Annotated in this window: 101 protein-coding genes (2 of these 101 only partly in view); 71 read left to right on the top strand and 30 right to left on the bottom strand. The window is 61.6% G+C overall.

From position 1 onward, the window contains the following. The 3 genes in view from K328_RS23450 to K328_RS23440 are tightly spaced (at most 21 nt apart) and all read left to right on the top strand, a layout consistent with a single transcriptional unit that may run on beyond the window. Positions 1–697 carry the final stretch of a non-ribosomal peptide synthetase gene (locus K328_RS23450; protein ID WP_036553315.1) on the top strand. It extends 6,335 nt beyond the left edge of the window, so 697 of the gene's 7,032 nt are visible here — the last part of the coding sequence; its start codon lies off the left edge, out of view; it ends in the stop codon at positions 695–697. Beyond that, complete coding sequence (locus K328_RS23445; RefSeq protein WP_051284723.1) at positions 690–1,685, top strand: TauD/TfdA family dioxygenase; 996 nt, start codon at positions 690–692, stop codon at positions 1,683–1,685. The genes K328_RS23450 and K328_RS23445 overlap by 8 nt, the downstream gene beginning before the upstream one ends. A 21-nt stretch (positions 1,686–1,706) precedes the next feature. Continuing rightward, positions 1,707–3,674 carry a RiPP maturation radical SAM C-methyltransferase gene (locus K328_RS23440; protein WP_051284722.1) on the top strand — a complete coding sequence of 656 codons (1,968 nt, stop codon included), beginning with the start codon at positions 1,707–1,709 and terminating at the stop codon, positions 3,672–3,674. A gap of 77 nt (positions 3,675–3,751) precedes the next feature. Here K328_RS23440 and K328_RS26860 read toward each other — a convergent pair whose 3' ends face one another. Together K328_RS26860 and K328_RS0110360 are read right to left on the bottom strand one after the other, a co-directional pair. After that, entirely contained in the window at positions 3,752–4,234 is a 483-nt protein-coding gene (locus K328_RS26860) for a YcjF family protein (RefSeq protein WP_169721196.1), read from the bottom strand. Between the two features lie 314 nt (positions 4,235–4,548). Then, positions 4,549–5,217 carry a ParA family protein gene (locus tag K328_RS0110360; RefSeq protein ID WP_156901222.1) on the bottom strand — a complete coding sequence of 223 codons (669 nt, stop codon included), beginning with the start codon at positions 5,215–5,217 and terminating at the stop codon, positions 4,549–4,551. 144 nt (positions 5,218–5,361) lie between these two features. Here K328_RS0110360 and K328_RS23430 point away from each other — a divergent pair, with 144 nt between their 5' ends. Next, a complete protein-coding gene (locus K328_RS23430; RefSeq protein WP_051284720.1) occupies positions 5,362–6,060 on the top strand; it encodes a 4'-phosphopantetheinyl transferase family protein in 699 nt (232 codons plus the stop codon). Between the two features lie 10 nt (positions 6,061–6,070). On the opposite strand, the gene argE is transcribed toward K328_RS23430, so the two are convergent. Together argE and K328_RS0110345 are read right to left on the bottom strand one after the other, a co-directional pair. Then, positions 6,071–7,234: an acetylornithine deacetylase gene (argE, locus tag K328_RS0110350; RefSeq protein WP_028465922.1), complete on the bottom strand. Its 1,164-nt coding sequence runs from the start codon at positions 7,232–7,234 to the stop codon at positions 6,071–6,073. A 10-nt stretch (positions 7,235–7,244) separates the two neighbouring features. Beyond that, the gene (locus tag K328_RS0110345) at positions 7,245–8,438 is read right to left on the bottom strand and encodes a M24 family metallopeptidase (protein ID WP_028465921.1); all 1,194 of its coding nucleotides are present in this window, start codon (positions 8,436–8,438) and stop codon (positions 7,245–7,247) included. Positions 8,439–8,586: 148 nt separating this feature from the next. Between K328_RS0110345 and eutB the strand changes: the two genes are divergently transcribed. The 4 genes from eutB (at position 8,587) to K328_RS0110325 (ending at position 12,608) form a co-directional block, all read left to right on the top strand. After that, positions 8,587–9,609 (top strand): hydroxyectoine utilization dehydratase EutB, encoded by a 1,023-nt coding sequence (eutB, locus tag K328_RS0110340; RefSeq protein ID WP_036553759.1) that lies wholly within the window; start codon positions 8,587–8,589, stop codon positions 9,607–9,609. Beyond that, positions 9,602–10,591, top strand: coding sequence for a cyclodeaminase (locus tag K328_RS0110335; RefSeq protein ID WP_028465919.1), 990 nt, complete (start codon positions 9,602–9,604; stop codon positions 10,589–10,591). The genes eutB and K328_RS0110335 overlap by 8 nt, the downstream gene beginning before the upstream one ends. Positions 10,592–10,593: 2 nt before the next feature. Then, positions 10,594–11,076, top strand: a complete 483-nt coding sequence (locus K328_RS0110330) for an Lrp/AsnC family transcriptional regulator (protein WP_036553312.1) — start codon at positions 10,594–10,596, stop codon at positions 11,074–11,076. Between the two features lie 152 nt (positions 11,077–11,228). Further along, a complete protein-coding gene (locus K328_RS0110325) occupies positions 11,229–12,608 on the top strand; it encodes an aspartate aminotransferase family protein (RefSeq protein ID WP_205620613.1) in 1,380 nt (459 codons plus the stop codon). 55 nt (positions 12,609–12,663) lie between these two features. On the opposite strand, the gene K328_RS23425 is transcribed toward K328_RS0110325, so the two are convergent. Beyond that, on the bottom strand, positions 12,664–13,656 hold the full coding sequence (locus tag K328_RS23425) for a DMT family transporter (RefSeq protein WP_205620612.1): 993 nt from the start codon (positions 13,654–13,656) through the stop codon (positions 12,664–12,666). Between the two features lie 319 nt (positions 13,657–13,975). On the opposite strand from K328_RS23425, the gene K328_RS0110315 reads away from it, so the two are divergent. Then, positions 13,976–14,716: an aspartate/glutamate racemase family protein gene (locus K328_RS0110315; protein WP_028465916.1), complete on the top strand. Its 741-nt coding sequence runs from the start codon at positions 13,976–13,978 to the stop codon at positions 14,714–14,716. A gap of 14 nt (positions 14,717–14,730) precedes the next feature. Then, positions 14,731–15,576, top strand: a complete 846-nt coding sequence (locus K328_RS0110310) for a GNAT family N-acetyltransferase (RefSeq protein ID WP_028465915.1) — start codon at positions 14,731–14,733, stop codon at positions 15,574–15,576. A gap of 51 nt (positions 15,577–15,627) precedes the next feature. On the opposite strand, the gene K328_RS0110305 is transcribed toward K328_RS0110310, so the two are convergent. From K328_RS0110305 to K328_RS0110290, 4 genes are read right to left on the bottom strand one after another with little or no spacing between them, the layout of a single operon-like run. Then, positions 15,628–17,166, bottom strand: coding sequence for an amidohydrolase family protein (locus tag K328_RS0110305; protein ID WP_028465914.1), 1,539 nt, complete (start codon positions 17,164–17,166; stop codon positions 15,628–15,630). 56 nt (positions 17,167–17,222) lie between these two features. Beyond that, on the bottom strand, positions 17,223–18,047 hold the full coding sequence (locus K328_RS0110300; RefSeq protein WP_028465913.1) for an ABC transporter ATP-binding protein: 825 nt from the start codon (positions 18,045–18,047) through the stop codon (positions 17,223–17,225). After that, entirely contained in the window at positions 18,037–18,984 is a 948-nt protein-coding gene (locus K328_RS23420) for an ABC transporter permease (protein ID WP_084608200.1), read from the bottom strand. Before K328_RS23420 ends, K328_RS0110300 begins: the two co-directional genes overlap by 11 nt. 2 nt (positions 18,985–18,986) lie before the next feature. After that, positions 18,987–20,057, bottom strand: coding sequence for an ABC transporter substrate-binding protein (locus K328_RS0110290; RefSeq protein WP_028465912.1), 1,071 nt, complete (start codon positions 20,055–20,057; stop codon positions 18,987–18,989). 596 nt (positions 20,058–20,653) lie between these two features. Here K328_RS0110290 and K328_RS23415 point away from each other — a divergent pair. The 7 genes from K328_RS23415 (at position 20,654) to K328_RS0110255 (ending at position 27,801) form a co-directional block, all read left to right on the top strand. Then, positions 20,654–21,667, top strand: a complete 1,014-nt coding sequence (locus tag K328_RS23415; protein WP_084608199.1) for an N-carbamoyl-D-amino-acid hydrolase — start codon at positions 20,654–20,656, stop codon at positions 21,665–21,667. Beyond that, the gene (gene hydA, locus K328_RS0110280) at positions 21,649–23,061 is read left to right on the top strand and encodes a dihydropyrimidinase (RefSeq protein ID WP_028465911.1); all 1,413 of its coding nucleotides are present in this window, start codon (positions 21,649–21,651) and stop codon (positions 23,059–23,061) included. Before K328_RS23415 ends, hydA begins: the two co-directional genes overlap by 19 nt. A 3-nt stretch (positions 23,062–23,064) precedes the next feature. After that, positions 23,065–23,733, top strand: a complete 669-nt coding sequence (locus tag K328_RS23410) for an aspartate/glutamate racemase family protein (protein WP_051284718.1) — start codon at positions 23,065–23,067, stop codon at positions 23,731–23,733. Between the two features lies 1 nt (position 23,734). Next, complete coding sequence (locus K328_RS0110270; RefSeq protein WP_205620611.1) at positions 23,735–24,670, top strand: polysaccharide deacetylase family protein; 936 nt, start codon at positions 23,735–23,737, stop codon at positions 24,668–24,670. A 240-nt stretch (positions 24,671–24,910) separates the two neighbouring features. Further along, entirely contained in the window at positions 24,911–25,891 is a 981-nt protein-coding gene (locus K328_RS0110265) for a TRAP transporter substrate-binding protein (protein ID WP_028465909.1), read from the top strand. Between the two features lie 78 nt (positions 25,892–25,969). Next, on the top strand, positions 25,970–26,494 hold the full coding sequence (locus K328_RS0110260; RefSeq protein ID WP_028465908.1) for a TRAP transporter small permease: 525 nt from the start codon (positions 25,970–25,972) through the stop codon (positions 26,492–26,494). Further along, complete coding sequence (locus K328_RS0110255; protein WP_028465907.1) at positions 26,494–27,801, top strand: TRAP transporter large permease; 1,308 nt, start codon at positions 26,494–26,496, stop codon at positions 27,799–27,801. The genes K328_RS0110260 and K328_RS0110255 overlap by 1 nt, the downstream gene beginning before the upstream one ends. Before the next feature lie 12 nt (positions 27,802–27,813). Here K328_RS0110255 and K328_RS0110250 read toward each other — a convergent pair whose 3' ends face one another. Next, positions 27,814–28,278 carry a MarR family winged helix-turn-helix transcriptional regulator gene (locus tag K328_RS0110250; protein WP_028465906.1) on the bottom strand — a complete coding sequence of 155 codons (465 nt, stop codon included), beginning with the start codon at positions 28,276–28,278 and terminating at the stop codon, positions 27,814–27,816. A gap of 139 nt (positions 28,279–28,417) precedes the next feature. On the opposite strand from K328_RS0110250, the gene K328_RS0110245 reads away from it, so the two are divergent. The 15 genes from K328_RS0110245 (at position 28,418) to hmuQ (ending at position 41,211) form a co-directional block, all read left to right on the top strand. Beyond that, on the top strand, positions 28,418–29,602 hold the full coding sequence (locus K328_RS0110245; RefSeq protein ID WP_028465905.1) for a 3-hydroxybenzoate 6-monooxygenase: 1,185 nt from the start codon (positions 28,418–28,420) through the stop codon (positions 29,600–29,602). A gap of 58 nt (positions 29,603–29,660) precedes the next feature. Then, the gene (locus K328_RS0110240; protein ID WP_028465904.1) at positions 29,661–30,767 is read left to right on the top strand and encodes a cupin domain-containing protein; all 1,107 of its coding nucleotides are present in this window, start codon (positions 29,661–29,663) and stop codon (positions 30,765–30,767) included. Positions 30,768–30,785: 18 nt separating this feature from the next. Further along, on the top strand, positions 30,786–31,349 hold the full coding sequence (locus tag K328_RS23405; RefSeq protein ID WP_051284717.1) for a maleylpyruvate isomerase N-terminal domain-containing protein: 564 nt from the start codon (positions 30,786–30,788) through the stop codon (positions 31,347–31,349). A 153-nt stretch (positions 31,350–31,502) separates the two neighbouring features. After that, positions 31,503–31,946, top strand: coding sequence for a hypothetical protein (locus K328_RS23400; RefSeq protein ID WP_051284716.1), 444 nt, complete (start codon positions 31,503–31,505; stop codon positions 31,944–31,946). A 63-nt stretch (positions 31,947–32,009) separates the two neighbouring features. After that, complete coding sequence (locus K328_RS0110225; protein WP_028465903.1) at positions 32,010–32,702, top strand: MotA/TolQ/ExbB proton channel family protein; 693 nt, start codon at positions 32,010–32,012, stop codon at positions 32,700–32,702. 7 nt (positions 32,703–32,709) lie between these two features. Beyond that, complete coding sequence (locus tag K328_RS0110220) at positions 32,710–33,117, top strand: ExbD/TolR family protein (protein WP_028465902.1); 408 nt, start codon at positions 32,710–32,712, stop codon at positions 33,115–33,117. 4 nt (positions 33,118–33,121) lie between these two features. Then, a complete protein-coding gene (locus K328_RS23395; RefSeq protein ID WP_051284715.1) occupies positions 33,122–33,523 on the top strand; it encodes an ExbD/TolR family protein in 402 nt (133 codons plus the stop codon). Next, entirely contained in the window at positions 33,520–34,572 is a 1,053-nt protein-coding gene (locus K328_RS0110210) for an energy transducer TonB (RefSeq protein WP_028465901.1), read from the top strand. The genes K328_RS23395 and K328_RS0110210 overlap by 4 nt, the downstream gene beginning before the upstream one ends. Positions 34,573–34,734: 162 nt before the next feature. After that, positions 34,735–34,926, top strand: coding sequence for a hemin uptake protein HemP (gene hemP, locus K328_RS23390; RefSeq protein ID WP_205620610.1), 192 nt, complete (start codon positions 34,735–34,737; stop codon positions 34,924–34,926). A gap of 98 nt (positions 34,927–35,024) precedes the next feature. Further along, positions 35,025–37,040 carry a TonB-dependent receptor domain-containing protein gene (locus K328_RS23385; protein WP_051284714.1) on the top strand — a complete coding sequence of 672 codons (2,016 nt, stop codon included), beginning with the start codon at positions 35,025–35,027 and terminating at the stop codon, positions 37,038–37,040. 34 nt (positions 37,041–37,074) lie between these two features. Beyond that, entirely contained in the window at positions 37,075–38,142 is a 1,068-nt protein-coding gene (locus K328_RS23380) for a hemin-degrading factor (RefSeq protein ID WP_051284713.1), read from the top strand. Continuing rightward, a complete protein-coding gene (locus K328_RS0110190; RefSeq protein WP_036553310.1) occupies positions 38,139–38,993 on the top strand; it encodes a heme/hemin ABC transporter substrate-binding protein in 855 nt (284 codons plus the stop codon). Before K328_RS23380 ends, K328_RS0110190 begins: the two co-directional genes overlap by 4 nt. A 7-nt stretch (positions 38,994–39,000) precedes the next feature. Beyond that, the gene (locus K328_RS0110185; RefSeq protein ID WP_051284712.1) at positions 39,001–40,065 is read left to right on the top strand and encodes a FecCD family ABC transporter permease; all 1,065 of its coding nucleotides are present in this window, start codon (positions 39,001–39,003) and stop codon (positions 40,063–40,065) included. Beyond that, entirely contained in the window at positions 40,058–40,858 is an 801-nt protein-coding gene (locus K328_RS23375; protein WP_051284711.1) for a heme ABC transporter ATP-binding protein, read from the top strand. Before K328_RS0110185 ends, K328_RS23375 begins: the two co-directional genes overlap by 8 nt. A 38-nt stretch (positions 40,859–40,896) precedes the next feature. After that, positions 40,897–41,211: a heme-degrading protein HmuQ gene (hmuQ, locus tag K328_RS0110175; RefSeq protein ID WP_028465898.1), complete on the top strand. Its 315-nt coding sequence runs from the start codon at positions 40,897–40,899 to the stop codon at positions 41,209–41,211. 189 nt (positions 41,212–41,400) lie between these two features. On the opposite strand, the gene K328_RS0110170 is transcribed toward hmuQ, so the two are convergent. Further along, the gene (locus tag K328_RS0110170) at positions 41,401–43,728 is read right to left on the bottom strand and encodes an AAA family ATPase (RefSeq protein ID WP_028465897.1); all 2,328 of its coding nucleotides are present in this window, start codon (positions 43,726–43,728) and stop codon (positions 41,401–41,403) included. A gap of 419 nt (positions 43,729–44,147) precedes the next feature. On the opposite strand from K328_RS0110170, the gene K328_RS25770 reads away from it, so the two are divergent. Further along, the gene (locus K328_RS25770) at positions 44,148–44,768 is read left to right on the top strand and encodes a glutathione S-transferase family protein (RefSeq protein ID WP_051284710.1); all 621 of its coding nucleotides are present in this window, start codon (positions 44,148–44,150) and stop codon (positions 44,766–44,768) included. Between the two features lie 47 nt (positions 44,769–44,815). On the opposite strand, the gene K328_RS0110160 is transcribed toward K328_RS25770, so the two are convergent. Further along, positions 44,816–45,130: a DUF2218 domain-containing protein gene (locus K328_RS0110160; protein ID WP_028465896.1), complete on the bottom strand. Its 315-nt coding sequence runs from the start codon at positions 45,128–45,130 to the stop codon at positions 44,816–44,818. A gap of 174 nt (positions 45,131–45,304) precedes the next feature. Continuing rightward, positions 45,305–47,452: a TonB-dependent siderophore receptor gene (locus K328_RS0110155; protein WP_084608196.1), complete on the bottom strand. Its 2,148-nt coding sequence runs from the start codon at positions 47,450–47,452 to the stop codon at positions 45,305–45,307. Between the two features lie 152 nt (positions 47,453–47,604). Between K328_RS0110155 and K328_RS0110150 the strand changes: the two genes are divergently transcribed. Beyond that, positions 47,605–48,567: a helix-turn-helix domain-containing protein gene (locus tag K328_RS0110150; RefSeq protein WP_028465894.1), complete on the top strand. Its 963-nt coding sequence runs from the start codon at positions 47,605–47,607 to the stop codon at positions 48,565–48,567. A gap of 218 nt (positions 48,568–48,785) precedes the next feature. Further along, the gene (locus K328_RS25765) at positions 48,786–50,930 is read left to right on the top strand and encodes a methyl-accepting chemotaxis protein (RefSeq protein WP_156901220.1); all 2,145 of its coding nucleotides are present in this window, start codon (positions 48,786–48,788) and stop codon (positions 50,928–50,930) included. Here K328_RS25765 and K328_RS0110140 read toward each other — a convergent pair. Further along, positions 50,927–52,420, bottom strand: a complete 1,494-nt coding sequence (locus K328_RS0110140) for a RimK family protein (protein WP_028465893.1) — start codon at positions 52,418–52,420, stop codon at positions 50,927–50,929. The two genes, K328_RS25765 and K328_RS0110140, sit on opposite strands and share 4 nt — an antisense overlap. Beyond that, a complete protein-coding gene (locus K328_RS0110135) occupies positions 52,417–53,580 on the bottom strand; it encodes a GNAT family N-acetyltransferase/peptidase C39 family protein (protein WP_205620609.1) in 1,164 nt (387 codons plus the stop codon). Before K328_RS0110135 ends, K328_RS0110140 begins: the two co-directional genes overlap by 4 nt. 228 nt (positions 53,581–53,808) lie before the next feature. Here K328_RS0110135 and K328_RS0110130 point away from each other — a divergent pair, with 228 nt between their 5' ends. Next, complete coding sequence (locus tag K328_RS0110130) at positions 53,809–54,423, top strand: LysE family translocator (protein ID WP_028465891.1); 615 nt, start codon at positions 53,809–53,811, stop codon at positions 54,421–54,423. A gap of 18 nt (positions 54,424–54,441) precedes the next feature. Here K328_RS0110130 and K328_RS23360 read toward each other — a convergent pair whose 3' ends face one another. Both K328_RS23360 and K328_RS0110120 read right to left on the bottom strand, forming a co-directional pair. Further along, the gene (locus K328_RS23360) at positions 54,442–55,722 is read right to left on the bottom strand and encodes an MFS transporter (protein ID WP_084608195.1); all 1,281 of its coding nucleotides are present in this window, start codon (positions 55,720–55,722) and stop codon (positions 54,442–54,444) included. Between the two features lie 128 nt (positions 55,723–55,850). Continuing rightward, the gene (locus tag K328_RS0110120; protein ID WP_028465890.1) at positions 55,851–57,071 is read right to left on the bottom strand and encodes an aminopeptidase P family protein; all 1,221 of its coding nucleotides are present in this window, start codon (positions 57,069–57,071) and stop codon (positions 55,851–55,853) included. Positions 57,072–57,428: 357 nt separating this feature from the next. On the opposite strand from K328_RS0110120, the gene K328_RS0110115 reads away from it, so the two are divergent. From K328_RS0110115 to K328_RS23355, 21 genes are all read left to right on the top strand, one after another. Further along, positions 57,429–59,087, top strand: a complete 1,659-nt coding sequence (locus K328_RS0110115; RefSeq protein WP_028465889.1) for a CHASE2 domain-containing protein — start codon at positions 57,429–57,431, stop codon at positions 59,085–59,087. 42 nt (positions 59,088–59,129) lie between these two features. Beyond that, positions 59,130–59,540: a hypothetical protein gene (locus K328_RS0110110; RefSeq protein ID WP_028465888.1), complete on the top strand. Its 411-nt coding sequence runs from the start codon at positions 59,130–59,132 to the stop codon at positions 59,538–59,540. Then, on the top strand, positions 59,540–61,201 hold the full coding sequence (locus K328_RS0110105; RefSeq protein WP_028465887.1) for a M48 family metallopeptidase: 1,662 nt from the start codon (positions 59,540–59,542) through the stop codon (positions 61,199–61,201). Before K328_RS0110110 ends, K328_RS0110105 begins: the two co-directional genes overlap by 1 nt. 346 nt (positions 61,202–61,547) lie before the next feature. Then, positions 61,548–62,369, top strand: coding sequence for a GntR family transcriptional regulator (locus tag K328_RS0110100; RefSeq protein ID WP_051284707.1), 822 nt, complete (start codon positions 61,548–61,550; stop codon positions 62,367–62,369). Between the two features lie 39 nt (positions 62,370–62,408). Then, positions 62,409–63,650, top strand: coding sequence for an ABC transporter substrate-binding protein (locus K328_RS0110095; RefSeq protein ID WP_036553309.1), 1,242 nt, complete (start codon positions 62,409–62,411; stop codon positions 63,648–63,650). A gap of 79 nt (positions 63,651–63,729) precedes the next feature. After that, positions 63,730–64,629 (top strand): branched-chain amino acid ABC transporter permease, encoded by a 900-nt coding sequence (locus tag K328_RS0110090; protein ID WP_051284706.1) that lies wholly within the window; start codon positions 63,730–63,732, stop codon positions 64,627–64,629. Then, positions 64,626–65,672 carry a branched-chain amino acid ABC transporter permease gene (locus tag K328_RS0110085; RefSeq protein WP_205620606.1) on the top strand — a complete coding sequence of 349 codons (1,047 nt, stop codon included), beginning with the start codon at positions 64,626–64,628 and terminating at the stop codon, positions 65,670–65,672. Before K328_RS0110090 ends, K328_RS0110085 begins: the two co-directional genes overlap by 4 nt. Continuing rightward, positions 65,665–66,411, top strand: coding sequence for an ABC transporter ATP-binding protein (locus K328_RS0110080; RefSeq protein WP_028465882.1), 747 nt, complete (start codon positions 65,665–65,667; stop codon positions 66,409–66,411). Before K328_RS0110085 ends, K328_RS0110080 begins: the two co-directional genes overlap by 8 nt. Further along, positions 66,404–67,105 (top strand): ABC transporter ATP-binding protein, encoded by a 702-nt coding sequence (locus K328_RS0110075; RefSeq protein ID WP_028465881.1) that lies wholly within the window; start codon positions 66,404–66,406, stop codon positions 67,103–67,105. Before K328_RS0110080 ends, K328_RS0110075 begins: the two co-directional genes overlap by 8 nt. Before the next feature lie 2 nt (positions 67,106–67,107). After that, complete coding sequence (locus K328_RS0110070; protein ID WP_028465880.1) at positions 67,108–68,385, top strand: 3-isopropylmalate dehydratase large subunit; 1,278 nt, start codon at positions 67,108–67,110, stop codon at positions 68,383–68,385. Continuing rightward, on the top strand, positions 68,382–68,870 hold the full coding sequence (locus K328_RS0110065; RefSeq protein ID WP_028465879.1) for a LeuD/DmdB family oxidoreductase small subunit: 489 nt from the start codon (positions 68,382–68,384) through the stop codon (positions 68,868–68,870). Before K328_RS0110070 ends, K328_RS0110065 begins: the two co-directional genes overlap by 4 nt. Then, positions 68,867–69,745 (top strand): isocitrate lyase/PEP mutase family protein, encoded by an 879-nt coding sequence (locus K328_RS0110060; protein ID WP_028465878.1) that lies wholly within the window; start codon positions 68,867–68,869, stop codon positions 69,743–69,745. The genes K328_RS0110065 and K328_RS0110060 overlap by 4 nt, the downstream gene beginning before the upstream one ends. After that, positions 69,745–71,481 (top strand): hydantoinase B/oxoprolinase family protein, encoded by a 1,737-nt coding sequence (locus tag K328_RS0110055; RefSeq protein WP_028465877.1) that lies wholly within the window; start codon positions 69,745–69,747, stop codon positions 71,479–71,481. The genes K328_RS0110060 and K328_RS0110055 overlap by 1 nt, the downstream gene beginning before the upstream one ends. Next, positions 71,478–73,547 (top strand): hydantoinase/oxoprolinase family protein, encoded by a 2,070-nt coding sequence (locus K328_RS0110050; RefSeq protein ID WP_036553307.1) that lies wholly within the window; start codon positions 71,478–71,480, stop codon positions 73,545–73,547. Before K328_RS0110055 ends, K328_RS0110050 begins: the two co-directional genes overlap by 4 nt. Continuing rightward, the gene (locus K328_RS0110045) at positions 73,547–74,155 is read left to right on the top strand and encodes a cysteine hydrolase family protein (RefSeq protein WP_028465875.1); all 609 of its coding nucleotides are present in this window, start codon (positions 73,547–73,549) and stop codon (positions 74,153–74,155) included. Before K328_RS0110050 ends, K328_RS0110045 begins: the two co-directional genes overlap by 1 nt. Next, positions 74,152–75,534: an FAD-dependent oxidoreductase gene (locus K328_RS0110040; protein WP_028465874.1), complete on the top strand. Its 1,383-nt coding sequence runs from the start codon at positions 74,152–74,154 to the stop codon at positions 75,532–75,534. Before K328_RS0110045 ends, K328_RS0110040 begins: the two co-directional genes overlap by 4 nt. 226 nt (positions 75,535–75,760) lie before the next feature. Beyond that, the gene (locus K328_RS0110035; RefSeq protein WP_084608194.1) at positions 75,761–76,957 is read left to right on the top strand and encodes an MFS transporter; all 1,197 of its coding nucleotides are present in this window, start codon (positions 75,761–75,763) and stop codon (positions 76,955–76,957) included. A 176-nt stretch (positions 76,958–77,133) separates the two neighbouring features. After that, positions 77,134–78,294: an ATP phosphoribosyltransferase regulatory subunit gene (locus K328_RS0110030; RefSeq protein ID WP_051284705.1), complete on the top strand. Its 1,161-nt coding sequence runs from the start codon at positions 77,134–77,136 to the stop codon at positions 78,292–78,294. A 52-nt stretch (positions 78,295–78,346) separates the two neighbouring features. Beyond that, complete coding sequence (locus K328_RS0110025; protein ID WP_028465871.1) at positions 78,347–79,639, top strand: adenylosuccinate synthase; 1,293 nt, start codon at positions 78,347–78,349, stop codon at positions 79,637–79,639. Positions 79,640–79,868: 229 nt separating this feature from the next. After that, positions 79,869–81,866, top strand: a complete 1,998-nt coding sequence (locus K328_RS0110020; RefSeq protein WP_028465870.1) for a hypothetical protein — start codon at positions 79,869–79,871, stop codon at positions 81,864–81,866. Positions 81,867–81,929: 63 nt separating this feature from the next. Continuing rightward, a complete protein-coding gene (locus K328_RS23355; RefSeq protein WP_051284704.1) occupies positions 81,930–82,424 on the top strand; it encodes a hypothetical protein in 495 nt (164 codons plus the stop codon). A gap of 20 nt (positions 82,425–82,444) precedes the next feature. On the opposite strand, the gene rpoH is transcribed toward K328_RS23355, so the two are convergent. After that, on the bottom strand, positions 82,445–83,332 hold the full coding sequence (gene rpoH, locus K328_RS0110010) for an RNA polymerase sigma factor RpoH (protein ID WP_028465869.1): 888 nt from the start codon (positions 83,330–83,332) through the stop codon (positions 82,445–82,447). Positions 83,333–83,498: 166 nt separating this feature from the next. Then, complete coding sequence (locus K328_RS0110005; protein ID WP_051284703.1) at positions 83,499–84,491, bottom strand: RluA family pseudouridine synthase; 993 nt, start codon at positions 84,489–84,491, stop codon at positions 83,499–83,501. Here K328_RS0110005 and K328_RS0110000 point away from each other — a divergent pair. The 4 genes from K328_RS0110000 to K328_RS0109985 are packed head-to-tail and all read left to right on the top strand — an operon-like array spanning position 84,490 to position 88,091. Then, a complete protein-coding gene (locus K328_RS0110000; protein WP_028465867.1) occupies positions 84,490–84,897 on the top strand; it encodes a hypothetical protein in 408 nt (135 codons plus the stop codon). The genes K328_RS0110005 and K328_RS0110000 overlap by 2 nt on opposite strands. Then, positions 84,894–85,976 (top strand): threonine aldolase family protein, encoded by a 1,083-nt coding sequence (locus tag K328_RS0109995; RefSeq protein WP_028465866.1) that lies wholly within the window; start codon positions 84,894–84,896, stop codon positions 85,974–85,976. Before K328_RS0110000 ends, K328_RS0109995 begins: the two co-directional genes overlap by 4 nt. Further along, the gene (locus K328_RS23350; RefSeq protein ID WP_036553305.1) at positions 85,973–87,202 is read left to right on the top strand and encodes a CaiB/BaiF CoA transferase family protein; all 1,230 of its coding nucleotides are present in this window, start codon (positions 85,973–85,975) and stop codon (positions 87,200–87,202) included. The genes K328_RS0109995 and K328_RS23350 overlap by 4 nt, the downstream gene beginning before the upstream one ends. Position 87,203: 1 nt before the next feature. After that, positions 87,204–88,091 carry an HpcH/HpaI aldolase/citrate lyase family protein gene (locus tag K328_RS0109985; RefSeq protein ID WP_028465865.1) on the top strand — a complete coding sequence of 296 codons (888 nt, stop codon included), beginning with the start codon at positions 87,204–87,206 and terminating at the stop codon, positions 88,089–88,091. A 154-nt stretch (positions 88,092–88,245) separates the two neighbouring features. On the opposite strand, the gene K328_RS0109980 is transcribed toward K328_RS0109985, so the two are convergent. From K328_RS0109980 to K328_RS0109970, 3 genes are all read right to left on the bottom strand, one after another. Further along, positions 88,246–88,617, bottom strand: coding sequence for a YggT family protein (locus K328_RS0109980; RefSeq protein WP_205620605.1), 372 nt, complete (start codon positions 88,615–88,617; stop codon positions 88,246–88,248). 166 nt (positions 88,618–88,783) lie between these two features. After that, entirely contained in the window at positions 88,784–90,598 is a 1,815-nt protein-coding gene (locus K328_RS0109975; protein ID WP_028465863.1) for a sodium:solute symporter family protein, read from the bottom strand. Between the two features lie 12 nt (positions 90,599–90,610). After that, on the bottom strand, positions 90,611–90,886 hold the full coding sequence (locus K328_RS0109970) for a DUF4212 domain-containing protein (protein ID WP_028465862.1): 276 nt from the start codon (positions 90,884–90,886) through the stop codon (positions 90,611–90,613). Between the two features lie 210 nt (positions 90,887–91,096). Here K328_RS0109970 and K328_RS23345 point away from each other — a divergent pair, with 210 nt between their 5' ends. The 4 genes from K328_RS23345 (at position 91,097) to ettA (ending at position 96,563) form a co-directional block, all read left to right on the top strand. Then, on the top strand, positions 91,097–91,726 hold the full coding sequence (locus tag K328_RS23345) for an esterase (protein WP_156901219.1): 630 nt from the start codon (positions 91,097–91,099) through the stop codon (positions 91,724–91,726). Positions 91,727–91,783: 57 nt separating this feature from the next. Then, entirely contained in the window at positions 91,784–93,121 is a 1,338-nt protein-coding gene (locus K328_RS25760) for a 3'-5' exonuclease (protein WP_028465861.1), read from the top strand. An 8-nt stretch (positions 93,122–93,129) separates the two neighbouring features. Then, complete coding sequence (locus K328_RS0109955) at positions 93,130–94,575, top strand: DUF294 nucleotidyltransferase-like domain-containing protein (protein WP_036553304.1); 1,446 nt, start codon at positions 93,130–93,132, stop codon at positions 94,573–94,575. A 305-nt stretch (positions 94,576–94,880) separates the two neighbouring features. Continuing rightward, positions 94,881–96,563, top strand: a complete 1,683-nt coding sequence (gene ettA, locus K328_RS0109950) for an energy-dependent translational throttle protein EttA (protein WP_028465859.1) — start codon at positions 94,881–94,883, stop codon at positions 96,561–96,563. 71 nt (positions 96,564–96,634) lie between these two features. Here ettA and K328_RS23335 read toward each other — a convergent pair whose 3' ends face one another. The 4 genes from K328_RS23335 to K328_RS0109930 all read right to left on the bottom strand — a co-directional run bounded on the left by K328_RS23335 (position 96,635) and on the right by K328_RS0109930 (position 101,116). Beyond that, positions 96,635–97,258, bottom strand: coding sequence for an MlaC/ttg2D family ABC transporter substrate-binding protein (locus tag K328_RS23335; RefSeq protein ID WP_036553303.1), 624 nt, complete (start codon positions 97,256–97,258; stop codon positions 96,635–96,637). A 14-nt stretch (positions 97,259–97,272) separates the two neighbouring features. Beyond that, the gene (locus K328_RS23330; protein ID WP_051284701.1) at positions 97,273–98,094 is read right to left on the bottom strand and encodes an MlaA family lipoprotein; all 822 of its coding nucleotides are present in this window, start codon (positions 98,092–98,094) and stop codon (positions 97,273–97,275) included. A gap of 227 nt (positions 98,095–98,321) precedes the next feature. After that, positions 98,322–100,073, bottom strand: coding sequence for a tetratricopeptide repeat protein (locus K328_RS0109935; protein WP_028465858.1), 1,752 nt, complete (start codon positions 100,071–100,073; stop codon positions 98,322–98,324). 113 nt (positions 100,074–100,186) lie between these two features. Beyond that, entirely contained in the window at positions 100,187–101,116 is a 930-nt protein-coding gene (locus tag K328_RS0109930; RefSeq protein WP_156901218.1) for a hypothetical protein, read from the bottom strand. Positions 101,117–101,191: 75 nt separating this feature from the next. Here K328_RS0109930 and K328_RS0109925 point away from each other — a divergent pair, with 75 nt between their 5' ends. The 4 genes from K328_RS0109925 to K328_RS0109910 all read left to right on the top strand — a co-directional run bounded on the left by K328_RS0109925 (position 101,192) and on the right by K328_RS0109910 (position 107,033). Next, positions 101,192–101,668: a thioesterase family protein gene (locus K328_RS0109925; protein ID WP_028465856.1), complete on the top strand. Its 477-nt coding sequence runs from the start codon at positions 101,192–101,194 to the stop codon at positions 101,666–101,668. A gap of 5 nt (positions 101,669–101,673) precedes the next feature. Beyond that, the gene (locus K328_RS0109920; RefSeq protein WP_028465855.1) at positions 101,674–103,479 is read left to right on the top strand and encodes a chloride channel protein; all 1,806 of its coding nucleotides are present in this window, start codon (positions 101,674–101,676) and stop codon (positions 103,477–103,479) included. A gap of 327 nt (positions 103,480–103,806) precedes the next feature. Continuing rightward, positions 103,807–106,116 (top strand): ATP-dependent helicase, encoded by a 2,310-nt coding sequence (locus K328_RS0109915; RefSeq protein ID WP_028465854.1) that lies wholly within the window; start codon positions 103,807–103,809, stop codon positions 106,114–106,116. Between the two features lie 14 nt (positions 106,117–106,130). Further along, positions 106,131–107,033, top strand: a complete 903-nt coding sequence (locus tag K328_RS0109910) for a 50S ribosomal protein L11 methyltransferase (protein ID WP_028465853.1) — start codon at positions 106,131–106,133, stop codon at positions 107,031–107,033. A 96-nt stretch (positions 107,034–107,129) separates the two neighbouring features. Here K328_RS0109910 and K328_RS26645 read toward each other — a convergent pair whose 3' ends face one another. Continuing rightward, positions 107,130–107,573 carry a DUF1127 domain-containing protein gene (locus tag K328_RS26645; RefSeq protein ID WP_028465852.1) on the bottom strand — a complete coding sequence of 148 codons (444 nt, stop codon included), beginning with the start codon at positions 107,571–107,573 and terminating at the stop codon, positions 107,130–107,132. Positions 107,574–107,828: 255 nt separating this feature from the next. Between K328_RS26645 and K328_RS0109900 the strand changes: the two genes are divergently transcribed. Beyond that, positions 107,829–109,637 (top strand): aminopeptidase P family protein, encoded by a 1,809-nt coding sequence (locus tag K328_RS0109900; RefSeq protein WP_028465851.1) that lies wholly within the window; start codon positions 107,829–107,831, stop codon positions 109,635–109,637. Between the two features lie 27 nt (positions 109,638–109,664). Next, positions 109,665–110,453: an enoyl-CoA hydratase/isomerase family protein gene (locus tag K328_RS0109895; RefSeq protein WP_036553301.1), complete on the top strand. Its 789-nt coding sequence runs from the start codon at positions 109,665–109,667 to the stop codon at positions 110,451–110,453. Between the two features lie 396 nt (positions 110,454–110,849). Here K328_RS0109895 and ligA read toward each other — a convergent pair whose 3' ends face one another. The 3 genes in view from ligA to K328_RS23325 are tightly spaced (at most 13 nt apart) and all read right to left on the bottom strand, a layout consistent with a single transcriptional unit that may run on beyond the window. Continuing rightward, positions 110,850–112,940, bottom strand: coding sequence for an NAD-dependent DNA ligase LigA (gene ligA, locus K328_RS0109885; protein ID WP_028465849.1), 2,091 nt, complete (start codon positions 112,938–112,940; stop codon positions 110,850–110,852). 13 nt (positions 112,941–112,953) lie between these two features. Beyond that, the gene (recN, locus tag K328_RS0109880; protein ID WP_028465848.1) at positions 112,954–114,618 is read right to left on the bottom strand and encodes a DNA repair protein RecN; all 1,665 of its coding nucleotides are present in this window, start codon (positions 114,616–114,618) and stop codon (positions 112,954–112,956) included. 6 nt (positions 114,619–114,624) lie between these two features. After that, positions 114,625–115,343: the 3' portion of an outer membrane protein assembly factor BamD gene (locus K328_RS23325; RefSeq protein WP_084608191.1), read on the bottom strand. The gene runs 118 nt beyond the window's last position; the window shows 719 of its 837 coding nt (coding positions 119–837); its start codon lies off the right edge, out of view — the gene reads right to left on this strand; the stop codon is at positions 114,625–114,627.

Here is a 115,343-nt window from a genome sequence, read left to right as displayed (position 1 = left end):
AGCGGGGGCGGGGCCTGATGAAAAATGTATGCTCCGGACGCTCCGCGAGGGGCCGCAGCCAGCCGGGTTCCTGATCCATCCAGTCGACGGCTCGGGGCAGGTCTACAACCTGATCGCCGGTGAATGGCAACAGGACCGCCGCCTTGTCGCTGTCGAGCAGGGGCGCGGGTTCGATGCCTTGGCGGAGCAGGCGGATGCCTATGCGATGGCTATTGCCGGGGCCGCCAGTGACACTGAGCCTGTCCATCTGGCGGGTTGGTCACTCGGCGCCGTGCTTGCGGCGGCAATCGCGGAAAGGTTGCGTGGGCGTGGCCGGGATGTGAGGCTGGTGCTGATCGATGCAGCCGCTCCGGGGCATGAGACTGACGGGGCGGAGATCGACGCGGCCGATATAGCCGCTGCCGCCGCCGAAGCCGGTGCGGATGAGGGAACTGTCGCCCGGGCGCGTGATAATGTCCGCATTGCCGGGGCGTATCGTTTTGCATCCACCGCTGGTGCGGTGGCCCTGATACGGGCTGCGGGCACCGAACGGGGCACGATGGATGATGCGATGGGCTGGTCGTCAATATTTAACCAGGTGACCGTCGAAACGGTCGAAGGAACGCATCGGACTTTGTTGCGGGAAGGCAATCTCGTGGCATTGGCACAACTGATAGAACGACTTTGGCACGAACAAGGGAGCAAGGGGCATGGCTGAGATCGACGGGTCCGTTCGGCGACTGTTCGACGGTGAGGATTTTGCCGTCATTGTCGAGGCGAATGGCGGAAGCGGCGGCGCAGCATCGTGGGTGTCCAATAATCTATCCGCTGTCGAGGCGCTGGCGCGGGAGCACCCCGTTGTCGTCCTGCGCGGCATCGGGATTTCTGGTGAGAAGGATTTCCCAGGCGTCCGGGACCTGCTTGTCGGGCGGCCGGCGAATTATGTCTACCGTTCAACCCCGCGTACAGAAGTGCTCGAAGGCATCATGACGGCGACCGAATATCCGGCGACGGAAGAAATCCTGATGCATTGCGAGAATGCCTATCAGCGGGATTGGCCGCTGCGGCTCGTGTTCTGCTGCATCAAGCCTGCCGAGACTGGCGGGCAGACCCCTGTCGCGGATGTGCGTGCCGTGACGCGCGCCCTCGGCGATGACGTGCTTGACGAGGTCGAGCGCCGGGGTGTGCGCTATGTCCGGAATTATCACGAAGGCTTCGATCTTGACTGGAAAACGGTATTCCAGACCGAAGATCGAGGTGAGGTCGAGGCGTTCTGCCAGGCCAACGATATTGATTTCGAATGGACCCCGGAAGGACATCTCCGGACCGCACAGACCTGCCAGGGAACGGCGCGTCATCCAGTTACGGGGGAGCGGCTCTGGTTCAATCAGGCACAGCTCTTCCATCCGTCTGCGCTCGGTGAGGACGTGCTGGAAGACCTGATCGATATTTTTGGCGAGGATGGCCTGCCGCGCGATGCGCGCTATGGAGACGGCGCACCGATCGAGCCGGAAATCCTCCGCCGGGTACGCGATGCGTTCCAGACGCAGGCTCGCCAGTTCGACTGGCAGGCGGGTGATGTGATGATTGTCGACAACATGCTGGCCTCCCATGCCAGGCGGCCCTTTACCGGATCGCGCCGGGTTCTGGTCAGCATGGGGCGGATGAATTCCGAGTTGGGTGATGTAGCAGGAGCGGCAGAATAGCCGCGTAGAGGAGACCGCATCATGCGTATCGCGCTCGTTAACATGCCTTTTTCGTCACTGCAGATCCCGTCGATCGCTCTGCATCAGCTGGAAACTGTCATCGCGGAGAAATTCTCTGGGGCGGAAACCAGCGTTCATTATCTGAACCACGATTTCGGCGGACTTGTCGGCCCGGATCTTTACGCATGGATCTCGGAAAGCCTCGCCGGGCACACCTGCGGGTTTGGCGAATGGCTGTTCCGTCATGCCGCTTTCCCAGAGCATGGCGACAATACCGAAGCCTATTTCGCCCGCTACCTGCACCATTTCGGCGAAGCGCAGGTTGAGCGTTATCACCGCGAGCTCGCCCCGGTCCGGTCCGATCTGCCGAGCATCATCGACCGGATGATCGAGCAGCATGGTTTGGCCGACGCGGATATCGTCGGGGTGACCTCGATGTTCTTCCAGAACATGCCGAGCTTCGCGCTGGCTCGCCGCCTGAAGGAGATCGGATCAAAGGCGGCCGTGATCATGGGGGGCGCGAATTGTGAAGGCACGATGGGCATCGAGATCGTGAATAACGTGCCCTGGATCGACTATGTGTTTTCAGGCCATGCCCTGGTCAATTTCCCGAAATTCCTCACCGCCGCCGAGGCCGGCGATACGGCTGCGATGTCGAAGCTGGACGGGATATTCAGCAAGACGAACAGTCATTCGATTGCGGCGATGGACCCGGCAGTCCGGCCGAAACGGCCAAGCGATGCGCGGGCGGAAGACCAGCTTGACGGGGTTGCCGTCAACGGCCCGGAACGGTCTCTCAACAGCGACGTGCCGCTGGATTACGAGGTCTATCTGGAGTCCTACGAGCGTCATTTCGGCGATCACCGCAAGGACGAGGTGGAGCTGCTGTTCGAGACGTCCCGTGGCTGCTGGTGGGGCGAGAAGGCGCATTGCACCTTCTGCGGTCTCAACGGCGCGACGATGAAGTTCCGCGAGATGGGTGTAGAGCTGGCCCGCAAGACCATTCAGGAAATGGTGGACAAGTATTCGGACCGGGTCACCCGGTTCGCCAGCGTCGATAACATCATCCCGAAATCCTATACCGAGCAGCTGCTGCCGGACCTGAAGGTGCCGGACCATGTCACCCTGTTCTACGAGGTGAAAGCGGACCTCTCCCGCGAGCAGCTAGACACGCTGGCCAAAGCGCGGGTGGTCGAGGTGCAGCCGGGTGTGGAATCCATTGCGACGGAGACCCTGAAACTGATGCGCAAGGGCACCACGGCCTTCAACAATATCCGCTTCTTGTCGGATTGCGCGGCGGCCGGAGTGAAGCCGGTCTGGAATCTCTTGGTCGGCTTCCCGGGGGAGTCTGCGGAGACCTTCGAGATGTACCGGGAGAACTTGCCCCGGCTGACGCATCTGCCGCCGCCTTCCGGCGTTTTTCCCGTTCGCTTCGACCGGTTCAGCCCGTATTTCACGCAAGCGGACAGTTTCGGGCTTGACCTGGAGCCGCTGGATTATCACGAGCTGAATTATCCGTTCGAAGAGGATGTGGTCTGGAACATGGCCTACTACTTCCGCGACCGGAATATCGATGCGCCTTATCAGGTCGATCTGGCTGAGCATCTTGCTCATCTGCGTGACGCGGTGGCGCGTTGGAGAACCCGCTGGGAATCTGCCGCCGGTGCACCCCGGCTCCGTCTGGTTCAGGACGATTATGGCTGGCTGGTCGAGGATCAGAGGGCTGGCCACAAGGTCGAGCATGAATTGGACGATCCGGATGTCGCACTGTTGCGCGCTCTGGAAACGCCGCAGGCCATCGGCAAGGTCCGGGAGAATAATGCGGACAGTCTCGCTTATCTGCAGGAGCTTGGGCTGCTGTTCGAGGAGCGCGGCCGGATCATGTCTCTGGTCATGGAAGGCACGCGTCACGATCTTGATACCGGACTGCATAGTTTCGCCGGTTCCAAGGGTCGGGCGGAGAATGCGGCCCTTGGTCTGACGTTCTGATTGGTATCTAGCTTGGATAAGAAATAAGGCCGCTGCGATGCTGCAGCGGCCTTATTTTTATTCAGTGGCGGCAGACGTCACTTTTTCTTCTGCATTTCTTCAGAAAGCGACTCGCGCATCGCGTCTGTATCGACGTTGGAGAGATCGCCTCCGGCTTCGAAGTGATCGATGAAGAGGTTGCCGATGGTGCGGGTGGCAAGGTTCGAGAGACCGGCCATGCCGAGAAATCCGACTCCGAGGCCAATGCCAGGCATGGACTTGAAGACCGTGCTGACGACCCCGGCTGTCACCGCCCAGGGCGCAACGCCGCCGACGATGGAGCCGAGAATGGACCGGACCCAAGATTTTGAGAATGGCACGCCGTAGAGCTTGGACAGGGCCGCGATCATTGAAATCTGTGTTCCGGTGATCCCGGCGACATCGGCGATCGGCACTGGGAGAACGCCGAATGCGGAAGACCAGACGGCGTATCTGGACACGATCTCCTTCGCCTGCTGACGAAGGACGGACGCGTTGGCTACGGCGGCATCGGTCGCCGCGATTTCTGTATCTACAGTCATGACTTCACCTGCTTTTGCTGTTTCAGGGGACGAAGATTTTGCAGCCTTTGCAGGCTGCTTTGCGGTGGTTTTGGGCTTTGTGGCAGTGGCTACCGCGGTTCGTTTCGGAGCAGCCGTGCGCTTGGCTGCCGTGCTGCGGGCTGCCGGCTTTGCACTTGACGCGGCGGCGGTCCTCTTCGTCGATGACGAAGCGGCTCTCTTCGCTGCCGGTTTGGTGGTTGTCGGCTTTGCCGCCGGTCTGGATGCCGCCTTGGCCGGCGTTCCTGCTGCCGTGCCGGGACGTTCCGTGCGCTGCAATTCGGGGAGTTTCTTGCTCATACCGGCTCGCTCGCCTTTCTTGCTTTCTTGCGTCGGGCCACCATCAGATTGCCTATCTCGGTCGCGTATTCCGCGATCTCCCGTGCGGCTGCGCCCCGCGGCTGATAGTAACTCGGTGTGGTCCCTGCCAGTGCGGCTTCACCATATGCCACTCTGGCGCTCAGTTCCACTTCCATGGGTTGTGCATTTGCGGCTTCCATCTGGGCCCGCATGTGTCGGGCGATGACGCTACCCTTCGTTGTTTGGCTCAGCAGGAAGCGCACAGATGCTGACGTGAGGTCAGCAATATGTTCAGCGGTGTCGATGGCGACCTGATAATCGATCGGTGACGGGCGCATCGGAATGATCAGAAGGTCCGCCCGGCGGATTGCGGCATCGGTCGCTTCGGACTGGAAGCCCGGCGTGTCGATGATTATGTGGTCTAGGCCGCTCTTCAGCAATCGGTCGATCCCGGCATCGACACTGTCGGGGCCTGCCGTGATGGCGGGCATATCTGCAAGATCGGCGCCCGCCGCAATCCAGCGCACAAGCGTGCCAGCGGGGTCGGCATCGATCAGCCCAACCTTCTTTCCGGATTTATGCCAGTACGCGCCAAGGCACATCGCGGACGTGCTTTTCCCGCTGCCGCCCTTCATGGTAACAAACGAGACGATTTTTGCTGGCACGCGGACTCCTTTGGGACCGATTGTGTTCCCGGGAGAATCTGATCTAAAACATAACAGTTGCAGAAGTTTAACAGGCAGAGTGGTGGCTTGCTAAGTTAATTTTTATAGCACGTTTTCCGTGGAGATCCCTTTGAAGCAAAGGTCATGAGTTCGAACCGCTCACTCTCACCGGTATGGCCGTTTCCTGCACTGGACATCTCGCTCGCCCTTGTCGAGCGATCATTCGATCCAGCCGCCAGAATTGAAGCTGCCTCGGGTGCTTCCGGGATCGCCTTGCCGGAGGATTTTTCGGAGGCAGTTCTGTCCCGTCAGACGGCTTTTCTGGCCGGTAGGCTTTGCGCTGGTGATGCCTTGGGACATGCGGGAGCTGCGGAGCGGCATGTTTCTCGTGACCGCGCTGGCCTGCCGGTCTGGCCGGTGGGGTTTCATGGCTCGATCACGCATTCCGAGGCGCTGGCCGGTGCCGTCGTGGCCAATGCGGACAGCTGTCGCGGGATTGGCCTCGACTTCGAAAACATCGGAACCCCGGATGTTGCGGCCGAGATAGCGGAGCTTGTTCTGACGGACCGGGACCGCCGGACAATCTCAGATATTGAGGCGCCAGACATCGCCACTGCGACAATCCTCGTCTTCTCGCTAAAGGAGAGCCTGTACAAGGCGATCTACCCGATGCTCGGTGACGATGCGGGATTTGAAGATGCGGAGCTCACCCGAGCGGCAGATGGGCGGGCAGTACTGCGTCTTCGGCGCAAACTTGGTCTTACTTTGCCCGAAGGGCATGAGCTGGTCGGCGTTTACAATGTTTCCGCCGATCTTGTCCGAACACTGGTGCTGCTGGACTAGGCTCTGCAGCCTAACCGGTCAGCTTGGCTGTCAGTTTGTCCAGCATGACGAGGCACTGGTCGATCTGGTCGAGGGCGATGAATTCGTCCGGCTTGTGGGCTTGTTCGATGGAGCCGGGGCCGCAGACGACGGTGGAGATGCCGAGTTTCTGGAACAGGCCGGCTTCGGTTCCGAACGCCACCAGGTCCGCGCCGTTTGCGCCGGTCAGCTCGGCGACGATTTTCAGGGCCTCGCTTTCCGGAACCGGCTCCAGCCCGTCAACCTCGCCAATGATCTCGGTGCTGATATCCGCATCCTTCGAGATCGCGCGCATGGCTGGCAGCAAGTCGTCCTTCACGTAGGCGGCGATTTCCCGCTTCACGAAATCCGCGTCTCCGTTCTGCACCGGCCGCATTTCCCAGTCGAGATGGGCCAGGCCGGGAATGACGTTATGCGCGACGCCGCCGGACAGACGGCCGATCTGCAGGCTCGTCCAGGGCGGATCGAAGCGGGAGCCTTCCGGCGACCGGCGCTTCAGAACTTCGCGCAGTTCCATCAGCCTTGTGACGTAGCGTACGGCATATTCCACCGCATTGACGCCGAGATCCGGCTGCGAGCCATGCCCCTCCAGACCGCTGAAGGTCACGGTATATTCGCAGCAGCCCTTGTGCCCCTCGATGATCCGCATCTCCGTCGGCTCACCGATGATGCACACGGCGGGTTTGAATGGCAGCAGGGCGAGTTCGTGCATCAGCGCCTGGGCACCGAGGCAGCCGACTTCCTCATCATAGGTAAAGGCGAAATGCACCGGGCGTTTCAACTCGCACCTCGCATAATGCGGTGCCATCGCCAGCGCCGCCGCGATGAAGCCTTTCATGTCGCAGGTGCCGCGCCCATAGGCCTTGCCCTCGGCGATCCGCATGCCGAACGGATCGCTCGACCAGACCTGATCCGTCACCGGGACCACATCGCTGTGGCCGGACAGGACGATGCCGCCATCCACCTCCGGGCCGATAGTTGCGAAGATATTGGCCTTTGTCCCTCCAGGGTCCCGGAACGTGTGCACGCTGGCGCCAAGCTTCCCGAGATACTCCGCCACATAGTCGATCAGCGCCAGATTGCTGTCGGCGGAGACGGTTGGAAAGCCGATCAGGTCGGACAGAATCTCGAGCGTGGTATCGCGGGTCGGGTGCATGATCGGCCCTTCAAGCCTTCACGAACAGCTTGCGTTCGACGTTCGCCAGGCACTCCGCTGGGCCATCTTCGGTGATGCGCAGGGTCTCGGTGATCTCCAGCCCCCAGTCATCCATCCAGAGTGCGGGCATGAAGTGGAATGTCATGTTCGGCTGCAGAACGGTGTTATCGCTCGGCCGGATGGACATGGTGCGCTCGCCCCAGTCCGGCGGATAGCTGAGCCCGATCGGATAGCCGCAACGACCCTCGCGTTTGACCCCGTGCTTTTCCAGCACGGCATAGAAGGCGCGGGCGATGTCTCCCGCGGTGTTGCCGGCGCGGGCTGCCTCGATGCCGTCCGTGATGCCCTCGAGCACAACTTCCTCGGCCCGCAGCATGTCGATCGGCGGGGTGCCGAGATGGATCGTCCGGCAGAGCGGTGCGTGATAGTGACGGTAGCAGCCGGCGATTTCGAAGAAGGTGGCCTGTTCCGGCTCCAGCTCCGTGTCGTCCCAGGTCAGGTGCGCCGCGCTGGCATCCTTGCCGGTCGGCAGCAGCGGCACGATGGCCGGGTAGTCGCCGCCGAAGCTGCCCTCTTCATCCTCTCCGCCCATCAGGCCGGTGCGGTAAATCTCCGCCACCAGCTCGTTCTTGCGCAAGCCCGGGCGCATCAGCTCGTAAATGGCGGCATGCATCTTCTCGACGATATGGGCCGCCCGGCGCATGTATTTCAGCTCGGTCGCGGATTTGACACCGCGCTGCCAGTTCACCAGTCCGGTGGCATCCTCGATGGTGCCTTCATGGTTCTTCGACAGCACGCTGTGGGCCCGGGCGGAGTAGTAGTAGTTCTCCATCTCCACGCCGAGGGTCAGGTTGTTCCAGCCTCTTTCGGCAATCGCTGTGCCGAGGTCTTCCATCGCATGGCAGTCGGCCGCCATGACGTAATCGTCGGAATAGCCGCGGATATTATCCACCGACATGTAGCAGGTCCGCATGGCGCCCTTGGCGTCCATTCCCCGGCCCCAGAAGACCGGCTCGCCCTCGGGACCGACGATCACGCCCTGATGGACATAGAAGGACCAGCCGTCATAGCCGGTCAGCCAGGCCATGTTGGACGGATCGGAAATGAACAGCACCTCAATCCCGGCTTTCTCCATCGCCGTCCGGACCTTGACCAGCCGCTCGATGTATTCTTCGCGGGAAAACGGGAGTTTGACGTCGGGCATGAGGCGAAGTCCACTGAGCGGGTTGAAGAATTCGGCAGGTCCGGCGATTGAGCATCAACATCCGCTGTTTGACAATCGCCGTGACATGTGGCCGATGCTGAAAAGAAAAAAGATCAATTACTTGTCCTCTTTCGAAGGAAATTTGTCTGTGAGCGATTGGCGCCGGGAATTATCGCTGGAGAACGTGACGGCGGCCCGGGCGGCCATTGCGGGGATAGCGGTGGAGACGCCGTTGGTGCCGTCGCCCTTTCTTTCCTCGATGGCTGGCATGGAAGTGCTGCTCAAGCTGGAGATCGCGCAGCCGATTGGTGCCTTCAAGATCCGGGGCGCAGCGAACGCCATCTCTGTCCTGCCGGGCGACTGTCCTGGCGTGACCTGTTGCTCTACGGGCAATCACGGGCGCGGGGTCGCTTATGCGGCGCGCGCGCGCGGTCTGCGCGCAATTATCTGCATGTCCGAACTGGTCCCTGACGCCAAGGTTGAAGGCATTCGCGCGCTTGGTGCGGAGGTCAGGATTGTTGGCCGGTCTCAGGACGAGGCGGCGGAAGAAAGCAGGCGCCTCGTCGCGCAGGAAGGTCTGGCTGAAATCCCGCCCTTTGACGATCCGCTGGTGATTGCGGGACAGGGCACCATCGGGCTTGAGCTGCTGGACAGTCGCCCGGATCTGGAGACCCTGCTGATTCCGCTTTCAGGCGGTGGCCTTGCCGCCGGGATCGCGCTGGCGGCGAAGGCGCGCAAGCCGGGCATTCGGGTAATCGGGATTTCCATGGACCGGGGCGCGGCGATGTATGAGTCGCTGCAAGCGGGCCGGAATGTCGCGGTGGAGGAGGTGCCGAGTCTGGCGGATTCCCTCGGCGGCGGCCTTGGCGCCGACAACCGGCTGACCCTGCCGCTGTGCCGGGCGCTGATCGACGACACTGTGCTGGTCACCGAAGCGGAGATCTACCGGGCCATGCAGTGCCATTATTACGAAGACCGGATGGTCTGCGAAGGCGGCTCGGCCGTCGGTGCGGCGGCCCTGCTGGCGGGCAAACTGCCGGATCTGGAAGGTCCTGTGGCGACCATCATCACCGGACGCAATCTCGATATGAATATGCATGCGGATATCATGGCCGGGCGTACCATCCGCCTTGGTGATCTCACGCTCGAAGGAAAGCCCTATCATGCCTGATATCCGCATTCTCACCGAAGTCGACCTGCGCGCCCTGGCGACACTCGATCTGGAAGTTGTCGATGTGGTCGAGAGCGCCTTCCGGGCTCTGGCCTCGGGCGCGGTCATCATGCCGCCGATCCTGTCCATGGATATTCCGGCGGCGAATGGCGAGGTCGATGTGAAGACCGCCTATATTCCGGGCTTCGACGGTTTCGCCATCAAGGTCAGCCCGGGGTTCTTCGACAATCCGAAGCTCGGCCTGCCGAGCCTGAACGGGCTGATGATCCTGTTTTCGGCGAAGACAGGGCTGGTGGACGCGATGCTGCTCGATAACGGGTATCTGACGGACATACGCACCGCCGCTGCCGGCGCCGTCGCCGCCCGGCATCTGGCGCCCAAGGTACACACAGCCGGGGTGATCGGCACCGGGGTGCAGGCCCGCCTGCAGATCGAGGCGGCACATCTGGTCCGGCCGTTCAGACGGGTGCTGGTCTGGGGGCGTGACCCGGCACATGCGAAGAGTTGCGCCGCCGATCTGGCGGAAAAGCTCGGTATTGAAGCCCGTGTCGAAACTGATCCCGCCCGGCTTGTCGCCGAAAGCCAGCTCGTCGTCACCACCACACCGGCGCGCGCGCCGGTCCTGCAGGCGGATTGGCTGCATCCGGGGCTGCATATCACCGCCATGGGATCGGACCAGCCGGGCAAGGTGGAGATCGATCCGAAGGTGTTCCGCCGGGTGGATGCCTATGTGCCGGACCGGCTCAGCCAGTGCCGGATTCAGGGCGAGCTGCGGGCTGCCATCGAGGCCGGTATGGTCGATGCCGACAAGGCGTTCCCGGAGCTGGGCGATGTCGTCGCCGGGCAGGCGCCCGGCCGCAAGTCGGCCTCGGATATCACTTTCGCGGACCTGACGGGCACCGGCGCGCAGGACACGGCAATCGCCACCCACGTGGTTTCCCTGGCCGTTCAGGCCGGGGCCGGCAGCCGGATCGCTTCCTGATCATGGCGCTGAAGCTCGATGCCCGGGATGTGAAGATCCTCGCCATTCTGCAGCAGGAAGGACGGATCTCGAAATCCGATCTGGCGCGGCGGGTGAACCTGTCCAACACGCCATGCTGGGAGCGGCTGCAGCGTCTGGAAGCGGCGGGCATTGTGCGTGGTTACGGGGCGCGGATCGCACTGGAGTTGTTCGCGGAACATGTCACGGTCTTCGTGACGGCAGAGCTTGAAAACCACCGGAATGAGGATTTCGTCCGGTTTGAGGAAGCGGTCGGGCGCGAGCCGGAGATCATCGGATGCTGGGCGCTTGGCGGCGGGCTCGATTATCTCTTCCAGGTCGTGACCCGAAACGTCACCAGCTACCAGAGCCTGATAGACCGGATGCTGGAAAGCGAGGCGGGACTGAAGCGCTATTACAGCTACATCGTCACCAAGGAAGTGAAGGCGGGCGGCGCGATCCCGGTGGAGTTGTTCGCCGGCACCTGATCCGGCAGAAAAATCACCCGGCTCAATGTGTCTCAACCGAAAAACTCTCTGTCATGGGAGAGGAGTTCAGTCAGATCTTCGCCGGTTCCGGCACTAGGCTCTCCGGTGAACAGCCTTGGGCCGTCCGGCCCGCGCCGCAGCGATAAGGAATCATGATGCTTACCAACGACCAGCTCGCTCAGTGGGACCGGGAGAATTTCTTCCATCCCTCGACCCATCTTGCCCAGCATGCGCGCGGGGAAACCCCGACGCGGGTGATCACCGGCGGCTCCGGCGTCTATATCGAGGACCGGGACGGCAAGAAGATGCTGGACGGGTTCGCCGGCCTCTATTGCGTCAATGTCGGCTATGGCCGTCCGGAAATCGCCGAGGCTATCGCTGCGCAGGCGAAAGAGCTGGCCTACTATCATTCCTATGTCGGGCACGGCACCGAAGCCTCGATCACGCTGTCCAAGATGGTGCTCGACCGGGCGCCGTCGAACATGTCGAAGGTCTATTTCGGTCTTGGCGGCTCGGACGCGAACGAAACCAACGTGAAGCTGGTCTGGTACTACAACAACGTGCTCGGCCGGCCGGAAAAGAAGAAGATCATCTCGCGCTGGCGCGGCTATCACGGCTCCGGGCTGGTGACCGGATCGCTGACCGGGCTTGAGCTGTTCCACAAGAAGTTCGACCTGCCGCTGTCGCAGGTCATCCACACCGATGCCCCGTATTATTTCCGCCGCCCGGACCTTGCCCAGAGCGAAGCGGATTTCACCGCCCATTGCGCCTCCGAGCTGGAAGCGTTGATCGAGCGTGAAGGCGCTGACACCATCGCCGCCTTCATCGGCGAGCCTGTGCTCGGCACCGGCGGCATCGTTCCGCCGCCGGCCGGTTACTGGGCCGCGATCCAGGCCGTCCTGAAGAAGCATGACATCCTGCTGATCGCTGACGAGGTGGTGACCGGCTTCGGACGGCTCGGCTCGATGATGGGCTCCGACCATTACGGTATCGAGGCGGATATCATCACCATCGCCAAGGGGCTGACCTCGGCCTATGCGCCGCTGTCCGGCTCGATCATTTCGGACAGGGTCTGGAAGGTGTTGGAGCAGGGCACGGACGAGCTTGGCCCAATCGGCCATGGCTGGACCTATTCGGCGCACCCGATCGGGGCCGCCGCCGGTGTCGCGAACCTGGATCTGATCGACCGGCTCGGCCTGGTCGGCAATGCGAAGGAGATGGGTGCCTATTTCAACAAGGCCCTAGCCGATGCCCTCGGCTCCCACGCCCATGTCGGCGATGTCCGGGGCGAGGGGCTGCTGGCCGCCGTCGAGTTCGTCGAGGACAAGGAGAAACGGACCTTCTTCGACCCGTCTCGCAAGATCGGCCCGGCCATGGCGGCGGCATTGCTGGAGCAGGGCGTGATCGCCCGGGCCATGCCGCAGGGCGATATCCTCGGCTTCGCGCCGCCGCTCTGCCTGACCCGGGAAGAGGCTGACATCATCGTCGGCGCCACGGTCAAGGCGGTGGAGAAAGTGTTCGGCGCTGCCTGATGATATGATTCCGGCCGGGTACTCTGCAGGCTGCATGCAGGGTGCCCGGCTCTGGCTACTTCCTGGCGGTTGCCGCGCGTTTCTCCGCTCTGACGGTGTAAAGCGAGGTGGCGATGATGATGATGGCTCCGATCGTCGTCTCGAGATCGGGAATCTCGGCAAATACGGCGAAACCAATGATCGTCGCGAAAACCAGGCGGATGTAATCCATCGGAGCCACGGCAGAGGCTTCCCCCTCCTTGAAACCATGGATGTTGGACAATTGTCCGCAGACCGAGAACAGGCCGATCAGTCCCATGATCATCCATTCGTGGAGGCTTGGCGTGACCCAGAAGTAAATGGCTGGTGGCACCATAAGGAAGCCGACCATGATGGCTTGGTAGCTGAGGATGGTTACCGGGCGGTCGAACTGGGAAACTTTGCGGATGATGACCATGACGGCAGCGGCCGCGGCAGCCGCGACAACGGCCAGAACGGAATAGATATTCAGCCCGCCCGGGCCGGGCTGAACCATTACCAGCACACCGGCAAAGCCAATCAGGACCGCGAACCAGCGCCGGGGTCCGGCGACTTCCGACAGTACGACCATGGCGAAAATAGTGACGAACAGGCTCTTGGCAAAACCGAGGGCGGTGGCTTCCGCCAGGGGCAGGTGAACCACAGCGGTAAAGCCGCAGGTCATGGCGATCAGGGCCAGGACAACGCGGGTCAGATGCAGTCCCAGATGGCGGGTTTTCAGAATATCCGGGAAGCCGGAGACCAAGACTGGCATCACCGTGCAGGTCATCACGATTTGCCGGAACAGCAGGATTTGCACGACCGGGATTGTATCGCCGATTGATTTGATCAGCGCGACCATGACGGTAAAGAAGAGTGCGGCGATGGCGACCCATATGGCGCCGCGTGCGTTGCCGGGCAGCGCTCTGAAGGGGCCTGTGATCGGTTTTCCCAGCACCGCGAGGTAAGTTGCGGACTTACTGAAAATGGTCGGTGCGGACTCCGGGTGCTGCGGTTCTTGCGGAGTCTTGTCGTCGGGTTCGGTGACCACGGCTGCGGGTCCTTCGGCGGCTGCGCGGGACTGGCGGGCCGCGATTACAATATATCTGCTGGATGCAAGCTGAATGGACAGCAATCTTCGCAGAAAGCGCCGTCGGCTGTCTACGCCCGGTCCTCGGCACAGGTGTCGTGCTTTTGGTTACGGATAAGAGAGGCGCTGGTATCCGCATTAATTACAGGCAATATGTTTGTCGTCGTGAGCTGGCTCCGCAGGAAGCGGCAAGGTGAACGACCTCATGCCGCTGCAGATTTTCTCGGTTCGATGGAGAAAGTTTGGCGATGTCCCTGGGAATGTTAAGGTGTTCAAGCCAATGAAGATCCTCGTTATCAATCCGAACACAACTGATTCCATGACGGACAAGATCCGCGAGACCGCGCGTGCCGTCGCCGCGCCGGGTACGGAGATTGTTGCGGTCAATCCACTGGATGGGCCTGTCAGCATCGAGGGGCACTATGACGAGGCCTATTGCTTGCCCGGTCTGCTGGACGAGGCGCGAAAGGGCGCGGCGGATGGCGCCGACGCCTTGGTCATCGCCTGTTTCGACGATCCGGGTCTCGAAGCCTGTCGCGAGCTGCTCGATATTCCGGTGATTGGCATTTGCGAGGCGGCGATGGCGGCGGCCTCCATGGTCGGGCACGGCTTTTCCGTTGTCACGACGCTGCCGCGCGCGGTGCCGATCATCGAGGCGCTGGCGTTCAAATACGGTTTCGAGCGGCAGTGCCGCCGGGTCCGTTCCGCCGAGATTCCGGTGCTGGCGCTGGAAGAGGAAGGCGGCGGTGCTGCAGCCAAGGTGCGAGAGGAAGTGATCGCCGCTATCGAGCAGGACCATGCGGAAGCTGTCCTGCTGGGCTGTGCCGGGATGACGGATCTGGCCGAGGCGCTGACGAAAGAGACCGGAGTGCCGGTGATCGACGGTGTGGCGGCGGCAGTGAAATTCTCTGAAGCATTGGTCGGGCTTGGCCTGAAGACATGCAAGCGTCTGGCCTATGACAGCCCGAGGCCGAAGACTTATGGCGGAGCCTTTGCGGCCGCCGCCCCAAAAGCTGAATGATGGAGGCCTGAGAGATGGAGCAGGATTATACAATCCGCACAATGACGGGAGCTGAGGTCGAGGAGGCGGTCGGCTGGGCTGCTGCCGAGGGCTGGAACCCGGGCGCCAGCGATGCGGGCTGTTTCACATCGGTAGACCCGGAAGGTTTTATCGGCGGCTTTATCGATGGCCGCATGATAGCCTCGATCTCGGTAATAAATTACGATGCAGGCTTCTCCTTTCTCGGCTTCTACATCGTGCACCCGGATTTTCGCGGCAAGGGCTATGGCTTCACACTCTGGAAGGCCGGAATGGCTCATGCGGGAGAGCGAATTGTCGGGCTCGACGGGGTTGTGGCGGAGCAGGAAAACTACAAACGCTCCGGCTTTGATTTCGCTTACCGGAACATTCGCTTTGGTGGTGTGCCGAAAGCGCTGGTCGTTGAGGATATGGCGTTCCTGAAGCCGCTCACCGTGCCTTCCGATGAACTGCTTGCCTATGACCGGAAGCTGTTCCCGGCGCCGCGCGAACGTTTTCTGGAGGCCTGGATCTCTGCGCCGGGACATACCGGGTTCGCAGCGATGCGGGAGGGTGTGCTCGTGGGCTACGCCGTGGTCCGGCCGTGCCGCGCAGGCGCGAAGATTGGACCGCTCTTTGCCGATGATCCGGCGGTTGCGCGTCAGCTTGCGAAAGCAGCCATAGACACGGCGGGAGATGGCGAGGTTTTCCTTGATACGCCGGAGCCGAATGGGGAAGCCGTCGCGCTTGCCCGCGCGCTGGGTCTGGAGCCGGTATTCGAGACGGCCCGAATGTACCGCGGGGCCGCGCCCGGCGTCGATCTAGAGCGGGTTTATGGCGTCACCACCTTCGAGCTTGGTTAGGACAAGTCCGGGGAGGGCGCTCTGACCTTTCTCCCCGGATTGTTTTGAGCGTTAGATCCGTGAACTCGGCTTGTAAAATGGCTCGTGCTTGGCCGGGTCAAAGTAGTTTTCGTAGAACTTTTTCACATGCGGCAGCAGCGCCTTGGAGAGCTGCCGGCGTTCCACCTCGTCATTGGAAAGCGCGGACTGAAGGTCATCGTGCAGCGCTTTCAAGGCGCCTTCCTTGTCGACCTTGGTGAACACGCCGTCGCGATAGATGATCTCGCCGTCGCACATCACCATGCGGACGCCTTCGGTTTTGGCGCGTTGCATCACGGCATCGAGCAGGGGCATTTCCTCGTCGAGATAGGGGTAGGAAACCTGTTTCCAGTCGATCAGCGACAGATCGGCTTTCTTGCCCACTTCCAGGCTTCCGATACTGTCTCCGAAAGGTGTTGTTTTGGCTCCCCCTGATGTCGCCATGCGCAGGACCTGAGGGGAGGTCGGGACTACGTCGTCCATGCCAGGCACGCGGTGCGCCCGCAAGACCATCCGCATTTCCTGCAGCATGTCCCGGTCATCATTGATGCCTGCCTCGTCGAGGCCGATGGCGGTGTTTACCCCCTTGATCTCGAACACGTTCAACGCCGCCAACCCCGACCGAAGGCGGAAGTTAGACGAGCAGTTGTGACAAACGCAGACCCCGGTCTCGGCGATCCGGTCGATATCGCTCTCGTTCAGCCAGACCCCGTGTCCCAGCGTCAGGCGCGGGCTCAGCATGTCGAACCGGTCAAGATATTCGAGCGCGGTGCAGTCGCCCCTGCGTCGCGCATATTCCTTCTGGTATGCGGTTTCAACGAGGTGCATGTGCATCGGCGCATCGTATTTCTTCGATGCGTCGGAGAGCGCTGTCAGCGCTGCGTCGGAGCACCAGTGCAGGTTGGCCGGGGCAAGCTGGATCTTGGTGCGTGACTTGCTCTGGTGCTTGCCGTGCAGGCTCTCGAACATCGCCATCGATTCGTCGAGGCCCATCTCGAAGCGCTCGAACCAGCGTTTCATGGGGTCTTGCAGCTCTTTCGGCAGGGATGCGACGAATTCCTCGTCTGCCTGATAGACCAGACGGTTCTGGTCGCGCAGGGCGAAGCAGTAGGACGCCCGCATGCCGATATCGTCATAGGCTTTCAGCACTTGTTCGGAATAGCCCTCGACCTGATTGATCTTTCCGGGCATCCAGCCGTGGATATGCTGCACTGTGGTGATACCGGAGGCGATCATCTCGAAGGCTGAATAAAGGGTATCGAGATAGACATTCACATTGCGGCAGATCATCCGGGTGATGAACCAGAGCTCCAGCGGCATGTCGGGTGAGCCGAGCTGGACCGGTGTCAGGCCGACATGGTGATGGCCGTTGACGAAGCCGGGCATCATGATTTCCTGCCCAGTGCCGACGACCGGCACGTCCGGATTCTTGCGGGACAGGTCGGCATAGGTGCCGATCTGGGTGATGATACCGTCTTCCTGAAGAACGGCGCCGTCGTCGATAATCTCCGCTGTTTCGCGGTCGATGGTGCGCGCGATCATCGCGCGGCTTCTGATCAGGCAACTGGTCATGGAGTCGCTCCACTATTAAAAACTGGGATGTTGGATTAGGCCTGAGACGCCGCCGGTCAGACGGCTTCGGCCATGCCTTCCTGTTCCGCGAAGGCGCGGTCCACTTCATCCTTGAGGAGTTGCGTCAGACGTTTTCGCAACGCTTCGCATTCCGGCGAGAACGGATCTCTCGGGCGCGGCAGGTCTACCTTCACGGTTTCCTTGATCCGTCCCGGGCGGGACGTGAAGACACAGACCCGGTCCGCAAGGGCGACAGCCTCGTCAATATGGTGGGTGACGAAGACGACTGATGCACCGCTATCCCGCCAGACATCGATCAGGAAATCCTGCATCTTCTGCCGTGTCTGGACATCCAGGGCCGCGAACGGCTCATCCATCAGCAAAACCCTGGGCCGCATCGCCAGCGCGCGGGCTACAGCCACGCGTTGCCGCATGCCGCCTGAGAGTTCGTCCGGGCGTTTCGATCCGGCCTCCGTCAGACCGACACGCTTCAGCACATCCTTGGCCGCGGCCCGCCGATCCGGCTCGCTTTCGCCCCGGATTTGCAAGCCGAAGCTGACATTTTCCCAGACACTGAGCCACGGGAAGAGCGAGGTTTCCTGAAAGATCAGGCTGCGGTCCGGTGACGGAGCTTTCACCTGCTCGCCGAAATAGGTAAGCGAGCCGCCGGTCTGCTGTTCCAGTCCGGCGATGAGGTAGAGCAGCGTGCTCTTGCCGCAGCCCGAGGGGCCGAGCAGAACGACGAATTCACCGGGCTCTATATCGAGGTCGATATTGGCCAGCGCCTCGTGTGCGCGTGACGTTCCTGCCGACCAGATCTTGCCGACATCGCGGCAGGAGACGGCAGGTCCGGCGGTTTGAGTGTTGTTGTCAGAGACCACGAAGCACCCCCGATGGATCATTGACCCAGTAAAGCACCCGCTTCTGTGTCATTCGCATCGCCCAGTCGGTGGCAAAGCCAAGAAAGCCGATAAGCGCGATACAGAAGAAAACGAGCGACGGGTTGAATGTGTTGCGGGCTAGCATGATGACCTGGCCGAGGCCGTAGCCGACACCGGTGGATTCGGCGATCAGCACCACCATCCAAGCGCCAAACAGGTTGAGCCGCAGGATGACGAACACACCTGGCAGGATTGCCGGGATGATCACGCGGCGATAGATCTGCGCCTTTGTCGCGCCCATGGTGCGGGCGACGTTGATCAGGTTCCGGTTCACGCCGTCGATATGGTTGATGGTTGCGATCGTCATATGGAAGAAGAGCGCGATCACGACCATGAAGATGGCCGGCGCATTGCCGATGCCGAACAGAAAAATCGCAACCGGTAGCCATGCAATCGGAGAGACCGGGGACAGCAGAGTGACTGTCGGCAGTGTGAGGCGCTCGACCACGATCCAGTAGCGAATGGCGACACCAAGCGAAAGAGCAAGGATTGCGGCGAGTGTGATGCCTATGAATACCCGCATGGCCGAGGAGACGACGGTGATCAGCACCGCCTGCCAGGGCGTTGGTCCTGCATCCGGGGATACCCCGATCGCCCAGCGTTGCGCGGTGTTGAAAAACTTGGCCTGGTCCGCGAAAGCGCCAAGGAAAACATGTGGCGGTGGCAGCAACTTGGGATCGGCCCAGCCGATGAACCAGAGAAATTCCCAGAGCGCCGCGAATGTGCCGACGGAGACGAGAGTCCAGCCAACTTTCGGCAGAAACTCCCGAAGCGGCTCCGGCAGCGTGTAGCCGGCCAGCGCCGGCGGACTGTCTTGTCCGCCGGCAACTGTGCCGGTCCCGCTGACCGGAGTCCGGTCAGTTGAGACCGAGGCCATGATCAGGCCGCCTTCAGCTTGAGCTTGCCGTAAAGCTCGGGATTCTCCGCAATGACTTCTTCAAGCGGGGTCCAGTCGATTGCGGCGCGGTCGGGCTTGTTCTTGATGTAGCCCATCTCCACCAGACTGTCGGTCCGGTCGAGAATGAAGTCGGTCTGGGACCGGGCATCGACCACGGCCGGCTGCTTTGCCATGGCGATCTTCGCGTTCTCCATTGAGGTCTTGTAGTAGGTGCCGACCAGTTTCTCGAGCGTGCCCGCCGGATCGCTTTCCGCCATGAGCTGGGCCTTCATCATGCCCTTGATCAGGGCTTTCAGGCCTTCCCGGTTTTCCTCGATCAGCGGAGACCGGGCTGCCAGCACACAGTCCGTGTAGCCCTTGCCGTAGATGTCTGTGCCGTCGGACAGCATCACCGCACCCGGAACGTCGTTCACAAGCGCCGTACCGTAAGGCTCGATTGTGCAGATCCAGTCGACCGCACCGGCCTTGAAGGCTTCGACAGCTTCCGGAGTGGAGCCCATGTAACGGACATTGATGTCCTTGAAGTCGACGCCGTGCTTTTTCAGCCAGTCGTAGGGCATGACCTCAAGCGTATCGAGCTGGAAGGTCGCAAGCGTTTTGCCTTTCAGCTTTTCCGCACTGTCGAGGCCTGGACGGGCGACGATGACGCAGCCTTCGATTCCGCCGCCTGCGACGACCTTCACCGGTGCGCCCGCATCGTAGAGCGCCATGAAGCTGGTATAGGGCATAAGGCCGACATCGACCTGACCGATGCCGAGGAACGTAACTTGTTCGGCAAAAGTCGGTGTGTTGACGAAATTCAGGGTCAGGCCGTCTTCTTTTGCTGTCTGCACAGCGTGGGACAGAAACATGTTGAGGTTGCAGAAACCCGATCCGTGTGTCGACTTGATCGAGCTTTCGGCAGCCATTGCCGCCGACCCGAACATGCCGGGGCCGGCCGCCATTGTGATGACCCCGGCAGCGCCCGCCGCCGTCGATTTCAGGAATTTACGCCGATCCATTCTTATGGCCTCGAAATCAGGCAGATCGAGGTGTCCGTGACGTTCACACATTTTAGCACTCCCTGTGGCTGGACGCTGGCCGCCGATTTTTCGGTTCGGTCCAACGCTGCAGAGAGGGCGCATAAGCCCCCTCGCACCCCGTGATACGGGGCGATGTTGCGGGAGCGGCTTGCATTCAAAGTAAGGCACAGAAGGAGGATGATGATCCTCGGGTGCCTTGAAGAGACATCAAGTAGCGCCTACCGGCACTATCGAGGAATGCAATTGCATCGCCGCAACAGTGGGTGGCACGCCAACCAATAAGCTATCGCCGGAGCGATGCTGCGCTACAGCAAGCATCGCAATTCCTGTACCAAAGGAAATCAATCCTATAGTTCAATGGGTTGATGGTTTTGTCGTCAATTAATATTCGAATTTCCTGCTAAATTTTGTGCAATGCAACCGAGTTGGTGCCGTTTTTATGTGCACTTCTCATCCGTCGGTCATGGTTTTCTTATTTTATTGTGAAATGTGGGGCGGGTTCTTCGAGCTGTGATGCCTGATCTTGCTGGTTGTTTCGGCTTGTTTCCTTCAGGTCGCCGGGTACGGTCTGTATCTTGCAGGTCTGTTACGAACTCCTCCCACGCGAACCAGTCCGGAGCGTGACCATGCGAAATGTAACCGTTGCCGCCGCCCAGATGGGGCCGGTGAACCGATCGGATAGCCGCTCCGCCGTGATGGACCGGCTGATCGCGATGATGGAAACCGCCTCAAGGCGTGGCGCCGATCTGGTGGTTTATCCGGAGCTGGCCCTGACCACCTTCTTTCCGCGCTGGTATATCGAGGACGATGCGGAGCTGGACAGCTTCTACGAGCGCGAAATGCCGGGGCCGGATACCGCGCCCCTGTTCGAGAAGGCGAAGGCGCTCGGCATCGGTTTCAGTATCGGCTATGCGGAGCTGACCCCGAAGGGCGAGCGCTTCAATACCTCCATACTGGTCGGCCCGGACGGCACACTGCTTGGCAAATACCGGAAGATCCATCTCCCCGGGCATCCCGAGCATGAGCCATGGCGGGCCTTCCAGCATCTGGAGAAACGCTATTTCCAGCCGGGAAATCTCGGCTTTCGGGTGTTCGATGGTTTCGCCGGCCGGATCGGCATGTGCATCTGCAACGACCGGCGCTGGCCGGAGACCTACCGGGTCATGGGATTGCAGGGCGTCGAGATGGTTTTGCTCGGCTTCAACACGCCGATCCACAACCCGCCGGCGCCGGAGCATGACCGGCTCTCCTGGCATCACAACACTTTGGTGATGCAGTCCGGCGCCTATCAGAACGCCTGTTTCGTGATCGGTGTCTCCAAGGCCGGTATGGAAGAAGGCGTGCACCATATGGGCGGCACCCAGATCATAGCCCCGACCGGCGAGACCATCGCCGTGGTGACGGGCGAGGGCGACGAGGTGATTACGGCGGACTGCGATCTCGATCTCTGCCGCTCCTACCGGGAAAGCGTTTTCGCCTTCGAACGGCACCGGGAGCCGGACAGCTACAAACTGATCACCGGGACGAAACGGTGTGTCACGCCGGAAGAGGCGCGGCGCATTGATCCGGCGCTGGCCCGGGAAGACTACCGCCCAAGAACGACAGGCAGGGGATGGCACGGATGCCTCACTACGATCTGATCATCAAGGGCGGGACTGTGGTTACCGCATCCGATACGACGCAATGCGATGTCGGCATTCGTGACGGGGTCATCGCCACACTCGGAATTGACCTCGGCGAGGCGGACCGTGTGATCGACGCTACCGGCAAACTGGTCATGCCGGGCGGCATCGACAGCCACGTGCATATAGCCCAGCCAAGCGGCGAGGGCATTGTCATGGCCGACGATTTCGAGAGCGCCACCCGTTCGGCGGCTTTCGGCGGCAACACCACGATCATGCCTTTCTGCCTGCAGGAGAACGGCAAGGGCCTGCGTGAAGCGGTGACCGCCTATCACGGGCTGGCCGATGGCAACTGCTATACCGATGTCAGCTTTCACCTGATCCTGAGCGATCCGACCGAGCAGGTTCTGGGCCAGGAACTCCCGGCTCTGGTGGAGGACGGCTATACCAGCTTCAAGGTCTTCATGACCTATGAGGGGCTGAAGCTGGACGACAAGGAAATCCTTGATGTCATGGCGACGGCCCGGGAAACAGGCGCTCTGGTCATGGTGCATGCGGAGAATTACGACGCCATCCGTTTCATGACCGAGCGGCTGGAGCGGGCCGGCAAGACGGCGCCGCTCTATCACGGCAAATCCCGTCCCATCGTGGTTGAGCGGGAAGCGACGCACCGGGCGATCAGCCTGGCCGAGCTGGTCGATGTCCCGGTGATGATCGTGCATGTCTCTAACCGGGAGGCAATGGAAGAGATCCGCCGGGCGCAATCGCGCGGACTCAAGGTCTATGGCGAGACCTGCCCGCAATATCTGGTCCTGACCGAGCAGGACATGGACGGCCTCAACATGGAAGGCGCGAAATATGTCTGCTCGCCGCCGCCACGGGACAAGGAAAGCCAGGTGGCCTGCTGGGAAGGTATCCAGACCGGCGTCTTCTCCGTTTTCTCCTCCGACCATTGCCCGTTCCGGTATGACGATCCGGAAGGCAAGCTGATCCCGAAGGGGCGCACCAGTTTCCGCTGGGTGCCGAACGGCATACCGGGAGTGCAGACCCGGTTGCCGATCCTGTTTTCCGAAGGAGTGTCGAAAGGCAGGATCACGCTGAACGAGTTTGTCGCCCTGAGCGCGACCAATCACGCAAAGACCTATGGCCTTTATCCGCGCAAGGGCAGCATCGCGGTCGGTGCCGATGCCGATATCGCAATCTGGGACCCGGAGCGCAAAGTCACCATCACCGAGGCCTTGACCCGCGACGGTGCCGATTACACGCCGTATGAGGGGATGGAGGTGACCGGCTGGCCGGTGATCACGATCCTGCGCGGCGCGGTCGTGATTGACGAAGAAACGCTGGTCGGCGGGAAAGGCTATGGCAAGCACCTCTCCCGCGACCGTTCCCCCCTTGCTGCCCCGAGATAAAGCATGACCCACAAGCACAAGATTCTTCTGATCAATCCGAACGCCACTCAAAACGTAACGGAGCGCATGGCTGTTGCCGTCCGCGAGGAATTGGGGGCGGATTGGTATGTGGAGGAGATGACGAATGTCGGCGCTCCTGACATCATTACCGACGATACGGGCCTGAAACTGGCGACCGATCTGATGGTCGAGGCATTCGAGAACGGGCGCGATCCGCTGGATGGCGTGATCGTGGCGGCTTTTGGCGATCCGGCGCTGCAGGAATTGCGCGCCAAACTGCCGGTGCCGGTCGTCGGTATCGCCGAGTGCGGCATGCTGGAGGCGGCGGAGCATGGCAATTTCGCTATCGTCGCGCCGACGCCGAACCTCTTCGACGCGATTACCGGTCTCGCCAACAGCTATGGTGTCGGGGACAAGCTCTCTGCCCTGCTGACCACCAAGACAGACGCCTATGTGCTTATGAGCCAGCCCGACGCGCTGGTTGAAACCCTGCGCGGGATGATCGACGAGGCGGTTGCGCGCGGCGATGTGGACGCGGTGGTGATCGGTGGTGGTCCGCTGGCCGATGCCGCGAAGACGTTGGCCGCCAGCAACCCTCCCTGTCCGATCGTCGGCCCGGTTCCGGCGGCGGCGCGGCGGATGCGGAAGCTCATTCTTGGCGAGGACGCGTAAGGTGAGCGGGCGCGATTTCCTCGGCTATGGCAACACCCCGCCGAACCCGGAATGGCCGGGTGGAGCAAGGCTTGCCGTCTCGCTGGTCGTGAATGTCGAGGAAGGCGCGGAATACTCCGTCAGCCTTGGCGACGAGCGGAACGAGTCGGTCTACGAGATCGTCGAGGAAGTCGAGGGCGCGCCCGATCCCTGCAAGGACACGCATTTCGATTACGGTACGCGCGCCGGCTACTGGCGCATCATGGACCTGCTCGACCGCTATGGCATGAAGGCCTACATGAATTGCTGCGCCAGGGCCCTGACCCTGTCGCCCTGGATGGCGCGGGACATGGCGGAGCGCGGTCACGAGATCGGCTGCCACTCATATTTGTGGGAGCGGCATGCCGGGATGAGCGAGCAGCAGGAACGGGAGATCATTGCCCGCTGCGCGACCGAGATCGAGGCCGCCGCAGGCGTGCGTCCGGTCGGCTGGCACACCCGGTCCGCCCCCAGCCCGAACACAAGACGTTTGCTGGTCGAGGAGGGCGGCTTTCTCTACGACAGCGACGCCTATAACGACGATCTGCCTTTCGTGCAGGAAGTCGACGGGCACGCGCATGTGGTTCTGCCCTATGCCTTCGATACCAATGACATGCGGTTTCAGCGCGGCGGCGGTTTCACCTATGGCGACGATTTCGCGAAATACTGCATCGATGCCATCGACTGGCTCTGGGCGGAGGGCGCATCGGCGCCGAAAATGATGACCATCGGTCTGCATCTCAGGATCATCGGCCGCCCGGGCCGGATTGGCGGGCTGGACAAGGTGCTGAAGCATTTGAGCGGGCTGGATGGCGTCTGGATTGCCCGCCGCGACGAAATCGCGAAGCATTGGCGGGCGCGTTCGGGCTTGCCGGAATGGCAGGACCGCTCCGGTAAATCTGGCTTGCTGCCCGGTTAGCGGTCACAAATTTATGCGGGATGCTTAGAATCTGAGCATAATACGTTGCGGAGACAGGAGCGTAAGATGCAGAAGTTAATGATTTTAAAGAATAAAATCTGAACCGGTTCTGGTCCTCTTCTTGCAATCTCCTGGCAGGCGCTGAACTGGACGTCCCTTTCTACAGGGGCTGGTTTCCTTGGCGTTCTCTTCCTTCCAGGGCGGTGTTCTGCCGCTCTAAACAAAGAACAGGAGTGGCAAATGGGTAAATTCAAGACTCTCTTGGCTTCCGCCGCGGTCGGCGCCGGAATGCTGGCGACCGCCGGCAATGCGCAGGCGGTGGAATGGATCATGGCGTCCGGCTATCCGGACAGCAACTTCCTGACCAAGAACCTGAAATTGTTCGTCGAGGATGTGAAAGCCGGCACCTCGGTCGATATCCAGCTCAACTCCAATGACAGCCTGATCAAGCTCGACGCGATCAAGACCTCGGTGCAGCGCGGCCAGATTCCGATCGGCGAAATTCGCCTCGGCGTCTACGGCAATGAAGATCCGATGTACATCCTCGCCGGTCTGCCGTTCATCGCTCCGGACTATGCCTCCGCGTGGCTGCTGAAGGACCTGCAGAAGGGGTACTTCGATGCGATCTTCAAGAAGGCCGGCCTGCGGGTGCTGTTCTACCAGCCGTGGCCGGGCCAGGGCTTCTACACCAAATTCCCGGTGACCAAGGTCGACGACTTCAAGGGCAAGAAGCTCCGGATCTATTCCACGGCGACCCAGAAGATGGGTGAAATGCTCGGCTTCGACGCCACCATCCTGCCGTTCGCGGAAATCCCGCAGGCCTTCTCCACCGGCCTGATCGAGGCACTGTTCACCTCGCCGCAGACCGGTATCGACATCCAGGCATGGGACAACACCTCCAACTTCACCTATGCCGGTGCGATCTTCTCCAAGAACGCCGTCATCGTGAGCGAGAAATATTTCGCTGCCCTGTCGCCGGAAGATCAGGCGGGCATGCTCGCTGCGGCCGAGAAAGCCGAGCTGCGGGCCTGGGAAATGAGCGCGGAAACCACCGCCGCCCAGATCAAGGTGCTGACGGATAACGGCATGACCGCTGCTACGGCGCCGGAAGAAGTTACCGCCAAGATGAAGACCATCGGTCTCGAAATGATGAAAGGCTGGCGTGAAGGCGCAAGCCCGGAAGCGAACGCGGTTCTCGACCGTTACCTCGCCCTGCAATAAACCCAACACCGGCGGCCGCCTCCATCCGGGGCGGCCGCTGCCTTTTCCGGCCCCTGACAAAACCCCGAGAGACATCTCATGGCGGCACGACGATTACTGGACGGCCTTTATCTCTGGAGCGGCTATCTCGCAGCCTTCTTCCTGGTCGCGATCTCGCTCACCATCGTGGCCCAGATCATCGGGCGGTTCTTCGGGGTTGCCATCGATTCAACCGAAAGCGCCGGCTTCAGCCTGGCCGCTTCGACCTTTCTCGGGCTCGCCTATACCTTCCGGCATGACGGCCATATCCGGGTCACGCTGCTGATCCGTCTGGCCAAGGGCCCGCTGGCGAAGCTGACAGAGCTCTGGGGCGTCGGTTTCTGTGCGGCGGCCATGGGGTATCTCACCTACTGGGCCTGCGATCTCGTTTATTTCTCATACATTTTCGGCGATATCAGCCCGGGGCTGCTGGCCATTCCGTTCTGGATTCCGCGCTCCGCCATGGCGCTAGGCTCGTTGATCCTGACCATTGCCCTGATCGATGAATTCATCGGCATCCTGCGCGGCCAGACGCCGAGCTATATCGCAAACTCGACCGCTCTGTTCAAAGGGGAGGACGACTGATGGATGCCGGAATGATTTCTGCCATTCTCTTCATCCTGATGCTCGGCCTGCTGGCATCGGGGATCTGGGTTGCGCCGACCCTGCTTGCCGTGGGTTTCTTCGCACTGGAATTCTTCTCGCCCGCGCCGGCTGGCTCTCTCTTGGCCAGCACGGTCTGGGATGCGAGCTGGAACTGGGCGCTGACGGCACTGCCGCTGTTTGTCTGGATGGGCGAGATCCTGTTCCGGACCCGGCTCTCGTCAGACATGTTCAATGGCCTCGCGCCCTGGCTTGCCCGGCTGCCGGGCGGCTTGCTGCACGTCAATATCGTCGGCTGCGGCGTGATGGCGGCGGTCGCCGGCTCCAGCGCGGTGACCTGCGCCACGGTCGGCCGGATGAGCATTCCGGAGCTGAAGAAGCGCGGCTATGACGAAAAGCTGTCCATCGGCACGCTCGCCGGGTCCGGCACGCTCGGCCTGCTGATCCCGCCCTCGATCATGCTGATCGTTTATGGTGTCATCGCCCAGCAATCGATTTCCAGGATGTTCATCGCCGGGGTTGTGCCGGGCATCCTGATCATCTCGATCTTCATGGCCTATGTCGCGATCCGGGCACTGTTGAACCCGGAACTCGCCCCGCCACAGGAAGAGCGCCTGAGTTTCCTTGAGAAAGTGAAGGCATCGCGCCTGCTGTTCCCCGTGGTGCTACTGATCTTCTGCGTCATCGGCTCGATCTATGGCGGCTTCGCCACGCCGACGGAAGCGGCGACCATCGGCGTGCTCGGCGCTCTGGCGCTGGCCTGGTGGTCGAAGACGCTGAACTGGGCGTCCTTCATGGGCAGCCTGATGGGGGCCGTCCGCACGTCCTGCATGATTGCCTTCATTCTCGCTGGCGCGGCCTTCCTGTCCATCGCCATGGGCTTCACCGGCGTGCCGCGCGTGCTGGCCAGCTATGTCGATGCCTGGAACCTGTCGCCCGGCATGCTGCTGGTGCTGCTGACCGTGCTCTATATCTTCCTCGGCTGCTTCCTGGACGGCGTCTCCATGATGGTGCTGACCGCCGCGGTGGTCCTGCCGATGGTGGAGAGCGCCGGGATCGACCTGATCTGGTTCGGTATCTTCACCGTTATCGTGGTCGAGATGGCGCAGATCACCCCGCCGGTCGGCTTCAACCTGTTCGTACTGCAAGGCATGACGGGGCGAGACCTCATTCAGGTGACGAAGGCCTCGGTGCCGTTCTTCTTCCTGATGCTGGTCGGTATCCTGATCATCGCCCTGGTGCCGGAGCTGGTGACCTGGCCGGTCGAGTACATGATCCGGAAGAACTGACCGGGGACGGGCTCAGTCCGGCTCGGCCAAAGGCGCCCGGCTGAACGCGTTCCCAGTGCTGGCGAGCTTGGCCGCCAGGCGCAGGAATTCGGCGCGCTCACCGGGCTCGAGTCCCCCGGTCATGAGCGTCTGGATTTCCTGAACCAGCGGGGTCACCGTTCGGTAAAGCGCGCGGCCGTTTTCGGTCAGATGCATTTCCCGGGCACGCCGGTCCCGCGGGCTGACCTTGCGTGTCACCAGTCCTTTTGTGTCCAGCTTGTCCAGAACGGTGCCGATGGTTGCCCGGTCATAGGCGATCAGCCCGGCGAGCGTCGCCTGATCGATGCCGGGCTTCTGGTCCAGCGTGGCGAGGCAGGCATATTGCACCGGTGTCAGGTCAAAGCCGGCAGCCTTCAGGCGGTCCTGAAACACCGAGACCGAAATCTGGTTCAGCCGCCGGATCAGGTGTCCGGCCATGCCGTGAATCTCAAGTGCCATCATGGCTCCGTGCGTCGCGTGCAATATAATAAGCATGCTTACTAACTTGACCTTTCGATGCAACAGGTATTCTGTTGTGCGCTGAAGATTGCCTTTAACGGTAACGGCCGCAGCAAGACGGCCCGGGCAGGGAGGATAGATGGCGGACCGACCCATACTCATTGCCGGTGGTGGCATTGGCGGCCTCGCGGCTGCCGCGGGCCTTGCGCAGAACGGTTTCGCGTCGCTGGTGCTTGAGCAGGCGGCGGAGCTGGGCGAGATCGGGGCGGGTATCCAGATCGGCCCGAACGGATTTCATTCCTTCGACTATCTCGGCATCGGGGACGAGGCGCGGGCGCAGGCCGTCTATATCGATGCGTTGCGGCTGATGGATGCGCAAACCGCCGAGGAGATCGCCCAGGTGCCGCTGGGCGAGGATTTCCGCCGCCATATGGGCAATCCCTATGCCGTGGTTCACCGGGCCGATCTGCATAAGGCGCTGCTGGATTATTGCGTGGCGAGCCCATTGGTCGAGTTGCGGACCAGTCACAAAACGACCGGCTATGAGCAGGACGGCAGCAGTGTCACGTTGTTACTGGATGGCCGCGATCCGCTTGTCGGCAGCGCGCTGATCGGTGCCGAGGGACTGCATTCACCGGTGCGCGCGCAGCTTGTCGGCGATGGAGCGCCGCGCATTTCCGGACACACCACTTACCGCTCCGTCATTCCGACCGAACAGATGCCGGAGGACCTGCGCTGGAACGCGGCAACGCTCTGGGCCGGGCCGAAATGCCATATCGTCCATTACCCGCTGAAGGGCTGGAAGGTCTTCAATCTGGTCGTCACCTACCACCGGGACCTGCAGGAGGCGATTTCCGGCCGCCCGGTTTCCAAGGAAGAGGTGGCACAGGGCTTCGAGCATATCCATCCGCGCGCCCGGCAGATCATCGAGCATGGCGACAACTGGAAGCTTTGGGTGCTGTGCGACCGGGACCCGGTGGATACCTGGGTCGATGGCCGGGTCGCCCTGCTCGGCGATGCCGCGCACCCGATGCTGCAATATTTCGCCCAAGGCGCCTGCATGGCGATGGAGGACGCGGTCTGCCTCGCCGAGACCATGAAGCGCGGGGACGGCGATATCGAAGCCGTACTCAACAGCTATCAGCAGCAACGCATCGCCCGCACCGCGCGGGTGCAAGTCGGCAGCCGGCTGATCGGCGATTATGTCTATCACCCGGACGGCGCCTTGGCGGCGGCGCGCAATCAGGTGCTGTCCAGCCGGACGCCCGCCGAATGGTATGATCGCCTGCACTGGCTGTACGGCTCTAACGGATTACAGAACTGAGCGCGGCCCCCGGAAGTAACGATGGCCGGCCGCGACACGAACGGAGGAGGAAGAAGAGATGAGCGCAGAACAGGATCATTCGAACGTCGCGCATGCCATGCAGCCGGACGACAGCCCAGAGCTGCGCGCACTCTACAAGGGGTTCGAGGACGAACACCTGATGCCGCTCTGGACGCAGCTCGGCGACCTGATGCCGATGCATCCGAAGCCGAAGGCCGTGCCGCATGTCTGGAAATGGTCGAAGCTGCTGCCGTTGGCGGAGAAGTCCGGCGAGCTTGTGCCTGTCGGACGTGGCGGGGAGCGCCGGGCCATTGGTCTCGCCAATCCGGGGCTCGGCGGCAACGCCTATGTCAGCCCGACGCTGTGGGCCGCGATCCAGTATCTCGGCCCGAAGGAAACCGCGCCGGAGCACCGGCACGCGCAGAATGCTTTCCGTTTCGTGGTCGAGGGCGAGGGTGTCTGGACCGTGGTGAATGGCGATCCTGTGCGGATGAGCCGGGGCGACCTGCTGCTCACGCCGGGCTGGCATTTCCATGGCCACCACAATGTCACCGACAAGCCGATGACCTGGATCGACGGTCTGGATATTCCATTCTCGCAGCAGAACGATGTCGGCTTCTTCGAGTTCGGCTCCGATAAGGTAACGGATTATGCGACACCTGATTTCTCGCAAGGCGAGAGGCTCTGGTGCCATCCCGGACTGCGCCCGCTCTCCGGCCTGCAGGACACGGTGAGCACGCCGATCGGCGCCTATCGCTGGGAATTCACCGACCGGGCCCTGACCGAGCAATTGCTGCTTGAGGATGAGGGCCAGCCCGCGACGGTCGAGCCGGGTCATGCGGCCATCCGCTATGTCAATCCGACCACGGGCGGCGACGTGATGCCGACGATCCGCACCGAATTCCACCGGTTGCGCGAAGGCACGGAGACGCGGCCCCGGCGCGAGGTCGGCTCCTCCGTCTTCCAGGTCTTCGACGGTGCCGGCGCCGTGGTGATGAACGGGGTGGAACATAAGCTGGAAAAGGGCGACATGTTCGTGGTGCCGTCCTGGATCCAGTGGTCTCTTCAGGCTGAAACCCGGTTCGACCTGTTCCGCTTCTCCGATGCCCCGATCATGGAGCGGCTGAATTTCGCCCGTACCAAGATCGAAGGCGTGCAGGACTGATAGAGCCTGGGGGCGGGAATGACCGACTCTCTGGATGCGGAACGTGCCGCGCTGCGGGCCCGGCTCGGTGCGGGCGCCCGTTATGATTCTCCCGCGGCCCCGGCGGAGGACCTCGTCCTCGCCCGCCGGGGAACGGCCTATTTCGCCCGCAAGCTGAACGAGTTGACGGACCGAGATCTCGACGCGCCGTCACTTGTGCCGGGCTCGACCCGGAGGCATCTGGTCGCTCATATCGGCTATCATGCCCGGGCTTTGACCCGGCTTGCAGACTGGGGGCGGACGGGCATCGAGACGCCGATGTATGCCTCGGCGGAGGAACGGGACGCCGAGATCGATCTGGGGGCGACATTGCCGGCCCAGGCGCTGCGCCATCTTTTTACCCACTCTGCTGTGCATCTGAATGTGGTGTGGCGCGATCTGGAAGACGCGCATTGGGATGCCGTTGTCAGGACGTTTGACGGCAGCGCCATAAGGGTGCGGCAGCTGCCACTGCTGCGGGCGCGCGCGATCTGGCAAGGCGCGCTTGACCTCGGAAATGGCGGGGCTGCACGCGATCTTCCCCCGCAGTTGCGCGGCTCTTAGGCCGCCAGAGCCGAATTACGTTAAAAACCGGCCGCTTTTGTTGCCGAAAAGCACCATGACAGTGGTTGCATTAGGCATGTCCTTCCTGTACCTAATCCTCAAGTCAGTAATGCGAATGACTCGCAATAATATTTCGTCCGTGAAGGTAGGCTCATGGGGTTGGCGCGTCTTTTCAGAACGGGGCTCTCCGCGTTAGCGGTTGTGGCGATTTCCGTACCCGCACTCGCGACGGATATGGCGGAAAAGCGCCTGCTTCTCGAGCTGAACAAGGTCGAGAGTGTGGGCGGGGACTGCCGCACCACGTGGGTCGTGAACAACACGACCGGAAAAAATCTTGAAAAAGTGAAGCTCGATTTCGTCGCATTCGATACGGACGGCATTGTCGTCCGGCGTGTGATCGCCGACATGGGGCCGATCCATACTGAGCACACGCGGGTGAAACTGTTCGACCTGAAGGAAATCGACTGCGGCCATGTCGGGCGCGTGCTGATGAACGGCGTAAGGACCTGTGAGGGCGGGGTCGAGGCCGTCGCACCGGGTCTCTGCGCGGACAGTCTGCAGACGGCATCTCGGGCAGCAGTGCCCTTTACGCAATAACCGAACGCCCGGTCGATATCGGCAGGGCGGCGGCGCTCGCCCGGACAGGGCAGGAGAAAGTCAATGACGGCAGCGATCGAAGAGATCATGGGCTTTATGGATGCGGGCGGTCCGATCATGTATCTGCTCGCGATCATGTCTGTGGTGGCGACGACCGTTTTTGCCTCCAAGATGGTGCAGTTCCTGATGCTGCGCCTGTGGAACGGCCGCGAGCGGGACGAGGCCCTGGCGATGTGGCGCTCCGGCCATAATAAGGCGGCGCTAGACCTGCTTGAAGACGGCTCGCACCCGGCGGCGGCAATTGCCCGCTACGCCATGCAGCTCCGGCACAACCGGGATATTTCCGAGGCCGAGGCGCGGGAAGAGGTGGAACGGGTCGCCGGACTGTTCATGGATCGGCTGTCATCGGGCCTGCGCCTGTTATCGGCCATCGCCATGCTGAGCCCGCTGATCGGTCTGCTCGGTACCGTGATCGGCATGATCGACGCCTTCAAGGCGCTTGAAGGCGCGGGCAGCAAGGTCGATCCCTCGATCCTTTCCGGCGGGATCTGGGTGGCGCTGCTGACCACGGCCGCGGGCCTGGTCGTCGCCATCCCGGCGACTGCGGCACATCAGCTTGTCGACGGCATTGTCGAGCGTGCGGGACGGGCCATGGAAGACGCGGCAACGCAGGTCTTCACTGCTGCTCCGGCACCGGTCCGTCGCCGGGCTGTGGCAGAGGCCATTTCGGAAGCCGCGCTTCAAGGCGCGGAGTGAGGCCATCATGCGGCTCAATGCCGGGCGCCGACGCCCCACGGCGGAGATCAGTCTCACGCCGCTGATCGACGTCGTCTTCATCCTTCTCATCTTCTTCATGCTGGCTTCCAGCTTCCTCGACTGGCGGGCCATCGGCCTGAAGACCGCCAAGCTCGGGAATGCCACCGGTGCCGCTTCCGAAGGCTCTGTGCTGGTGAAGCTGCGCGCTGACGGGGATTATCAGGTCTCCGGCGAGCGGATGACCCTTGCGGATTTCTCCGAGCGACTGAAAACCCTGGCCGGACGCGAGCCCAAGCCCCGGATCGTGGTCGAGGCAGAGAAAGGCGTGCCGGTACAGGCCGTGGTCAAGACTGTGGATATGGCGGCCGAGCGGAGACTGACCGACGTGACCCTGGCGAGCCGGTCGGAGCGCTGACGCGATGCGGCTTATCAAACCCAAGAAAAAATCGGCGGCCGAGAATGTTCTGCCGCTGATCAACGTCGTTTTCCTGCTGCTGATTTTCTTCATGCTGGCGGGCGCGCTCGAAAAAGCGGAGCTGCTGGACATCACGCCGCCTGAGACGTCGAATTCCGGCCAGCCGGACGACACCACGGCGGTTCTGCTGATTGCGGCCGACGGGCGGCTTTCCTTCCGGGATGAGATCCTTGAGCGGGAAGATGTCGTCGGGCACCTCAAGTCCTACTTCGCGGAGCATCCGGACGCGCGCTTGAAGCTGAAGGCCGACGCGCAGAGCGACGCGGCGATGGTTATTGCCCTGATCGAGGAGCTTCGGGCGGTCGGACTCAAGGAGCTCGGATTGCTTGCGACGGGTGCGTCATGAGCGCAATCGTTGAACGGCGTGGTACTGCCCCGTCCATGATCGCCGGTTTCGCCGCCGCGCTCGCATTGCATGGCCTGGCCGTTCTGTCCTTCGTGGCGTTTGAGGTTCCTGCGACGAGCAGTGCGGATACGGGCGAAGGCGGCCTTATTGTGATGATGGGGGATGCCGGCGGGGTCAAGGCGCAGACAGTTGCCGAGAACATTTCCGCAGCCGAAGCGAGCGGCGCGCCGGACGGAGAGGCTATGGAGGAGGTAATGGAGCAGACCGTTGCGCCCCCTCCGCCGGACACACCGGTAACGGAAGTGACGGAAACGCCCCTGGTCGAACCCGTCGAGATGGTCGAGGCCGAGCCCGTTGAGCCTGAAGTCGTGGAAACCGCCGAGCCGGTGGTGGAACCTGTGCCGCAGGAAACCGAGGTCGCCGAGGCTGCCGAAATTGTTCCGGTGGAGACTGTGACGGCCGCTGTTCTGCCGCCGCCCTTACCGGTAACGCGCCCGGAGCCGCCGGTAAAATCGGTCGAGACAGTCAAACAGCCACGCCCGGTCAAACTGGTGAAGCCCGTTGAGACCAAGGTTGTCGAGGCGAAGCCGGTGGAGGCTGCTCCGAAACAGCCTAAAGCCGACGCGGTGTTGGCGGACAAGGTGTTGGACGCGCAGAAAAAGAGGGGGAGCGGAGTGTTCGACATCGCTTCCTCGGCGCCGAATCGTGCCGCGGGACCTGGTCAGACCCAGGCTTCCTCTGTTGGTGGTGGCATCGCCGGAGCGCGCAAGTCCTACTTCGCGACGATCCAGAGCTGGCTTGAGCGGCACAAGAAGTACCCCCGCGCAGCCCGGCTGCGGCGCTATGAAGGCACCGTCGCGTTCAGCTTCCAGATCGACCGCTCGGGCAGCATCATGAAACGCTCCATCGTGAAGAGTTCCGGCCGGAAGGTTCTGGACGAGGCGCTGCTGGATCTCCTGAAAAGGGCCGATCCGATGCCGGCAATGCCGCCTGAGATTGTCGGGGCGACCTTCGATTTCACCACCTCCATAGAATACAATCTTCGATAAGATGACCCGTGTGGTTCGGGCCGGTTTCTGTCCTAACATGTTTTTACTAATGCGAATGATTTGCATTTGTATTTGCAAGACGCATCGTTTATGACAGACATCATAACGTCTGGCGGGGGGCCGCCATGCGTTCGTGACATTCTTACTGGAGGAGCCGAGTTGTTGGCGGGGACACCCTCGGACGAGCCGAACGAAGCACCATTGCCCGGCGCGGACTCAACCATTTCAAATGAGAGGAACCGCATTCTCGTCAGTGATCTGATGGGCGATGACCGGGAGGTGTTCCTTCTGTTCAACGGTTCCGAATACAGACTGCGTGTGACCAACAACAACAAGTTGATCCTCACGAAGTGATTAGACCCGCCGGAGGGTTTCTCCGGCTTAGACAGAGAGTAGCCACCCAGCCCTTCGCTAGGCAGCTAACAGCAGCGACCTGACGAAGAGGCTTTTGAATGCGTTTAGCTATTGCTGCGGCGGCGACCATCGCCACCGCTGTGGTGTCGTCCGCCCATGCCGGCGAGGCCACTCAACTTGACCGTATCGTAATTTCCGCGGGTAAAGAGAAAGTGGCCATCGAGACGCCGCAATCCGTGTCCGTCGTGGACCAGGAAGACCTGGAAGCAGCCCAGCCGACCACAATCGGCGATGTGCTGACCGATCTGCCCGGCGTCAAGGCGATTGGATCTGAGCGTGTGCTCGGCGAAAGCTTCAACATCCGCGGTATCGGCGCGCTTGGGGCTTCGGACGAGAACCGGCTGATTGTGCGGGTCGATGGCGCCACCAAGTTCCATGAACAGTACCGGATGGGCTCTTTCTTTGCCGATCCAGAGCTCTTCAAGGCAATTGAAGTGCTGCGTGGCCCGGCATCCTCGACCCTTTACGGTGCCGGTGCGCTTGGCGGGGTTATCGATGTGACCACCAAGGACGCGGCCGATTATCTGGAAGGCGACGATAAATTCGGCTTTCGCCAGAAGTTCGAGTTTCAGAGCAACGAGTCCGGATTTCTGACATCCAGTATTGCCGCCGCGCGGCCTGTTGAAGGCCTTGATCTGCTCGGCGCCTTTAACTACCGGCGCGCAGGTGAATATGAGGATGGAGACGGCAATGCGGTTACCGGCTCCGATTTCGAGGCTCCCTCCGGTCTGCTCAAAGGAACTTACCAGTTCGGCCCCGATATGGAGCACAAGCTCCGTGCGTCCTACCAGCACTGGATGACTGAGGACAAGAACGACGATTACGCGCAGACCAATACATCAGTCCAGTTCGGCAATATCGACCGTGACGTTACCGACCAGACAGGTGTGCTGAGTTATAATTACCAGCCGAGCAGCAATCCGTTGATCGATCTGGAACTCTTTGGTTCCTACTCGAATACCGAAGTCGATCAGTATAATTCCACACTCAAAGACATCAGCACCTCCGCGCTTTTCCAGGACACGTTCTACGCCTATGAGACCTGGCAGGCGCGGGCCGAGAACACAGCGGCATTCACCGGTGACAATTATGAGAACTACCTGATCACCGGTGTCAGCTACGCGTTCCAGACCCGGACAGCGGATCAGCCGACTTCCAGCACGAACCCGTCCGGCAGCATATCGTTCCACCCGGGTGGCGAAAGCGCGCAATACGGCGCCTATGTCCAGAACGAACTCGTCCTCTGGGACAAGCTGACCATTATTCCGGGCGTCCGCGTCGACTACACCGAGCTCACTCCGGCGGGTAATCTGAGTGTGAGCGAGAGTGTCGAGAATACGGCTTTCTCGCCGAAACTTGCCGCTCACTATCAGCTGACGCCGAACTGGGGTGTATTCGGTTCCGCAGCTTATACAGAGCGCATGCCGGTCCTCGACGAGGTCTTTGACACGACAAGCGGCAATCTTAATCTCGATCCGGAAAAGTCCTTCAACGTCGAGGGTGGTGTCGCCGCTTCCTTCCGCGATCTCGCTCTTGAGAACGACGCCTTCACCGCAAAGGCCACGCTCTTCCATAACGACATCAAGGACCTGATCGAGCGCGAGAATACCCGCTCCACCTTCTACAATGTAGGGGAGGCGGAAATTGTCGGTGTTGAGTTCGAGGCTTCCTATCAGTCCACCTATTTCTTCACCCGTGCCGCCTATACCGCGATCCGGGGCGAGAACAAGGAGGAGGATACAGACCTCAACTCCATCCCGGCGGACGAACTCGTCCTGACCGTTGGTGGACGGATGCCGGAATACAACGTCGATTTCGGTTGGCGCGGTGTTATGGCGGCAGGCCAGGACAAGGTTTCCGGCACCACGCTGCCGACCTCCGGCTACACGGTGCACAACCTCTTTGCCAGCTGGAAGCCGGATGAAGGCGTTCTGCAGGATTCCGAGTTCCGCTTCGGCATCGAGAACATTCTCGACAAAACCTATCGCGAGCATCTGTCCGGCGACAACGGCATGGGCCGTACGTTCCGGATCACGCTGGCCCATCAGTTCTGAGGACTGAGCCCAGCGACTAAAACGGGAGACGACAATGACGACCAGATCGGCGGAAGAATTGCTGATTGAACTCAATCGCATGAAGGAAGAGCAGGGATTTATCCGTGCGCGGGCAGCGGCCGAGGAACTCGGTGTTCCCGAGGCTGCCCTTCTGGAGGCGAGAGAGCGCGATGGCAGTGTCCGCCGATTGTCTGTCTCCGGCATGGACGTCGTCGGCCTGATCGAGCGCATGCCCGAGGTCGGCGACGTCATGGTCCTCACACGCAACGATCATTGCGTGCACGAGAAGACCGGAACCTTCGAGAACATGCGGTTCAACACCCATATGGGCTCGGCTTTCGGCAAGGAAATCGATCTCCGGATGTTCCTTGCGCAGTGGAAGACGGGTTTCTACGTCACCGACGAGTCTCCGAAACTCACACGCCACTCATTGCAATTCTTCGACAAGACAGGCGCCGCCGCCTTCAAGATCTATGCGGTTGGCGGGACCGATATGGACAGGTTCGTCGCACTGACGCGCGATTTCACCAACCTGACGCCGGAGCCGCTGCAGTTCGAGGCACCCGACGCGCCCAAGGCGGAACGTCCCGACGATCAGATCGATGCCGAGGATCTGCGGTCGCGCTGGAGCCGGCTCGGCAACGGGCACCAGTTTACCCGGATGCTGGCCGAGCTTGGCATAGGCCGCCAGCAGGCCTTGCGGCTGGCGGGGAGCGATTTTGCCAATCCGGTTCCGGTCAGCGCCGTCGAGAACATGCTGCACAGCGTCGCCGAGAGCGGGCTGCCGATCATGTGCTTCGTGCGCGGCCCGGGATGCATCCAGGTTCATTCCGGCCCGGTCCAGCGCATAAAGCGCGCCGCCGGCTGGCTCAACATTCTCGACCCGCGTTTCAATCTGCATCTGAAGGACGAGGCGATCGACGCCTGCTACGCGGTCTGCAAGACCTCGACCGAAAAGGGCCTGAACATCACCTCGCTCGACTGTTTCGCGGCCGACGGCACGGTGATCTGCCAGTTCTTCCCGGTCCGGGAGGAAGGTGCGGAGGAGCCGGAGGCCTGGCTGTCGCTGATCAACGGGTATGTCGAAGGAGAAGCGGTATGAGGTTTCTTACTGCATTCCTGCTCTCGGCCGTTCTGCTCGCATCCGGCGATGCCCGCGCGGCGGGGCCGCAGCGCATTGTCTCCGCAGGAGGGGACATCACCGAGATCATCTATCAGCTTGGCGCCGGCGACCGGGTGATCGCGGTGGACAGCACCTCGACCTTCCCGGCCGAGGCGGCGGGGAAGGAACAGATCGGCTATATTCGCCGGCTGGCGGCCGAAGGCATCCTGTCGTTGCAGCCCGATCTGCTGATTGCCGCGCATGACGCGGGACCGCCGCCCGCCGTGGAGCAGCTGAAAGCCGCCGGACTGCGGGTTGAGCTGGCCCCGAAAGGGGACTCGCTGGCCGGGGTTCAGCAAAAGATCCGGTTTGTCGGGGATGTGCTGGCCATGCCGGAAGCCGCCGGCACGCTTGCGGAGCAGCTCGAGACGGACATGCAGGGCGCGTCCGAAGTCGCCAGGGCCGTTCCGGAGAACACACGGGTCATCTTCGTGCTGAATACCCGGGACGGGGCGCCGCTGGTGGCCGGAGCCGGTACGGCGGCTGATGCGATCATCGGTCTGTCGGGCGGTGTGAACGCTGTCACGGGCTTCGAGGGCTACAAGCCGATGTCCCAGGAAGCGATTATCTCCGCCGCGCCCGATGTGCTGCTGATGATGTCCCAGACGCTGGACCGGATCGGCGGCATCGACGCCATGCTGGCGCGTCCCGAATTCTCTCTCACACCGGCGGGCAAGAACCGGCGCTTTGTCGCCATGGACGGTATCCTGATGCTCACCTTCGGCCCGCGTCTGCCGGAAGCCGTGCGGGAGCTGGCAACGGCCCTGACCAAGACAGAGCAGAGCGACTGATCCGGAGATGGCGGTCACAACGACTTTGCCGCGGCGGGTTGCCGGCGTTTTCGGACGCCGGCCGCTGTTCGGCGCTCTCGGAGCGCTGGTCGTTCTGGTGGCTTTCGCCGAAGTGGCTCTGGGGCCGGTCCGGCTCGGGCCTGTGGATCTGTTCTCCGTCCTGATCGGAAATGGCGAGCCGGGGCCGACGGCGATCCTGTTGCAGATCCGGCTGCCCCGCATGGTGCTCGGCCTTGCCGTTGGCATGGGGCTGGCGCTGTCCGGTTGCGCGCTGCAAGGCGTGCTGCGCAATCCGCTGGCCGATCCGGGGCTGATCGGCGTGACGGCGGGGGCGGCGGTCGGCGCCGTCACCGTCATCGTTCTCGGCAATTTCTTCATCGGCGAGCTGCCCGCCTTCGTGCGGCCCTATGCCCTGCCGCTCGGCGCCTTTGTCGGCAGTATTCTCGTCACAGGCTTTGTCTTCACCTTCGCCAGCCGGAGCGGCGGCACGAACGTCGCCATGCTGATCCTGGCCGGGGTGGCGGTGAACGCCATTGCGGGCGCCCTGATCGGCGCCATGGTCTATATCAGCGACGACCAGCAGCTCCGGGATCTGACCTTCTGGTCGATGGGCTCCATCGCGTCGGGCAACTGGATGTCGGTTGCTGTCACCTCGGTGGTGGCGGTTGCCTCCGGGCTGTTCCTGCTCCGTATGGGGCGGACCCTCGACCTGTTCCAGCTTGGTGAGCGGGCGGCCTTCCATGCCGGGGTCGATATCGAGCGGCAAAAGCGCCGCATCGCGCTGCTGACCGCGCTCTCCGTCGGCGCCGTGACGGCGGCGGCAGGGCCGATCGGCTTTATCGGGCTGGTGGCGCCGCACATGGCCCGGCTGATCGTCGGCCCGGCGCATCGGCATGTGCTTCCGGCGGCCGCGCTGATCGGCGGCGCCCTCATTCTCGGTGCCGATCTCGGTGTCCGGCTCGCGGTCCCGCCGAGCGAGCCGCCCATCGGGCTCGCCACCAGCATGATCGGCGGGCCGTTCTTCCTCTGGCTGCTGATGCGCCGGATGAACAGGGGAGGCGGCAATGCTTGAAGCCCAGGGAATTACCGTCAGCTTCGGCAAGACGACCGTGCTGCGGGACGTCAGCCTGCGGGTGCGGCCGGGCGAACTGGTCGCCCTGTGCGGCCCGAACGGGGCTGGCAAATCGACGCTGCTCGCCGCCATGGCAGGCGACTTTCAGCCCGAGCGGGGCCAGGTTTTCATCGAGGGCGCGATCATCACGGGCCTGCCGCCGGCGGAGCTGGCCCGCCGCCGCGCGGTACTGGAACAATCGCCGTCGCTCTCCGCCGGGTTCAGCGTGGGTGAGCTGCTGGCGCTTTCCATCCCGCGCGACGTGCCGCCGGAGCAGGCCGACGCGCTGATCGCCAGGAAACTGCATTCCGTCGGCCTGGCCGACCGGATCGGCGACAATTGCCAGATCCTCTCGGGCGGCCAGCGCCACCGGGCGCATCTGGCCCGGGTGCTCGTGCAGCTCGCCGCGTCCGACACTCCGGACACGGGCTATCTGATGCTGGACGAGCCGACATCGAGCCTCGATATCGCCCACCAGATCACCACCATGCGCATTGCCCGCAGGGCGGCCCGCGAGGGGGCGGGGGTGCTGGTGGTGCTGCACGACCTGAACCTCGCCGCGGCCTTCGCCGACCGGGTGGCGCTGATGCATGACGGACGCATGGTCGCGGACGGGCCGGGGGCGGAGATCTTCACAGCCGACCGTCTGAGTGCCATCTATGAGACGGAAATCGCCGTTGAACGGGAGGACGGCCAGGCGCCGCGCATCCTCCCCGTCTATGGCCCGGACGCGCATGCCGGGCCGGAAGCTTAGAAACCCGATACGTTTAAAAAAAACAAAGGAGAGACAGAATGTATATCGCCATGAACCGCTTCAAGGTCACCAAGGGCTCCGAAGAGGATTTCGAGACCGTCTGGAAGACCCGCGACTCTCAGCTCGACCAGGTGCCGGGCTTCGTCGAGTTCCGCCTGCTCAAGGGCCCCGAAGCCGAAGACCACACGCTGTACGCCTCGCACACGCTCTGGAAGGACTACGACGCCTTCGTCGCCTGGACCAAGTCCGAGCATTTCCGTAAAGCCCACGCCAACGCAGGCAACCCCGACCGGAAACCCCTCTATCAGGGCCACCCGCAGTTCGAGGGTTTTGAGACGGTGCAGAAGCTCTGATCAGCTCTGATCTGGATGTGAGATGCATGGAGCGCCGGTCCCGGATGGGGCCGGCGCTTTTATGTGGGGGGATTGAGTGTTGTGAAGTTGGGAATGTTGCTGGTGGTCGTCTAAGCGGCCTCCCATGCTTTGGGGAACAGCAAGCCGAACGAGCGCGAGTGAGACGCAGCATGCGCCCCAGCAGGGGTATCACTTCGCCGTCACAAGTCCCTTGATCACTTCGAGCTGACCGGCTGCATACTTTTCCACCACCGCGATAGTCTCAGCGCACGCGAGTTTTAAGTCTTCGGGCGAAGGAATTTCTTCATAATAGGTCCCGTGACAAAACGAATTAATGAGAACACTCTTCAGGACGATCCCATCTTCACTGGCCAAATACTGCACAAAGATCGTTAGACTGTCAGACTTGTCTGGCCTGCAAAACCGTCCAACTGCTTCCAACACCGAACGGATGGCATTTGCCGTTGAATGGTTAGGAGCTTGGCCATTGGCAATTTCGTAGATGTCTTTCAGCTGCTCCTGAAACGGAGCCACATATTTATTGAGTCGTGAGAACTTGTGCACTCCTTTATCAGAGTGAAGTTCAAACGCCGCATTGGCATCAACTACCTTGTTTGCCACCGCGACGTTGAAGAAATAGCTACTGTGCGTGAGGACCAGCAACTCAGGCCGTTTATACTTGTTCCCGTCAATAAGTCCCGGATTGTTCGACACTTCACCCCGATCAGAGATGTTAAGGTTCTTTAGTGTCTGAGCTATTGCAAACACGAAGTCATACGACATCGATGTCACGGGATCGTCAAAGACCAAGAACAAGCGGCGATAATCGCTGTTGGTCGCAACCTTCCGATGGACACAAGCCACAAAAAAGCAAAAGGCGATTGCCGTCTTTTCTCCGTCACTGAGGGTGCGATGCGGCCCGCGCGTCATTTCATTCGCGCCACGTCGCAGCACAAAGGTATCTTTATCAAAGACATACTTCTCACCGAAGAAATCTTTCAGCAGTAGCTCAAAGGTATCCGCCACTCGCACACGCGCATCCGTTGATGGGCTCAACTTCTCTAGCGCTGCGAGTGCTGAGGCCTTGTCATTCTCATCTTTCCGGAGAGCCATCAGGAATTGGATGTCCGACCATCGTGAGATGGCGAACTCTAGCTCAAATGCCGTGCAAGCTTCCCGGTTTAGCTTTTTACGCTCGTCATCCGACTTAGAAACAGCCCGATTTAATGCTTCAACGCCCGTATTATTGCCTCTTATGATCGAATTGATTGCATCGATCCGGGCTGAAAAATCATCATCTGGTAGTGATACTGGAAAGCTAAGGCTCTTCGCCTTGTCCTCAATAGTGTTCTTCAGTGAAGAGATTGCCGCGATTGCGGCCTTAATTTCTTCTTCAAAATCAGAAAGAAATGTCGCTTTCATAGAAGGGAGATGGGCTTTGAGCGCGTCATAGTGTGACTTCTGACGCAGCAGCGTTGTTTCGACATCTGTTAGCTGAGTCTTTTTGTTCGTCAGTGCTGTATAAAAGCGACGAAGCTCTGACTTCTGCTTTTCCTCTTCATCAGAGAAATATTCGACATACGCATCAATGACTGCTTTTGGATCCGTGCCTGTTACGCCCTGTTCACAGAACGGACATGATGGGTGGTGCTCATGTCTGATGATGTCGACGCCAGTCTTGTAGAAATCCCGATTGGCGTCGATCTTCTGCTTTATTTTCTCAGAAACACTCGAAGGAGATATGATTCTATTGAGAATCTCAGCGAGAGCATTCAAATCGATATCGTCGACCCCAATGATATCAATGGCCTCTGGGTAGGCTGGCTCTGCAGGTATTGCTTTAAGGTCGTCAAGTTCTGTTAGAATGTCAGCGAAACTCTTTTCCTGTGTTTCAGGCTTTTCTAAATATGTCGCAAGCAGGCTTTCAAAGTTCAGCGCAGCATACTCCTTCAGCTGTTTTCGGACGTTGGCCTTATCACTCAGCTCAGAGGACTTCGCTGCGTCGAAATCGTCATTCAAAGTATTGAAAGCAGTTTGTGCAGCGCCCTTGGCGCTCGCTAGTGCTTCTTGACTCTCATTAAGCTGAATGTTCGCACTATCAACGGCAATCTGATTTTCGATTTCACCGTTAAGGTTGTATTTTTGTTCCCGTAGCTCTTCCTGGATAAAATCCTCGGAAAAAACGTGAAATATGGCATCCGCTAGCTGGGCGGTGGTCTGATCTCTAGACTTTTCCAATTTCAGTGAGCCCATCGCATCGGTGCCACGACCGAAGGAAAACAAGCCTTTGCCGTCGGGTGACTCATCAGAAACGAGATTACGCGGCGCGTTGTCCAATGAGGCGCCTTGACCATGAAGGTCGAGGTAGCGAAAAGCCCGACTCAGAAAGGATTTGCCAGTGCCATTACGCGCAAAAACCAAGTTTTGCGCGTTCTTTGTTAGCTCGCCGTCCAGCGAGAAAACCGGTCCTAAATACTGCGCCGAGATCGAGAACCTTGCATTGGGAGCAGTGCTCATGAAGATACTCTCTGAAGGTCATTGGTTATGAATGCAAATAAGTTATCCACTCATGGCGGGTGTTTCACTAGAGCCTATTAAGCATAAATTGTCGGTCGGGTTGGCTGTAAGCGGGTGTCATATCCAATGAACCAAAAGCTTTCAGTATGTTGGAGAGAAGCAAAAATTCGCAAATTGGATACAGTGATCTTCTTGAAGTGAACCGTCAGGATCAGTGGAAACTGACCGAAGTGCGCATGGCCGCATGGCTCCTAAGTCTGACCTTTAGCGTCCTCTCCCCACCCGTCACCGCGCCGGTTCGGCCTCGATGATCCGAGAGACGGTCAGGCCGCGCGCGCCCCCGCTCATTTGTCCCTCCCACAAGGAACAGTCTGCGCTAGGGTGGCTCCCAATAATAAAACCGGGAGGAGGCCGCCACCATGAAGCTCTATTACACCCCCAATTCGCCCTATGCCCGGATCTGCCGGATTACCGCGATCGAGAGCGGGTTGGGCGATGCGCTGGAGCTCGATTGGGTGGGGCTGCGGACGCCGGACAGCCCGGTCATTCCGGTCTCGCCGCTGGGGCGCATCCCGCTGCTGGTGGACGGCGACCTCGTGCTCTCGGAGGCGCGGCATATCTGCGGCTATCTGGACGAGAAATCCGGCAAGCGGACCGTTGCGCCCTATGGCGACTGGCAGGCCGTGGCGGCAGAGGCGCAGTCGCTCGCCTTTCTCGATGTGGTCACGGTCTGGTCGCGCGAGATGAGGCGCGCCGAGGGGGAGCGGTCCCGGTCCCTGCTTGAGGTGGCCGATATCCAGGTCAGGCGCGGTCTGGACCATCTGAACGCGACACTGAAAGCCCCCGCAGGCGCGCCGCCGATCAGTTTCGACGCGCTCTGCGTCGTGGCGGCGCTCGGCATGATGCAGTTCTACGGGCTGGTGCCGGACTGGCGGGAGAGCTATCCGGCACTTGCCGCTTGGTCGGATGCCTACGACACCATCGCGTCCGTCGCCGAGAGTGCCCCAAGTCAGGATGCGCTCCGTCCCCTTACGCGCTGATCCGGCCCACTGACTTGGCCCGCTGACCTGGGGCTGGTCTCTGGCGGTCAGGCTCCGGCGGGGGCGCCGTCCTGCCAGTCGACCTTCAGTTCTTCCTTCCAGCCGAACCGGACGATGTGGTCTTCCAGCACATATTTCACCTTGCCGAGCCCATCTTCGTCGGGGGCGTTGCAGGCAAGCAGAAGCGCGCCGTCCCTTGCCGTCATGTCGCAGGTGCCGATGCCGAAATCGGCATGTCCCGTGGTGTCCTTGCCGTCCGTTTCCTCCCAGGTGGCCGGGATCTTGTGGGCGAAATGCTTGCAGAGCTGGACCAGGTAACGGCCGGCTTTTTCCGAGCGGACGGTGGCGTGGGCGGAAGGCATCATTCTCTCCAGATTATTGATTTTGTTCAGAATTGTTCTTCGTGTGCGGCGGGTGTCGATTGCATGTTTGGCTCTTGTCTTAACCGGCAGCGGGCGGCTCCCCCGATCAGGAGAGCCGTCCGCGATGGCCAGTATCCCTGATCGGGGCGGCAAGGAGTCAGGCATCCAGTGCCCTTAAAATTTGCCGGTAAGCCTGAGCGTCGCGGTCAGCGGATCGCCGTAAAAGACGCCGCGTGCCGTCGTATTCACACGTTCGACATATTCATGATCCAGCAGGTTTTTAACGAACAGACCGACTTCAAAGTTCTCGTTGATCGGGTACCCGGCCGACGCATTCACGACGGCATAGCCTGGGGCATCGATCTTGACGCCGCTGCTCACGGCTTCGAACTCACCGACCGCCTGAACGCCGGCGCCGATATAGAGATTCTCCAGCGCGCCGTCGAGGAAGGTATACCGGCCCCAGATCACGCCGCTATGCGCCGGTGTCGGGTCGGTTTCAAGATCCGTGTCGACATAGCTGTAACCGGCGCTGAGCTCGAGGCCCGGATAGGGGCTGCCGGTAACTGACAGCTCGAAGCCATGCGTGTCTTCTTCCTGGGAGGCGATGAAGGAGCCGGTATTGTTCGGATCGCTGATCGCCCGGTTCTCGTCCTGCAGCCAGTAGACAGAGGCCTGACCGTTCAGGAAGCCGTCGAACAGCGAGACCTTGGTGCCGATCTCGACCTGGCGCCCGCGGACCGGCTCGACCTGTGAGCCGTCGGCCTGCTGTTCGCTCTGGGGCTGGAAGATCTCGGAATAGCTCGTATAGACCGTCGCTTCCGGCACGATGTCGTAGCTCAGGCCGACCATCGGCACGAACTCGTTCTCGGTGATGCTGGTCTTGGTCGACCGGCCGGTATCCAGCGTATCGCTGTCATAGCTCGTATAGCGGCCGCCAAGTGTCAGGTTGAGGCCGTCATAGACTTGCAGGCGGGTATAGCCGTAGCCGCCATATTCGTTGTTCTCCGTCTCCGTGTTCAGACGAAAGCCGGGGCCGACGCCCGGATAGGTGATGTCGGGCTCGGTCAGGCTGTAGGGATCGAAGGTGTTGATGTTCTGTGTGCCCAGCGAGAAGTCGAAATTCTGCTTCATGTCCTGCTCGGAACGCCGGTAGTCTGTGCCAACCGAGAACTCGCTGCGCCGTCCGAAGAAGCTGAACGGTGCGGAATAGTTCGCGTCGACATAGGACGATACCTCGTCGAACCGGCGGGCGAACACAAACATGGTGAAATCGCCGGTGGCCGGGTCGACCGCGGTCGAGGCCAGGGCGTTCTTGATGTTGGTGTCCCGGTTGTAGACCCGGCTCGTCACCTTGAAGACGCCGCCGTTATCGAAGGCATATTCGCCTTCCGCGAAACCTTCGGCGGTGTTGACCTCGCGCTGCGCCCAGGGCGCGCCGAAGAAGGTTTCCACCGGAACGTTGAGGAAAGAGCCGTCCGAATAGGTCGGCTGGCCGCTCATCGAGACCGTGTCCTCGCTCTCGTGGATGCCGCCGAAGGAAACCGTCAGCTTGTCCGTCAGGTCGTATTCGAGGGTTCCGTAACCGCCGCCCTTTTCCTGCTCGGCAATGTCGAGATAGGAGCCTTTGGTATGGCCATAGCCGATGATCCGGCCGCGCAGCTGCTTGTCGTCCCCGGCGGCGGCCTGCAGATCTGTCTCGGCACGGAAATGCTCGTCGCTGCCAGCGATCCCCGTCACCCGGCCGGCGTTCTGACCGGTCGGCCGCTTGCGCACAAGGTTGACGGTGCCGACCGGCTCGCCCGATCCCTGGAACACGCCGGACGGCCCGGACAGCACTTCGACACGGTCGAAGAAGATAAGATCCGGGGCGGTGCCGTAAAGGCTGAGGAACGGCCGCGGGGCACCGTCGATATTGTAGGTGAAGACCTCGTGGCCACGGGAATAGAGCGAGCCATCGAAGCCATTGCCGGTTGCCGTAGTCACATTCGGCAGCAGATATCCGGCTTCTTCCAGCGTGGTGATGTTCTGGTCGTCCAGCCGTTGCCGGGTCAGGACGTTGACGGTCTGCGGGATTTCCCGGATGTCCGTCGGCTGCTTGTAACCGACCGTGGACCGGCTGGCCGCATAGGAGCCGGTATCCTCGGTGACCACGCCCGGATCGCCTTCGACCACGATGCTGTCGAGAACAACCGGCTTGCCGCCGGCTTGCTGGGCCTGGGCCACGCCTGAGAGCGTAATGACGCTCGCCATGGCAGAGCCGAGCAGGAGCGCCCGCATTATGCGCCGATTGCAGTCTTCGCTTTTCCGAGCGTAAACCATGGTTTGAACTATCCCCCAAAGGTCTTGTAAAGCATGATCTCTCGGTATCTGAAATTGACAATCATTCGCAATTGATCGATCATTTGCACGATCGTCAATCCCGTTTGTTCGCTGGTCAGAGCCTATTGTCTCGCCACCGGCAGGTTGTCCCGATGCTTGATGCAGACCTCAGTTTCGAAGACCTGTCCCGCCAGGTAAAAGCGGACGCGAGCTTCTACCGGATGCTCGGGAGCACCGGAGAAGAAGCGCCGGCTATGCTGCGGGGCGATTTCTTTGTCGAGAGCTTCCGGTCCGGTCTGCATATCCACGCGACAGACGCGGTCGAGCAGAGCGATACGGTGACGGAGCTCCGTCTTGAGCCGCAGGTTTCGGTTTCCATTGTTTTCGCGGGAGCGCCTGCGGCGGCGATCGACGGTGTCGAGCTCGATCTGTCCGTTCCTGACGGTGCGCAGGCGGGCGGGCTCATCTGGTCCGTCGCCAGACCCGCGCTTCTGCGGCGCACCATCCGGTCGGGCCAGAGCGTCAAGAAGGTCAACGTCTCGGTCAATAAAAGCTGGATCGAGGAATTTCTCGGCCGGGATACGGACCAGGATCATGCTGTCCGGCGATTTGCAGAATCCCATCTCGATGTCCATGCTTGGCATCCCTCGGCTGACACGGCGCGTGGCGCCCGCAAGTTACTGGAATGCCTCGGCAGCGACGGATTGCTGAACCGTCTTTCGCTTGAAATGCTCGCCCTCGGGGTTTTGCGTGATGCCTTTGCCTGCATCGATCAGCCGGCGGCGCTTTCGGATGACAGCGACCGCGCGGCGTTGCTGCATCGCTATATCGCGGACAATCTGGAGGCGGCACTGACCCTGAGCTCAATCGCGGCCGCCAATGGCATGAGCGTGAGTACAATGCAGCGGGTCTTCAAGGAGGCCCACGGGGTCACTGTGGTCGACCACCTCAGGCGGTCCCGCCTCGACCTTGCCCGGAGGGCCCTGATCGAAGAGCACCTGCCCATCCAGCAGGCGGCCCATATCGCCGGATACACATCAGCCGCGAATTTCGCCACCGCCTACCGCCGGATCTATGGCCATGCGCCGTCGGAAGCGAAACGGAACGACGAATAGCGAATTCACGCTTGGTTTTTCCGTTTTGGCCTGCTGTTCCTCTTGAATAATTAAATAAATTTTGAAACAAATTCAAAATCTTGTTTGCGATCGCGGCGATTTGGGGTGTTTTTTTCGAATTTAGTAGTTCTCGTGAAGGTGGTGGTTGAGGTTTTAGTTGAAATAATTTCAGAAAATCTTCTAGATCGAAAAAAATAAAGTCCTTGGGGTTGGAATACGTGAAAAATATCAATCTATCGGCAAAAATTCCGGCGCTTGTCGGAATTGCTACCGCGCTGTCCATCCTGATGGTGGCGTCCGTAAGCTATTTCCTGTCAGCGACTCAGTTGGAAAAACGGGCGGTCGATCAACTGGAGGCCCTGTCGGTGGCGCGGGTCGTTGCCCTCAGGACGCTGCTGGACACCATTCGTGACGACATGCAGATCGTTGCCGCGAACAGCGGGACGGAAAAGGCGTTGAACGGGTTCAAGTTCGGCTTCCGGCTGTTTGCCCGGAAAGGCGACCCGACGGAGACGCTGCAGAAGCTCTATATCGAGGACAACCCAAATCCGGAGGGCAGCAAGCAGCTCCTGGATCTTGCCGAAGACGGCTCTGGCTACTCCAAGTATCACGGCGAAAACCACCCCTGGTTCCGCAAGCTGCAGGAAAGCCGCGGCTATGCCGATGTGATGCTGATCGATTCCGACGGCAATATTGTCTACAGCGTTCTCAAAGCAGCGGATTACGCGACCAGCCTGGCGGAAGGCCCGGCGAAAGACACGGAACTGGCGACGGTCTTTGCCAAGCTGTCGGAAAACCCCGAGCCGGGTCAGGTCGTGATGACTGACTTCCACGGCTATGCGCCGCGTGCCGACGGGCCGACGGCTTTCATCGCAACGCCGCTATTTGTCCGCGGGGAGTTCGCCGGCGGTCTGGTGATCCATATTCCAGCCGAAATGATCGACCGGCTGATGCGGGATACCTCCGGCATGGGGGAAACCGGCGAGACCATCCTGGTCGGAGCCGACATGCTGTTGCGCAGCAGCTCCCGTGTTTCGGGTGCCGATGCCATTCTGACGGCGGAAGCAAACACCGATGCTGCCGGAAAGGCGCTGGCAGGAGAGGAAGGTACGGTTCAGGAAAGCAACTATCTCGGAGAGCCGGTCTATTCGGTCTTCAAGCCGCTGGAATTCGAGGGCGTGCGCTGGGCTGTGCTCGGAGAGATGAGCGAGGCCGAAATTCTCGGGCCGGTGCAGGACATGCGGAACATCCTTGCCGCGGTCGGTGTGGTGATGTTTCTGCTGCTGGCCGGGATCGGCTACACGACGGCGCGCACGGCTTTGCGGCCGGTGGTACAGATGACCGGGGTGATGCGGTCTCTCTCCGAAGGCGATCTCAGTGTCGAGATTCCCGGTACCGGACGCGGCGACGAGATCGGGCAGATGGCAGAATCCGTGGAAGTGTTCCGAGCGAACATGATCAAGAACGAGGAAATGCAGGCCGAGCAGGAGAAGGCCCGCGAGCAGCGCGAAGCCCGGTCCCGGCGGATCGAGGAGATTACCGAGATCTTCGACAACGCGGTCAGCGAAGCCCTTCGCAGTGTCGCCAGTGCGACTACCGAGCTTGATGCCACCGCGCAATCCATGACCAAAATCGCCGGCAATACCGAGACTCAGGCGGAATCAGTCGCGGCGGCGTCCGGTGAGGCCTCCTCCAACGTGGACATGGTCGCAGCGGCGGCGGAACAACTTGCTTCCTCGATCCGGGAAATCGGCCAGCAGGTCAGCGAATCCACCCGGATCAGCGCGGAAGCATCCCAGCAGGCGGAGCATACCCGCGAGTCTGTCGTCGGCCTCGATCAGGCGGCCCAGAAGGTCGGCGAGATCGTCGGGTTGATCAACGATATTGCCGAGCAGACCAATCTGCTGGCCCTGAATGCCACCATCGAGGCCGCCCGTGCCGGTGAGGCCGGCAAAGGCTTTGCGGTGGTGGCCTCCGAGGTGAAAAACCTGGCGACCCAGACGGCCAAGGCAACCGAGGAGATCACTACGCAGATTTCGGCAATGCAGTCAGAGACGACCAGCGCGGTCAGTGCCATCCGGACGATTTCCGAGACGGTGGCCCGGGTCAGCGAGATCGCAACCGGGATTGCCTCGGCGGTCGAGGAGCAGAACTCGGCGACCAATGAAATCAGCCGCAACGTTCAGGAAGCGGCGCAGGGCACCCAGATGGTCTCGGCCAATATCTCTTCCATGACCGAAGGGGCGCAGGATACCGGCGCCGCGGCCAGCCAGGTGCTGGAGACAGCACGCGAGGTCGCCCAGCAGTCGAACACGCTGAACGACACTGTACGCCGGTTCCTGGACGAGGTTCGTAACGCCTAGCGGGCCTTGGCACCTGCCACCGGAACCGGTTTTGGCTCCAGCCGGTCCCGGAACCATGACAGTACCCGGCGCCATAGCTCGTCGCCAAGGAAGGCGCCTTCGATGCCGGTATCCAGGTTCGGGTTATCGTTGACCTCGATGACGAACACGCCGTTCGCGTTCTGCTTCAGATCGACTCCGTAGAGCCCGTCGCCCATCAGGGCGGCGGCCTTCACCGCGATATCGATGACCTCCGACGGGGCCTTTTCGATAGCCATGGTCTCGAACCCGCCCTCGCGAACCTGACCGTCCGGGCGGTGATGCACGATCTGCCAGTGTTTGCGGGCCATCAGGTATTTGCTGACGAAGAGCGGCTCACCGGCGAGCACACCGACGCGCCAGTCGAAGTCCGTCGGCATGAATTCCTGTGCCAGCAACAGGTCAGTTTTGCGGAACAGCTCTGTCGTCAACGCCTTCAGTTGTGCCGCATCGGTAACCTTGTGCACCCCCCGGCTGAATGAGCCGTCCGGAATTTTCACCACCATGGGGAAATCGATGGCGTCGGTCGCCTTCGAGAGAGCGCTGGACGGAGACAGCACGACAGTCTTCGGGATAGGCAGTCTGGCGGCTTCCAGCTTTTCCTTCAGGAACACCTTGTTGGTGCAGCGGATCATCGACATCGTGTCGTCGATCACCGGCATGCCTTCCTGCTCCGCCCGGCGGGCGAAGCGGAAGGTATGGTCGTTGACCGAGGTGGTTTCCCGAATGAACAGGGCGTCGAACTCGGCAAGACGCGGCAGGTCCTTCTTCTGGATAGGCTCTACCTCGATGCCCATTTTCTCCCCGACCGCCGCCATGCGTTTCAAGGATTTGAGCTGCGAGGGGGGCAGAGCTTCCTTGGGGTTATGTAGAACGGCGAGGCTCCAGCGCAGCGGGGTCTTGGATTTCGGACCGGACCAGGAGCGCCGGCAATGAATATCCATTGCCTCGATCAGGAAGGTCTTGTTGTCCGCACTGATCCGTTTCAGGGAGAGGGGCTTCAGATGCCGGATACGGGCCCACTCTCCGGCATCCACTTTCACGGTGATGCCCGGGCAGCGGTACCAGTCGAATAGAAGACGGGCGAATTTCTCGTAACCCTGCCGGGACGGGCGGCCGAAGGCGACGATGAACTCGAACCCTTCATCGCCGGTGTCTCCGGCGCGGGCACGGTCCTTGTTCAGCGCTTCCTCAAGTTCCGGCATTGAGGCCGCATAGAGGCTCTTGCGTGACAGCTCCAGCATGGTCTGCACGCTCGGCATAACCCGATGGCCTCGCGCTTCGGCCAGCAGTGAGGCGTAATAGCCGGCGCTCTGGTAGGCGTAGCTGCGGGCCACGTTGATGACGACCGGGCGCGAGCGTTCAAACAGGGCGGGTGCGGCGAGATAGTCGCGCACGGACATCACCTTGTGTTGCGTATCGGCTTGGTCGATATCCTTCCGACCTTCGGTAAGAACCAGCCAATCCGTCATTCCGTCTGTTCCTTTCGAACAATAATCGCGGCCCGCAGCCTTCCGCGGCCCCAGCGGGCCATCCGTTCGAAAGCCTCCTTGGGGATGGGCAGGGCTGCTGCCGCGCTTTCGGTTTCCAGCGCGTCTGTCTCGATCCACGGATCGTGGATCAGATAACGGCCGTTCTCTTCGCCATAAACTAGCACCCAGTGCGGTGTCTTGCTGCCCAGCATCTGATAGAGGCTGACCAGGACGATTGCATAGGCTCCCTCACCGAGGGCCGCGCTCAGGGCAACATTGTCCAGTGGTTTGATATGAACCGGGATGCGCAGTTCTTCAGCCTCGCGCCGGTAGTCTTCCTGGATCAGGGTAAGAGCCTCGCGCTGGGCCTTGAGGCGCACGCTGTCGATGAAGAGTGGCGGTTCCTGGCTGAGGAAGACCTCGACCGAAAGTCCCTTGCGGGCCAGCGCCACTGCCATGCCGACCGGCTCGCAGCCACCGTGACCCGTTTGCATGAAGACCGTCGTCGACTCTCGCCAGAGCCGGAATTCCTCGACCCGGCTGAAGCTGACGGAAGGATCGAACGCCTTCAGTGCCATCATCATGCAGGCGGGGCCGCAGGTGAATTCGGAGGTCTGGGAATAATAGGAGGGGGCATTTGCCGTGAGGGTCGAGCGGACGAGCCGCTTCTCGAACCGCAGGGCGTCCGCATGATCCTCGTAATAGTCGAGATATTTTCCGAACTGTTTGTAGCCGAGACGGGTGTAGAGGGTGATGGCGGACTTGTTGTCCGGCCGGACTTCCAGTCGGAGCGAGAGGCAGCCATGCTCGTCGCGGGCGATATCCTCGCTGGCGCTCATCAGCCCCGCTGCGAGGCCGGTGCCGCGCGTGGATGGGGTGAGGGCAATGGAATAAAGCCGGGCCAGCGCCGTGCCCCGGCGATAGAGGATCAGGATGTAGCCGGCAATGCCGCAGTCGCCTTCGGAGACCAGCAGCGTGCAATGGCCGTGGTGGATAAAGTCGCGGAAGCTACGGCGGCTGAGCCGGTCACTATCGAAACAAGCCTCTTCAATACGGACAAGGGCGTCCAGATCCGCCGGCGTCGCGGCTCGAATGCGGATCTCCGTCATATCCATGGACGGATCGGGCCGGCGCTGTTTCTCACCTTTTGACGAGGCCACCCCGCCATACTCCTGAATTGTCGTTGATCAAGGGAGCAGGCTTTGACCGGCATCCCGCCGTCTCCCGTTTCCCATGCGGGAGATTAGCGAGTGTCGCGGTTTCTGTCTCGCGGATATGCGTGCAAGAACCTGCGAAAAACAGGGCCCAGCATTGCAAGAAAGGTATCGGCTTGCAGCGGTCGGCTCAGCCCGCCAAACTGGTGCTTCAGTCAATCAAGGAATCGGATCATGGATATTTCGTCGCTACTGGTTTTCGCCGTGGCTCTCGCGCTTGCCGCTGGGTCGCCCGGACCGAGTCTGGCTGCGCTGGTGGCGCAGGTGCTGGCCCGGGGCTGGCGTGCGGTGATGCCGTTCCTGGTGGCGATGTGGCTGGGCGAGCTTGTCTGGCTGACCATGGCGATTGTCGGTCTGGCCGCAGTCGCAGAGGCCTTTCATACGGCCTTCCTTGTCATCAAGTGGCTCGGGGTCGGGTATCTCGCCTTTCTGGCCTGGAAAATGTGGACGGCGCCGGTGGATACGGGCGGCGAGCGTATGCCGGAGCCGCGCAGCGGCATGAAGATGTTCTTCTCCGGCATGTCGGTCACCCTCGGCAATCCGAAGATCATGCTGTTCTATCTCGCCCTGCTGCCGACCCTGATCGATCTCGGCTCTGTTTCCTTTGTCGACTGGACCTCGATTGCGCTCACGCTGGTCTTCGTGCTGGCCGCGATCGACCTCAGCTACGTGGTCATGGCGGCGGGTGCGCGGACCCTTATGCGCAGCCCGCGTGCAGTGCGGATCGCGAACCGGACCAGCGCAACGGTTATGGGCGGGGCTGCGGTCGCCATTGCGGTCCGGCAATAACGCCGAAAGGGTCGGGAATTAGCTGACGGGTTTGTCGTTCCCGCCGTCTGCAGTTTCCGCGTCTTCGTCGGCGGGTGGTAACGGGTCCACGGTGGAGAGCGTCTGCGAAAGCACCACGGCATCGCTGAAGGGAATATGTTCTTCCGTGGGGGCCGGGTTCCGAACGCTTATGCGGTAGGCGCAAAAACCGGCGGCAAGGATGTGGATGGCTGCCGTGTAGGCGAACAGGTATTTGATGCCGACCAGATCGATCAGTGCCGATGCGGTCAGCGGCCCGGCAATGGCTCCGACGGCGAACACCAGCAACAGTCCACTGGCAGCCTCGACATAGTCGGACGGCTCGGTGATGAAGTCGTTCAGGTGAGCGACGCTGAGCGAATAAATGGGGAAAGCGAAGACCCCGAAAGCGAAGCCAAAGATATAGAGGCCATACGGCACCACATTTGCGAACAAGACCATGCAGAGGCCGGATGCCGCCGCACCGAGACAAGCGCCAATGATCACCAGGCGCCGGTCCATCCGGTCGGACAGGCGACCGATCGGCCATTGGCCCACGGCTCCCGCGATGACCACGATGCTCATGAAAACCGCAACATTGGATACCGATGCCTCACCAAGTGAGGTGAGGGCGTAAACCGGGGCGAGAGACCAGAAGGAGCCGTTGGCGAGGCCGACCGCGACACATCCGACAACGCCGACCGGAGAAATCTTGAACAGCCGTTTCAGCCGCAACTGGACGATATCGAGGGGTGCCGGCTGTTCTATCCGGGTCAGCGCGATCGGAACGGCGGCGATGGACACCAGGATCGAGGCGAAGGCGAAAAGCGGGAAACTCGCGGGATCTGCCGTTATCAGCAACATCTGACCAGCGGTGATCACGGTCAGGTTGATGATCGTGTAGACGGAAAAGACGAGTCCCCGTGTCTCGTTCGTCGATTTCTCGTTCAGCCAGCTTTCAATCACCATGTAGAGCGCGGCGAAACAGAAGCCGGTCGTTGCCCGCAGCAGCCACCAGACGACAGGTTCAAGCACCAGCGCGTGGATCAGCACGACGGAAGAGGCGACGGCGACCATGCCTGCAAAGGTGCGGATATGGCCGACGATGCGGATCACCCGTGGGCCGTAAATGCACCCGGCCATGAAGCCGCAGAAATAGGCTGAGCCCAGTATACCGATCTCGAACGAGCCGAACGCCTCCATACCGGCGCGCACAGGCAGCAGGGTGCCCTGCAGGCCGTTGCCCATAAGGAGTATCGCGACGCTGAGAAGCAGCGGAAAGAAAGGGGATATGGATGCCATCGGGGCGGGACTATAAGCGGGAGGCGAGGGCAACTCAAGGTACGGCGTATTGCCTTTCGGGGGTGCCACGAAGATCAACTCCGGAGCCCTGCGGGCAGAGGCTCCGGAGATCGTTGTTCAATGTCGGCTCAGACCGCTATCACGTTATGTGCCGGGCCGTAGGGGAAACCGGTGATGTTTTCCGCACCGTCCGCTCCGATCACCAGGATGTCGTGCTCGCGGTATCCGCCGGCACCCGGTGTACCTTCCGGCACCCAGAGCATCGGCTCCATGGAGACCACCATGCCCGGCTCCAGCACCGTTTCGATGTCCTCGCGCAATTCCAGTCCGGCCTCGCGCCCGTAGTAGTGCGAGAGCACGCCGAAGGAGTGGCCGTAGCCGAAGGAGCGGTAATCGAGCAGGCCTTCCTGATGGAAGAACCTGTTGATCTCGGCGCAGATCTCGTCGCAGCGGGCACCGGGCTTGATCAGTGAGATACCGAGCTCATGCGCGGCTACGTTGGCCTCCCAGAGACGGAGCGTTTCCGTGTCCGGCTCCCCCAACGTCAGGGTCCGTTCGAGGGCAGTGTAATAGCCGGAGATCATCGGGAAAGTGTTGAGGCTCAGCAGATCACCCGCTTCGAGTTTACGCATGGTGACCGGATTGTGCGCGCCGTCGGTGTTGAGCCCGGCCTGAAACCAGACCCATGTGTCGCGCATCTCGCTGTCGGGAAAAGCCTCGGCGATGGCCAGCTCCATCGCGTCCCGTCCAGCCATGGCGACGTCGATTTCCCGTGTGCCGGCACGGATCGCGTCCCTGATCGCGGCCCCGCCGATATCGGCGATGCGGGCACCCTCCCGGATCAGGGAGATTTCCTCCGCCGACTTTACCATCCGCTTGCGCATGGCAGCGGGTGCAATATCGACGATCTGCCTGATGCCGGTGACGTCTTCCAGAGCGCTGCGTGCCTGCAGGGTCAGGTGATCGCCCTCGATGCCGACCCGGTCCGATGTGCCGATCAACTCGCGGACCGCACGCCAGAAATTATCCCGCTGCCAGTCCGTATAGATGACGTTGTCGGCTACGCTGCGACGCCAAGGCTGCCCGCCGTCGATATTCGCCGAGACGGTGGTGCAGGCATCCTTGGTGACGACACAGCCGAACGGCCGTCCGAAGCTGCAATAAAGGAAGCCTGAATAATAGGCGATGTTGTGCATCGAGGTGAACAGCACGGCAGGCAGGTCAAGCTCGGCCATGACCGCGCGTAATTCACTGAGCCGGCGCTCATACTCCGCTGTCGAGAAGGGTAGCGGCGCCTTGTTCCCGTTATGCCGGGTGAAATGCGTGGGCCGTTGTTGTGGGGTCAGCATCCTGATCTCCTGTCCGAAGGACGCGGGGCGCGCCCGGTAATCCATCCGGGCGTGCAGGATGCTGGATCACCCCCGATGTCTCCCGGAGGCCGCATGCGTGAACCACGTTCGCGGCGACGCCATCGCCGCACATGCTGGGCGGAGATTAGAGGCGGAGATCAGTATGCGTCAATAGGCTGCACATGGCCCGTTCCGGGCCGCTGGGTACCGATGTTGATACCGAAAAGTCTGGCTGGAGTGCGATCGAAAGACAGCGTGGATTTCCGGGGAAAACTCTTTTTTCTTAAGCGAAAAATGTTAGGGTTAATCAACTTACCGTAAAGGGGCGGCGGAAAGAAAAACCGTTGGGGCAACCGGATGCTTGCTTTTCTCGACCGCAGTCTGGGGAAGAGTTGGGCCCGGCACCTGTACCGTATTTCAGCGGTGCTCGGATTCAGCCTGCTCTTCAGCCTCACAAACCTGTTCGGCGCACAAGATGCGATGAACGATGCGGTCCACGATTTCGCGATGTGGGGCCGGTTCGGGCGAACCGGTTTTCTCGATCCGGGACGCGAGCCGGACGCAACGAAACAGGCGGTCGTCGAGTATCTGCGGGGTAACAAGGCGGAGCGTCCTTACGACAGGCCGCAGGGGGCAACTGTTGTCCTCTGGACCGATAAATCGATGAATTACGCCACGGAACAGGGATATTCAGACTCTGCTTGGCCCATTTCCTACGAAGCGCATGCCGAACTGCTTTATGAGGTCGCTTCACTTGGCGCAAAGGCCATTTTCGTCGACTTCGTTTTTCTGACTAAGCGCAAGAACGATCCGTCATTTCCGTTACTTATCGATGCGATTCAGTTTGTGCATGATGAAGGAATTCCTTTGTTCTTTGCATCTGATCCTTCCACGGCCGATGAACCGGCCTTTCTCGATTTCCGGGACAAGATCAAGTCCATTCGCGAGAAAGACCCGTCAGGAATACTTGGTTTCGCGCCTGCATCCGTCATGAGCGATCCGGTCGTGCGTGCCTATTGTCTTGCGGTTGAATATGGAAACGAGGCTCAAACGCCTGATCACAGACGCATATTATACAGTCAGAGTTCCGGTTGTGCGGAGCCGCCTGCGGATTTCTCGATCACCAGACGCGAGGGGGCCGGCTATACGATCGCGCCGCTGCTGTACGATGCCTCGGGATATCGAGGTGAGGCAGATTTCTCCGGACGACCGGAACCAATGTTTCTTTACTGGGATCGTGGCGAGCATCTGGTCACGCGTCAGGAATTCGGCATTTGCCGCAATGGATCTGCGAACTGCGACCCCTGTTTGGGCGAAGCTGATAACTCAACCGGTTTTTTTACCTGGATCCCAGCGATCTTGTTTGACCCGTCTATCCTGCAACGGCGGGCCGCCGGACCGCCACTGGTGCCAGCTCATTATCTCCTTGAGGGTGAAAGGGTATGCGGCGGTGATGCGATTGAGCCGCTCGACCTGATCGAAGGGCGCATCGTTCTGATCGGATCCGGACAGTCTGCTTCTGGAGACGCGCGCAATACGCCAAATTCAACCGAAGTTCCCGGCATAATGATACATGCTTCGGCGGTTGAAAATTTAATCAGGTTCAAAGACCATTACGTTTATGACAAACTGATCTTTGAACGGATCACTTTGTCGCAACTGGTCCAGTATTCAGTCCTTTTTGTAATGGCGGCTCTCTACTCGCTTGCAATTGAATATGTCATCCGAGAGCAGGGGGGGAGAGGCAATTCAGATGGCGACAGGGGAAAGGTATCGGGCCTCGAAATACTGAGAAGAGAAAATGACCTGACCTACATCCGAAAGGTGGCGATCGCTTTCTTGGTTTCGTTTGTTCCGGTTGTTTTTGCCTTGGGAATTCTTTTGGGGTTTCGCGCCCCGCCTGGCGCTTGGGCCTACAGTGTTGTCGGCATGATTGCCCTGAGCCCGCCATGGGTGTTGCTGACCACCCGACTGACTTTGTGTGTGGCGGGTGTTTGGGAGTGGATGCGGAGGTAGTTGGGTAAGGATATTTCACGCTTCATGGGGGAGTGAGAGGCTATGGCAAAAACTTTTTTTACAGAGCGCAGACTGTTCGGGCAGATCGGTCCGGTTTTAAGTGCCGTAATTCTCGGGGCGGGAGTGTTTGTTCCGGAAGTCGTGACGGCCGGTGGCTGTTCCGGTGAGGTAAATGGCATTAGAGGCGCCGAAATCAATTTGTACGCGGACGAGGGGCTGACCCAGAAAGCCGCGGCAGTTACCCGGTCCGATGCCCGTGGCTGGCGCAAAGCCCCCCTTTGTCTTCATCAGGTGAAGTCAGGTGTTCTTCAGGTCAGCTACGATGGTGATGTGAGTAAGGCGCTCTGGGGGCGAAAAGACGAGCTCAAGGTTAAGCTCAGTTTGGTCGCAGGGCCAGATAGTCTTGGCTCGCAAGGCGTTGGAGCCAATCGTGGCCTGGGAGCGAAAAAGTGATGGGGGCGCGCAGGAATGACGGCCGTCGCCCGGAAATGTTCCGGCGTGGTGCCGCCATCCTGGTTTCCGGTTTGGTCACTTGTTTGCTTTCGGTTTCCGCGACGCAGTTTGTCTTTGCCGGTGAGCTTGACAACGATCCCTCGGAAGTCGGCTCGCCGGCGCTGGACGGAGAGACATCCTCCTCTTCCTCGGGAGGCAACTCGTCCAGTTTTTTCTCCACGATCTTTTCTTCGAACGAGACTGAACTCGAGAGTTTCAAACCGCCCGTGAACGGCTACGCGGAACTGGTCGACAAGAGGGCGGTCTCTGTTCGTTTGCAGATGGCGCGCGGTGTTGGCCTGATTTCGGAGCCTTATACAGAGGAATATCTCAACCGGCTCTTGCGTGAGATCCTGAAGGCGAACGATATTCCCGATTTTGGGACGCAGGTCTATCTGCACGGGGATCTGACGCCGTCCGCGAATGCGACACCCGACGGCGGCATCTTCGTTAATCTGAATTTGATTGGCACCCTCAAGACGGAAGCCAGTGTCGCTTTTGTTCTGGCGCATGAGGTGTCCCATTTTCTGCTCAAGCACCACAGTAGCGACTGGTTTGTAGACTCTCAGCACAAGGCGCTGACCGGGGTCCAGACTTTGCGAAACCTTTCCCAGATGAAAGGGACCCCGCTTGAAGGCAAGGCGAACCTCGGTCAGGCGTCCGAAAAATTACGGAAGGCCGAGCTCATCGGGTCGATTGCCTTCGACGTTTCGGACAAACTTTTCTTTTCCGCGTGGGGCCGGGAGCAGGAGGACGAAGCGGATAAACTTGGTTTCGATCTAGCCGTCGGTGCTGGATACGACCCTTACGACTCTGACGATGTCTTTACAATTCTTGAAGAACATGAAGCCGAGTTACAGCTGTCGCGCGATGAGGCCTCTTCGGCGCTCGGTCTGAAGAGTGTGTCCTTGATTGGACTGAGCGAGCAGCAGGTCGAATCCAACCCGTTTTTTGCCGGTATCGCAGAAGGATTCGGCAAGATGATCTCGGAGATATCGAACGACCATTACAGCGTTAGCGAACGTCTCGATGCGCGGGATGAATATCTGAACAAGTTCTACCCGAATTTCGATACGAGCAACGTGATTTCGACACCGTGGGAAAGGGATTCCGCCCATCCGCTCAACGATCTTCTGAAGCGGTATGACGCGGCTTCGGAGTCACGCAAGGCATTGCGTGAAGGGCGAGTGGCTGCGGCCATTAAGCTTGCCTCAGCCTCGATTGGCGAGAGGACCAAGTATCACGCCTATCCCCGGATAGCGTTCTTCCAGGCGAGAATGGCGCAGAACAACGCCAGCCGGGCGCAGAAGAACCTGGAGTTGGCCATGAAGGCGGAGTATGTCGCCCCCGTGGTTTATGAGGAGTTGATTAATCTGCATCAGGATCAGGGGCGGAATGGCAAGGCGATCGCTGTCATAGAGCTGGCAGAGGAAAAATCCGGTGGTGAACTGCCGTTGTTTCTGCCTCACAAAATATACTCGCTCGTCAAACTCAAGCGTCGGGCAGATGCTGTTGCGCTGGAGAGAACCTGCGCTTTCGAGTACCGGATCATGGAGCAGAGCTGCAAGGAAGCCTTGCGGGGAACAAAGCCAGGAAAAACAGAGATAGGCTTGGCGAACTGACCGGATCCGGTTCTCCCGGCATGCAGTCGCGTCCGATTGCCTTTGTTCCGGGTTGCATGGCCATATCATTTTTACTTTGGACGCGTAATGCGGGGCTTTTCAGGCGGGAGGTCCGTTCCGATCTGCCCGCATCGGATGAGCCCGTTTGGGATCTGGGTACTTTCCTGATGTCTGTTTGATGGGGGCTGAGCCCTGAAGCTCTCAAAACCAATTCACGCACGGCATCTGATGGGCTGACTGAACTCTCAGCTAATCTGCATATCCCTTTGCATGGCCGCCGGAGATTTTCTGCTTGCACGGTTTCTTAAACACATATCAATATATCATTTAGCGTTTAGGAGAGTTCATGACGGATCGGCCGATCAGAATCGGAGTGCAGGGGGCGAGCGGGGCGTTGCGGATGCCGCTCTACCACCAGATCTTCCTGATCTTGCGGCAGCAGATCATGGACGGGCTGCACGAATATGACGCGCTGATCCAGGGCGAGCAGGAGCTTGCCGAGACCTATGATGTCTCCCGTATCACCGCGAAGCGGGCGCTGGACGAGCTGGCTGCCGAAGGTCTGGTTGTCCGGGAGCGCGGGCGAGGGACACGGGTGCGGTATCGGCCGAAGGCGCGGGCTTACAAGGCCTCGATGGACGGGCTGCTGGAAAACCTCATCGCCATGGGGCTGGAGACGGAAGTGAACCTTCTGTCCTTCGGCTATGTCCCGGCCGCCGAGGAAGTCGCGGCGGCGCTGTCCTGTCCGATCGGACAGGAAGTGCAGCGCTCGGTCCGGGTGCGCAGTGTCGAGGGCCAGCCCTTTTCCTTTCTCACCACTTTCGTTCCCGCCGAAATCGGCCGCCGGTATGGCGCCGAGGATCTGGCGAACAAGCCGTTGCTGTCGCTGCTCGAGCGCGGCGGCATTCAGGTGGACGCCGCCAGCCAGATGATCTCCGCCACACTCGCTGATGCCGAGGTTGCCGGGTATCTCGGGATAGAGGCCGGGTCGGCCCTGCTGAAGATCAATCGCATCGTGCGCGACCGGGACGGGCGTCCGGTCGAGTACATCACCGCTCTCTATCGCCCGGATCAATACCAGTACCGGATGGTGCTCTCGCGGGTTCAGGGCGAGACGCACAATACCTGGACGCCAAGCCAGGATGCGGCAACGACCGCAGCTGAATGAACCGATAAACCAGACGAGCTGTCAAACAGGGGAATGGCTATGAAAAAGTCTTATACGTTTAATCATCTCTCGCGCCGCCAGGTGCTGGCCGGTGTTGCCGCGGGCGGCGCCGTTGCAGCTGCCGGAACGCTCGGCATGCCGCATGTCGCCCGGGCCGCAGACGCGGTGAAGGTCGGTGTCGTGCATCCGGTGACCGGCTTCCTGCAATTCTCCGGCACCCAGTGCCGTTTCGGTGCGCTGGCCGCGATCGAGGAAATCAACGCGTCGGGCGGTATCAAGGCGCTCGGCGGTGCGAAGCTTGAAGCTGTTCTGGGCGATGCCCAGTCGAAAGCCGAAATCGGTGCGGCCGAGGTCGAGAAATTCAACGAGGCCGGCGTTTCCGCAATCGTCGGTGCTTATGCTTCGGGGATCTGCCTGGCCACCACACAGGCTGCTGCGAAATACGGCATCCCGCATGTCGTCGATGTCGGGGTGAACGACAAGATCGTCGGCCGCGGTCTCGAGAATACGTTCCGTTTCGGCCCGGGTTTCGGCAGCATCACCAAGTCTGGTGTCGATCATCTGATCGCCATTAACGAGGCTGCCGGCAAGCCGACCAAATCGGTTGTCATCGTGCATGAAAACACCACGCCGTTCGGTAGCTTCATGGCCGGCCTCTTGGAAAAGAACCTGACCCCGGCCGGGTTCGAGGTGAAGGAAGTTCTGCCGCACCCGACCGGCAACAAGGACTTCAACAATATCGCGCTGAAGATCAAGGAAGCGAACCCGGACCTGGTCATCCCGTCGCACTATTATGGCGATGGTGTGCTGTTCCTGCGCACCCTGCAGCGTCAGCGGGTGCAGCCGAAGGCGATCTATTCCGTGCTCGGTGGCGCCTCTTCCCAGTACCGCTTCGTGAACGAGTTCCCGGATGCGGCCGATTACGTGATGGACTGCAATCACTGGTTCGATCCGCGGAAAGCAGCGGCTCAGGCCCTGCGCAAGAAGACCGAAGATGCGGGCAAGTCCTTCTCCTACGAAGTCTTCCTGGCTTACGAAGCGATGATGTTCGCGGCCGACGCCATGGAGCGTGCCGGCTCCTCCGATCGCGCCAAGATCATCGAGGCGATGGCTTCCAGCACCTGGTCCGATCACTTCATGCCGTATGGTGCGACCAAGATGGTCAACGGCCAGAACGAAGGCGCTCAGGCCATGGTCATGCAGGTCCTGAACAAGGATATCGAAGTCGTCGCACCGAAAGAATTCGCGACCAAGGCCGCGGTGTTCCCGCGCCCGGCCTAACTACCGGCTCTGACAAACTGCAATGGGGGCGGGTGCTCCGCCCCCATCGTTCCACGCGGCCCGAACGCGATAGTATTTCATGGATTTTCTCGGTATCAGCCTGCCGTCCTATTCTCTGGAGACGGTCTTCGGCTCCGCCATCAGCGGTGTTTTCCTCGGCGCGATCTATGCTCTGGTCGCGCTCGGACTGACGCTGATCTACGGCGTCCTGCACATCATCAATTTCGCCCATGGCACGCTTCTGATGCTGGCCATGTATGCGGTTTTCTTCCTCTGGAGCGTGTTCGGGGTCGATCCCTATCTCGCCATGCTGATCGTCGTGCCGGGAGGGTATCTCTTCGGCTACGCCTTGCAGCGCAGCGTGATCGGCCGGACCAGTCATGGCCGGGACGAGATCATTCTGCTGACCACGCTCGGTGTTTCCATCGTGCTGGAGAATTTCGCCCTGTTCGCCTTCTCGGCAAATGAGCGGAACGTCCAGGTGCCTTATGATTTCGACGGTATCGACCTCGGCGTCGTTTATATCGTCTGGCCGCAGATCGCCGCGCTTGTTGGCTCTCTGCTGATCACGGCAGCGCTCTGGTGCTTCATGCGCTTCACCGACACCGGCAAGGCCATCCGAGCGGTCGCCAAGGAGCGGCAGGGCGCCCGTCTGATGGGCATCAATGTCGAGCATATCTTCGCCGTCAGCTTCGGCATCGGCACGGCATGCGTTGCCGCCGCCGCCAGTCTGCTGGCGCCGACCTACGCCGTGTTTCCGCAGGTCGGGTATCTCTTCGTGCTGATTGCTTTCACCGTCGTCGTGCTTGGCGGCATGGGCAGCTTCGTGGGCGCTCTGGTCGGCGGTCTTGTGATCGGCGTGACGGAGCAGATCGGCCGGCTCTATCTCGGCGAAAGCCTCGGGCTGATCACCATTTCGGCGATCTTCATCCTGATCCTGCTGTTCCGGCCGACCGGCCTCTTCGGGCAAAGACTATGAGTATGTTGACCACCATGAGTACCGGAAACATGCAGCGGATCGGCTGGGCCGTTCTGATTGGTGCCTTGCTTGCGGCGCCCTTTGCGATCCATTCCGGCCGCTGGATGGAATTCATCGAGCTGACCCTTTTCGCCGCGCTGCTTGGCCAGGGCTGGAATATTCTCGGCGGTTATGGCGGGCAGTATTCCTTCGGCCACGCGCTGTTCTTCGGCACGGCGGCCTATCTGCAGGCGCTGCTGCAATACAAGCTCGGCTGGAGCCCGTGGCTGACCCTCTGGATCGCCATCGGCGGCTCGGTCGCGGTCGCTGCTTTCGTTGGTTTTCTCAGCTTCCGCTACGGTTTGCGCGGTTCCTACTTCGCGCTGGTGACGCTGGCCTTCGCCGAGGCGTTCCACGTGCTGTCCCGATCGCTCGTTTCGGTGACAGAGGGCGGGCGCGGCGTGCAGCTTCCGCTGAACCAGGACCCGGAGCAGGCGCTGGCGACCTTTCAGTTCACCTTCGCCGGGCCGTTCCTGTCGGAAGCCGGATATTACTATACCATCCTGATCTTCCTGCTGATTGGCTTCGCCGTCACCGGCTGGTTGAACCACTCCCGTTTTGGCGCGCAGCTTCAGGCCGTGCGCGAGGACGAGGATGCTGCGTCCGCTCTCGGTATCGATCCTTTCCGGGTGAAGATGAGTGCGATCTGCCTTTCGGCCGGTGTCACGTCGCTCGCCGGGATCTATTACGTGCAGAAATTCCTGTTCGTCGATCCGGGCATCGCCTACGGGCCGGGCAAGTCGGTGGAGGCATTGTTCGCCGCCATCATCGGCGGTGTCGGCACCGTGCTTGGCCCGCTGCTCGGCTCGGCCTTCATTCATATTGTCGGCGAGTTCGCCAAGGAGACCATTGGCGCCATGCTGGGGGACCGGCCGGGGGTCGACCTGATCCTGTTCGGGATCATCCTTGTGCTGATGCTGGCCTATATGCCGCGCGGGCTGGTCGGTCTTGTGGAATTGCTCTGGCGGAAACTCATAACGAAGCGGGGAGGCGGCAATGCTTGACGTTTCGTCCCTGACCAAACGCTTCGGCGGCCTTGTCGCCGTCAATGGCGCCAGCCTGACCGTCAACGAGGGGGAGATCGTCTCCCTGATTGGCCCGAACGGTGCTGGCAAGACCACGCTGTTCGCCACCATCGCAGGCTTCCTGAAGCCGAATGAGGGTAGTGTCGTGCTCGACGGACAGGACATCACCGGACACAAGCCGCACGAGATTTGTAGGCGCGGCATGGTCCGCACCTTCCAGGTGGTGAAGCCGTTCGCCGGGCTCAGCGTGCGGGAGAATATCGCCGTCGGCGCGCATACAAGGATCGCCGGGCGGGAAGAGGCGCTCGAATTTGCCGGCAAGATCGCCGCGCATGTCGGGCTCACGCCTCTGCTGGACCAGTCGGCGGGTGACCTGACCGTTGCCGGCCGCAAGCGGATCGAGCTTGCCCGGGCACTGGCGACACAGCCGAAGCTGCTGCTGCTGGACGAGGTCATGGCCGGGCTTAATGCCACGGAAATCCTGGAGATCGTCGAGATCATCCAGCAGATCCGGGACAGCGGCGTCACCATCCTTCTTATCGAACATGTCATGCAGGCCGTGATGAAACTCTCCGACAGGGCCTATGTGCTGAACTATGGCGAGATCATTGCCGAGGGCAGCCCGGTCGAGATCGCGCACGATCCGAAGGTGGTCGAAGCCTATCTCGGACACGGGGCGAGCGAGCGGATGAAGTCCGCGGGAGGTGCCGATGCTTGAGATCGTGGAGGTCAAGGCCGGGTACGGTCATGCGAAAGTGCTGCACGGTGTCTCGCTGAAGGTCGGCGAGGGCGAGCTTGTCGCCTTGCTCGGCAGCAACGGGGCGGGCAAGTCGACGCTGAACAACAATATCTCGGGCATCTACAAGCCGTTCGCCGGCAGCATCCGGTTCGACGGCGCCGAGATTGCCGGTGTCCGTTCGGAAGAGATCGTCGATCGCGGCCTGATCCAGGTGCCGGAAGGCCGCCGGGTATTTCCGAACATGTCTGTGCGGGAAAACCTCGAGCTCGGCTCCTACCGCCGGGCCACGCCGAACCGGGCCCGGAACATCGACCGGGTGGTCGAAATCTTCCCGCGCCTGAAAGAACGGTTCGATCAATATGCCGGCACGCTGTCTGGCGGTGAGCAGCAGATGCTGGCCATCGGCCGCGGCCTGATGGCTGAGCCGCGCCTGCTGATCCTCGATGAGCCGTCGCTGGGCCTGTCGCCGTTGCTGGTGGAGGAGATGTTCGCTCTGATCCAAAAGCTGCGCGCCGAAGGGCTGGCGATTTTCCTGGTCGAACAAAACGTCGTCCAGTCGCTGGAGGTCGCAGACCGGGCCTATGTCATGGAGAACGGTCTGATCACGGTTGAGGGACCGGCGCAGGATCTGATGCATGACGAGGAGCTGCGCCGCTCCTATTTGGGGATGTAGTCATGAGCATGACACTGGCGGAAAAGATCATCGCGAAGGCGGCCGGGCAGGAAAGTGTCCGGGCTGGTGAAATCGTCACCTGCAATGTCGATCTCGCCATGATCCATGACAGCGGCGGGCCGCGACGGGTGAAACCGGTGCTGGAGCGCCTCGGCGTGAAGGTCTGGGACGCGAAGAAAGTGGTCGTGATCTCCGACCATTTTGTCCCGGCGGTGGACCAGCAGAGCGCCGCGATCCTGAAACTGACCCGGGACTGGGTGAAGGATCAGGAGATCGAGGGTTTCTACGACCAGCAGGGCATCTGCCATGTGGTTCTGCCGGAGCGCGGCCATCTGAAGCCGGGCATGTTCGTGGTCGGCGGCGACAGCCACTCGCCGACCGGCGGCGCCTTCGGTTGTTACATGTTTGGCGTCGGGGCGACGGACATGGCGGGCGTGCTGGTGACCGGGGAGACCTGGATCCGGGTGCCGGAGACCATCCGCATCGACTGGAGTGGTACGTTGCCGCGCGGCTCCTCCGCGAAGGACATGATGCTGAAGCTCTGTGCCACGCTCGGCATGGATGGCGGCGATTATCAGGCGGTGGAATATACCGGCAGCACGATTGCCGGTCTGTCCATGACCGAGCGGATGACCATGTCGAACATGGCGGCCGAACTCGGTGCCCAGGCCGGACTGATTGCGGCGGACGGAACGACGGCGGATTACATCCGCGTGGCCGGCGCCAATCCGGACGAGGGTACTGCCTTCGCCGGGGACGAGGATGCGGCTTACCGCATGGTTCACAAATTCGACGCCAGCGCGCTTGGCCCGCAGATCGCCGCACCGGACAGCCCGGCCAATTCCGGCCCGGTCGAGGATGCCGACGATGCGCCGGTCGACCAGTGCTATATCGGCGCCTGTACCGGCGCGAAGCTGGAAGATTTGCACATGGCGGCGGAAGTGCTTGGCGGCCGCAAGGTCGCGAGCGGGACGCGCCTCCTTCTGGCGCCTGCCTCGACACGGGTCACGGCAGCAGCTGCCGCCGACGGCACGCTGGCGAAATTGACGGAAGCCGGCGCCATCCTGATGCCGTCCGGCTGCGGTGCCTGTGCCGGGTATGGCGCCGGTGTGCTGGCCGAGGGCGAGACCTGCATGGCCTCCACCGCGCGGAACTTCAAAGGCCGGATGGGCGCGCGCTCCTCGAAAGTCTATCTCGGCTCGCCCTATACCGTTGCCGCGACCGCCGTCCTTGGCCGTGTCGCTGACCCGCGCCCCTTCCTGGCGGAGAACAAGTCATGAGCGGTAAGGCTTGGAAATACGGCGACAATGTCGATACCGACTTGCTTGCCCCCGGCGCCTACATGAAAGGCCCGGTGGAGGAGCTGGCGAAACATTGCCTTGAAGCCATCGATCTTGAGTTCGCGCCCAACGTTCAGCCGGGCGACGTCATCGTCGCGGGCCGCAATTTCGGTATCGGCTCCAGCCGGGAGCAGGCGGCGGAAGTGCTGGTTCTGCTCGGTGTGAAGGCGGTTATCGCCAAGAGCTTCGGCGGGATCTTCTACCGTAACGCCTTCAATCTCGGCCTGCTGGCGCTGGTCGCCGACGCAGGGGCGGATATCCAGGCCGGGCACGAGCTTGACCTCGATCCGGCCAGCGGCACCATCACCAACACAACAACTGGCGCGCAGATCGCCGCCGAACCCGTTCCCGAGCATCTCCGTCGCATTGTCGCGGCTGGCGGGCTCGTTCCCTATCTCGAGCAGAAACTGGAGAAACACTCATGACGCCTTCAAGCGTCCTGAAACAGCGGCTGAAACAGCCCGAGATCCTTGTGGCGCCCGGCGTGTTCGACGCCTTTAGCGCCATGGCGGCGACCAATGCGGGCTTCGAGGCGCTCTATGTCTCCGGCGCCTCGATCGCCTATACCCGTCTCGGCCGCCCGGATATCGGCCTGTTCGGGCTTGAGGAAGTGGCGGACGTGGTCTCGCATATCTCCGAGCGGGTCGACCTGCCACTGATTGTCGATGCGGATACCGGGTTCGGCAATGCGCTGAACGTGCAGCGTACCGTCCGCTTGCTGGAGCGCTCCGGTGCCGCCGGGATCCAGATCGAGGATCAGGCGATGCCGAAGCGCTGCGGTCATCTGGACGGCAAGGCGCTGGTCTCCAAGTCGGAAATGGCGGGCAAGATCCGCGCCGCCGTCGATGCCCGGCGGGACGAGGCGACCCAGATCATCGCCCGCACCGACGCCATCGGCGTCGAGGGCTTCGAGGCAGCGCTGGAACGGGCTGCGGCCTACAAGGAAGCCGGCGCCGACGTGCTGTTCGTCGAGGCGCCGCGCGACGAGGCCGAGATCGCCGAAGTGATTTCGCGTTTCGGCGCGGACATTCCGCTGCTGGCGAACATGGTCGAAGGCGGCAAGACGCCTGCCAAGTCCGCCGAGGAGCTGCAGGCTGCAGGGTTTGATATCGTGATTTTCCCGGGCGGCCTGATGCGGGCGCTCGCCGTGACGATCACCGACTATTTCCAGAGCCTGCATGCCAACGGCAGCACCAAGCCTTTCCAGGACCGGATGCTTGATTTCAAGCAGCTCAACGATCTGCTCGGCACGCCCGGCATTCTCGAAGCCGGTAAAAAATATGACGGGGAGGGCGCGTGATGGCGGCTCTCGATCCGGTCACCCTCGCGGTCCTCAAGGGACGGCTCGAACAGATCGCGGACGAGATGGACGCGACCCTGTTCCGCAGCGCCTTCAACCCGATCATCGCCGAGGCGCACGACGCCTCGCACGGGCTGTATCATGCCGAGACCGGCGAGACGCTGGTGCAGGGCAAGTCCGGCCTGCCGATCTTCGTCGGCGCCATGTCCTTCGCGGTGAAGGCCGTGATCGACAAGTTCGGCGCGACGGGCGGGATCAGCGAAGGCGATGTCTTCATCTTCAACGATCCCTATGAAGGCGGCACCCACCTGTCCGACTTCAAGCTGGTGCAGCCCTTTTACCGGGACGGCAAACTGTTCTGCTTCCTCGCTTCGGTCGGTCACTGGCACGATGTCGGCGGCAACGTGCCGGGGAACTACAACCCGGTCGCGACCGAGAGCTTCCAGGAAGGCATGATGATCCCGCCGGTGAAGCTGTTCTCCAAGGGAGAGCTGCGGCAGGACGTGATCGATATCATGCAGGCCAATTCCCGCCTGCCGGGCAGCCTCTACGGAGATCTGAACGGCCAAATCAACGCGCTGCGCCTCGGCAACGACCGGTTGGGCGCACTGCTCGGCGAATATGGCGCGGACACTGTCGCGGGCGCCATGACCGAGCTGCGGGACAGGGCCGGGCAGCTGATGCGCAGCCTGATCGCGGACATGCCGGACGGGCGCTATTCGGCGGACGATTTCCTCGACAATGACGGGATCGTCGACGAGCCGCTGCGCATCGCGCTCGATATCGTCATCGAGGGTGAGGCCATGACACTCGACTTCTCCCGCACCTCGCCGGCCTGCGCCGGCCCGGTGAACATCTCCCGCTCGACCGCCATTGCCTCCTGCTACGTGGCGCTGAAACATGTCTTCAAGGACGTGCCGGCCAATGCGGGCGTGCTGGAGCCGATCACCTTCGTCATTCCGGACGACAGCCTCCTGAGCGTCAAGGCGCCGAAGCCCGTCGGCGGCTATACTGAGACCATCCTGCGCATCATCGACACCGTGTTCGTTGCCCTCAGCGACGCGGCGCCGGAGATGGTGAACGGCTGCGCCTATGGCACCATCAACGCGCTGTCGCTGGCGGGGCACCGCAAGAACGGCCAGCGCTGGGTGATGTTCTCCTTCTTCGGTGGCGGCCATGGCGGCAATCCGGAAGGCGACGGGCTGAACCACGGCAACGCGCCGATCTCGACGGCGACCATCCCGCCGATGGAAATCCTGGAAGCTGCCTATCCGGTCCGCTTCACCCAATGGGCGTTGCGGCCTGATAGCGGCGGCGCCGGGCGGCATCGCGGCGGCCTCGGGGCGATCTACGAGATCGAGCTGCTGGAAGAGAAGGCGGATGTCTTCCTGTTCGGTGAGCGCGGCCGGTTCGCGCCGCATGGTGTGGTCGGTGGCGGCGACGCCGCCCTGAACAAATTCACTTACGAGCAGGTGGATGGCACCCACACGCCGCCAATGGCCTCCAAGATGGTCGGCATCAAGCTGGCGCAGGGCCAGAAAGTCCGGCTGGAGACGCCGGGCGGCGGCGGCTACGGCGACGTGCTGGAGCGCGCGCCTGACGCTGTCGCGGAGGATGTCCGGCTCGGCTATGTCAGCGCCGATGCGGCTGCCAAGACCTATCGCACAATTATCGCCGCCGACGGATCCGTCGACACAGCGGCTACTGAAGTCCTGCGCGCGGAGTCTGCGCAATGAATGATCTGAGCCGGAAGACCGTCGTCGGAGTCGATGTCGGCGGCACTTTCACCGACCTTTTCTTCCTTGATGAAGCGGCCGGAACCTGTGGCGTTGCCAAGGTCCCCTCGACCAAGCCGGACCAGTCGGTCGGCATTCGCGGCGGCATCGGCGAAGGCGGTGTGGAGCTGGGCGCCATTGGCACCATCGTGCATGGCACCACGGTCGGTACCAACGCGCTGCTCGAACGCAATGGCGCCCGCACCGGTGTCATCACCACGACCGGTTTCCGTGACGTGCTGGAAATGCGCCGCCGCGACCGGCCGCAGACCTGGGGGCTTTGGGGCAGTTTTGATCCTGTCGTGCCGCGCGACCTGCGCCTTGAGGTGGATGAGCGGGTGCTGGCGGACGGCTCCGTGCATACCGCCGTAGATCCTGACGCGGTGAAGCAGGCTGCACAGACCTTGCTAGAACGCGGCGCCGAGTCCGTCTGCGTCTTCTTCGTCAATTCCTACGCCAACGACACTAACGAGAAGGTGGCTCTGGAAGCCGTCCGTGAGGTCTGGCCGAACCCGCATATCACCGCCTCCAGCGTGATCCTGCCGGAAATTCGCGAATTCGAGCGCGGCTCGACCGCCTCCCTCAACGCCTACCTCCAGCCTCCGGTGGGCAACTACCTTGAGCGGCTGGAAGACGGTCTGCGGGATGGCGGCTTTGGCGGCCAGGTGCTGATCGTGCAGTCGAATGGCGGCGTCATGTCGGCCAAGGTCGCGCGGGAGTTGCCGGTGCGCACGGCGCTTTCCGGCCCGGCCGCCGGTGTCATCGCCGGGGCCTATATCGCGGAAGCGGCGGGTGAGCCGAACATCATCACCTGTGACATGGGCGGCACCAGTTTCGACGTCTCCCTCGTCGCCGACGGGCAGAGCGCGCTGAGCGCCCAGACCTCCATCGATTTCGGCATGGTCGTCCGGACCCCGATGATCGAGATCACCACCATTGGTGCGGGCGGCGGCTCCATCGCCTCGGTCGACCGGGGCGGATTGCTGCAGGTCGGCCCGGAAAGCGCGGGCTCCGATCCGGGGCCGGTCTGCTACGGGCTGGGCAATACGCGCCCGACCGTGACCGACGCGAACGTGGTCATGGGCCGGATCAATGCGGAGCGCCCGATTGGCGGCAAGCTGGACCGGCTGGATGTGGAGGCATCGAAAGAGGCCATTCGCCTGCATGTTGCCGAGCCTCTCGGCATCGAGGTGATGGAGGCAGCGGAAGCCATCGTCCGGGTCGCCAATGCCAAGATGGCAGGCGCCATCCGCCTGGTTTCCATTGAGCGCGGGCACGATCCGAAGACCTTCACCGCCATGCCGTTCGGTGGCGGCGGCTCGTTGCATACCGGCGCGCTGATCAAGGAAGTCGGCCTCGCCCGTGCGCTTGTCCCCCGCTATCCGGGTGTGACCAGTGCGCTCGGCTGTGTCATCGCCGACATGCGGCATGACCGGGTGCAGACCCTAAACACCATGCTGGACATGCTCGATCTCTCGGCCCTGAACAAGGCGGTTGAGGAAATCGTGATCGAGGCCGAAGGCCTGCTGGACGGTGCCAATGTCGCCTTCGAGGGCATCGAGCGTCTGGTCGAGTTCGACATGCTCTATCTCGGCCAGACCCATACGGTTTCCGTGCCGGTTCCCGACGCGATGAATGGCAGCCGGTCGGTACTCGATACGGTGAAGATCAAGGCGGCGTTCGAGGCGGCTTACAAGGCCACCTTCGGCAGCTTACTGGACGGTATCGGCATAAGGGTGATGAACTTGCGGGTCGCCGTGATCGGCACGCGCCCGAAATTCGATCTGGCACTGCTGGCGCCGTCCGAAGGCGGCTCGGTTGATGCCTCCCGCACCGGGGCACGGCAGATCTGGTTCGACGGCAAATGGTGGGACAGCCCGGTCTATGATCGTCTCTCCCTGCCGGTCGGTGCGGAAGTGCCGGGCCCGGCTGTGCTGGAGCAGGCGGATACCACCATCCTGGTCGACCCGGACCTCACGGGCACGGTCGACAGCTACGGCAATTTCGTCATTGCGAGGAAAGCCTGATGAGCGGGGAATTCGATCCGAAGACGACGGCGTTGCTGCTGGTCGACATGCAGAACGATTTCCTGCATCCGGCTGGGGCCTATGCGCGCGGCGGTGCCGGGGCGGCCGAGATCGCGGCTCTGCCGGAGACATTGAAACCGGTGGCGGACAGAATGCGCGAGGTCGGCGGCTGGATTGTCTCAACCCATTTCACGCTGGTTCCGGGCAAGGAGGGCGAGCCCTTCATCTCGCCGCATCTCAAGCAACTCCGGCCGTTCCTGCGGAAGGGCGATTTCGAGCCTGGCAGTTTCGGTCAGGACCTGATCGAGGGGCTGGCGCCCGCCGATATCAAGGTTGAGAAGGTGGCTTTCTCCGCCTTCTATATGAGCCGCCTTGAATGGGTGCTGAACCGGGCCGGGATCGAGCATCTGATTGTCGGCGGCATCGTCACGAACGGCGGCGTCGCTTCGACCGTGCGCGATGCCCATGTCCGGGATTTCCATGTCACCGTGCTGTCCGACGGCTGCGCGGCCTTCTCTCCGGAAGTGCACGAAACCAACATCGCCGCGCTGAAAAGTGTTGCTGAAATCGACACCTGCACGAGCGTGATCGAGCGGCTGAAGCCATGATCGGAATTGCCTCTCCGGAAGATGTCGAGTTTCCCGCCTGGGTCCAGACCATCGTCATCGGCGCCGGGGCTTGCGGGTTGACGGCGGCGCTGGCGGCACAGGATGCGGGCGGTGAGGTGCTTGTGCTGGAGCGGGACGAGAGCCCGTTCGGCTCCACCTCCATGTCGTCAGGCTTCATCCCGGCAGCGGCAACGCGCTGGCAGCAGGAACAGGGGATCGACGACGACCCCGGCCTGTTTCTGGAAGACATTCAACGCAAGTCGCATGACCGCTCCGATCCCACGGTAGCGGCGGAGGTGACCGAGGCCATCGGCCCGGCGCTGGAATGGCTGGAGGACGAGCACGGCATCCCGTTCGAGGTGCTGGAAGGTTTTCTCTATCCCGGGCACAGCCGGCACCGCATGCATGCCGTGCCGGAGCGTACCGGTGAAGCCCTGCTGACCCGGCTTTTGCAGGCGGTGATGGCGGCGGGTATCCCGGTGATGACCGATGCCAGGGTGACGACACTGTTCGCCGATGAGGACGGTCTGATCTCCGGTGTCAAGGTAACTCGGCCCGATGGCACAAATGAGCTGATCGGCTGCGACAGCCTGATCCTGGCCTGCAACGGCTATGGCGGAAACCCGGAGATGGTGGCGGCGAACATCCCCGCCATGGCCGAGGCGGAGTATCACGGCCATGCCGGCAATACCGGTGACGCGGTGTTGTGGGGCGAGGCGCTTGGTGCCGAGGTGCGCGATCTGACGGCCTGTCAGGGCCACGGCTCCCTTGCCATGCCGCACCGGATCCTGATCACCTGGGCGCTGATGATGGAAGGCGGCATCCAGGTCAACAAGAACGGCGATCGGTTTGCCAATGAGCATCAGGGCTATAGCGAACAGGCCGTCGACGTGCTGAAGCAGCCGGATGGCGTGGCCTTCGATATCTATGACGCCCGGCTGCACGCGCTCGGGCTGGAATTTCCCGACTACAAGGACGCGGTCAATGCCGGTGCGGTCAGGCAATGCGACAGCGTCGAGGAATTGGCCGAGCATATCGGCGTGCCGTTTGACAATCTGGACGCTGCCATTGCCGCAACCCACACGGATGAGGTTGACCGGTTTGGCCGGGATCTTGGCAAGACGCCTGGTCTGGAGGATCCGTTCTTTGCCGTCCGTGTTACGGGCGCGCTGTTCCACACCCAGGGCGGCCTCGCCATCGACGGTGAGGCTCGTGTGTTGCGTGACGACGGCAGTCCCTTTCCGAACCTGTTCGCCGCAGGCGGCGCTGCCGTCGGCGTCTCCGGGCCGGACATTTCGGGCTATCTCTCCGGCAATGGCCTGCTGACCGCGATTGCGCTGGGCCGGATCGCGGGAGAAGCCTCTGTTTCTATGAGGTAGGCGCGCGTTCATTCCGCCGAAGCCAACATTGACATGCCTGAATGGGGCGGTACGTTCGTGCCCGTGAGGTAACGTCCTTACCCCAGCTTGGGAATAAACGTCCGGGAACGGCCCGGCCCATTTGAAAGAAGGGGCCGTCCATGGCTTGGCTACATCTTGTTCCCGCAGGCATTTCTGAAACTGGTCGGCCAATCGGGCTGAAACTGACCAGCGCTTAGCTCCTGCCATGACAAACCATACCGATATCCAGTCCGGCGGCTCCGGCCGCCCGCTCCCTGAAACCTCTCGCTCCGGTCGGCCTCCCGGCCGGTTGGCATTGCTGCGGTGGCTCATTTCGTCTGCGACCCTGAACGTTCCGCAGGCGGCATCTCCGGTCGCATTTTCTCTGCTTACCCTGAGCCTCACCGGTGATTCCAGCGGAGGCGCTGCACTGATCCTCGCCATGACACTGGCCCAGGTGCTCGGTGCGGTCCCGATCACACGCCTGGGCCGGAACTTCCCGGCGGCAAGGTTCCTGCAGATATTGGTCGTGATCCGTACGCTTGCCCTGATCCTGATGGCTACCATGGCCGCGCATGGAGTCCCCTTTATCTGGCTGTTCGTGTTCGCGGCGCTTGCAGGGTCGGTGAATGGCGCGGCTTTCGGATATCTGCGCTCCATCCTCAACAGCCTGACATCGACGACAAGGCTACCCCGGGCACTGGGGATCTCGGCGACACTCAACGAGGTCACGTTCGTTCTTGCGCCGGTAGCCGCGTCGGGACTCGGGACGATCTCGCCGGTCTTTGCCATCCTGGCACTGGCTCTTCTTGGCGCCGTGCCTGCCTTGCTCATCCCGCATATCCAATCGGTTCACGGCGAGAAGGTGCGGGCGGCCAAGACGTCGGTGCTCACTCCCGCGATTGCTTTATGGCTTATGTGCGGGGCAGCCGGTGGAGCCACCGTCGCCTCCATAGAGATCGGCGCTGTCGCCCTCGCTCTCGAGTTCGGGTACGAGCCCGCACTCGCCATCATGTTCACGGTCCCGCTGTGTCTGTCTTCAGTTACCGGAGGGATCCTGATCAGCATTTACAATCGCACCCTTGCCCGCCGGACAGTGGTGCTTTTGTTGGCGTTTATGGCTGCCGGGGCGACGCTTGCCGCGTTTCAGCTGTCCCTCACGGCAACCATTATCGGGGCCGTGATGATCGGCTGTGTCCTCGCGCCCCTGGGGACGTATTACTCCCTTATCCTCGATACGCTCGCTCCACCGCATAAGCGCGCGGAAGTGTTTGCCCTGTTGCGTACCTCGAACGCGGTCGGGGTGATTTGCGCGAGCGGGGTGCTGACCGCTTTCTCCATACCGGTGGCGCTGGGCGTTGTCGCGGCGCTGATGTTTATCGTCATGATGGTGGTTGCGGCGGCGTCATTCCGGAAGGTCTGAGGTGGCGGAATGATGGGCAGCACGGCGCCGGCGCTGACGATCGCCAGGCACATGACGACTTATTACCCGGCGGCAAGTGCGCGCGGAGCGGGGCCGGGGGCACCATCCGGTTGCGGCAGCGGCCCAAAACAGCTAGGACAAGGCGATTTCCAAGTCTTCTTATCCGGAGAGACCGCGTGTCGCATCCCGACAGCGAGAGCGAATTGACCAAGCGTGCCCTGCTTCCCGCAGGCCTTCGTGACGTGCTGCCGCTTGATGCGGCGCACGAGGCTGCCGTAATCGAAGCATTGCTGGCCCGCTGTGCGTCGCATGGCTACGAGCGTGTGAAGCCGCCGCTGGTGGAGTTCGAGACATCGCTTTTCGCCGGGCCGGGTGCCGCCATGAGCGACAGCACCTTCCGTCTGATGGACCCGGTTTCGCAGAAGATGATGGGCGTGCGCGCGGATATGACCGTGCAGATAGCCCGGATCGCGACAACCCGTCTGAAGCAGGAGCCGCGTCCCTTGCGACTTTGCTATGCGGGCGAGGTGCTGCGCGTTTCGGCCAATCAACTCAATCCGGAGCGCCAGCTGGTGCAGGTCGGCGCGGAGCTGCTTGGCGGTGACAGCGTGGCGGCCGATGCGGAGCCGGTTCTGCTGGCGGTGGAAGCCCTGCGTTCCATCGGTGTGACCGATCTTTCCGTCGATCTGACGGCGCCTCGGGTGATCCCTATCCTGCTGGCCGGCTCTGATCTGCCGGCGGACACGTTGCGGTCCCTGCGCATGGCCATCGACCGTAAACATACAGCGGAAGTACGCCGCCTGGCGGGGGATCTGGCGCCGGTTTTGACCCAGCTCATGGATGCCGCAGGCTCCTGGCAGGACGCGCTTGGCGAGTTGTCGGATATTGAATTGCCAGAGGCGGCGCGTGCCGCTATCGACCGTGTTGCCGCCATCGCGCGGAGCGTGGCGGAGATCGAGCCCGATCTCGCCATGACCATCGATCCGGTGGAGAATCGCGGTTTCGAATATTACACCGGCTTCGGCTTCAGCCTGTTCGCGCGCGGCGTACGCGGCGAGCTCGGGCGCGGCGGACGCTATCAGGTGGATGGCGGCGACGGGATTGGCTCGACCGGTTTCACGCTCTACATGGAAACGGTGCTGCAGGCTCTGCCGGACCCGACGCGTCCGGAACGGCTTTATTTACCGTCCGGGACTGCCGTCGATCAGGCCCGTGCGCTCCGGGAGCAGGGCTGGATTACCATCGCAGCATTGGACAAGGACCCCGATCCGGCGCTAGAAGCGTCCCGCCTCGGCTGTACTCACATCCTTAAAGATGGAGCGCCGGTGGCGCTCTGATTGTGCCGGTGCCGCATCGCGCGGCCGGAATTCAAGAAAGACGAGACGACACATGAAAAATGTCACGGTGATCGGCGCCCAGTGGGGCGACGAAGGCAAAGGCAAGATCGTCGACTGGCTCTCGGAACGCGCCGACGTGATCGTGCGCTTCCAGGGTGGTCATAATGCCGGCCATACGCTCGTTATCGGCAATCAGACCTACAAGCTGAGCCTGCTGCCGTCCGGCGTCGTCCGCGAGGGCAAGCTCTCCGTTATCGGCAACGGCGTGGTCGTCGATCCGTGGGCGCTTGCCAGCGAGATCGAGACGCTGAGGAAGGCCGGGGTGAAGATCACCACGGACAACCTGGTGATCGCGGACAATGCCTCTCTCATCCTGCCGGTGCATCGCCGGATCGACCAGGCCCGCGAAGCGGTTCTCGCAGAGGGCAAGATTGGCACCACCGGGCGCGGCATCGGCCCGGCCTATGAAGACAAGGTCGCCCGCCGTGCGGTGAAGGTTTCAGATCTTTCCGATCCGGAAACTCTGGAGAAGCGCGTGCGTGCGCTTATCGCCCATCATAATGTGTTCCTGAAGGGCGCCGACGAAGAGCTGATCGACCCGCAGGAAACGCTGGACCTGCTGGCGGAGATCGCCGGTACGGTGCTGCCGTTCGTAAAGCCGGTCTGGCGCGAGCTGCAAGCGGCGGTCGACGCCGACAAGCGCATCCTGTTCGAGGGTGCCCAGGGCGTCATGCTCGATGTCGATCACGGCACCTATCCTTTCGTCACCTCCTCCAACACGGTGGCGGGGCAGGCGTCTGCCGGCTCCGGGCTCGGCCCGCGCGATATCGGTTATGTGCTTGGCTTGGTGAAGGCCTACACCACTCGTGTCGGCTCCGGTCCGTTCCCGACGGAACTGCAGGACGAGAACGGCCAGCGGCTGGGCGAGCGCGGCAAGGAATTCGGCACGGTCACTGGGCGGCAGCGCCGCTGCGGCTGGTTCGATGCGGTCATGGTCCGGCAGGCTCTCAAGGTCTCCGGTGTCGACGGTATCGCACTGACCAAGCTCGACGTGCTGGACGGTTTCGATGAGCTGAAAATCTGCGTCGGTTACGAGCTGGATGGTGAAACCCTCGATTACTTCCCTGCCGGCGCCGGCAAGCAGGCCCGGGTCAAACCGGTCTACACCACCGTACCCGGCTGGTCCGAAAGCACGTTTGGGGCCCGGTCCTGGGCCGACCTTCCGGCAAATGCGGTGAAGTATATCCGCTATGTGGAAGAGCTGATCGAAACCCCGGTCGCGCTTCTGTCCACGAGTCCCGAGCGTGAGGACACCATTCTGGTGCATGACCCGTTTCGCGGCTGAAGGCCTCAGAACACTATAGAATCAGACGGCTAACTCGTCTTCTCCGGATGCTTTTTCTTGCATTTGGAGCGAAAGATTGGGAAACCGGATAGGTTCTGGAGCCTGATCCGTCGGGATCATGTCGATCCGTGCGGCCGGTCAGGTTCCATTAATTCGACTGGATGCAGGAATTGGTGCGGGAAATACGTCCGCGTCGGGGCCTGTGTCAGGAAGAAGAGACCTGCCGCGTATGGCCGATCTAGTCAAATTCAGCGACCGGTTTGAAATCGATCCCGCTCAACCTTTGCCCGACCTCGATTCACCGTCGGCGAAAGCCTATGCCTGCACTGAGGGCAATGGAACCGAGTTTTTTGCGCTGGTCTGCGACCCGAAGGTGCCGCTGCGGATCGAGACCATCAACGGGCTTAAAGGCTTTCCAAAACACAATCTGATGCGCATCACCGATCATGGGGTGGTTAACTGGACCATCTCCGGTCGGCGCATGCCTGTCCTCATCCTCGACCGGCCGCGCGGTGAGCGCCTTTTTCCTGATCCGGCGCAGGCGATTGAGCCTTTCACGGACGAACAGTTGGCGCGGGGCTTCCTGACGCCGCTTGTCGCCACCATGCGTGAGATGTCCCAGCGCGGCGTCACGCACAGGAATATCCGGCCCGACAACCTGTTCTATTCGGATCCCGCGCGCCGCTCCGTCATGGTTGGGGAATGCGTCAGCGGCCCTCCCGGCCTTTACCAGCCGGACAGTTGCGAAAGCCTGGAATGTGTCATGGCCGATCGCACGGCCCGGGGCGAAGGCGGTGTGCTGGACGATCTGTTTTCGGTTGGTGTGACCTTGCTCTCCCTGCTTACGGGCCGGATGATGCCGGAGGCAGGCGATCCGCAGCGAATGATTTTTGACCGTATCAATTTCGGGTCCTATGCCTGCCTTGTCGGTAACACCAGACTGCAGATGAACATGGTCGAAGTGTTACGTGGCCTGCTGACGGATGAACCGCGGGAACGCTGGACGATCCGTGATCTCGAACTCTGGCTCGGTGGCCGCCGGCTCACTCCGAAGCAGGTGAAGTTGCCGACCAAGGCTGGACGGCCACTGACGGTCGGCGGTGGTACATACGAGAATGTACGGGCCGTCGCACATGCCATTGGGCGGAACTGGAATACAGCGGCGGAGCTGATCCGGGGCCAGGATTTCGACAATTGGCTGCGGCGCTCACTCGGCGACGAGGCTGTGGTCGAAACCGTCAACAAGGTGACCGGTGGCGCGACCGGAATTCAGAGCGCGCCGAAGGAGGAAGACGCCCGCCTGGTGACCAGGGTCGCCATTGGCCTCGATCCGAGCGCCCCAATCCGCCACAAGGGCTTTTCCTGCCATATCGACGGCGTCGGCCCGACCTTGGCGTTGAATTTCAATGACGATGCGACCCGTCAGATGATCGCCGGCTTCATCGGCAGCCGTTCGGTTGGACCGTGGATGTCGGTTCAGACCCGCTCAAAGCAGGACCTGCTCGAGCTGTTCTCGAAATTCGACAAATTGCCAACTTTCCTGAACAGCACAGGACCCGGTTATGGGATCGAGCGTGTCCTGTACGAGCTGAATGAAGATATTCACTGCATGAGCTCGATGATCGAGCATCTCTATGTCACCGATCCGGAAGAAGTGGTTCCGTCACTCGAGGCCGTGGCTCAGGGCCAGAACCGGCCTCCGATTCCAATGGACCGGCATCTTGCAGCGTTTCTTGGTGCCCGCTCTCCCGACATTGATGACCGGCTGTTGCGCCCGCTTGGCAACGCCACTGACAAACGGCCCGCGATCGATGCGCTGAATGTCATGCGGCTGCTTGCCCGGATACAGGCACTGTCGCGGAACGGCCCCATGCCGGGGCTCTGCAAGTGGTTTACCGAACTGATGAAACCGGCCGTGAACGGTTTTCACAATCTGAAGGCCCGGGCGGCTGTCGAAACCAGCATGATGAAGGCGTCCGAGAGCGGTCAACTCGGCGAAATCCTGAAAATCTTCGATGATCAGAGGGCTCAGCAGCGGGACCAGCAGGGCTTTGCGCGGGCGCAACAGGAATTCGCCCATTGTGCGGTGCAGATTGCCCAGATGAACCTCGATCTGCAGAACAAGGACAGTCTGGCGGCGGAACTCGGGGAGCAGGCGGCGGCCGTGATCTCCGGTGTTGTCGGCAGTGTGGGAACGACGGCTATCGTGATCCTCTATTTGGTTTAAACTGCGTTCTGCCGCATCCTCGCCGGGTTGCGGGCGGAACGAAACGGGCAATCGGAAACAGAGATGGCATCAAAATCGGCCAACGCATCATCGTTGAAGGTTATTGTCATCACGATTGTTGGCGGCCTGATGCTGTTCACGCTGCCGACCGTCCTGGTTCTGGGGCTTGGCATGCTGCCGACCTTCGCCGCCATGATGGTTGACCAGAGGCGGGAGAAATACACGACGCTTTGCGTTGGTTGCATGAATTTCGTCGGTGTGCTGCCGTTCGTCGCCCGACTCTGGTCGGAGGACCATTCCTACGCCAAGGCATTCGAGATCATGGCTGATCCCTTCGCCTGGCTGACAATGCTGGGGGCTGCAGGGCTTGGCTGGTGCATCTATCTGCTTGCGCCCGGCGTTGTCTCTATGGGGATTGCCATGCGCATCGAACAGCGCATCGGCAGGCTGCGCCGCCGTCAGAGAGAACTTGTCGAGGAATGGGGGCCGGGTGTTGCGGGTGCCCTGGACAATAGCGAGCCGCAGGACGCCAAATCTGAAAAAGGCCGGGACGGTTAAGCCCCGGCCAGTGGTGTTGTTCAGACCGTTTCCAGACGCTGCTCCATGGCAGCGTTGCGCATTGCTTTCTGAAGCTTCTCGAAGGCCCTGACCTCGATCTGCCGGACCCGTTCCCGGCTGATGTTGTAGACCTGACTGAGATCTTCGAGCGTTGTCGGGTTTTCCTGCAATCGCCGTTCCGTCAGGATATGACGCTCGCGCTCGTTCAGGGTTTCCATGCCGATGGACAATAGCTGCCGCCGCTGGTCCAGCTCCTCGCTTTCCGCGAGCTGCGTTTCCTGGCTATCGCCCTCATCAACCAGCCAGTCCTGCCACTCGCCTTCGCCATCAATGCGCAAAGGCGCATTCAGCGAATGGTCCGGGGCGGCCAGCCGACGGTTCATATTGACGACGTCCTTTTCCGGGACTTCGAGTTTCGTGGCAATCGCCGTCACCCGTTCCGGAGAGAGATCGCCTTCCTCGATGGCCTGCATCTGGCCTTTCAGCTTGCGCAGGTTAAAGAAGAGCTTCTTCTGCGCCGCCGTGGTGCCGATTTTTACCAGCGACCAGGAATGCAGGATGTATTCCTGAATGGCCGCGCGGATCCACCACATGGCATAGGTGGCGAGACGAAAGCCGCGCTCGGGATCGAAGCGCTTCACTGCCTGCATCATGCCGACATTGCCTTCGGAGATCAGCTCGGCGACCGGCAGGCCGTAGCCGCGATAGCCCATGGCGATCTTGGCGACGAGCCGGAGGTGGCTGGTGACGAGTTTGTGCGCAGCATCGGAATCGTCATGCTCCCGCCAACTTTTGGCGAGCATGTATTCCTCTTCCGGCTTCAGCATTGGAAACTTGCGAATCTCCTGAAGGTAACGGGTCAGGTTGCCTTCCACCGACATGGTCGGGAGCTGTGTCGCTTGTGCCATGGTTCCCCTACAATTCTTTTCGACGACTATTGAAATCATCGCCTCTAGAGGGGAGAACGCACATACATTGCGTCCAGTTCCTCCCCCCGTGGTTTTTAATATTGTGTGTGAATGTGGACTTTTTAAGGCCTAATTAACGTTCTATTGGACATGACCGGAAAATAACTTATTCAGGATTATTGCGTAATCCGGCCAGAAGCAGCTCCATATCGGTCGGTAGCGGGCTCTCGAACCGAAGCATTTCACGCCTTATAGGATGCTCGAAGCCAAGTACTGCCGCATGCAAAGCCTGCCGGGTGAAAGCCCTGATGACCTCCGGATCGGATGCCTTGTTGCTCCGCCCGTAAAGCGGATCGCCGATCAGCGCATGGCCGATATTAGCCATGTGAACCCTGATCTGGTGGGTCCGCCCGGTTTCCAGCCGGCATTCGACCAGCGCTGCCTTCATGCCAAACCGTTCCAGCACTTTGTAGTGGGTCACCGCCGGTTTGCCGTTGGCCGTGACCGCCATTTTCTTCCGGTTGCGCTGGCTGCGGCCTATCGGACCCTCGATCCGGTCCGCTGATTTCGTCGGCACCCCGCGCACCACGGCGCGGTAGCGCCGCTCGATAGTGTGCGCGGCGAACTGGACCACCAGACCCTGATGCGCGTCGTCGCTCTTGGCCACGACCATCAGGCCGCTCGTGTCCTTGTCGATCCGGTGCACGATGCCGGGCCGTTTCACCCCGCCTATCCCGGAGAGGCTGCCGCCGCAATGGGCGAGCAGGGCATTGACGAGCGTACCGTCCCAGCTGCCGGGCGCCGGATGCACCACGAGACCGGCCTGCTTGTTGACGACGATCAGATCGTCATCCTCGTAAACTATCGAGAGCGGGATTTCTTCGGCTTCGGGCTCCGCCGGTTCCGGCGGCGGAATATCGACGCGGTAGGTCTGGCCCGGTTTGACCGTTCCCGAGGGGTCGGTTATCGTCCCGTCTCCGCAGCTGACGCGGCCTTCCAGGATGAGGTTTTTCAAGCGACTCCGGGACAGGTTCGGGCTGTCCGGCATTTCAGCCAGGCGCCCGGCGAGCCAACGGTCGACGCGGTCGACATTCTCTTCCCGTGCCTCGGCATCGCCGGACACGATCTCTATTTGAAAATTTTCTGAAGCAGGATCCATGGCGGCGAACCTACCCGATAGCGATGAAAACAAAAAGCGGGCTGAACCGGGCTGGCTTCTGCCGGCGAAAATAGCCGTTGTGGTGATGGGGCTGATGATCCTCTCCGGCCTCGGTGTGATCGCCTATACGGTCGCCACCCGGCTGAGCGGCGGTGATGAGAAGCCGGTGGCTACGCCTGCTTCACCGCCCGCGATAGCCTCGACAGTGCGGCAGGTCGCAACCGGGTTCGGTACGATCGATGTGGCAATTCCGAATGGTGCCCGTCTCGGCGCGGTCCAGCTTGATGACGGCAGGATGATCCTGCGGATGAACCTTCAGAACAGGAAGGTCCGCCTCCTGATCTACGATCTGGCGACCGGCAAGGAGCTGGGCGTCTTCAATATTACTCCGGACATGAAAGAATGAGCAGTAATCCCAACGCCTGGAACGTCAATTTCGCCAGCGATAACGTCGCCGGCGCGGCGCCGGAAATCATGGCGGCGCTACAGGATGCCTCGACCGGTTTCGCCATGCCTTACGGCAATGACGATCTGACGGAGATTGTCCGTCACCGGCTGGCCGAGACTTTCGAAACGGATCTGATTGCCCATCCGGTCGCCACCGGGACGGCCGCGAATTCGCTGGCGCTGTCGGTGCTGTCACCGCCCTATGGCGTGGTCTTCTGTCACGAAGGCGCGCATATCGAGGAAGACGAGTGCGCCGCGCCTGAATTCTATATCGGCGGCGGCAAGCTGACCTTGCTGGCAGGTGAGAACGGCAAATTCACCGCCGACACGCTGGCGAAAAAGCTTGGCGATCCGAGCGCGGCCTCGGCGGTGCACCACGCCAAGCCGGCGGCGGTCAGCATCTCCCAGCTGACGGAGAAGGGCACGGCCTACAGTCTGGACGAGATCCGGGCCATCGCCGATGTCGCCCATGCACACGGCCTCAAGCTGCATATGGACGGCGCCCGGTTCACCAATGCGATGCTTGGCCTCGGCTGCTCACCCGCTGAGGCAACATGGAAAGCCGGAGTGGATGCGCTGTCCTTCGGCGCCACCAAGAACGGTGCCTTTGCGGCGGAAGCGGTGATCTTCTTCGATCCGCAAGCGGCGAAGGATTTCGAGTTCCGGCGCAAGCGCGGCGGACATCTGTTCTCCAAGATGCGATTTCTGTCGGCCCAGCTCGCGGCTTATCTCGAGAACGACAACTGGCTGCGCTACGCCAGGACCGCGAACGATGCCGCCCGCCGCTTGGCGGACGGTCTCACGTCTCTGTCTGGCGTGGAGCTCCTTCACGTGGTCGAAGGCAACGAGATCTTTGCCCGGATATCGGGGCCGGTGCATCAGGCCCTGCGTTCCGCCGGATGCCAGTATTACGCCTTCGCCGAGGCGGATGACGGCAGTGTGGGTATTCGCCTCGTCACCGCGTTCAATACGACCCAGGCCAACACCGAGCATTTCCTGGCTGCGGCCCGTGCCGGTGCCGGGGAGGCTGCCGCATGAGCACCGCCGGACGGTATCCAGAGAATGACTACAAGAGCGACGCCACGCTGCCGCTGGACGGCGTGCGGGTGCTTGATCTCTCTCGCCTGGTCGCCGGGAACATGGTCACGCACGTGCTGGCCGATTACGGCGCCGAGGTGATCAAGATCGAGCGGCCGGGCTTTGGCGACGACTTACGGAATTGGAAAACCGAGGGTGTGGCGACGCACTGGAAGGTCTATTGCCGCAACAAGAAGAGCATCACCCTCGATTTGCGCAAGCCGGAAGGCAAGGCGCTGTTTCTGAAGCTGGTGGAAACCGCCGATGCCATCGTGGAGAACTTCAAGCCGGGAACCCTGGAGGAATGGGGTCTCGGGCCTGACGTTTTGCAGGGGCTGAACCCGAAGCTGACACTGGTTCGCGTCTCCGGCTGGGGGCAGACCGGCCCATGGAAGCACAAGCCCGGTTTCGGCTCGCTGGTCGAGGCGATGAGCGGGTTTGCAGCGCTGAACGGTTTCGGCGACCGGCCGCCCGTGCTACCGCCGCTGGCTTTGGCGGACATGATCGCCGGGCTCTATGGCGCCTTTTCGGTCATGGTGGCGCTCAGGAATGTCGAGGTGTCGGGCGGTAAGGGCCAGAGCATCGATCTCTCCCTGTTCGAGCCGATCCACGCCATCCTCGGCCCGGAGGCGGCAAACTACGCGCTCAGCGGCAAGGTGCCGGAACGTACTGGCAGCCGCTCCAACCTGACCGCCCCGCGCAATACCTACCGATGCAAGGACGGCAAATACGTGGCGCTTTCCGGCTCCATCCAGGCCATGGCGGAAAGGCTGTTCCGCACCATCGGACGGCCGGAGCTGAATGACGATCCGCGCTTCAAGACCAATTCCGACCGGGTGAAAAACAACGACATTCTGGACCCGATCATCGCCGACTATATGGGCGAACGGACCCAGGCCGAATGCCTCGCCATCTTCGAGGAAGCAGGCGTGACGGTCGGCCCCGTCGCCGATGTCGCCCAGCTTGCGGATGACGATTACATGGAAGGTCGTGGCGTGGTCGAGAGTTTCCCGGACGCGGAAATCGGCGCCTTGCCGATGCATGCTGTTATCCCGCGTATGTCCGACACGCCGGGCGGTGTGCGCAGTCCGGCGCCGGAGCTTGGCCAGCACAATGAAGAGATTTGGGGTGCGCTTGGTCTCGATCCGGCCGAACAGGCGAAACTGACCGACGCGGGAGTGATCTGATATGGCCGGAACACTGCCGCTCTGGCGCTCGTTGCTCTATGTGCCCGTCACGAACCAGCGCTTTGTCGAGAAGGCTTCGGCGCGCGGCGCGGATGTCATCAAGCTCGACCTTGAGGACAGCATCCCGCCAGCGGAGAAACCCGCGGCCCGGGCGGCCGTGCGCGATTCAGCCCGGCTGATCTCAGACGCGGGCACGGAAGTGCTGGTCCGCATCAACCGGCCCTGGCGCATGTCTGTGCTGGATCTGGAAGCCGCAATCTGGCCGGAGGTCTCCGGCCTGTGCCTGCCGAAACTGGAATCGGCCGATCATCTCGCTTTTATCGACGAGACGGTGGAGGAGCTGGAGCGCGAGCGCGACATGGCGGTTGGCTCCATCCGTTTCATGGGCCTGATCGAAACCCCGCGTGGCCTGAATAACGTACGCGAGATCGCCAAGGCCAGCCCGCGCCTGATGGGCCTGTCCCTCGGTCAGGAAGACTATTCCGCCGCCCTCGGTATGCCATCCCTTGGCCCGGGGGATCTGATCGAGGACATGCGCCTCGTCCAGCGCGCCGCCCGCGAGGCGGACATCCTGCCGCTCGGTTATGCCGGCTCCATCGCCGAGATCACCGACATGGAGGCGTTTCGGGCCAGCGCCCAGCGCGCCCGTGCGCTGGGCATGGAAGGTGGCTCCTGCGTCCACCCGGCCCAGGTGCCGATCCTGAACGAGGTGTTCAGCCCGACCGCCGAAGAAGTGGAGACGGCAGACGCCATGGTCGCCGCCTATGACGCCGCCATGGCCGAAGGTCTCGGCGCCGTCAGTTTCCGCGGCAAGATGATCGACGTCCCGGTGGTCGACCGGGCACGGCGGGTGCTGGTGCTGCGGGACAGGATCGCGGGGAAGAGCTAAGGACGTTCCCGACGCCCCCATCAACGTCATTCCCGCGTAAGCGGGGACCCAGGGAAGGAGAGCACAGTCCATGATCGCCTGGGTCTCGGCTCTCCGGTCGGGATGACGACCGATGGGCGGGATGAAGGTTATTGAGGAGGAGGGTGGACTCGCCCTATTTCAAAACCTTCCCGAACAGATCGTAGATCATGAAGGACACTTCGCTTTCCAGCGGGAAGGACAGCATGCCCATGACGCTGTACCCGAGTAGCCAGGGCATCAGGTAGAAGCGGATCATGAAGAAGAACCAGGCGACATAGACCGGATGCAGCCAGGGCAGCAGGAAGCTTGGCGTTACTGGTTTGAAGACGCGGAGGATCGGATCGGTCACGCGGACGAAAAAGCGCATGAAGAAGAAATTGCTGTCTTCGGGCAGGAAGATCGACATGGCGAAGCGACCGAACAGGGTCCACATCACCGTGCCCAGCACATAATCGGTGATAATCACCCAGAGGGGGAAGGCGCCGATATCCGTTGGCATGTCCATGGGGGCGGTTCCTCCTGACGCTGGTTTCTTGATTGATTGGCCCGCAGCCTTCGATCCGGCGAGGCGGGCAGAAAAAAATCCGGGACGAAGCTTAGCCGCGTCCCGGATTTATCTTCAAGTCTCGCCGGGACGGATTTGCCGCCGTCCCGGAGTAGAGATGTTCCGTCTAGTGATTGCTGGCGAGGACCGTGCCGCCGCGCGGGGTGCGCACCGCGTCGACCATGGCTTGCGTTTCCTCGTCCGGCTCTTCCGTCATCAGACTGACCACGATCATGGCAATCAGGCTGACCGGCATGCCGATGATGCCGAACCGGAGATGGTCGATACCCATCCACGGCTCACCGCCGGCAAAGTGGACGTAGTAGAGGTAGGCCGAACCGGAGACGAAGCCGCCGATCATGCCGGCGATCGCCCCCTGCCTGTTCGCCCGTTTCCACCAGATCCCCAGTACCAGCGGGAAAAACAGCCCGGAGCAGGCGAAGTCGAATGCCCAGGCCACCGCCCCGAGGATCGAGGTCAGCTTCAGGCTGGCCACGAACGCTCCGGCTGCGCCGACGCCAAGGAGGAGGATACGGGCCACGATGAGCCGTGTCTTGGTCTCCGCCTGCGGGTCGATGATCTTGTAGTACAGATCGTGACTGAGGGCGTTGGCGATGGCGAGCAGCAGCCCGTCCGCCGTCGACATGGCCGCAGCCATACCACCGGCGGCCACCAGACCGGAGATCACATAGGGCAGACCGGCGATTTCAGGCGTTGCCAGCACGACGATGCCGGAGCGCATGAAGAGCTCGTTGATCTGTAATATCCCGTCCCCGTTGGAGTCGGACACCTGGAGGAAATCGACCGCCGCCCATTTCTGGATCCATTCCAGCGCGTTTACCTCGGTAATGCTCTTGCCGATGATGCCGGTTGCAAGGTTTGGATCAAGCAGGGACAGCTTGGTGAAAGTCGCCAGAGCCGGGGCCGTGAAGTAGAGGAAGAAGATGAACAGGATCGACCAGCCCACCGAGATCCGTGCGGCGCGCACGGACGGCGTCGTGAAGTAACGCATGAGCACGTGCGGCAGGGATGCCGTTCCGCACATCATGCAGAGTACCAGGGTAGCGAACTTCCATTTGTCCATGAAGGTTTCGCCCGGCGCGTTGATCGGGTTCACCAATGCCGAAAGTCCGGCAAAGGTTTCCGTCGGTTTCAGTACGCCAACCTGATGCAGGGCTTCGAGTTCCTGCACGCGCTGGACGGCGTCGCCGTAGGAGAGCTGCGGGATCAGCCCGAAGCCACTCTTGTTCGACATCCAGACGACCGGGACGACATAGGCGATGATCAGCACGATGTACTGAGCCACCTGGGTCCAAGTCACCGCCCGCATGCCCCCAAGCATGGAGCAGACGAGGATACCGGCAAGCCCGAACCAGACGCCGACCCCGAACGGGATCTGCAGGGCGCGCGCCGCAACCGTGCCGGTGGCATTGATCTGCGCCGTCACGTAGGTGAAGGACGCGACTACAAGGACGATCACCGCACAGAGCCGGGCGAAGTTACCGCCGTAGCGTGTGCCGATGAAGTCCGGCACGGTGTAGCAGCCGAACTTGCGCAGATATGGCGCCATCAGCGAGGCGACGAGCACATAACCGCCGGTCCAGCCGACCAGGAAGGCCATGTAGCCGTAACCGCCGAAATAGATACCGCCCGCCATCGCGACGAAGGAGGCTCCAGACATCCAGTCCGCCGCCGTCGCCATGCCGTTATAGAGTGCTGGTACCTGCCGGCCCGCGACATAGTACTGATCAGTCGCCATGGTGCGCGACAGCACGCCGATCAGGGCATAAATACCGATTGTGAAGCCGACGAACAGATAGCCGATCGTGTCTGGACTGACACCGGCCTGCTCGAGTATGGCCATCAAAATGATGAAGAGGAGGAACCCGCCTGTATAGAGGCCGTAGATCTTCCCCAGATTTTGGATGAAATCACCCTTCATGTCCGGTCTCCTCTACTCGTCATCGTCTGCGTCTTCGGCAACGCCGAATTCCTCGTCGATCCTGTTCTGGGCTCTTGCGAACCAGAAGATGATGACGACGAACGCAAACAGGGAACCCTGTCCGGCCATGTAGAAGCCGAGCGGGAACCCGAGAATGGAGAATTCATTGAGTTGCGGTGCAAACCAATGCACGACGAAAGCAAAGATAAACCAGATAACGAGTACTGTAATAGTCAGCCCTTTGGTGCGCTGCCAGTGGGCTTCGTGATTGGAGTCGGCTGTAGCCATGACTCACCCCCCTTTCTTGCCCATCGCCTTTTGTTGTGTGGCGATTTTGTGTATCGCGCTCAGCGCGCAATGACCTTAGTCTATAATGGATTAAGGGTTTCAGCTATAGATTTATGAAACCCATTGGCGACTCAGGAACTCGATGAAACTCGGAAAATTGTTATGTTTCATGGTCTTTTAAGCGGTTTTTGGCGCAAGGTTCGGCTCTTTATGCCGTTCTCAACGCGCTGGAAGGAAAATCCGCTCGATACAGTCGAATCGGCTACGGAGTTCGTTAGTACAAGATCTGCTTTTGTCGCCCAGACAACACTTTATGGCTATGTTCGTACCCGTGCTGGCACCCGATACACGGCTCTGTTTGACGAAGACCTGTTTGTGCAATCCTTAAATATTGCGAAGTGGCAGGTTTTTCTTGCCTGCACTGCGGATCTGGCCGGGTTTGTTGCAGCGTCAGTGTGCGAAGGCGGGGACCGGGAGACGGAGGCGCGGCTGGCGCTTGCCCTGTTCCGGGGAGCGCTTGCCGATTATCCGGAGCCGGAGGGGGCCGGACCGGACTGGGAAGAAGAGGTGGAACGCGCGGAAAGTCGGCTGCTGGCCACCCGGCCGGACGCGGACACGGCCTTCATGGGAAGTGCCGATGCGTTGGTTCACTGGGCGCCGATATCGGACGAGTTGAAGGTGCTGGATGAGCGGATCGTCCGCAATTCCATCCGCTTCAAGTGGAAGGATGTCCGCGAGCGGGTGGCGTCGCTATTGCGGGCGGAGGCCGTGTTGCAGGATTTCGGCCCCGCCACCGCTACCGCAGGCGCCTCTGCCGCCGCTTCTGCCACGGGCGACTAGCGGCTGATGCCGGGCACCCCAAGTCAGGAAGACTCACCTCTCCGGCGCGCCATTATCATGCGCTATCGTACCCGGCGCACGCATGCACTCCTGCTTGCGGCAGTTCCGGTTGTGCTTGTCGCAATGCTCTGCGCTATTGCGCTGCGGGTCTGGATGCCGGACGGCGGGACGGACTGGTCGATGCTGATCCTGCCGGCGGCGGGAGCGGGCATCGCGAGCCTGCTGGCCTATGCCGTCTATGGCATCATTGCCGCTCATATCGGCGATCTCGACCGGATGAAGGAAGATCTCGACCTCGCCGCCACAACTGGCCGGTTGCCCGCACGCTGGCGCCAGTTCACCGGGGGCCCCGGGGAGATCGCGGGCCTGTCCCAGACCATCGAACGGGCGTTTATCCGGCGGGAGCGGCATGGCTCCGAAGGGGCCTGGATCGCCGGGGTGCTTGCAGGCATCCCGAGCGCGGTGATCGTTTTCACGGGGGCGGGCCTTGTGTCGCTTTCGAACGCAGCGGCCCGGCGCCGTCTTGGCGATTACGGCACCGGGCCTGGCCACAGTATCTTTACAATTGTCGATCACGGGAGGCTGGAGACGGCGCTGGCGCGGGCACGAGAGATCAGACGGCCGGTTGAGTTCACCCTCTCGGACACCGAAGGCGCGCCGGTGGAGGCACAGGTCGCGGCCATGGCGGACGGCGGCGTGATTTCCTTCATGGCTCCGGCGGGAGAGGTGGAGCCGGAACAGACCGCGATGGATCTCGGTCTTGGTGCGGTGGCGCTCCCGCCACGGCCGCAGCCCTGCCTGCCGGGCACACCGCTCGGCGCGCTGCCGCTTGTCAGCCTTGATCTGGAGACGACGGGGCTGGACGCAGCGCACGACAGGATCGTCTCCATCGGGGCGGTGCGGGTGCAGGACGGTCATGTTTTTACCGCCGCCGGCCTCGATCTTCTGGTCCGGCCTGGCATACCAATCCCGGAGCGTTCCTTCAGCGTCCACGGCATCTCGGACGAGTTGGTCGCCGATGCGCCACCCTTGCCGGAACTTTGGCAGGCGCTGGCCGATTTCGTCGATGGATGCGTTATCATCGGTCACCAGATCGGCTTCGACCTTGCGGTGCTGTCGGCGGAGGCCCGGCGGCACGATCTGCCGGACTTCGACGTGCCCGCTCTCGACACCATGGCATTGTTCCGGCTGATTGCGCCCGATCAGCGGATCGGGCTCGACAGCGCGGCGGAGGCTCTGGGCCTCAGCGTCTTCGGACGACATACGGCGCTTGGCGATGCGATTGTAACCGCCGAGCTTTTCAATGCCATGCTGCCGTCCCTGCGGGAGCATTCCGTTGTGGATTTCGACTCCGCCCGTCAGACTGCGACACCGCCTCCCTGGGGCCGGGAATAGGAGTGCAGATGGACGCGAGCCCGGCATTCGACAGCTACCCCTACCGGCACCGATTGAGCGATGTGCTGACCTGGGAACCGCTGGATATCGACGTGGGGGCCACGCTCGCCCAGGCTGCGGCGGCCATGGCGTCGCGAAATGTCGGCTCGATCCTGGTGCGCGATGGGGGCGGTACGCATGTCGGCATTCTGACCGAGCGCGACATCATGCGCCGGATCGCCATGGGAGAGGACGGCGGCAGTTCGGTGCGCAATGTCATGTCATTCCCGGTCGTGTCATTGCCTGCGGACGCGCTGGTCTACAAGGCGCTCGGCCGGATGGAACGGCTTGGGATCCGGCACCTGGCGGTCACCGATCCGGACGGAAAGATCATCGGTGTCGTCTCGCTCCGGACCATCCTGAAGACCCGGAACACAGCGGCCTTTGCTCTCGGCGATGCCATCGAGTCCGCGCCGGACAGTGCCGCCATCGCCGCGGCCCGCGCCCGCCTGCCTGCCCTCGCCAGTGCGCTGTTGCAGGACGGGTCGGGCGCGGCGACGGTGGCGGGGGCCATCAGTGCCGCGATGCGGGACTCGACAGAGCGCGCCGGTGTGCTGGCGCTTGAATCGATGGAGCGATCCGGTCTCGGCCCGCCTCCTGTGCCCTTCACCCTGCTTGTGCTGGGCAGTGGCGGCCGCGGGGAGAGCCTGCTGGCGCCGGATCAGGACAATGCGGTGATCTTCGACGGCACCCCGGAGCACGATGCCTGGTTCGCGGAGTGGGGCACGCGTCTGACGGACATTCTGGATGCCGCCGGAATTCCGTATTGCAACGGCGGGGTGATGGTCTCCAACCCGCTCTGGCGCGGCACACCGGAAGACTGGCGCCAGCGGGTCGGGGAGTGGATCGGGAGGGGCAGGGGCGAGAACCTGATGAATGTCGATATCTTCTTCGACTTCGCGCCGGTGCTGGGAGAGGCGGGACTTGCGGCCGCGCTCCGCCGCGATGCCATCGCGGCGGCGAGGCAAGAGGTCGTGTTCCTCGGCAATCTGGTCCAGCACATCGGCGCCTTCCGCCCGCCGCTTTCCTGGGACTGGTTCGGCCTTACCTGTGGGTTCCAGCTTCAGGATGGCCGGGTGGATCTGAAACTGGGCGGGCTCCTGCCGCTGGTCTCCGCGGCCCGGGTGCTCGCCCTGCGGCACGGGATCGAGGCGACTTCGACTTTCGAGAGATTCCGGAAACTGAGAGAGCGGAAACTGATCTCCGCCGGAGACGCCGTGGCCGTGACGGAGGCGCTGGAGGTTTTCATGGCCGCAATCCTGCGCCAGCAACTGGCTGATAGCGTCGCCGGGCTCGAGCCGTCGTCAAAAATCGATCCGTCTATTCTGGATCGTCGGGAACGCCGGGCTCTGCGCGCGCATTTGACGATGGTGGATATCATCCAGCCAATGGTCGAGGGGGCCGTTGCCCGGTAGAGAAAGAGCCACGCGGCAGGCCCTCCCTTTTCATCGCCATTCTCCGATAAGTCACCCGGGCCTTCTTTAGCCGTCATCTTTCAGACAGTCGTAATCCCGGACCTTCTCCAAAAACGTCATCCCGGACTTGATCCGGGATGACGACCATAGTTGGGCCGGGTTTCCGGGCTATTGCCGCCTGCTGAGGGCCCCGAAACCTGCCCTGTTCAGCGCGTCATTCAGCCTGCCGCAAGGCGCCAGTTGCCGCCGGGCTCGCACTTGGATACAACTCTGGCCTCATTCTCATACTTCATAGGAGCGTCGCCTTGGCTGCGTACCAGTACATTTACGTGATGAAAGGTCTGAGCAAGACCTGGCCCGGCGGGCGCGAGGTTCTGAAGAACATTCACCTGTCCTTCCTGCCCGGCGCCAAGATCGGCGTGCTCGGCGCGAACGGCGCCGGTAAATCGACGCTGCTGAAGATCATGGCCGGCGTCGATACGGAGTTTCAGGGTGAAGCCTGGGCCGCCGATGGCATCAGGGTCGGCTACCTCGCGCAGGAGCCGGAGCTGAATGCCGACAAGGACGTGCATGGCAACGTCATGGAAGGCATGGGCGAGACCAAGGACCTGCTCGACCGGTTCAACGAGGTCAGCGCCAAGTTCGGCGAGGAAATGACCGACGATCAGATGAACGATCTGCTGGCCGAGCAGGGCGAGCTGCAGGAGAAGATCGACGCTGCCGACGCCTGGGACCTGGACCGCAAGGTCGAGATCGCCATGGACGCGCTGCGGCTGCCGCCGGGCGATGCGGACGTGACCAAGCTGTCGGGTGGTGAACGCCGCCGGGTGGCGCTCTGCAAGCTGCTGCTCTCCTCCCCGGACATGCTGCTGCTCGATGAGCCGACCAACCACCTTGACGCCGAGTCAGTCGCCTGGTTGCAGCGCTTCCTGCACGATTTCCCGGGCACCGTCGTGACCGTGACCCATGATCGCTACTTCCTCGACGAAGTGGCGGGCTGGATTCTGGAACTCGATCGCGGCAAGGGCATCCCCTACGAAGGGAACTATACCGGCTGGCTGGAACAGAAGCAGAAGCGGATGGAGCAGGAAGGCCGGACAGAAGATGCCCGCCAGCGCTCCCTCAATCAGGAGCTGGAGTGGGTGCGGCAGTCGCCGCGTGCCCGTCAGGCCAAGAGCAAGGCCCGTCTCAACGCTTATGAGGAACTGCTGGCGCAGAGCCAGGAGAAGAGCAACGACACGGCGCAGATCGTCATCCCGGCCGGGCCGCGTCTCGGCGGTCAGGTGATCGAGGCCGATCATCTGAACAAGGGCTTCGGCGATCGGCTGCTGATCGACGATCTCTCCTTCAAGCTGCCTCCGGGCGGCATTGTCGGTGTGATCGGCCCGAACGGCGCCGGTAAGACCACGCTGTTCCGGATGATCACCGGCCAGGAAACCCCGGACAGCGGCACCTTCACGGTCGGCGACACGGTGGTTCTCGGCTATATCGACCAGTCCCGCGATTCCCTCGACGGCACGAAGACCGTCTGGGAGGAAATTTCCGACGGGCTGGACGAGATCGATCTCGGCAAGCGCAAGATGCAGAGCCGGGCCTATTGCGGCCTGTTCAACTTCCGTGGCTCCGACCAGCAGAAGAAGGTCGGCCAGCTTTCCGGTGGTGAGCGCAACCGGGTGCATCTGGCCAAGATGCTGAAATCCGGCGCCAACCTGCTGATGCTCGATGAGCCGACCAACGATCTTGATGTCGACACGCTCCGGGCACTGGAAGAGGCTCTTCTGGAATTCGCCGGCTGCGCCGTGGTCATCACCCATGATCGCTGGTTCCTCGATCGGATTGCGACCCACATCCTCGCTTTCGAGGGCGACAGTCACGTCGAGTGGTTCGAGGGCAACTACCAGGCCTATGAGGAAGACAAGAAAGCCCGGCTTGGCGCAGATGCGGTGGAGCCGCACCGGATCAAGTACAAGCCGATCGCCCGCGCCTGATCGCTCGCACGCACTAACGAAAAACGCCGGCTTTGAAGCCGGCGTTTTTTATGAGCGGAAAGTCCGAAGGATCAGGTGCGCTTGCGCAACCCTTCGAGGATCTCTTCCATGCGGGCCAGAAGCGGGGCGATCTTGCCGCCGTTGCTCTCGATCACGGAGGAGTATTCGTTACGCTGGGTAATGCCCATGCTGATACCCTCGATCACCACATCGACGATCCGGAACGTCTCGCCATCCTCGATCAGCCGCCAGTCGATCAGCACGTTGCCGTTCGGGTTCGCGGGATCAACGATGTTGCTCTTCACCACGGTATAGCGGCCGTTCTTGCCGCTCCCGGTGACCTCGAACATCTGGCCCGAATAATTGTCGAACTGGTTCGTATAGGTGAAGACGATACTCTCCTCGAAGAGCTTCAGATAGGTTTCGCGCTCCTCCGGGCTGGCGCGGCGCCAGTTGCGGCCGAGCACGAACTGACCGATCCAGTTAAGATCGAAATGCTCGTTCAGCAGCATGCGGAACTTCTCGCGGCGCGCCTCGCCTACGACTGTCTTGTCGGTCACCAGCGCGAGCGCCGAATCACCGAGGCCGGCCACGAATTTCTCCGCGGCGGCGCCTTTTTCGTCAGCCCATGCCGGTGCTGAGGGAACCGCTATACAGAGAACAAGCAGGATAATCGCGCGACGGAAAATGGTCATCGTGTCTGCCTAGCTCAATTCGATTTGGTCGGAAGCTCGCCGGTTTCGGAACCGGGCCGGTCGGACGGAGTGAAGTCCTCGAATTCCTGGCTGCCATCCGCTGTGAGCGGCTCCTCCGAAGGCTCGCCATTCCGGATCTCGGCATCCCGGCGTTGCAGATAGATGGAACGCAGGCGGGCGTAGTAATCGAGCGAGGACGCCTTGAGTTCGTTTATTTGATCGAAGTTGCGGGCGCGGAAATCGACGGCGCTGGTGCCGGCGCGGCCGATGGTGATCGCATTCTGGGCGCCTTGGCCGCTGACGATATAGGTCAGCGGGTCGAAGAAGATGTCGACAACGCGTCCGGCCAGATCGCGGCCATTCGAAGGGCCGAGAAGAGGCAGCACAAGATAAGGACCGCCGCCGACCTCGTGTACGCCGAGGGTCTGGCCGAAATCTTCATCGCGGTAGGCCCAGTCTTCGCCCTGGCCCCAATCGATCAGTCCGGCTGTGATGCCGTTGACAAGGAACTGGCGAGTCGCATTGCCGGCATTGTCCGTGTCGCCCTGCAGCAGGCTGTTGGCAATCACGACCGGGGAGCGCAGCCAGCGCAGGAAGTTGCGGACCATGTCCTGAATCGGATCGGGCAAGGCAGTCTTGTAGACGAAGGCCGTTGGCTGCAGCACGAAGATGTCGACCGTATCGTTCATGGCGAAGAACAAGCGGTTGACTGGCTCAATGGGGTCGAAAACCTGTGGGCCAGCGGTGGTTTCTTCCGGAGGAGTCGCACAACCGGTCAGCGCGATCAGCACGAAAAGGATACCGGCGGCCCGGTGAATGCGAGACAGAAAAGTCATAATCTCAACCCGTTACCTGCGCGTTTCAGCGAATAGCCGCCTCTTGATCCATGGCCTGCGTTTGTCTTTTGCAAACAGCATTCCACCGACTCGATAGCCTCAGTCGCGAGGATAAGCTGGTACCACAGAGGTTTCCGCAAGGCCAAGGCCCCGCAATTTATCCGCAATTTCTTACCGCGGTGATGTTGCAAAAATATCGCGTTCTGATGTTGTGTTTCATGCATTTGTTACTTGATCCTGCGCGCCAGGGAAAAAGCGCGACGGTTCCATTCGACCGTTCCGACCGCTTTGTAAAGACGTCCTGCCTGAATTGTGAAGGCAGCAGCGGTCGCATTGTCCACATTGATCGACAGCAGACCGATCATCAGAAGGGAGTCGGCTTCGCTGATATGATCGGCAGCCTGCCGGAACAATCCGCGTGCCTCCGCGTAAGCCTGCTGCGCCTGCGGCAATCGCCCAAGTTGTGATTCCAGATCTCCTATGGCTCTCAGGGCCGCACCCTCTAGTCCGATCTCATTGAGTCCACGATACATGGTTCGGGCTTGCGCGAATGTCACCCGGGCCCGGTCTGGATTTTCTACCAGAAGGTCGATCTGACCCATATCCATCAGGGTCTGCGCCGCATCACGGGCACCGCCGGCATTCTTGTAGTGATTCTGCGCTTCCTTCATCACCTCTCGGGCACCGCGCGAGTTGCCCTTCTGCATTTCGACGCGTCCCTTGCCCTTCAGGGCGTCGGCCAGGATGGGTAGTTTGTCGGTGCCTTTCGAGAGCTGGATCGCCCGCTCGAAGTTCATTCGCGCATCTTCAAGCCGGCCGCCCATGCGCTCCATTTCACCGAGCCCGATGAGTAGCCGGGCTTCCAGTGAGTCATCCTGCGATTCGGCAAGCATGGTGCGGGCGATCGCCCCGTGGGAGCGGGCGATTTCAAAGCGGATCGGTGCCCGTCTGATGTCCCCGCGTCCTGCCAGCATCGGACTGTTACCGACCCGCCGGGCGGCATCGCGGAACCGGTCGGCGGCTTCAAGGGCAGTTGCTTGCGCGTTCGGCGCTCGTCCGAGACGGCGCAGGATGTCGGTCATGGCAAGACGAACAGCCGCCTCGCCGAGAAAATCGCCGGTGCGGCGATAAAGGGTGAGGGCGCGCTCGAAGCGGTTCTGTGCTTCTGCGGAGCGCCTCTGTTGCCGGTCAATCTCTGCACGGCAATAGAGCGCGTGCGCTTCGCCGTTGCGATCCCCGACCTGGCTGAACAGAAAATGTGCGTGCTCGAATGCGGCGGCGGCTTCATCTGTCTTGGTCAGTTGCATGGAGGCCTCGGCCGACCCGAGCGCCGCGTTGGCTTCACCGAACCGGCTGTTCTCCTCGATATAGAGCTTGGCGGCCTCTTCGAAGGCTTGCCGCGCGCCATCGGAGCTTTTCTTGGCGATTAGCAGATAGCCCTGTTGCAGCAGGGCGTTGGCCATTCCCGTCCGGTTCTTGGCTGCGCTTGCCGCGTTGTAGGCAGCCTCGAATTTCTTGGAGGCATCGTCAGGCTGATTACGGGCGCGTTCGAGCTTTCCAAGGCTGATCATGCTTTCGATCACGCCTTCTGTGTCCTTGGCCTCCTTGAACAGGCTCTCCGCCTCGTGGAAATTCTCACGGGCCTCTGTGTTGAGGCCATGCAACCGGAAGCCCTCACCCTGGGCCCAGAGGCGCCCGGCCATGGCGCCGGGGCCGGTGCTGAGCGTGCCACCCGAACGCATCGCCTGGACTCCGCCGCCACGCTTGATGTCACGGGACACCACCCAATCCGCGATCAGGGCGCAAATCCCGAAAACGCTGATCGTGGCGGCAACCAGATGTTGATAGTTTTCGGCTTTTCCGAGGGTGAAGAAGTAACTCGCGAACACCCCGATGGCGGTCAGCGCGATAATCGTCAGCCGCCTTTGCCAGAGGCCAAGCCGGCCCCGGCGCTTTGCCCGTGTGATCGCAGAACGCAAAGGCGTTCTCCTTTTTGCCTGTGAAGGCTTTGCCAAAATTACCGGCAGTCTAATTCAAAATGGGTGCTAATTCCTTAATATCACGAGATCATTCAGAAATCGTCCTACGTAGATTAAACCTTCCGCGCCGACAATTTCTGGTAAATGGGCTTAAGCATTACAGGAAGTATATAGATCGGAAACTGGGCGACGGCAAAAAACAGGAAGGCTTCCGGGCCGAGCGCGGAGCCTGCCGCCGCCATGAACAACGCCATGTTGCGATTTCCGGAGGACAGGGCGACAGAGAGTTGATTCTGGCGGTCGGTCCAGAAGAACACTAATCCCCCGATCAGCTGCAGGCCGAGACTTCCTGCAAAAGCCGCCCCAACGTAAAGCATTACCGTTGCCGGGTCGGTGACCAGCCAGTCGCGGACGCCGTCCATCACGGAGACGGCGAAAACCAGCATCAGAACAACCGCGATGCCGTCGAAAATCGCAGCTTTCTCCCGCAAGACTTCGGTGCCGAGTTTGCGCCTGACAATGGTCGCGACAAGGGCGCACCCGGCGATCATAAGCGCCAGTTTCACGGTCAGGGCGCCGGCACTCAGGTCAACCTCGATGCCAATCAGCCAGAACAGGAGGCCGGGCAGGATGAACGGGAAGACGAAGGTCGAGACCACCATCAGGAGCAGGGCGGCCGCTGAATTCAGCCCGATGATCAGGGCGATGACGGGAACCGTTACCAGAGGCGGACTGCCACTCCAGATCAGCATCGGCGTCGCCAGTTCCGACGGGACGTCGAGGAAGACCAGAGCGGCATACATCAGGCACGGTATGACGATGAGCAGCCAGAGTAGCGCAACCAGGTGGGTTCCGGCCCGGCGGCTCGTCCGGCCAAGAGAGGACGCATCGGTCCTGGTCATGGCGACGGTCAGCATGATCAGAACGGTCGGCGAGAGCAGGGGCTTCGCCACGGCTGCCAGGTCCGGCAAGGCAAGGCCGATAAAGACTCCGAGCGCCATTACCAGCGCAGCACGCCGTCCGAGATACTGTAAAAGCCTCACCGCTGAACTTCCGTTTGTGTGCCGTGGCGGGACAAAACAAATGCCGTTAATGTCCGGACTATGGAACAGGTTGATTTGAACAAGTGTTTCGCTTCCGGCGAACTGACGGTCCGGCCAGACTGGGTCGACTATAACGGGCACATGAATGTCGGCTACTATGTCGTTGCCTTCGACAAGGCAACAGACGCCCTGCTGGACCGTCTGGGCCTCGGTGCTTCCTATCGTCATGAATGCGATGCCTCGGTCTTCGTGCTGGAGGCGCATGTCACCTATGACCGTGAGGTAGGGCTCGGCGACAGGCTTTTATTCAGCACGCAAATCCTCGACCATGATGCAAAACGTATGCATGTTTTCCACCGGATGTATCATGCCGATCAGCACTATCTCGCTGCGACCAACGAGTTGATGATTATGCATATCGACCTGAAAACCCGACGCTCCGCGCCCTTTCCCGAAGCGGCGATGGAGAGGCTGCAAGATCTGAAACGGGATCATGACGCTTTGCCGAGACCGGACGCTGCCGGCCGCACAATCGCAATCAGGAGATCTTAGCGGTGATGAATGATCGCCTGACCGTCTGGTTCCGGACATTGCAGGCGCGTGCATCGGCGGGCATCCGCAACGATCAGGTTTTGCTTTCCGGGCTTGCGGTCGCGGTTGGTATTGCAGCAGCCTTTGCCGCGGTGCTGTTTCGCGAGCTGATCGGGCTGATCCAGACCGGCTTTTTTGGTTTCGGCCATGAGCGAATCGCATCCGGTGTCGCCGGACTCGCCTGGTGGCACCTGCTGCTGGCCCCGGCCCTGGGCGGTCTGTTGATCGGCCTCTATGTCCGTTTTCTGATGCCGGGTGGCCGGCCCCAGGGCGTGGCTGACGTGATCGAGGCGAACGCCCTCAGGGCTGGACGGATGTCCGGGCGCGCAGGTCTCGGCGCGGCTCTGGTCAGTGCCGCGTCCATCGGCTCCGGCGCTTCCGTCGGCCGTGAGGGGCCTGCGGTCCATCTGGGTGCCACCATTGCCAGCTATATGGGGCGCCGCTTCAGACTGGCCCGGTCGCAATCGCGCACATTGCTCGGCTGCGGCGTCGCGGCGGCCGTTGCGGCATCCTTCAACGCGCCTGTTGCCGGCGTGTTTTTCGCTCTCGAAGTGGTCATAGGCCATTACGCGCTGACTGCGTTCGCGCCGATCGTCATTGCCTCCGTCGCCGGCACGATCGTCTCGCGGACCTATTTTGGGGATGTTCCGGCTTTTACCGTGCCGCCTCACGAGATTACTTCCTTCCTGGAGTTCGGCGCTTTCGCCCTCCTCGGGGTCGTCGCGGCGGGAGCGGCCATCGTCTTCATGCGGCTGGTGCCGATCATGCAATCCCTGGCCGACCGCACCCGTCTGCCGGGCTGGATACGTCCGGTCGTCGGCGGGCTTGCCGTGGGTGGGCTTGCTATTTTCTTCCCGGAGCTGCTCGGTGTCGGCTACGAGGCTATGGATAACGCCCTGAACGAACATTACGTGCTGTGGGCTTTGATCGCGCTGGCTCTCCTGAAGATGCTCGCGACCGCGATTTCACTCGGCTTCGGTTTTGGCGGCGGGATATTCAGCCCGAGCCTCTTCATCGGTGCGATGGTCGGCGGGGCCTTCGGCATGATCGCGACTCTTCCCTATCCGCATCTCTCATCGGGGCACGGGGCCTATACGCTGGTCGGGATGGGGGCTGTCTCCGGCGCGGTCCTCGGGGCGCCAATCTCGACCATGCTGATCATCGTGGAGCTGACCGGCGACTATCGTCTGACCATCGCCGTGATGGTGGCGGTTGTGATTGCGTCCCTGCTGACACGGACGCTGCACGGCCCGTCATTCTTTCACAATCAACTGAAAGCCCGCGGTGTCTCCGTTCGAGGCGGCCACGATGTCGAGGTGTTGAGCGGAATGACCGTGTCGGACCTGATGCATGAAGGCGCGACCACGGTCCGGCACGACGCCGGACTTGGGGATATACGCGCGGCTCTGCTGAAGGCGAATGGCGGGGTTGTTTTCGTAATTGACGGGGACGGACGGCTGGCCGGTGTCCTGACACTGGCGGCGCTGGGCTCGGATGCTTTTGTTGCCGACGCGGGGGCGGATTTTGACATCGACCGGTTCCTCGACAAGTCGCGCCCGGTGCTGAGTGCGTCCGAGAGTGTGGGGCCGGTGATCGACAGCTTCGCCGGGGTCGGCGACGGTGTGCTCCCGGTTGTCAGGGGGCGGGACACACCTGTTCTGATCGGCTGGCTGGAAGAATCGGATGTGATGCGCGCTTACAATCGTGCTCTGGAACAACTGCGCGACGAGGAGCACGGAGATCAGGGTAAACGCGGAGGGTATCTCGGCTGAAAAAGGCGACGGGGTGCCTCCATCTGCTCGTTGGGGACAAGCAGGGGATTGACACCCCGTCTACCGTTTGTCGCGACCATTTGGGACCGGCTCTTGAAAGGTGCGACAACGGATCCGTTAGTCAGTAGTAAAGCGAGCGATGATCTATTGTGTTAAAGGTAGGTTCAGAGGCTTTTGTGGCAATAGACCGAGCCCGCTCTTACATAGGCGTTCATCCAAATCTCGGAGCCCGTCGGGCTGTTAGTGATAAGATAGATCTGGATTCACTAAAATTTTGTTAAAGGCCTATGGACTTCACCTTACCCGAAATTTTTCCTGCTGCACCGTATGTCTGACCTGTTTTTCGACGATGAGCCCGAAATCCCACCTGCGGGACCGGATGCCGATGCGCCCTATCTGAACGGCCTGAACGAGCGGCAAGCCGAGGCCGTTCGTACTGTCGACGGACCGTTGCTGGTCCTTGCGGGGGCCGGGACCGGGAAGACACGGGTTCTGACAACCCGTCTCGCGCATCTGATCTCGACCGGTCGCGCCCGGCCCTGGAATGTGTTGGCGGTGACCTTCACGAACAAGGCCGCGCGGGAAATGCGCGAGCGTGTAGGCGGCATGATCGGGCCGATGGCGGAGCAGGTCTGGCTCGGCACTTTTCATGCTCTTGGGGCCAAGATTCTGAGGCGTCATGCGGAACTCGCGGGGTTGCGGTCGGATTTCACCATCCTTGATTCGGACGATCAGCAGCGTCTGCTGAAGCAGCTTCTGCAGGCCGGGAACATCGACGACAAGAAGTGGCCGGCACGGGCCATGATGGGCGTCATCCAGCGCTGGAAGGATCGCGCCCTGACCCCGGACAAGGTCGGACGCGACGAGGCGGGCGATGCCGCCGGCGGCCGGCTGGTGGAGATTTACCGACAATACCAGGAGCGTCTGAAGATCCTGAATGCGGTCGATTTTGGCGATCTGTTGCTGCTGTGCGTTGACCTGTTTCAGAGCCATCCGGACGTGCTCACGAAATATCACGATCAGTTTACCTACATTCTGGTCGACGAATATCAGGACACAAACGTCGCGCAATATCTCTGGCTTCGGCTTCTGGCGCAGAAAAGCCGGAACATCTGCTGCGTCGGCGATGACGATCAGTCGATCTATGGCTGGCGCGGTGCCGAGGTCGGCAACATCCTGAAGTTCGAGAAGGATTTTCCCGGCGCGACAACGATCCGGCTGGAGCAGAACTACCGTTCGACCTCGCGCATCCTTGCGGCCGCCTCCGCGCTGATCTCCCACAATGAGGGGCGACTTGGGAAGACGCTCTGGACCGAGGGCGCTGAAGGCGAAAAGCTGAATGTGCGCGGTCTCTGGGACGGGGAATCGGAAGCCCGGCATGTCGGCGAGGAGATGGAGGCGCTGCAGCGCAAGGGCGTGAAGCTCGCGCAGATGGCGGTGCTGGTCCGTGCCGGCTTCCAGACCCGCGAATTCGAGGAGCGCTTTCTGACCATCGGCCTGCCCTACCGGGTGATCGGCGGCGCGCGCTTCTATGAGCGGATGGAGATCCGTGATGCGCTGGCCTACCTGAGAGTGGTCAACCAGCGCGATGACGACCTCGCCTTCGAGCGCATCGTCAACAAGCCGAAACGCGGCATCGGCGACGCCACCATGCAGGTGCTGCATCATTTGGCCCGGAACGAGGGCATGTCTCTCTACAGGGCGGCCTCCCGCATCATCGAGACGGACGAGCTGAAGCCTGCCGCCAAGCGCAAGCTGGCCGAGGTGATTGGTAATTTCGAGCGCTGGCGTTCTCTGATTGATGTCGAGGACCACAGCGACCTTGCCCGCATCGTGCTGGACGAGTCCGGCTATACCGAGATGTGGCAGAAGGACAAAACGCCGGAAGCGCCGGGCCGGCTGGAGAACCTGAAGGAACTCTGCGGCGCGATGGAGGAGTTCGAGAATCTCGCGGGCTTCCTCGAACATATCAGCCTGGTCATGGAAAACGCCCAGAGTACCGATCAGGACCAGGTCAGCATCATGACCCTGCACGCTGCCAAGGGGCTGGAATTCGATCAGGTTTTCCTGCCTGGCTGGGAGGACGGCATGTTCCCGCACCAGCGGGCGTTGGACGAGAGCGGTGCCGCCGGGCTGGAAGAAGAGCGCCGCCTGGCCTATGTCGGCCTGACCCGGGCGCGTAAACAGGTGCATATCAGTTTTGCCGCGAACCGCCGGGTGCATGGCATGTGGCAAAGCTCGATACCGTCCCGGTTCGTCGATGAGTTGCCGGCCGACCAGGTAGAGGTCAGCAGCGAGACCGGATTTCAGGGCTCTCGCTATGGCGGATTCGGAAGTGCGTCCGGTGACGCTGACGATTGGGGCGGGAGCAGCTTCGGCTATGGCTCGGCCCATGGTGGGCGCGGCCCCGGATATGGCCGGCGCGGCGGAGAAAGCCGGGCCAAGGCGCCGCTGCTTGAAGGTAAGGGCTATGTCGTGGATCGCAGCAAGCCGCCGCCCTTCGCGGTTGGCGAGCGTGTGTTCCACCAGAAGTTCGGTATGGGCACCGTGTCGACCGTTGATGGAGACAAACTGCAAATCGCGTTCGACAAGGCGGGAAGCAAGAAGCTCGTCGCCAGTTTTGTAAGTAAGCCCTAGTTAGAGAGTGAATTATGAAGCCGATTTGGCAAGTTTCCCTGGAAACCTCCGCCGCTGCGGCCCTGCCGCTGTCGGATGTTCTTGAGCCTTTTGTCGAGGCGATCTCGGTCTTCGAGCAGGAAGAAGACAAGATCTGGATCCTGAAGGGCGTCTCGACCGTGGAGCCGGATCGAGGCGAGATCGTTGGCGCGCTTTCCGTTGCCGCAACCCTCGGCGGGTACGATCTGCCGGAGGTCGAGATCGGGCTGCTGCCGGATACCGACTGGCTGCGTCTCAACAGGGAGTCTTTCCCGGCGATGCAGTTCGGCCGGTTCTTGGTGCATGGCTCGCATTTGCGCGGCAAGGCGCCGGTCGGAACCTTGAACATCGAGGTCGATGCGGCTCAGGCTTTCGGGTCCGGCTCGCACGGCACGACAGAGGGATGCCTGCGGGCGATCGACAGACTGTCCAAGCGGATGACGCCGGCCAAGGTGCTCGATATGGGCTGCGGGTCTGGCATTCTCAGCATGGCCGCGGCAAAGATCTGGCCGGCGGCCCGGGTCATGGCTGTCGATATCGATCCTGTGTCGGTGGACACAACGCTGGAAAATGCGATTGCTAACGGGGTCGGCAAGCGGGTGGAAGCCCGCTCCGGGAATGGATATGCGGTTCTCAAGGATCGCCCGGCCGGAGCTTACGAGCTGATTCTCTCCAACATCCTGGCGCGGCCTCTCTGCAAGATGGCGCCGTCGCTCAACCGCGCGCTGAAGCCTGGCGGAACTGCGGTTCTGTCCGGGCTGCTTTATCACCAGACGTCGGCCGTGCTTTCGGCGCACCGCCAGCAGGGGCTGGTGCTGGCCGGGAAGTGGCGGTTCGGCGACTGGATGACGCTGATGCTGCAAAAGAAAACCGGCGCGGTCTCGGGACCACGCCGGTAGAAGCGTACTTCAAGTTGAGGCGGCGGTTCCGAACGGGAGGAATTTCGGAACCGCCGACTTTCGAGCGCTAGAGAAGCCTCCTGAGGGGAGGGGGAATTAGGCGGCTTCCCGCTGCTCGTCGCTGTTGGCGGCTTCGGTGACGAAGCCAGCCGGAATTTCGGTCATGGTTGCTGCCGGAGAAATGATCGTCCGTGCTGCGACCGGCTGGGTCGAGACGTTGGCGATACGGCGGGCAACAGAAGTGATTTCGCTGCGGGTCAGGCCAATGTCGGCCAGCATCCGGTCGTCGAGATTGTTCAGCTCGAACATGGTGCGGGAAATGCGCAGACGGTTGATGAGGTTCTTGAACATGGACTTGGCTCCTTTGGCGATCAGGGTGCCGATGTAACGGTTCCACTCAGCTCGGATCTGCATCTCGGCGCTGTACAGGCTGTGCCGGCGGAGCGCTGTGTCATCGGGGTACGTGACCCGGGCGACATAGGGACCCGCTTCCTGGATCTTCAGGTCTTCGAGGCTGCTGCTGAGTTTGTAGTAGTTCATCTTCGGCGTCCCTGAGGGGGTGTTTTGTTCTGATGACGGGAATATAGATGCGGACTTGACATGCGAGGAGCGGTGTGTTTGCAGCGCAGTTATGCGTTGAGCGCATGCATTGTGGGTTTTGTCATGCGTTGAACTTAACCGACTGTTAATAAAACTAATCCGAAGCAATTCGCTCCTTCCCTTGTTCCCGTCCGGCGCGATGCCTAATCTGGCACGAGGCAGATCCGGATACAGGCAAGGCAGGGAGCAGGGAATATGTCCGCAACGGGCACGGCAGCGGAACGGCTCGGTACGTTCAGGGCAGCTTTGGCGGAAGCTGGAGTGGACGGCATGATCGTGCCGCGGGCCGACGCGCATCAGAGCGAATATCTGCCGGCCTCAGCCGAGCGGGTGGCCTGGTTGACCGGCTTCAATGGCTCCGCCGGCACAGCCGTGGTGCTGCGGGACAAGGCTGCGGTCTTCACCGATGGCCGCTACAGCCTGCAGATCGAAAGCCAGGTCGACGGCAGTCTTTATCAGCGTTTCAACATCGCGGATAAAACCGCGGCTGATTGGATCAGTGAAGAGCTTGGCCGCGGCCAGCGTTTCGGGATCGATCCCTGGCTGCATACAGACCAGCAGGTGGAGCGGTTGCGCAAGGCGGTCGAGAAGGCCGACGGCGCATTGGTGCTGCTTGAGGCTAACCCGCTGGATGCCGTCTGGGCCGACCGGCCGGCGGCACCGGCAGAACCGATGCAACCGCACCCGGTTGCTTACGCGGGGAAGCGCTCCGAGGAAAAGCGGGCGGAAATCGCCGGCACGCTCGATCAGACAGGCGCCGAGGCCCTGCTGATTACGTCGGCGGAATCGATTGCCTGGCTGCTGAATGTGCGTGGCAACGACGTTGGGAACACGCCGCTCTGCCTGTGCTTCGCAATTCTGTCCGCGGACGAGACGCTTGATCTCTTTGTCGACGGCAACAAACTCGGTCCCGATGTTCTGGCGCATCTCGGCAACGCTGTGACCGTGCGCCCTGAGGCCGAGCTTGGCGCCGCGCTTGACCGGCTCGCAAGCGATGGGGTGACCATCCAGATCGATCCGGCCAGTGCGCCGGTCTGGGCGATGGAGCGGGTCCGGAAGGCCGACGGCAAGCTCGATCTGCAGGCGGACCCGATCCTTCCCGTGAAGGCCGTGAAGAACGATATCGAGATGATCGGCGTACGGGCCGCGCATTACCGCGATGCCTTGGCCTATGCCCGGTTCCTGTGCTGGTTTGCGAGCCGGGCGCATCAGGGCGGTCTCGACGAGATGACGCTGGTGGAGCGGCTGCACGGCTTCCGGGCCGAGCACGAGATGTTTCGCGGGCCGAGCTTCGACACAATTTCCGGCGCGGGGCCGAACGGCGCAATCGTGCATTACCGGGTGACGGAGGAGAGCAACCGGGACCTGGAGCCGGGTGAGATCTATCTGGTCGATTCCGGGGCGCAATATCTCGACGGCACCACGGATGTCACCCGGACCCTGTCGACCGGCATCATCGGGGAGGAGGAGCAGCGCTGCTTCACGCTCGTGCTGAAAGGCATGATCGCGCTTTCCCGTGCCGTGTTCCCGCAGGGCACCACCGGCGGTCAGCTCGACGCGCTGGCCCGGCGGCCGCTCTGGGAGGTCGGGCTCGATTACGATCATGGCACCGGGCATGGCGTCGGCGCCTATCTCGGCGTGCATGAGGGGCCGCAGCGGATATCCAAGTCCGGTGGCGGAGCCGAGTTGAAACCGGGCATGATTATCTCCAACGAGCCCGGTTATTATCGGGCGGGCGCTTTCGGTATCCGGATCGAGAATCTTGTTGCCGTGGAAGCGCGCGACGTGCCGGGAGCGGAGCGGCCGATGCTTGGCTTCGAGACGCTCACACTGGCGCCGATTGACCGCGCCTTGATCGATCTCTCCCTGTTCGACAGCGGCGAGATCGCTTGGCTCGATGCGTATCATGCGCGGGTGCGGGAGACATTAAGTCCGGATCTCGATCCGGAAACGACCGTCTGGCTGGCGGATGCCACGGCGCCATTGGCGCCACGGGTTGCGTAGGTTTAAGGGGCAAAGGGAGACGTAAATATGGCCTATGAGACTATTCTCTATTCGGCGGCGGACGGTGTGGCGCGGATCACGCTGAACAGGCCTGAAGCGGGTCATGCCGTGAATCTCGCGCTGGCGCATGAATTGCTGGAAGCGTCGATCAATGCCAGCGAGGACCCGGATGTCCGCGCGGTCATTCTGGATGCCAGCGGCTCGGTCTTTGGCTTCGGTGGCGATCTGAAGTATTTCGAGTCCCAGAGCGACCGGATCGGTGCGTGCCTGAAAGAGACAACGGCCTATTTTCACGCAGCCATCTCCCGCCTGTACCGGATGAACTCACCGGTCATCGTTTCCGTGCAGGGCATGGCGGCTGGTGCCGGCTTCAGCACGGCTCTGATCGGGGACATCGTGTTGGCGGCGAAATCGGCGCAGTTCAAGATGGCCTATACGGCCGCCGGCCTGTCGCCTGACGGCAGTTCGACCTATTTTCTGCCGCGGATTGTCGGCATGCGCCGGGCGCAGGAACTGATGCTGACGAACCGGTCGTTGAGCGCGGAAGAGGCGCAGGACTGGGGCATCGTCACGCGCGTGATCGAGGATGACGATCTGGCTGCGGAGACCAGCAAGCTGGCGGCCAAATTCGCCTCCGGTCCGACCCGGGCCTATGGCGGTGTGAAGCGTTTGCTTGCTTCCAGCTTTCAGCAATCTGTGGAAGCGCAAATGGAAGACGAGACCCGGACCATCGCCGAATTGGCCCAGACTGAGGATGGTCGCGAGGGTCTCGATGCTTTCCTGAACAAGCGCAAGCCGGTCTTCAAGGGACGCTGACCGGAGTATTACTGCGCCGGGATGTCAGGTGAGCAAGCTGATTCCGGACAAACAAAAACGGGCTCCGTAAATCGGAGCCCGTTTTTGCGGGAGGGGAATTTCCGACCCGGGCTCTTCAACCGATGACGGTAAGAACCAGCGTGAAGAGGCCGATTGCGGCCATGTTCGTCAGTCCAACATAATGAAACGTCGTCATCGCTTCCTCCTAGGGGGGTGAGAGGGGCAACGGGCCCGGGTTTTGTTCCGCTGTGCGGTACGAGCCTCAAATAGGCGATCTACTCTTGAGCGAGTAATCGAGAAACATCAGGGTTGGTATGCGCTGGAAGCATAACGATTGGCATAAGGTGCCCCCTACGTTCGCAAAACGCGCAGGCCTCGAAGAAAAGTCCTTTTGAATTAGACGTTTGCGCCGATCAATGTGAGCCATTCTTCCTCGCTCAGAATCGTCAGGCCCAGCTCTTCGGCCTTCCGGGCTTTCGATCCGGCATCGGCGCCGACAATCACAAAATCAGTTTTCTTTGAGACGGACCCCGCTACTTTTGCCCCGAGAGACTCCGCTTTTGCCTTTGCTTCGCCACGGCTCACTGTTGTCAGCGTACCAGTGAAGACCACGGTCTTGCCCGCAACGGGGCTGTCGTCCGCCACGGCTCGTACGAAGGTTTCGATCTCCAGCTCGTTCTCGAGATCCTCCAGAACCGCGCGATTATGGTCTTCATGGAAGAAAGCGACGAGGTCGGTGGCCACAGAATGGCCGATCTGGTCGATATTGATCAGGCTCGCATAGGCTTCCGATTCCGGATCCGACGCTTCCAGCATGGCGGAGGTGAGGGCCGGGAGCGTGCCGTAGTTGGCGGCCAGAAGCTTCGCGGTGGCTTGACCGATCTGGCGAATGCCGAGAGCGTAGATAAAGCGGTCGAGCCCGATGTTGCGCCTGTCCTCGATGGCGGCCAGCAGGTTGGTCAGGGATTTCTCTCCCCAGCCCTCGCGGGTTGAAATCTCTTCGGCCCGGTCCTTCAGACGGAATATATCGCCTGGTTGTGCGATCAGACCGTCCTCGTAAAAGGCCTCGACCTGCTTTGCTCCCAACCCCTCGATATCAAAGGCGTCGCGGGAGACGAAATGCTTCAGCCGCTCAACCGCCTGGGCGGCGCAGATCAGGCCGCCGGTGCAGCGCCGGATCGCTTCGCCCTCGGGACGTACGGCCTCGCTGCCGCAAACCGGGCAATGATCGGGGAAGTCGTAGGGCACCGCATCGGCCGGGCGCTTTTCTTCTATAACGCGGACCACTTGCGGGATGACGTCGCCGGCCCGCTGGATGACAACCGTGTCGCCTATCCGCACGCCCTTGCGCTGGATCTCGTCCTCGTTATGCAGGGTGGCGTTCGAGACCACAACGCCGCCGACCGTGATCGGCGTCAACCGGGCGACCGGGGTGAGGGCGCCGGTGCGGCCGACCTGGATGTCGATGCCTTCAAGCACGGTCTCGGCCTGCTCGGCGGGGAATTTGTGGGCGATGGCCCAGCGCGGCGCGCGGCTGACCATGCCGAGCCGGTCCTGCCAGTCCAGCCGGTCGACCTTGTAGACGACGCCGTCGATATCGTAATCGAGCCCGGCGCGGGCCTCCCCGATGGAACGGTAGGCTTCCAGCGCCGAGGTCGATCCATCGCAGAGCTTTGTCATCGGATTGATTATGAAGCCCCATTCCTTCAGCTTTTCCAGAAATCCGGTCTGGCTGTCGGCAGGCATCTCAGAAACCTCGCCCCAGGAATAGGCGAAGAAGTGCAGCGTGCGCTCCGCCGTGATGTTCGGGTCGAGCTGTCTCAGGGACCCGGCTGCAGCGTTGCGCGGGTTGGCGAAGATCTTCTTCCCGGCTTCCTCCTGACGCTGGTTCAGTGCGCGGAACTCCGCCTTGCCCATGAACACCTCGCCGCGAACCTCGAACACGGCAGGCGCATCGGCGGGCAGGGTTTTCGGGATATCGCCGATGGTCTGCAGGTTTCGGGTGATGTCTTCGCCTTCGGTGCCGTCGCCCCGCGTCGCACCCTGAACGAATGTGCCGTTCTCATAGCGCAGGGACGCAGACAGGCCGTCAATCTTGGGCTCGGCGACGAGAGCCACGGGCGCATCCTCGCCGAGGCTGAGAAAGCGCCGGATGCGGGCGACGAAGTCCGTCACATCCTCGTCCGAGAAAGCATTGGACAAGGACAGCATCGGCTTCTTGTGCCGGACCTTGGAGAAGCCGGCGGACGGCGCGGCGCCAACCCGCTTCGACGGGCTGTTCGGTCGGATCAGGTCCGGGAAGGCTTCTTCAAGCGCCTCGTTCCGGCGGCGCAGCGCGTCGTAATCCGCGTCGCTGACCTCCGGCGTGTCTTTCTGATGATAGAGCTTGTCGTGCTTCTCGATCTGGGCGGCGAGGACGCGCAGCTCGAAATCCGCCTCGTCGCGGCTCATGGCCTCAACCGGTTTGCTCGTTTCCGGGGCAGTCATGCGAGATCGGTCCTCAGGCTGGGTTGAGAAGGCTGTCGGCTGCTGCCCGGGCTTCGTCCGTCACGGTTGCGCCGGACAGCATGCGGGCAAGCTCCTCGCGGCGCTCGCTGGTCTCAAGCCGGGAGACAGCGGTCTTCACCAGCTCGCCGTCGGCTTGCTTGGCGACGTGCCAGTGCCGGATGCCGCGGGCGGCTACTTGAGGGGAATGGGTGACGACCAGAACCTGCGTGTCGGTGCCGAGGCGGGCCAGACGCTCGCCGACAGCCGCCGCCACGGCACCGCCAACCCCGCTGTCGACCTCGTCGAACACCAGGGTCGAAACAGGGTTGGCCTCGGAGAGCACAACTTTCAATGCGAGCAGGAAGCGGGAGAGTTCGCCACCGGAGGCAATGCGGCCCAGCGGGCCAAGCGGTGCGCCGGGATTGGTCGAGATCAGGAAGCTGACCCGCTCCATGCCGCCCGCGCTCCAGTCGCTTTCGGCTAGAGGATCGAGCCGGGTTTTGACCGTCGCCTTGTCGAGCTTCAGCGGGCCCAGCTCAGAGGTGATCGCTGTGTCCAGCTTGTCGGCCGCTTTTGTGCGTGCGGTCGTCAGTAATTCGGCAGCCTTGGTATAGGCATCTCGGGCGTCCTGCTCCGCCCGGGCCAGATCGGCGAGCCCGCCGCCGGCATCGTCCAGTGCGGCCAGGCGAGCGGACAGCGCACGGTGTATCTCGGGCAGCCGGTCGGCTTCGGTATCGTGCTTGCGGGCGAGACCGCGCAGCAGATGCAGCCGGTCGTCGACTTCCTCCAGCCGGCCGGAATCTGCTTCCACGTCGGAGGCGATCTGGGTCAGGGCATGCTGGGCTTCCTGGATTTCGGCGGCGGCGCGGTCAAGGCCTTCGAGCACGGCGTCCAGCTTGTCGCCGGCCCGGTCACGGACCCGCTCCAGGCTGCGCTGGGCCCCGGCGACGGCCCGGTCCGCTCCGTCTTCGTTCTGCAGGGCGTCGACGGCGGCGTTCATCGCTTCCAGGATCTGGGCGGCATTGGCCAGCAAGGTGCGATCCTGGGCGAGACGGCTTTCCTCGCCGTCCTCGGGCTGGACTGCGTCGAGTTCCTCGACATTATGTCTCAGCAGGTCTTCTTCCGTGCGGGCGCGTTCCAGCTCCTCGCGGGCCCGCTGGTGGGCCGAGCGGGCTTCGCTCCAGGCCGCATGGCTGTTGCGCACGGCTGCTTGCAGCGCGTCGTGTCCACCATATTCATCCAGAGTCTCGCGGTGGGTCGCCGGATCCATCAGGCCGCGCTGGTCGAACTGGCCCTGGATCTCGACCAGGGTTTCCCCGAGGCGTTTGAGGGTGGCGACATTGACCGGCTCGTCATTGGCGAAGGCGCGGCTGCGGCCGTCCGCCGTGACGATCCGGCGCAGGATCACCGGGCCATCCACCTCGATGCCCATTTCTTCCAGGATTTCGGCGGAGCCGTGCCCGTCCGGCACGTCGAAACTCGCGGTGACGACGGCCTGTTTTGCGCCGTTGCGGACAAGACCGCTGTCGGCCCGCGCGCCGAGTGCGAGGCCGAGCGCATCGAGCAGGATGGACTTACCGGCTCCGGTTTCCCCGGTCAGCACGGCAAGGCCGGGCCCGAACGAGAGGTCGAGCCTGTCGATCAGCACCACATCGCGGATCGTGAGGCTGGTCAGCATGGCTGGTCAGAATATCCAGAGATCAAGGCCGAAGAGCCCGTCATCGTCCGCTTTTGAACCGCGACTGCTCCCGGTGGTCATCAGCGCGTAGCTGTCCTGATACCATTCGCTGCCCGGGTAATTGTGCCCGAGAACGGCGGCCGTGCGCTCTGCCTGCTGGTAAAGGCCGAGGGCGCTATAGGCCTCGGTCAGACGATGCAGGGCTTCCGGAACCTGATCGGTGGTGTCGAAGTTCTCGAGCACGCGCTTGAAGCGGTTGATGGCGGCGAGATATTTTTCCTGGCGCAGATAGAACCGCCCGATCTCCATCTCCTTGCCGGCCAAATGGTTCCGGGTCAGGTCGAGCTTCAGCAGGGCATCGCGGGAATACTGGCTCTCGGGAAAGCGCTGCACAAGTTCCTGCAGCGTATCCATGGCGTTCCTGGTCAGCTTCTGGTCACGACCGACATCGACGATCTGCTCGTAGTAGCTGAGGCCTTTCAGATAGTAGGCATAGTCGACATTCTGGTTGCTCGGGTTCAGCTGGATGAACCGATCGAGCGCGTTGATCGCTTCGTCGTACTTGTTGCTCTGGTAAAGAGAATAGGCGGCCATGATCTGCGCCTGCGTGGCCCAGACAGAGTAGGGGTGCTGGCGCTCAACCTCGTCGAACAGGGGCGCGGCTTTCTTGTAGTCGCCTTGCAGCGCACTATCGACAGCCTCGTTGTAGAGCTGCTCGACCGGGC

The organism is Nisaea denitrificans DSM 18348, from assembly GCF_000426505.1.
Taxonomy (GTDB): Bacteria; Pseudomonadota; Alphaproteobacteria; order Thalassobaculales; family Thalassobaculaceae; genus Nisaea; species Nisaea denitrificans.
Note: the sequence above shows the minus strand (reverse complement) of the source record. Positions and strands in the feature narration are given on the sequence as shown.

What these genes read in the sequence shown, in the direction of transcription:
- K328_RS23445 (WP_051284723.1), top strand. Translation starts at nt 690, where the DNA reads ATGGCTGAGATCGACGGGTCCGTTCGGCGACTGTTCGACGGTGAGGAT.
- K328_RS23440 (WP_051284722.1), top strand. Translation starts at nt 1,707, where the DNA reads ATGCGTATCGCGCTCGTTAACATGCCTTTTTCGTCACTGCAGATCCCG.
- K328_RS26860 (WP_169721196.1), bottom strand. Translation starts at nt 4,234, where the DNA reads ATGACTGTAGATACAGAAATCGCGGCGACCGATGCCGCCGTAGCCAAC.
- K328_RS23430 (WP_051284720.1), top strand. Translation starts at nt 5,362, where the DNA reads ATGAGTTCGAACCGCTCACTCTCACCGGTATGGCCGTTTCCTGCACTG.
- argE (WP_028465922.1), bottom strand. Translation starts at nt 7,234, where the DNA reads ATGCACCCGACCCGCGATACCACGCTCGAGATTCTGTCCGACCTGATC.
- K328_RS0110345 (WP_028465921.1), bottom strand. Translation starts at nt 8,438, where the DNA reads ATGCCCGACGTCAAACTCCCGTTTTCCCGCGAAGAATACATCGAGCGG.
- K328_RS0110335 (WP_028465919.1), top strand. Translation starts at nt 9,602, where the DNA reads ATGCCTGATATCCGCATTCTCACCGAAGTCGACCTGCGCGCCCTGGCG.
- K328_RS0110330 (WP_036553312.1), top strand. Translation starts at nt 10,594, where the DNA reads ATGGCGCTGAAGCTCGATGCCCGGGATGTGAAGATCCTCGCCATTCTG.
- K328_RS0110325 (WP_205620613.1), top strand. Translation starts at nt 11,229, where the DNA reads ATGATGCTTACCAACGACCAGCTCGCTCAGTGGGACCGGGAGAATTTC.
- K328_RS0110315 (WP_028465916.1), top strand. Translation starts at nt 13,976, where the DNA reads ATGAAGATCCTCGTTATCAATCCGAACACAACTGATTCCATGACGGAC.
- K328_RS0110310 (WP_028465915.1), top strand. Translation starts at nt 14,731, where the DNA reads ATGGAGCAGGATTATACAATCCGCACAATGACGGGAGCTGAGGTCGAG.
- K328_RS0110305 (WP_028465914.1), bottom strand. Translation starts at nt 17,166, where the DNA reads ATGACCAGTTGCCTGATCAGAAGCCGCGCGATGATCGCGCGCACCATC.
- K328_RS23420 (WP_084608200.1), bottom strand. Translation starts at nt 18,984, where the DNA reads ATGGCCTCGGTCTCAACTGACCGGACTCCGGTCAGCGGGACCGGCACA.
- K328_RS0110290 (WP_028465912.1), bottom strand. Translation starts at nt 20,057, where the DNA reads ATGTGTGAACGTCACGGACACCTCGATCTGCCTGATTTCGAGGCCATA.
- K328_RS23415 (WP_084608199.1), top strand. Translation starts at nt 20,654, where the DNA reads ATGCGAAATGTAACCGTTGCCGCCGCCCAGATGGGGCCGGTGAACCGA.
- hydA (WP_028465911.1), top strand. Translation starts at nt 21,649, where the DNA reads ATGCCTCACTACGATCTGATCATCAAGGGCGGGACTGTGGTTACCGCA.
- K328_RS23410 (WP_051284718.1), top strand. Translation starts at nt 23,065, where the DNA reads ATGACCCACAAGCACAAGATTCTTCTGATCAATCCGAACGCCACTCAA.
- K328_RS0110265 (WP_028465909.1), top strand. Translation starts at nt 24,911, where the DNA reads ATGGGTAAATTCAAGACTCTCTTGGCTTCCGCCGCGGTCGGCGCCGGA.
- K328_RS0110260 (WP_028465908.1), top strand. Translation starts at nt 25,970, where the DNA reads ATGGCGGCACGACGATTACTGGACGGCCTTTATCTCTGGAGCGGCTAT.
- K328_RS0110255 (WP_028465907.1), top strand. Translation starts at nt 26,494, where the DNA reads ATGGATGCCGGAATGATTTCTGCCATTCTCTTCATCCTGATGCTCGGC.
- K328_RS0110250 (WP_028465906.1), bottom strand. Translation starts at nt 28,278, where the DNA reads ATGGCACTTGAGATTCACGGCATGGCCGGACACCTGATCCGGCGGCTG.
- K328_RS0110245 (WP_028465905.1), top strand. Translation starts at nt 28,418, where the DNA reads ATGGCGGACCGACCCATACTCATTGCCGGTGGTGGCATTGGCGGCCTC.
- K328_RS0110240 (WP_028465904.1), top strand. Translation starts at nt 29,661, where the DNA reads ATGAGCGCAGAACAGGATCATTCGAACGTCGCGCATGCCATGCAGCCG.
- K328_RS23405 (WP_051284717.1), top strand. Translation starts at nt 30,786, where the DNA reads ATGACCGACTCTCTGGATGCGGAACGTGCCGCGCTGCGGGCCCGGCTC.
- K328_RS23400 (WP_051284716.1), top strand. Translation starts at nt 31,503, where the DNA reads ATGGGGTTGGCGCGTCTTTTCAGAACGGGGCTCTCCGCGTTAGCGGTT.
- K328_RS0110225 (WP_028465903.1), top strand. Translation starts at nt 32,010, where the DNA reads ATGACGGCAGCGATCGAAGAGATCATGGGCTTTATGGATGCGGGCGGT.
- K328_RS0110220 (WP_028465902.1), top strand. Translation starts at nt 32,710, where the DNA reads ATGCGGCTCAATGCCGGGCGCCGACGCCCCACGGCGGAGATCAGTCTC.
- K328_RS23395 (WP_051284715.1), top strand. Translation starts at nt 33,122, where the DNA reads ATGCGGCTTATCAAACCCAAGAAAAAATCGGCGGCCGAGAATGTTCTG.
- K328_RS0110210 (WP_028465901.1), top strand. Translation starts at nt 33,520, where the DNA reads ATGAGCGCAATCGTTGAACGGCGTGGTACTGCCCCGTCCATGATCGCC.
- K328_RS23385 (WP_051284714.1), top strand. Translation starts at nt 35,025, where the DNA reads ATGCGTTTAGCTATTGCTGCGGCGGCGACCATCGCCACCGCTGTGGTG.
- K328_RS23380 (WP_051284713.1), top strand. Translation starts at nt 37,075, where the DNA reads ATGACGACCAGATCGGCGGAAGAATTGCTGATTGAACTCAATCGCATG.
- K328_RS0110190 (WP_036553310.1), top strand. Translation starts at nt 38,139, where the DNA reads ATGAGGTTTCTTACTGCATTCCTGCTCTCGGCCGTTCTGCTCGCATCC.
- K328_RS0110185 (WP_051284712.1), top strand. Translation starts at nt 39,001, where the DNA reads ATGGCGGTCACAACGACTTTGCCGCGGCGGGTTGCCGGCGTTTTCGGA.
- K328_RS23375 (WP_051284711.1), top strand. Translation starts at nt 40,058, where the DNA reads ATGCTTGAAGCCCAGGGAATTACCGTCAGCTTCGGCAAGACGACCGTG.
- hmuQ (WP_028465898.1), top strand. Translation starts at nt 40,897, where the DNA reads ATGTATATCGCCATGAACCGCTTCAAGGTCACCAAGGGCTCCGAAGAG.
- K328_RS0110170 (WP_028465897.1), bottom strand. Translation starts at nt 43,728, where the DNA reads ATGAGCACTGCTCCCAATGCAAGGTTCTCGATCTCGGCGCAGTATTTA.
- K328_RS25770 (WP_051284710.1), top strand. Translation starts at nt 44,148, where the DNA reads ATGAAGCTCTATTACACCCCCAATTCGCCCTATGCCCGGATCTGCCGG.
- K328_RS0110160 (WP_028465896.1), bottom strand. Translation starts at nt 45,130, where the DNA reads ATGCCTTCCGCCCACGCCACCGTCCGCTCGGAAAAAGCCGGCCGTTAC.
- K328_RS0110155 (WP_084608196.1), bottom strand. Translation starts at nt 47,452, where the DNA reads ATGGTTTACGCTCGGAAAAGCGAAGACTGCAATCGGCGCATAATGCGG.
- K328_RS0110150 (WP_028465894.1), top strand. Translation starts at nt 47,605, where the DNA reads ATGCTTGATGCAGACCTCAGTTTCGAAGACCTGTCCCGCCAGGTAAAA.
- K328_RS0110140 (WP_028465893.1), bottom strand. Translation starts at nt 52,420, where the DNA reads ATGACGGATTGGCTGGTTCTTACCGAAGGTCGGAAGGATATCGACCAA.
- K328_RS0110130 (WP_028465891.1), top strand. Translation starts at nt 53,809, where the DNA reads ATGGATATTTCGTCGCTACTGGTTTTCGCCGTGGCTCTCGCGCTTGCC.
- K328_RS23360 (WP_084608195.1), bottom strand. Translation starts at nt 55,722, where the DNA reads ATGGCATCCATATCCCCTTTCTTTCCGCTGCTTCTCAGCGTCGCGATA.
- K328_RS0110120 (WP_028465890.1), bottom strand. Translation starts at nt 57,071, where the DNA reads ATGCTGACCCCACAACAACGGCCCACGCATTTCACCCGGCATAACGGG.
- K328_RS0110115 (WP_028465889.1), top strand. Translation starts at nt 57,429, where the DNA reads ATGCTTGCTTTTCTCGACCGCAGTCTGGGGAAGAGTTGGGCCCGGCAC.
- K328_RS0110110 (WP_028465888.1), top strand. Translation starts at nt 59,130, where the DNA reads ATGGCAAAAACTTTTTTTACAGAGCGCAGACTGTTCGGGCAGATCGGT.
- K328_RS0110105 (WP_028465887.1), top strand. Translation starts at nt 59,540, where the DNA reads ATGGGGGCGCGCAGGAATGACGGCCGTCGCCCGGAAATGTTCCGGCGT.
- K328_RS0110100 (WP_051284707.1), top strand. Translation starts at nt 61,548, where the DNA reads ATGACGGATCGGCCGATCAGAATCGGAGTGCAGGGGGCGAGCGGGGCG.
- K328_RS0110095 (WP_036553309.1), top strand. Translation starts at nt 62,409, where the DNA reads ATGAAAAAGTCTTATACGTTTAATCATCTCTCGCGCCGCCAGGTGCTG.
- K328_RS0110090 (WP_051284706.1), top strand. Translation starts at nt 63,730, where the DNA reads ATGGATTTTCTCGGTATCAGCCTGCCGTCCTATTCTCTGGAGACGGTC.
- K328_RS0110085 (WP_205620606.1), top strand. Translation starts at nt 64,626, where the DNA reads ATGAGTATGTTGACCACCATGAGTACCGGAAACATGCAGCGGATCGGC.
- K328_RS0110080 (WP_028465882.1), top strand. Translation starts at nt 65,665, where the DNA reads ATGCTTGACGTTTCGTCCCTGACCAAACGCTTCGGCGGCCTTGTCGCC.
- K328_RS0110075 (WP_028465881.1), top strand. Translation starts at nt 66,404, where the DNA reads ATGCTTGAGATCGTGGAGGTCAAGGCCGGGTACGGTCATGCGAAAGTG.
- K328_RS0110070 (WP_028465880.1), top strand. Translation starts at nt 67,108, where the DNA reads ATGAGCATGACACTGGCGGAAAAGATCATCGCGAAGGCGGCCGGGCAG.
- K328_RS0110065 (WP_028465879.1), top strand. Translation starts at nt 68,382, where the DNA reads ATGAGCGGTAAGGCTTGGAAATACGGCGACAATGTCGATACCGACTTG.
- K328_RS0110060 (WP_028465878.1), top strand. Translation starts at nt 68,867, where the DNA reads ATGACGCCTTCAAGCGTCCTGAAACAGCGGCTGAAACAGCCCGAGATC.
- K328_RS0110055 (WP_028465877.1), top strand. Translation starts at nt 69,745, where the DNA reads ATGGCGGCTCTCGATCCGGTCACCCTCGCGGTCCTCAAGGGACGGCTC.
- K328_RS0110050 (WP_036553307.1), top strand. Translation starts at nt 71,478, where the DNA reads ATGAATGATCTGAGCCGGAAGACCGTCGTCGGAGTCGATGTCGGCGGC.
- K328_RS0110045 (WP_028465875.1), top strand. Translation starts at nt 73,547, where the DNA reads ATGAGCGGGGAATTCGATCCGAAGACGACGGCGTTGCTGCTGGTCGAC.
- K328_RS0110040 (WP_028465874.1), top strand. Translation starts at nt 74,152, where the DNA reads ATGATCGGAATTGCCTCTCCGGAAGATGTCGAGTTTCCCGCCTGGGTC.
- K328_RS0110035 (WP_084608194.1), top strand. Translation starts at nt 75,761, where the DNA reads ATGACAAACCATACCGATATCCAGTCCGGCGGCTCCGGCCGCCCGCTC.
- K328_RS0110025 (WP_028465871.1), top strand. Translation starts at nt 78,347, where the DNA reads ATGAAAAATGTCACGGTGATCGGCGCCCAGTGGGGCGACGAAGGCAAA.
- K328_RS0110020 (WP_028465870.1), top strand. Translation starts at nt 79,869, where the DNA reads ATGGCCGATCTAGTCAAATTCAGCGACCGGTTTGAAATCGATCCCGCT.
- K328_RS23355 (WP_051284704.1), top strand. Translation starts at nt 81,930, where the DNA reads ATGGCATCAAAATCGGCCAACGCATCATCGTTGAAGGTTATTGTCATC.
- rpoH (WP_028465869.1), bottom strand. Translation starts at nt 83,332, where the DNA reads ATGGCACAAGCGACACAGCTCCCGACCATGTCGGTGGAAGGCAACCTG.
- K328_RS0110000 (WP_028465867.1), top strand. Translation starts at nt 84,490, where the DNA reads ATGGCGGCGAACCTACCCGATAGCGATGAAAACAAAAAGCGGGCTGAA.
- K328_RS0110005 (WP_051284703.1), bottom strand. Translation starts at nt 84,491, where the DNA reads ATGGATCCTGCTTCAGAAAATTTTCAAATAGAGATCGTGTCCGGCGAT.
- K328_RS0109995 (WP_028465866.1), top strand. Translation starts at nt 84,894, where the DNA reads ATGAGCAGTAATCCCAACGCCTGGAACGTCAATTTCGCCAGCGATAAC.
- K328_RS23350 (WP_036553305.1), top strand. Translation starts at nt 85,973, where the DNA reads ATGAGCACCGCCGGACGGTATCCAGAGAATGACTACAAGAGCGACGCC.
- K328_RS0109985 (WP_028465865.1), top strand. Translation starts at nt 87,204, where the DNA reads ATGGCCGGAACACTGCCGCTCTGGCGCTCGTTGCTCTATGTGCCCGTC.
- K328_RS0109980 (WP_205620605.1), bottom strand. Translation starts at nt 88,617, where the DNA reads ATGGACATGCCAACGGATATCGGCGCCTTCCCCCTCTGGGTGATTATC.
- K328_RS0109975 (WP_028465863.1), bottom strand. Translation starts at nt 90,598, where the DNA reads ATGAAGGGTGATTTCATCCAAAATCTGGGGAAGATCTACGGCCTCTAT.
- K328_RS0109970 (WP_028465862.1), bottom strand. Translation starts at nt 90,886, where the DNA reads ATGGCTACAGCCGACTCCAATCACGAAGCCCACTGGCAGCGCACCAAA.
- K328_RS23345 (WP_156901219.1), top strand. Translation starts at nt 91,097, where the DNA reads ATGCCGTTCTCAACGCGCTGGAAGGAAAATCCGCTCGATACAGTCGAA.
- K328_RS25760 (WP_028465861.1), top strand. Translation starts at nt 91,784, where the DNA reads ATGCGCTATCGTACCCGGCGCACGCATGCACTCCTGCTTGCGGCAGTT.
- K328_RS0109955 (WP_036553304.1), top strand. Translation starts at nt 93,130, where the DNA reads ATGGACGCGAGCCCGGCATTCGACAGCTACCCCTACCGGCACCGATTG.
- K328_RS23335 (WP_036553303.1), bottom strand. Translation starts at nt 97,258, where the DNA reads ATGACCATTTTCCGTCGCGCGATTATCCTGCTTGTTCTCTGTATAGCG.
- K328_RS23330 (WP_051284701.1), bottom strand. Translation starts at nt 98,094, where the DNA reads ATGACTTTTCTGTCTCGCATTCACCGGGCCGCCGGTATCCTTTTCGTG.
- K328_RS0109920 (WP_028465855.1), top strand. Translation starts at nt 101,674, where the DNA reads ATGAATGATCGCCTGACCGTCTGGTTCCGGACATTGCAGGCGCGTGCA.
- K328_RS0109915 (WP_028465854.1), top strand. Translation starts at nt 103,807, where the DNA reads ATGTCTGACCTGTTTTTCGACGATGAGCCCGAAATCCCACCTGCGGGA.
- K328_RS0109910 (WP_028465853.1), top strand. Translation starts at nt 106,131, where the DNA reads ATGAAGCCGATTTGGCAAGTTTCCCTGGAAACCTCCGCCGCTGCGGCC.
- K328_RS26645 (WP_028465852.1), bottom strand. Translation starts at nt 107,573, where the DNA reads ATGAACTACTACAAACTCAGCAGCAGCCTCGAAGACCTGAAGATCCAG.
- K328_RS0109900 (WP_028465851.1), top strand. Translation starts at nt 107,829, where the DNA reads ATGTCCGCAACGGGCACGGCAGCGGAACGGCTCGGTACGTTCAGGGCA.
- K328_RS0109895 (WP_036553301.1), top strand. Translation starts at nt 109,665, where the DNA reads ATGGCCTATGAGACTATTCTCTATTCGGCGGCGGACGGTGTGGCGCGG.
- ligA (WP_028465849.1), bottom strand. Translation starts at nt 112,940, where the DNA reads ATGACTGCCCCGGAAACGAGCAAACCGGTTGAGGCCATGAGCCGCGAC.
- recN (WP_028465848.1), bottom strand. Translation starts at nt 114,618, where the DNA reads ATGCTGACCAGCCTCACGATCCGCGATGTGGTGCTGATCGACAGGCTC.